The sequence below is a fragment of the Chitinophaga pinensis genome (assembly GCF_007896845.1).
In the GTDB taxonomy this organism is placed as follows: Bacteria; Bacteroidota; Bacteroidia; order Chitinophagales; family Chitinophagaceae; genus Chitinophaga; species Chitinophaga pinensis_C.
Genome location: NZ_VOHS01000010.1, coordinates 57,672 through 173,014 on the forward strand (window position 1 = coordinate 57,672; position 115,343 = coordinate 173,014).

Below are 115,343 nucleotides of genomic sequence, written 5' to 3' on the forward strand. Positions count from 1 at the left end.
TTCGTACCAGTCAGGAAATTGCCTGCATAACCTTATCTGAAACTCTTCTCTTACCAGATCATCTGTTGTTTTAAATTCGGGTGTTCCGAAATGATAAGTATCTGCATCACAAATAATTGATTCGGGAAGCGTTTCGGGGTGAGAAGGAAAGCGGGTCACCATAATGCAGCGGGAGATCTCATTTATAAGTGTATCGCTGATGTGCTGCGTTTCCATAAAGGAGCGCATCAGTTTAACACTGGCTTCTTCATGTACCGCCATTTCTGCAACCAGATGACCGGTGTCATGAAACCATGCGGCCGCTTTTATGACAAAAAGGGTCTTTTCATCCAGCTGATAGTAAGTGGCGATTTCTGTTGCGTGTGCCACTACGCTTTGCGTATGGGACAAATTATGGTATAGGAGGAATGAAGGCGTCAGCCGTTCAAAAAGATCAACTACATATTTCTCTGTTATCTGTGCGGTTAGTATCAAATCCATATCACGTCATAAATAAATTGAAGTTGCCGGATTGGTTGTCAACAAATATCGGGGGCAAATCTGAAAAATTCTGTCACCAGTCCTAAAATAGCTATTTCTTAAAACATGACTGCCAATTATACGAATATGTGTTTTCCTGCGTTTATTATTGCTGTCAGCGATTGCCTCATACCCACTCTCCCGTCATCATACTTTATCATAATACCTGCTCCGTGGTGACCGGGGCTGCCTGTCTATGTTGACATCCACTGATAAACTACTTACATATTTATAACGTTTTAAACGACCGGTTACACACATGAAACCCAAATTCTACTTTATGTTAAAGTACGCTATACTGTTTGCCTGCATCGGAGCCGTGCTGACTTTATCCAATTCCTGTAAAAAAGACAATACACCTGACCAGCCGGGTAACGGTGGGGGTACAGATACAACCCATGAGGAAGATCGTTCTCCGTTTTACGGCATTACCCTCACTAAACGTCCCGCAATGGTATCATACTGGGGAGGCTGCTGTTACGACAGGTCTTCAGTAGGGCCGCTGGATGCAGTACCTGATGGCGTAGACGTAGTCAATATCTTTACGCTTGGTATCGGCAGAACCGCCGCCGGTGGATGGGAATTTGAGCACAGAGGCGTATCCGGCCAGAACGAATGGACGGATGTACTGACCAAAGCATATGCCCTGCAGAAACGTGGTATCAGGGTAGTGGCTACCTCCTTTGCCGGTTCACTGGTAAAGCTGTCTGCCGCAGCTGCTGACTCCATGGCAAAAGTGGTCAGGGATTCTCTTGATAAATGGAAACTGGATGGTATAGACCTTGATCTGGAATATAGCAGTGGCCGGACAGCCAATATTGACAGTGGTGTCATTGCCCTGAGCAAAGTAGCAGGACCGGCATCCGGTACCGGCAGAATCCTGTCTGTCGTAGACTATAACAACTACAACACCGCACAGATAAAACGTTCAAAACAATATCTGGATTACGTCCAGACAATGTCTTACTGGAACAAGGCCAATCAGATCAGGAGTATTGTAAAATCATATACAGACGCTATTGGCAGTCAGCAGAATGTACTGATCGGTGTTGGCGCCGGTTGTGCCATCACGGCTGGTCAGCAAACGCCGGCGGGAGAAGAACTGAAGATAGCAGATACCCTGCGGACTTCCTTTCAGGGCGCCGGTATGATGGAGTTTATCTTCGGATGCAGTTATCATAATAAGGATCAGAACGGGAATATTACAAAAGATGTAAGTTATACGACCAATATTCTTGCCCGTCTTAAAAAACCGTAAAATCAAATATAATGTTGCTTCTTCGTTGGCATCGGCAGCTGCGATCCATGAAGAAGCAACATTTGTCTGAAGCATTTCCTCCTGCCCCCAACACCTCCTTCCCCGGCGAAAATATTATTGCCGTACCTTCGCGCCATGGATTATTTCAAAAAACTGCTTGAATTACTGAAGACAGAACGGGAAGTAGATAGAAAAGCATATCTGGAAATGACAGCCTCCACGTCCGTAGCCGAGCGCAGGGCGAATGGACTCAGCTGGTACCCTATCGCCATCAGAGGATCAGAAATGAGCCGTGGAGATTATCTCACCGTAGAAGTAGAACGTACCACACATCAGGATATTGGACACCAGCTGCGTTTTGGCGTATCAGCAGTACTTTTTTCGAATCATGATCCAAAAACCGACCGGGTGGAAGGTACGATTTCCTATCAGGGCGGTAATAAACTGAAAATTACCCTGCGTACTGACGAACTGCCTGAATGGGCAAACAACGGTAAATTGGGTATCGACCTCCTTTTCGACGACAACAGCTATGACGAGATGCAAAATGCGCTCAAACAGGCTGACACCCTTGCTAACAAAGGAGAAAACGACCATCTTATCAGGGTGCTGACAGGAGAAAAGTCGCCTACGTTCAATGACAGCCTTCCTGCTATTACCATTCCCAGACTGAACGAATCTCAGCAGACAGCTGTAAACCGTATCCTTGCTGCGAATGATCTCGCTATTGTTCATGGTCCCCCGGGTACCGGAAAAACCACCACACTGGTACAGGCTATTAAAGCACTGATCAAACAGGACAACAAACAGATCCTTGTTGTGGCGCCCAGCAATACTGCTGTGGACCTGTTGAGTGAAAAGCTTTCTGAAGAAGGACTCAATGTGCTCAGGGTTGGTAATCCGGCCCGTGTTTCCGAGCGTTTATCTTCTCTGACACTGGACAGCCGCATGACGGAACATGCCAGTATGAAGGAGATCAAACGCCTGAAAAAACAGGCGAATGAGTTCAGGGACATGGCCCACAAATACAAACGGAACTTTGGTAAGGCAGAACGTGAACAACGCAAGGCGCTGTTTGACGAAGCACGTAATATCATGAAGTCTGTGGAGAACACCGAACAGTATATCATGGATGATCTGATGGCCAAAGCACAGGTTATTACAGCGACACTGGTCGGCGCTAATCATTACACCGTACGTAAACTGAAATACCATACGATTGTTATTGACGAAGCAGGACAGGCACTTGAACCGGCCTGCTGGATACCTATATTGAAAGCGGAGAAAGTGATACTGGCCGGTGACCATTGTCAGCTGTCACCGACTGTCAAATCAGACGAAGCAGCCAGAAACGGGTTAAGCACTACCCTGCTGGAGAAATGTATTGCGCATCATCCGCAATCAGTCGTATTGCTGGAAGAGCAATACCGCATGCATGAAATGATCATGGGCTATTCTTCAGCTGTTTTTTATGCAGATAAACTGAAAGCGCATGCTTCTGTGGCAGCCCATACGCTGTTCCCCGATGATATGCCATTGTCGTTTGTAGATACTGCCGGTTGTGGCTTTGATGAAAAGACAGAGGGTACCAGTACGACCAATCCGGAAGAAGCAGCTTTCCTGTTCAAACACCTGCGACAATTTGTTACAGGGCTACACACGCATTATCAACCACAGGAATTCCCCAGCATTGCTATTATATCCCCTTATAAACAACAGATCCATATCCTGAAAGAGCAATTGTTGTCGGTACCGGAGCTACAGGCTTACGGAGACAGGATCTCTGTGAATACGATTGACAGTTTTCAGGGACAGGAACGGGATATTGTCTATATCAGCATGACAAGAAGCAATAATGACAATAAGATCGGTTTCCTCTCGGACATCAGACGTATGAATGTGGCCATGACAAGGGCCAGAAAGAAGCTGGTGATCATAGGTGACAGCGCCACCTTGTCCCAATTGCCTTTCTACGCAGGGTTTATCGCCTATGCGGAGCAGCAAAACGCCTACCAGAGCGCATGGGAATTTATGGACAACTAATGGGGATATTTGATACCTTAGTGCCGGAAAATCCTAACAACTGAACAACTGAACCTATGAAAGCAACTATCCTATCGTGTCTGCTTGCCTTATTACAGGCAGTTGCATTCGCGCAATTCAAAACTGTAGCTGAAACTCCCTTATTTAAGGAACCTGAGTCCGGGTTTGCCAAACTCCTGCAACTAAAGAATGGTAACACAGTGGTCATCCATCTGACCAACAGGAATGGTATCAATCTGACTTTTTACGATCCCCAGCACAAACTTGCAGTCAACAAACATCATGACCCTGTATTTCAAAAACTGAGAGGTGCACGCGTAAACGCCATCTTCGAAGCAGATGGCTCTGTCGTTATTCTGATCAGTGAAGTAGAAGACAGAACCCCTATGCTGTACAGACTCGTATTCGATGGCCTCAGCGGTAATCTGCAGAGGGAAGAGAAGATTGCAGAAGCAGAAAGATATCAGTTTATGGATGTACGCTGGATACCGGAATTTGACCCGGTGAACTCCTTTGCGGTAAGTAAGGATCCTTCCAGTGACAACTACGCGATATTCATCCGCAGAAACAGGAATGAATATGCTGATAAAAACCAGATGGAAGTGATCACCTACAATGGCATGCATCAGGAAACCAGCAGAGCATTCTATCAACCGCCTTACAAATACACCTCTCTGAACTATCTGGATATGGCGGTATTGGGTGAAGACAGGGTATGTATACTGGGCTTTGCGTACAATCAGATCGCTGCCAGTGACAGGGAAGGACAACTGGTACTGCTCACCCTTGCGAAAGGAGGACGGAAAATGACAGCAGAACTGCTGGACTTACCAGATAACCGCATCGCTGACAGTGCAGTCGTTCGCTTCAATCCTGTCACCAAAAAACTGATGCTGCTGGGCACCTCGCATATTGAAGATGCCGACCCGCAGCCTTATAATGGATTCCTCGCAATTATAGACCCATTTAAGGCCAAAACAGAGCAATTCCTGAACATCTATCCATCTGAGGCTGATACGCAGAAAAAGAAGCTCTTTGGCGCTAAACAAAGCTATACCGGTACACCGCAGGATCTGGTGTTGCATGAAGATGGCAGTTATTCGATCATTTACGAGGAACTGAACCCGGAAAAACATACACCGCTCAATGGACAGGCTTATACTTACTATAATCTGGACAACATGGCGATCAGTAACTTTGATGCAGACAACAAACTGACATTCACCAGTTTCATTCCTAAAAAACAATACCTGAAAAATACCGCTTACTCCAGCTTCTATCTGGCGCATCGCAGAATATCTGCACAGCAATTCATCTATGGAGATCAGTATCGTTCCTTTTCCTATCTGAACATCAAAAACAGGACGTATATACTCATGAATGATGCGGAGCAGAATGCGGGTACGTCAACAGACGAAGTGGTACAACTGAAGGTGCCTTCCAACGGACAGGCTTACATTTACACCACCGGAATAAGCAGTCCTGAACGTGCACCGTTTTTCGGGAAACTGAAAAAAGGAGAAACACATGCTTTATCCGTATTCAATATTGCTGACTATAATGTTGAGCGCAATACATATGTGACATTGAAACTGGAAGTAACAGCAAAAGAAAAAGGTGCAAAACTCGTATGGCTCACACCGGAAGAATAAAAAAAGGCTAAAGTAGGAATACTCCAGCCATTGCTAAACCTACAACTGTTTACACTGTTCATGTAACATATCTTAACTGCCACAGTTGTCACGGCAGGGGGTGTCAGGATGATGTATACAAAGCTCAAAATATTTGTCCGCAATGAAAATGACCAAACCCGGTCATATCTATCCCCGGTTTGAGTGAGACCAGCTGTGAGGCTGTCTCTGCGGAGATGCGTTCAATTGAGAGCACAAAACTACACACTGTTAGGTCAACAGACTTATACATAACAAAGCATTTCTGATAAAAATCAAATAATTGTGTACCTCCGGGTATCGGAAATGGCAAAAGAATACAGTATCAAAATAAAAAGAGGCTGCTCAAAAATTGAGTAGCCTCTTTTTTGTGATTGTTATGGTATATCAGCTATAGCGGTCATTTCTCCATGGATAGGCGGTATCTGAATAGCCCCTTTCTTCCCAGAAACCCAGCTTATTTTCGGTCAGGAATTCTATCCTGCGGATCCATTTGGACCCTTTCCAGGCATATAACTGCGGGGTGATCATTCTTACGGGTCCGCCGTGCTCAATCGGCAAAGGAGCACCTTCTACGGTATGTACCAACAGTACATCCGGCTTCAGGGCTTCTTCGAGGGAAATATTGGTTGTATAATCATCGTAGCCGTAACAAAGAATATGTGTGGCATTTTCACTGGGCTGAGCCAATGCGGCCAGATCCAGAAAACGTACGCCTTTCCAGTTCATATCCAGTTTAGACCATGTGGTGACACAATGAAAGTCGGAAGTATCTTCAGTCTGCGGCAGGGCCATAAAATCGTCCCAGCTCAGTTCTACGGGGTGCTCTACTGCACCATCTATCACCAGTTTCCATTCATCCAATGGAATAGCAGGCTCTATTCCGAGGTCGAGTACGGGCCATTTACGGGTAAGCACCTGACCTACCGGTACCACAGGCATTCCATGACGATTAGGTCTGCCGCTGCCCATAGGTTTATCATCTGCCACAGACGGCGTCTGACTCATTTTTCCCTCAAAACGGGCTTTGAGTTTCATACGGGCTTCAACGACCCTTTTCAGCTTTTCTGATTCTTCCATGTATTGAAGGTAGGAATTATTAAAAAACCGGCAGATATGAATATCAAAGACGCGGCGGAAAGGCCTGATACCGGAAATTTTGAGGAAAAAATACCCGGCTGCCAGCGGAGGTTTTCAGGCCATCACCGGTCACCTGATATAATTATCGGTAGATAACCCTTTCAGTTACAATTCAATTGCAGTGAAAACAAGTAAACTTGTCTGACGGTGGAGCAGTTTTTGTGATAATCCTTACTGGCAGGCCCACGGGCTGTACTATCAGCGCATTGAATAATGGATGTCCGGCAGCTGGTAGATACCCATAAAAAACATAAATTTGATATTGTACTCAACCATTGCTGATGCTATTAACGTCCTCCTATGAACTAAAGACAGCATTTGCCTATGCCAGGAGTTTCAGCCTGGAGAGGAAGCTTTATTACATTGATAGCCAGATGATATTGCTGGGTATCCTGGACTCTTACGCGAGCGACGTAGCCATCGGGGCTTCCGACAGGGAAAAGATGCTCCAGTGGTTACATGCACTGGACTGGGAACAGCGGCCCGGCGCCCCTATTCCTACGGGTAATAAACCCAAGGTGCCTATCATGACAGAAGCGGAAAGGATGCTGGAAAATGCCACTTATTTTCAGAAAAAGCTGGGTGATGAACAACTCCATCCGCAGCATATTATCCTCTCGATACTCACCATAGAAAACCGTTGTCAGTACAAATTCAAGTCTCTGGGTATCATCTTTGAAACCTATCTGGAACAGATACTTGCAATAAGGAAAGCTAAAATAGATGTCCCTTTCCGCAGTCCCCGGATAAAGACTTCCTACATCAGCTTTTTCCATCCGTTTTTACAATTATTTTATGGGCCGCAACAAAAGAAAAACGCGGTAGAAAGATACTTCAGTGAAGCGCAGTCTTTGCTGCAATACAATGATATTCACAAGTGCCGGAGCTTATGCCATCTGGTGTTACAGATGCAGCCTGACCATGTAAATGCATTGTGGTTATCGGGAGTGACCTGGAGGGTGGAACGTAATTTTCAGAAGGCGTTGCCTTTCTATGATAAAGTACATCATAAACATCCGCAGCATACCGGTGTACTGGCCGAAGTAGCGCATTGTCACAGTGAGATGGGCAATCATGAATGGGCCTTGAAACTGTACTCACATGCATTATCCCTTAATCCGGGATCGTCTGAATTATTGAATAGTCTTGGGTTTGAATGTATTCATCTGGAATTGTATGTAGAGGCGATTTCTTATTTCGATCAGGCAATTGCGTATGATGAGGAATGTGCCTATGCGTATAACAACAAAGGCTATGTGCTGATGCATCTGGGATTCCCGGTAGCAGCCAAAGAACTGATACTTAAATCATTGCAGATCAATAAAGGAAATGCTTATGCTTACAGAAATCTGGCATTATTATCCTTGAAAGAACAGGATGTGGAGACGGCCAGAGAGATGCTCCAAAAGGCGCAACGCTTTCACTTCAAACGCAATTATGGGAACGAAGTGGAAGAGTTATTGCGCCGTCTGGATAATCAAAAAGCTACTTCGTGATCACTGTATAAAACTTCGCGATACGCTCGTTATACGCTACACTTCTCATCAGTACAAGTCTGTATAAAATGATACCTACGCTTGCACAGGTAATACCTGCCACTACATCCAGCACATAGTGGTGACTGGTGTAAACAGCTGCAAACCAGATACCGAGGGCGATAATACCGAAGATTGTGGTAAAGAAGATATTTGTTGTCTTCCTCGCATAGAAGAATACAATCAGCGGATAAGCGGAATGCAGCGATGGCATGGCCGCAAATACATTCGATCCTTTTGCATAAAGAGCTCCAAAGAGGTTTACGTGCAGTGCATCATCGAATCTTAACAGTCCGGCTGCATTACTGAGTGTATTGGCGATGAAATCGAAGCCGTGTACCTGTACATACCATGGTGGCGCCGCAGGGTATGTGTAATACACGATATATCCCAGCCAGTTTACCAATATGAATGTCAGGGCAAAATGTATAAACTGCAGTCTGTCTTTATAGAACAGGTAGGCAGCGAATGCCAGTGGTACCGGCACCCAGCAAAGGTAAAAAGAACCCGTCAGCACATCCAGCCATACACGGGTATTGTGTAACCAGTATTCATTCGGCGTTACTCTCACGCCATCCATCATAATACCAAACCAGGCCTTTTCCGTCTCATAAATGTCCTGTATATGCACGGGTCCCGTTAAATAGTTCGGGAACGCCTTCATATAATCAAACACGATCCAGTAGAAAATGAAGATCGAGAATCCTAATATAAACCGGCGGGTGGGCCGGGAAGCATAATAACAGCCATTGAAAATAGCCATCAGCCATAGCTGATCAGTCTTAAAGCCAACCAGCCAGGCGGAGAGCAGTAAATAGGCGATGCTGACCGCAGTGGTGATCAGCATATATCGCCTATCGAAAAATGCAGTTGTAGGCCCGGCAGGAACAGGTGCGTCCATCTTATCTCACTTACTTTTGAAAATCTGACCTGAAGATCTTGTCCCAGAAGGATGAGCTTACGCCATATCCTCTGGTAGCATCGGCATAATGATGCATCATGTGGTGTTTCTTTAACTTCTTCCAGAACCTGGCTTTGAAATTGAAATGATGCAGGGCATAGTGGGAGATATCGTAGAAAAGATATCCGGCTATAAAGCCTGCAAAGAAACCATAGAAATATACTTCAGGTATAAAACTCTTATACAGAAAAAAGAAGCCTGTCGCCAGTGGAATGCTCACAGAAGGAGGCAGTACCAGACGCAGGGCATCGTTTGGATAATCATGGTGTACACCATGAAAAATAAAGTGTAATCTTCTACCCCATTTAGAGGATGGCTCGAAATGGAATACGAAGCGGTGCATCACATACTCTACAAATGACCATACGAAGAGACCTGCTGCTACGCAAAGCGCCCAGATGATCACACCAGATTGTTGTACAGCGAGGGCTGTCCAGCAGCACCACGCGATAACAGGAATGTATAAAAACAGCGGAACGCTGAAATGAACTTTTGATAGTTTCTCAAACAGGCTACTCTTGAACATTTGAGTAGACTCATGAGAGTTGGAAACGTAATGTCTATTACTCATCGTTGCGAATTTAACAATCACTAGGGCTTGAACTGCTCTTTGATTTCTTTGCCGGTGGCAGGATCGATTCCTTTCATTTCAATGTAAACAACATTCGGCACCCAGAAGGTACCTCCTTCAATCTGAAGATATATTCTGTTTAGCTGGGCCATTACATTACCAATCTGTGTGTAGATATGGTATTGACCTTCAGCAGATTTCATCAGATATAGCTTCTTCTTGTCATAGGCTACGGAACGCAATTCATACTTGTCTTTAGATACTTGTTTTATCTTCAGACCGTATGCAAATTTACGTTGTATATAGTTTAATCCCTTTTTTTCATTGTGCTCGGTGTATCTGATCCAGTAGATATTTACGGGCTCATCTTCATCGAGTGTACCATCTTTCTGGATATTCAGATCATACACAATGGTATTGGCGTTAGGCGTACGCTGCATGTAAAACAGCATAGTTGGAATACCTGTCGGTACAGGAAAGTTAGGTTCTTTACTCTGACCCTGTCCGGCTGGCTTTGCCATTGCCATAACAGGCAGTACCATGATCAGCAGTGCGATCACCGGTGTGGTGGTGGCGCTTCTGATAACACGGGTCACCTGATCCTGCTTATCAATCGCTTTCTTCGCATCGAGGATACGACCTACTGCTGTAATATTGGTCATGATCGCCATAATGAACAGAGGGAAAGTGAAGATCGAAATCGTCTCGAATACATGGAAAGGAATGCCCGGAATGAACAATTTATAGTCGCCTCCGATAAAATGAGAGGTGATACCACAGGCGATCGCTGAAACAGATATAATTACGATCCTTTCAGGACGCTGCATTAATCCACCTTTACATTCAATACCAAGTCCTTCTGCACGTGCCCTTGTGTAGCTCACCATCATGGAGCCTATCAGTGCGATGAAGGCGAATATGGAGCTCAGGAAATAGTGGTGACCGATCAGGTAATAACAGATACCGAGGAACAGGACCATTTCACTGTAACGGTCCAGTACGGAGTCGAATAAAGCGCCGAAACGCGAACCCATATTTCCCAGACGGGCTACCTGCCCATCCAGCATATCAAATAATCCCGCAAAAAGGATCAGACCGCCGGCCCATCCTACATATGACAGGTCGCCTCTGTTGCCTTCCTCTACTCCCGTCACAAAAATCACAACAACTCCTATATTCAGCAGGAAACCGATGAGGGTGACAGCATTTGGCGTCAGCCCCATTTTAATCAGCCCTTTTACAAAAGGGTTGATCACTACGTAAATTGCTTGCTGCAGTTTATCTCTGAATCGTTTTTTCATGGCTTACGATTGAAAACGTCAATTAAAAATCAAATCTGACCCTGCCTCTGATACCCCAGTTGGAAATGAGAGGGTTGTCCAGATAAGTAAACCTTTTTACCAGGTCAAGCCTGAGTAATTTGAATATATTAGAAATACCAACACTACCTTCTACATATGGGTCCTGACCTAACGTATAGGTGATCGGTGTTCCATCTGCATAATTGGAGAACTGGATCTTTGAAGGGTCCTGACGTGGGTCATTTTGTCTGCTCAATCCACCATACAGTACTTTTATGGTTGCTACTTCACGCCACTTCAGTTTCTTCAGCAAAGGTATCTTATTGAAAATAAATCCGTTAAAGTTATGGTCAATATTTACCCCTGCATAGCGGTCACTCACAAACTCCAGGAAGTTCATCAGGTTATACGATTGTAACTGATAAGCATATGACTGGTTCGCTCTGTGAATGGTCAGCAAAGGATAAGGTACTTTACCGAAGATCATGCCACCTTCTGCAACCACCTCACTGTAACCCAGCTGTCCCAGGAATACCATCTTGTAAATATTCAGGGAAAGGTTCTGGTAATTGTACCCGCTGTTAAACAGGCCTTTAACTCCCGCGATCGCTCTGAATGTAAAAATAGGATATTTGTTGGGGATGGGTATTCTGAAGTTCTTACCCTGATAGAACTCCTCGTGCGGCGCCCAGCGCAGTTCGAGTGACAATTCTGCAGTAGTGATCTTTTTCACACTGTCAGATTGGGTAAGACCTTTATAATAAGACAGGGTACCTGCCGGTGTTTGTCCCCAGTGTTTGAATCCGAGCTGGAAGGAAGAGTGGTTATCGAATTCATGGAGGTAGTACAAGCGGTAAATGTCGTTGTACAACCATTTATCGTTATTACCACGTTTGAAGGACAACAGGAAGTTATCTTCCTGTACGAACTGCAATTCCTGACCCGGAATCTTGGTATCATGCTGGTAACTTGCCTTAACGGCGCGTACCGGCCAGTCATAAATGGACTTATGGTTGAAGGCGTAAGAGCCTCCGAAGTAATATTTCCATTTTTCATCTTTGAAACCGTAGGCAGTATACCCTTCCAGATAGAGGCTTTTATTGAATTTAGGGGTTGTTCTGCCACCCAATCTCAGACGGAAACCTTCTACCGGGTTGAAGTTATAGAAGGTATTTACCGGACCAATTTCCACTTTCGGTCCTGCGCTCTTCCATCCTGCCAGCACAAAAGTCGCGATATCCATGGTCCGTTTGAAGGACTTCATGTTTTGCAGACTATCAATATTCTGATACACCTTAGATTCTGCCGTAGTCAGGGAATCGTGCCTGTTGGCGATCCAGAAGCTATCCGGTTTCTCTTCCTGATCTTCATTCTGCACAACTGCGGTTCCTGCATAGAAACCATCCGGCATTGGCTTATTGATCACCATATTTTTGATGGAAACGGTACGTTCACCAAACAGACCGCTGCTTCCCTTAAACAGACCGAAATCGGCCATCAGGGTATTTTTATTCATGAAATAACGCCCGTCCGGAGTCTTTTCGAAGTCCATATACAGGTGAAAATCACGGATAAAGTTCAGGTTGATCTCTTTGTTGGCCGTCATATCTGCCTTCTGGATGGCATAATTGCCATCGAGGGTGATATAGAGTTTACCTTCCAGTAACCTGTCTGTCTTGTTACGCGGATAGAATTCCAGTACTATCAGTTTGGAGCTGTCAGCCGTTACGATAGTATCAGCGATATAATATCTGTAAAAGGTGGGACCTGCGTTGGCAATCGGGCTGAGGAACTGGTTGGTGAACAGCATCATGTTGTTATCATAGATATCCACATCCTGATAGATGTGGTTCAGATAAGCACTCAGACCACGGTTATCAATATAATTCTCAAAGCTGACTTTCTTATCAGCAGTGATGATTGTTTTCTTTTTCTCGGGATCTTTCCGGAAATATACATCTGCGAGTTTTTCTTCCAGGTACATAGGCAGCAGCGAGCGGCCGGCCATTTTAGTAGTATCCTGATTTTCGAACACAAATTTATACTTACGGGTAAAGCGGCTGTTCTGTATCTTTTCGGAAAGATTACTCAATGCGAATTCCAGTTTTTCGTACTGGTTATAATTCGCATAGTCGTAGTGTTCCATTCTGTTCTTTGATTTATTATCAATGACCAGTCGGATCAGCTCTACAGCCGGGTTATCCTTGTTCCTGTATCTTTCTTTTTTACGCTTCACGACAAACTCATTGAGCTGTTTCGCTCCGTTGTCGAGTACCATGTTCCGTACCTGCTCCTGTCCTTTTTGTACGCGTATTGTAATGGCTTTATACCCCATGAGGGAAAAGCGCACACTATCTTTTGGGCTATCAAACTGTAATTCGTACCGGCCTGCGGCATCTGTTGCGATACCGAAGGATGTACCAGGCACAAAAACGCTTACAAATGGCAAAGGGGAGCCTGATTTATCGGTAACAAGCCCCTTAACTGTCGTTGTTTGTGCAAATACTGAACTAAAGCCGAGCGTAAGCAATAACAAAAGACCTATACTAATATTTTTACTACCATTCATCTATCTAACATCATTTAAAAACGAATCGCTTCTGCATTATATAACTGTAAGTAAAACCAACCAGCAACGAAACTGACAACTTTACGATGGACAATCTAAGCGCTGTTTCTTTGCTCGAAACATCGTGCCATCCTGTAAAATGCAGTACCAACCACACTCCTGCTGTATTTAACAGCATGTTCCCCACCCAGGTGATACCATAGCGCAATGCCTGCCCTCCTATTGCTCCTTTTTCCCTGTTAAAGACCCATTGCCTGTTGATCATAAAGTTGGCTATACCGCCAGCAAGGGCGCCGATCACATTAACACCGGCTGACCATTCTCCGGCCAGCGCAGAAAGCAGGACTACTACAGTAAAGTCCACGCCTGTTGCTATTAATGATGAGGCCTGCGCCTTTAAAAATTTAATCATCCTCCAAAAAGGTTACTGTGCCAAGCAATCTGCAGTAACAAGTTTGAATATATCCCGGCTACCACATCGTCCATCATTACACCCAGACCACCGTTCAGCTTTTCCATCCGACGGATGCCCAATGGCTTAACGATATCAAAGAATCTGAATAATACCAGTCCTGCCAGTACATACCAGTAATTTACCGGTAAAAACAGCAGACTGACACACATACCTGCCACTTCATCAATCACCACTTTCTTATCATCCTTGCCCCAGTACGGTTCTACTTTATCACCGGACCATATACCGAGCAGGGTAATTGCTACGGTGAATACTAATGGCCAAAGGCCTGCAATTGCACTACCAGCCAGTGCAAGGTACCAGCAAAGCGCTGCCACAGCCGCTGCGACTGTACCCCCGCCTTTGCCAATGTAGCCTATACCCAGGCTGGTAGCAATTATTTTGTGAATTCGGATCATTCTTCGTTTAAAATACCTTCATAATAATCCAGACCCAGGTGCGTGATCAGATCTTCACCCATCAGGTAACGCAGTGTATTCTGCAGTTTGATGAGCTGTTTGAAGATGTCATGCTCAGGACGCAGACCCGGAGCTGTTTGCGGAGACTTCAGATAGAATGACAGCCATTCCTGGATACCGCTCATACCTGCGCGTTTTGCGAAGTCGATGAACAGTGCGAGGTCCAGTACGATTGGCGCAGCAAGGATGGAGTCACGGCAGAGGAAGTTGATCTTGATCTGCATTTTGTAGCCCATCCAGCCGATGATGTCAATGTTATCCCAGCTCTCTTTGTTATCCTTGCGTGGAGGATAATAGTTGATCCTGATCTTATGGTACATGTCACCATACAGTTCAGGATTTTCTTCCGGCAGGAGGATGTCTTCCAGTACGCCCAGTTTAGAAACTTCTTTGGTTTTGAAGTTATCCGGATCGTCCAGTACCCATCCGTCACGGTTACCCAGGATGTTGGTGGAGAACCAGCCTTCCATACCGAGTGCACGTGCAGTCAGACCTGGAGCCAGGATGGTCTTCATCAGGGTCTGTCCGGTTTTGAAATCTTTACCTGCGATCGGCGTTTTTGTCTTTTTAGACAATTCGATCAGGGCAGGAATGTCGCAGGTCAGGTTTGGAGCACCGTTTGCGAAAGGAACGCCCAGTGTTAATGCTGCATAAGCATAGATCATGCTCGGAGCAATACGCAGGTCGTTATCTTTCAGACCTTGTTCGAAAGCAGCGAGGGACATATGTACATCCGCTGCTTCGTGATAAATTTCGGTAGAACCGCACCATACCATTACAACACGGTCGCAGCCTTTTTCTTTCTGAAAATTCTTAATATCTTCTATTACGGCCTGTGCCAGCTCGTAACGGGTTTTGTTATCTTTAACGTGTGTGCCGTCAAGATTTTTAACAAAGTTTTTATCGAAAGCGGCCTTCATTGGAACAATGGCTTCCAGTTCAGGTTTGATCGCTTCCAGCTGGAATCTGTCCAGCACTTCAGCTTTTACAGCTGCTGCGTATACGTTGTCTTCGTATACATCCCAACCACCAAATACCAGATCATTCAGACTTGCTAAAGACACAAAGTCTTTGATCAGCGGATTCCTGTTTTCAGTTCTTTTACCCAGTCGTATGTGTCCCATCTGTGCGACGGAACCGATGGGCTGTGCTAATCCCTTCTTAACTGCCTCTACCCCGGCGATGAATGTTGTGGCCACCGCGCCAAGGCCTGGCATCAAAACACCCAGCTTACCTTTTGCTTCTTTAATTTGATGTTTCATTTTTAAACTTTATTTTCTGTTTTAATCTAAAACCACTTATTGGCCGAGTACCAGTCCAGGGTTTCCTGCATACCTTTTTCAAGATTATAGCGCGGTTGGTATCCCAGGTCCCGGCGTATGCTATCTATATTACAATTCCAGTTTGCGGCCGTCAGTTCGTTAAGTTTATCCTTGTTCAGCAAAGGGGCGCCACGACTCACCTTTTCTGAAATAGCGGCAACAATCTTAATGACAGGCAAAGGCAAATGAATGCGAAGTGTGCGCAGCTTCAGGTGTTGTTTGATAATCGCTGCCAGTGCGTAACGGTCGTAACTGTTACCATCTGAGATGTTATAAGCGACTCCTGATACAGGCGCCTTTAGCGCCAGTATAGCTGCATCTGCGAGGTCTTTTACATACACAAAACTCAGCCACTGGGCACCTCTGCCCATATAAGGTTCCAAACCCCGTCTGAATGTTTTGAACAATACGAAAAGGTCTCTCTCGCGCGGCCCATATACAGCGGTGGGCCTTAATATAACCCAGGGAACATCCGAAATAGCCCCGAGGAATTCTTCTGCCAGTAATTTACTTTTTCCGTAACTGGTGACCGGGCTGGGTGTTGTTACATCCGGTACGGGCCAGCTGGCATCATATGCGATGGGGCCTACGGCCGCCAGACTGCTGATAAATAAAAATTTCTTTAGCGGTATGCCTGACTCGCTGACTGCCTGCGCCAGGTTTTGGGTATACCCTGCATTAACTTTGTTATATTCGTCTAAAGACCTTGCTTTTGTTATACCTGCACCATGAATGATATAATCAAACCGGTGTTCTTTTATCATTGTTGTCAGCGCCTCTTTACGGCTGAAATCAGGATAAACATAATTTACCTGTAAATGGTTCAGGTGGGAGACATTGCTCGATGCGCGAACAGCAGCGTAAACTTCCATTCCTGCATCGAGGGCTGCCTCCACCAGATGATATCCTACAAAACCGCTGGCACCTGTTATCAGTACGCGAGGTTTCATATCTCTTTTTCGTAAATCCTATATTTTCTGTAAGGGTCAGCATTGATACTCAACATCGCCGCATTCATCATCTCATTGTTTTCCAGTATCCATGAACCCTCACCATATGCTACGTTCTTCTCTCTTCCCGTTTTCATCAATTCACCATACAAACAGCCGTCAATACCCAGTTTACGGTAAGGTTCCAGTACGCCGAGTGTCAACACCCTTACAGCATTGATCTTCTTTTTACCCAGCAGTAACTTAAATATACCGGTCGGTAATAAACGACCTCTCTTTATCTTGATCAGGATCTGGTTCAGGTCAGGAATTGCCAGAGCAAAACCAATTGCCTTTCCATTCTCCTCAGCGATGATACAGAAATCCGGATCCAGTATCATTTTCAGGTCCTTCGCCAGGTACTCAAATTCCTTGTCGGTCATTGGTACAAAACCAAGGTTTTTATCCCATGCGCTGTTATAAATAGCCATGATCTGTTTCACCTCCGAGTCAAAGTTTTTCACATTGACTTTACGGAAAGTGATATTACGTCTGGCCAGTCTTTCCTGCAGTACCTCCATGATCCTGTAAGGACGATCATTCATGTACTGCGGAATGATCTTATAAGCAATCAGGGTTGCATTTTCAGTTAACCCCGCCTGCTCAATCAGTTTACTATAGTATGGAGGATTATAGGGCATCATGACTACCGGCGGACCGTCAAATCCCTGTATCAACAGACCACAGGTCTCGTTGGTAGAGAAGTTAACAGGACCAATCATGGTGCTCAGCTTACGTTCCTTCAGCCACGCAGTAGCTGTCTGAAACAAAGCCTGGCTTACTTCAATGTCATTGATAGATTCAAAGAAGCCGAAGAAGCCGTCGTTCTTTTTATTAAAAGCGTTGTGGTTCTTATTGTCTATGGCTGCAATCCTCCCTACGATCTTATTCCCCTTGAAGGCAAGAAATGTCTGTAAGCTGGAATGTTCATGAAAGGGATGTTTACCCGGACTCAGGAGATCACGCTGAGCGATAAAAAGCTCAGGAACGTAATTCTTGTCGTCCTTGTACAGATCGTGCGGAAAATCAATAAATTGAGCCAGTTGCTTTTTCGTAGTAACAGGTATTACCGTTACTGACGAAACGCCACCTGACACCGGAGCATGTACCGTCTGTTGAGAGGTTTGCAAAGTTTCCATTTATATTTTTTGCTTTAAGGGTATACCCGCAAGTGTAAATGTCTCCGTTAATTTATCGATAGCTGTTTCAATCTGTGCATACGTATGCGTTGACATCAGAGAGAATCTGATCAGCGTAGCATCTGGCTGTACAGCCGGAGGTACTACCGGATTCACAAATACACCCTGATCCTGCAGCATACGGGTAATGCGGAATACCTGCTCCTCATTTCTGATGTAAATCGGAATAACAGGCGTTTCTGACACGTGACCGGTATCAAAACCAGCCTCTTTCAGCAGGTTACGCGCATAGTTGGTGTTGTCCCACAGGCGCTGAATGTGCTCAGGTTCTGACTGAATGATATCCAGTGTAGCCAGTACGCTCGCAGCTGCTGCAGGCGTCATACTTGCACTGAAGATCAGGGAACGGGCAGCATGCTTCAGGTATTCAATCACTTCGCCGTCGCCCGCGATGAATCCACCCAGAGACGCAAAAGACTTACTGAAAGTACCCATGATCACGTCAACTTTGTCTGTCAGGTTGAAGTGAGCAGCCGTACCGGCGCCATTCAGACCTACCACACCCAGTCCGTGTGCATCGTCCACCATGATATTCGCACCATAGGTATCAGCCAGGGCTACGATTTCAGGCAGTTTGGCAATGTCGCCTTCCATACTGAAGACACCATCCACCACGATCAGACGTACTGATGACTGCGGCAATGCAGACAGCTTGGCTTCCAGATCCTCCATATTATTATGGCGGTACTTGATCACCTTGGAAAAGGACAAACGGCTGCCATCGATAATGGAAGCGTGATCCAGTTCGTCAAGAATGATGTAATCATTACGGCCGGTAAGGCTCGATAATGCGCCCTGGTTTGCCAGAAACCCGGTACTGAATACGAGAGCGGCTTCTTTGCCTACGTATTCCGCCAGGCGCCGTTCTAATTCCAGATGGAGGTCAAGAGTACCGTTAAGGAATCTGGACCCTGCACATCCCGTACCATATTTGTCTATGGCACGTTTGGCCGCCTCTTTTACCTTGGGATGATTAGTCAGTCCCAGGTAGGAATTTGATCCGAACATTAACACCTTCTTACCGTCGATATCCACCTCAGTATCCTGAGAAGAAGAGATCGGTCTAAAATAAGGGTAGATCCCTTTTTCCTTAGTGGTGTGAACTCTGGCCAATGAGGCTTCCTTTGCACGTAACAATTTGCTCATCTGATATTTCTCTTAAGCTGTTGTATAATCTTATACTTACACTTGTTTATTTACGCGAAAGTATAAGATTATTGTTCTGAAAACGTTTTCAGATCCAAATTTATATATTGAACACTAAAAATTTGCAGTGAATTGACGACGGTAAGTTGATAAGTCCCCCGCAAACAAGCTAGTGTCTAATAATACTTCAACCAACTACGAATTCCATCATACGAAGGTTTCGTAATTTTTAACAGTATGCGAGTTGCGGTTTAAACTAATGATAGCTTTTGCAGCTATGGGTTCGAACGAAACAATAGGTGATAGCGGCGGTCTAACAGCGTATATAGTTGTGGTTTAAGGCAGATTCATAAGCCGATTTTATACTTATTAAACCGGAATGACGGCACCAAATTAGGAAAAATTTTCAAATAAGAGTCAAAAATAGTAGGGAATAACACCAAAATATTACATATATACAACAAATACCTAATTTCAGCATCTTTATTATAGCCGGCTCAACTTTAACAATAATCAGCTGTAAATCAATATTAACAACTTGTACAGAAAGCATAATTTGTTTTCCTTATACCTTGGTATACAATGTAATTAAACCCTTTGCATTTCCCGCAGTCTACTATACATGTACTCAAAGGAACTACTGAAAGGAACTATTGAGATCATCATCCTGAAATTGCTGGTCGAAAAAGGGAGTATGTACTGGAGGCCATAGGGGTTCTCAGCACCGAAATTATCCACATTGGAAGACGGCAAAGAAAATATTATCACGTCTCTGAGGCCGGAAAGGACATTTCGGCATTAAAAATGCAGGAACTAAGTTCATTTCTGCATTCCCTAAACCAGATCTTAGACTTTAAACTGTCCACCTAATGACACCAGGCATCACCGAACAACAACTTGACCGTATTATAGACTATCTGAAGGCACACAAAATAACTGACCCTGAACTGCAACAGGAAATAGCCGACCATCTCGCTATTTCAATTGAAATGCGCATGACGCAAGGCGCAGACTTCGAAACCGCCTTACAGACCGTTTGTAAAGAATGGGAACAAAAAGACCTGCTGGAAATAGGTCGTAACAAGGAAAGCTACTATAGCTACCCCTCCTTTCTCAACGCCGCCTTCCTCAATAAATTCCTGTTCTTCGCCGTAGCCGTTCTCCTGACCGGCATCTATATGCGCATGGAACATCTGCCCCTCAGAAGGGTGGTGATCCTCTCCGGCGGAGCATTGATCGGATATATCTACCTTCCTCTGCTCCTCCTGCACAGTCTTGACGGTTTTGCCAACAAAACCCGTCAGGTGAGCGGCTTTGTCGTTCAGTTTGCCCTCCTGCACGCCGGTATCGCCTACCTGCTGCACTGGCGGATGAACGCCTTCCTCGCCGTATTCGCCTTCCTGATCTCCTTTACATGGCTGATCATCTATATCATTATTCCGTCTATCAAGTCAAAACAGTATATATGAATATCCGCCATTACTTCACCGCCCTCGCTGTCTGCCTTACTGCTGCTTTCACCGCACATGCACAGGAACAACAAACACAGGACTCTACCGGTCTGCCGGGAGACAATTTCAGTCTGCAGGGCGCACTGGACCTCTTTAAACAGTCCCCAAGCCCCGAAGCATTCGAAAAAAGCCTGAATTCGTCTGATAATAAAGTAAATAACCTCGATCTCAACGACGATGGTAATACCGACTACATCCGCGTAGTCAATAAAAAAGAGAATGATGTACAGGTATTTATCCTTCAGGCATTAGTATCTTCTACTGAAAGTCAGGATGTTGCAGTTATCGAACTGGAGAAAACCGGTGAAAATAATGCCATCATCCAGATCATCGGCGACCCCGATATCTATGGTGAGTCCGTAATTACCGAACCAACTGAAGAAACTGATAACGCTTTTAATTACTCTCCTGCCACTCATGGCCCCTCCGCTTACGCCCCGGAAGGCATCGTAGTAAATGTATGGTTATGGCCCTGTGTACGTTATGTATATGCACCGGCTTATACCGTGTGGGTATCTCCATGGACATGGGTAAGCCGTCCGGTATGGTACCACCCATGGCGTCCATTGCCATGGCGCGTATACCATCCCTACAGGTATGCCTACGCCCCGCATTACGTAGTGGTGCCAGTTCGCAGAATACCACCGGCAAGGGTGATCTACCGTCCCGTAAGAACGACATCCGTAACGGTGATCAACAGGAACAGGGTCGTAGTGAATAACTATCGTACCACCAGAAGAGTCGAAAGGGTCACCCCATCCAGAAATGGCAATTATAATGGTAACGGTGGCAGAAATAATTATAACAATGGCGGCAGACAATACACGCCTTCCCGTCCGGGTACCGCTGACAGAGGCAACAATTCCTACACGCCCTCCAGAGCAGACAGAGGTACCCGTGTAAGTGGCGGCCGCACAAATAATGGTGGTCGTAGCAGTGGTGGCCGTACAGGCGGAAACAGCCGGGGTAACGGTGGCCAGAATGGTGGTGGCCGCAGGGCGACCAGAGGGAACTAAGCGCCTGATAACTTTACAATAAAAACTGCTGATAATAGTAGCGGTCTTATAACATGTTGTATCACAGCAAGATGTTGTAAGACCGCTACTTTTTTTAAGCCTGTAAAGCGTTCCGGCGTCTCCGGCACACATATTGCATTAAAGAATTTGTATATTCATTCTTAGATCGCTATACCAACAACATTACTGCCATGAAGATCAGCCATTCCCTACCTGTACTGCTGCTATGCCTTTCGGCATTTACCACTCACGCACAGGATCCATATTCCAGACAACAATTACAGGAACAGACTGACGAATGGGATGAGGCCAGCTGGTCCCCTCCTGATCAGGACTCCACCGGTTTACCGGGAGATAATTTTAGTCTGCAGGGCGCACTTACGCTTTTCAAACAGGCCGGTACGCCGGAAGAATTCGAACGACTGCTGAATACAGAATCCAATAAAGTCAATAATCTGGATCTCAACGGTGATGGCCGGATCGATTACCTCCGTGTTATCAATAAAAGAAAAGATCAGGTACAACTGTTTATCATACAGGCTCTGGTTTCTAATCAGGAAAGTCAGGACGTTGCCGTCATAGAACTGGAAAAGACCGGTGAAAATACCGCCGTTATCCAGATCGCCGGTGATGAAGATATCTATGGTGAGACTACCCTCGCTGAACCAACCGAGGTAAGCGACAATGTCTATCCGGAAGATCCAAACAGGAACTCATGGTATAATGAAGGCGGATCCCGTACGCATGGTCCGGCAGCCGATATGGATATCCCATCTTTCGCACCCGCACATGTCATCGTAAATGTATGGTTCTGGCCTTGTGTACGTCGGGTATATGCGCCCGCTTATGTCGTATGGACTTCTCCATGGTCATGGGTCAACCCACCTGTATGGTGGAGAGCATGGCGCCCGATGCCGGTATACGCATACCGCCCTGTGTGTCATCACTTCAGATATGGTTATGCTTATGCTCCGGTGCGCAGAATACCACCTGCGCGTGTCATGTACTACCCCGTAAGAACTTACTCCGGCATGGTGTACAACCGTAACCGCGTAGTGGTCAACGATTACCGCTCTTACAGGGCCGATCGTGGATATAATCCGGGCAGAAATAACGGTGGTCGTTACGAAGGTGGCAGAAATAACTATAACGGGTATAATAATGGCCGTCCTTCCGGTAACCGCCCCGGCTCTTATGGCAATAACAATAACGGCAATGGCTGGTCAGGTGGTCGCAATAACAATTATTCTCAACCGGGTACAAGGGGTTATTATTCTGGTGGAAATGACAATGGTTCCCGTGCCAGCCGGGGTTACCGTGGCAATGGCAGCTATCAGACGGCTCCGCGCGGCAATAACAATTACAATAACGCGCCCGGCGGAAGAACCGGCAACAGCAGCAATGATGGACGTGGTGGCGGAAGAGGTGGCAGAACAAGAAATACATAAAATACTCATTATCAAAAGAAAAGGGGCCATATATAGTGGCCCCTTTTCTTTTGATAATATCTTCGTCTCATTCCCTTATTATACCCTCATTACACCAATATCTCCTCGATCCTGAACGAACAAAGAACGGCATAATAACGGTATTACGCCTTCTTAGCCTTACCCAGTCCTACTTTGAAATTATCTGGTGTACCTGTCACCTTGATATTCATAAAACGGACTTTTTTATCCTTGTCACGATACTCGATGGCATCTACCTGATCCGGATCTACTTCTTCTTTCTTTCTGCCGAATAAAGACTGGAAACCAACCGTGGTCACCATCTTCAGCGGGATACGCATATAATACTCCATATTCATATCCAGCGACTGTTTACCCGAAATCTCCATGAAACCCAGTGAAGAGTTGATATTCATATTCGGGATATTCAGTACACCGTTTTTCAGGCTCAGTTTATTCTTTAAGGTGTCAAAGCGGACCATATTCAGGTTCTTGTCTTTGAAATAACCTGCCATTGCCTGCATGGGCGCAAAATTCACCAGACTACCATTATAGATACCGAGATCCAGTTCCGCCTCACAGTTGTCGATAATAGGCGTCAGATCAGGGTGCATCTGTATACGACTTCTGATCTGTCCATTGAGACGGCCTTTTATATTCTTATTGATCACATAGTCTTGTCCGAAGTGGTCTAATTTCAGCATCAGCTTTTCCAGATCCACGTCAAATGCACGGATCCTGCTGCGGAAGAAAATCTTCTTTGGGTCAGTCCCGTTGAAATGTCCTCTCATGCCGATCTGTCCATCTGCAATACCCATCCCCAGCGTATCCAGATAAAGATGCTGATTGGCTTGCATGCGTACATTGGAAACGATATTCCGGAGCCATAGACGATGGTATTTTAACCTGCCGATATTGACAGTAGCCCTGAAGTCAATGAATGGAATACTGAAGATATTGAAGCCGCTGGCATGTGAAGTATCTTTTACCACTGCACGCTTTGCCGCAGGCGCAGCTACAACGGTTTCTTCATCTTCATTGGCCGTCAGTTTATAGTTGGTCAATTGATCCAGATCAAGGTTGCGGGAGGTAAATTGCAGGAAGTTTTCCTTCTTACGTTTCACCGTATCCTTACCCATGTATAAACGCATACTGATGTCAAAGTCTGTTTTACCGATACGACCAGTCAATGTGTCCAATCTCAGGAAACTGTCTGCGCCTACCTTTACAGTACCTTTTACGCTATCTACCTTGATCTTATGTTCCAGCAATTCACCGGATACATTGGCCAGTTTTATTTTGGCGAATTTGAACACGGAATCATAGCGCAGGTCGGCTTTTGCACGTAACCAAAGACCGGAAGCAACTTCCTGATGGTAATCTCTGGACACATATTTCCTGCTGATCGGTCCGAGTACATCTCTCATTGCCAGCCGCTGTGATTTCAGATCAAATGCCACCTGTGTTTTTCCTCTCATGATCTTATCAAACCACAGCTGATAATTGATCACACGGCCACTAAAGCGGATATCACTACTGTCGATCATACCACCGAAATTGCGCAGCAATAAAGCGGTATCATTAATATTCAATTCTGCACCGAAATCATGGAAAGCATGCGGATATTCCTTGAAACTGGCAAACAGTTTCTCCATTTTGAACTTGCCCTTCGGCAATGGAGCCGGATGTTGCAGTTCTTTTACGGAAGTTTCCAGCGCCAGACCAATATTGAAGTTATAGATCTCTTCTTTTGCTTTTCTGGCCATTGCAGTATCATATGACAGCAATTCCTTTAAGATCATCCTTTTACTGTGGGCAGTGAAAGTAACCTGTACCGGTTTTTCCTGTTGATGGAAAAGGGCCGGCAGATCGCTCAGTGAGCCATTCATCGCAAAGTCAGAATTACCAAAGAAGAAGGACAATGTATCCAGTTTCACAAAACCGTTCTTCATGTCTGCATGAAGGTTCAGTTTATGGATGATATGCGGATAGTTTGGAATACGGAAGGTCAGATCACTTACTCTCAGTTCACTTTGGATACCTTCTTTCAGTTTACCCATAGAAGCTTCCGGCAGTGTCATATCTACCAGCTCATTGAAGTCCATTTTCATGCTGATATGACCCGTGATACGTTGCAGGTCAGCTATGCCGAGGAAGGCGCCGATGAATTCCAGTTCCAGCTCCGAATTGATCTGCATGATCATTTTAGGATCTGTGAAGTCTTTCATGACGAAGTTCCCTTTGAAAATACCTTTCTCCGGGATAGCGCTCATATTCATCAGGTGCAGTTCTGATGTTCTCAGGGAATGTTCGGCACCATTGGTATAATATCCTTTAAAACCGAGTGAGTCGATCCTTTTTTAGCGTCGGGATTCATCAGCCAGCCGTTTTCGCAGCCAAAATTCACCTGAATCAGTGGCATTTGTTCGCCGGCAAGCTTTCCTTTGATCAGACCGTCAAAATACAGTCTGCCGTCATACTTAAACTGTTTCAGCTGGTCTGCGACGGATGCAGGCGCAAAAGAAACGAGTTGTCCGATATCTGGTTTGTCACCTTTGATCTTAAAATCAACATTATTACCATTTTTCAGATCCGCTGTACCGGAAACGCTGAAGCTAAAGTCTTCCAGTTTCAGGTTTCCTTTTGTGAGGGTGACAAATTCCTTTGTCTGATCGTAGGTAACAGTAAAGTCTGCGTTCAGGTGTTTATTACGGAAGAGGGAAGAATCTTTTGGTGTGATATAATCGGCGACCATACCACCGGTAAAATCGGCATAAATCTTATTATCCGCCGCCTTGAAAGCGGTTTTTATCTTATCAATACGGGCCTTGATATGCTGACCACTCGCTTTATCGGTGAAGGAAATATCCAGGTCTCTCAGTACTATCTTTTTGATATCAAGATCCAGAGCAGCCGATTCAGCAGCTGTAGTGCTGACGGTGTCCTGCTGTATTCTGTTAGCTTCTACAATATTCAGGTTACCATTATTGTCTCTGACAATATCCAGGTGGCCTTTTTTAAGGAAGATCACCTTGACATTGTATTTCTGCTGAAGGATATCCGGCAGACTGAACCCTACATAAAGCTTTTCCAGCTGGTACATGGGGCGGCCGGACTTTTGCTTGTTCGCAAAAAACTGGACGTCTTTCAGTCCGATAGAAATGTAGGGGAAGTTCTGAAAAGGAGATATCATACTCCCTCCGATCACCAGTTCTCCGGGTAACTGTTTATTTAACTCTTTGATTGCCAGGTTAATCAGGCGCTGTTGTTGGGAATACAGCACACCGACCGCAATGCCGGCCAGTATTATCAATATAGCAATAGGTATTAATAAGATACGGAGAACCCTCTTTCGCGTCTTGCCAGTCATGGTGTTGAGACTTGTCTTAAATGATAACTAACGGCAAAAATAGACAGCACCCCTATAAAATAAAAATAATTTATATGTACTCCCTTTTTTCTACGACGAATCAGTAAAAAATACCATAATTGCGTAGAATCATACCACGACCGTAGGGACCGTTTACGCTAACTTTGGGTCTGATAAATAACTTTTTTATGTGTGCAGTGAAAACCGAAAAAAAGCCCAATCTGCTGGGCAGTATACTGACGAACAGGTGTCCGGCCTGTCGCAGAGGAAAAATTTTCAAATCTGATAACGCATATAACCTGAAACACTTCACGGAGATGAACGAGCATTGTCCGGTGTGTGGAGAAGATTTTGAACGGGAGATCGGGTTCTACTACGGTACCGGGTATGTCAGCTATGCGCTGACTGTGGCATTTAGCGTCGCAACATTTATTGCGTGGTGGGTACTGATAGGATTCTCCCTGTATGACAACCGGATGTTCTGGTGGCTGGGTGTAAATGGTGTTTTACTGGTAGCCTTACAACCACCTATCATGCGGGTATCACGAACGATCTGGCTGGCTTTCTTCGTAAGATATAAGCCAAACTATAAAGATAATACCAGTCCTTCTGGTGTATAGGTTGAACGAATAACTTTTCCTTTGGGCCGCAGGTGTATCACCTGTGGCCTTTTTGTACCCACCATTCCTGACAGGCATCATTGTTCAGCTTAGACATTCTGTGCAAAAATCACTACAGACCAGACAATTCTATCGGGAACAGACCGCTTTCCAGCGCTGCTATTATTACGGTATAGTGTTAGTGTAACATTAGAAAAACTGAGCACTATGGCAAAAACCTCATCTACAAGTACTGGTCCGGTGAAAAAGACCATTGCAAAAACTGCGGCAGCTATTGGCAACGCCGCCATTGAAAAAGATCATAACGAAGGTAAACTCATGGAATTCTTCTGTGATCAGCTAAAGGATATCTACTGGGCAGAAAATCATATCAAAATCGCGCTCCCCAAAATGATAAAAGCTGCTGCATCTCCCGTATTGCAGGCTGCCTTTCAGGATCATCTGAAGGCTACAGCAGGGCATATCAGCCGCCTTGAACAAGCCTTTGAACTATTGGGTAAGCCTGTCAGAGGCAAAAAGTGTGAAGCGATTGAAGGGATTGTCCTGGAGGGAGAATCTATCATAGCTGAGACAGAGCCCGGTACAGCCGTCAGAGATACCGGATTGATACTGGCAGCACAGAAAGTAGAGCATTATGAGATAGCCACTTACGGCGGACTGGCGCAACTGGCAACCAATCTGGGATTGACAGACGTCGCACAGCTATTGACAACTACACTGGCAGAAGAAAAAGAAACAGACGCTTTGCTGACTGAAATTGCTGAAAACAGCATTAACTGCGAAGCAGCCAGCGAATAACATAATTGTCCACCAACTCATCTACAGAAACCATAAAAACACGTCATGCCTGATAAGAAAAAGACACCGGAAAACTCCACGGAAAATAAAAAAATTGCCGAGCTGGCCCCCAATAAAGAAGATAGCAATGGTCAATACCTCAACACCAATACCGGTGTAAAGATCAACGATGATCATAACTCGCTGAAGGCGGGTGACAGAGGTCCTACCCTGATGGAAGACTTTATCTTCCGCGAGAAGATGACCCATTTCGACCATGAACGCATTCCTGAGCGTGTGGTGCATGCAAGGGGTTCTGCTGCTCATGGCGTATTCAAGGTGTATGAATCCATGGAAAAATATACCAAAGCGGGCTTTCTTACCGATACATCAAGAGAAACGCCTGTTTTTGTAAGATTTTCTACCGTTGCCGGTTCCAGAGGTTCTACTGATCTTGCCCGCGATGTAAGAGGATTTGCTGTAAATTCTATACAGAGGAGGGTATTTTCGACCTTGTAGGCAATAACATGCCTGTATTCTTTATACAGGACGCGAACAAATTTCCCGACCTCGTACATGCAGTTAAACCGGAGCCGCACAACGAGATTCCACAAGCAGCATCTGCACACGATACTTTCTGGGATTTCATCTCGCTGATGCCGGAATCTACCCACATGATCATGTGGCTGATGAGTGACCGGGCTATTCCACGCAGCTATCGTATGATGGAAGGATTTGGTGTACATACCTTCCGTTTCGTCAATGCAAAGGAAGAATCCTGTTTTGTAAAATTCCACTGGAAGCCATTACTCGGGGTCCACTCCGTAGCCTGGGATGAAGCCCAGAAGATCTCCGGAAAGGATCCTGACTTTCATCGCCGGGATCTGTGGGAAGCGATAGAAAGCGGTAACTTTCCGGAATGGGAACTGGGTGTACAGATCGTACCGGAGGCCGACGAACATAAATTCGACTTCGATCTGCTGGATGCGACCAAGATCATCCCCGAAGAACTGGTACCCGTGCAAAGGATCGGTAAACTGACCCTGAACAGAAACCCGGACAACTTCTTTGCGGAGACAGAACAGGTAGCTTTTCATGTGGGACATGTGGTACCGGGCATTGATTTTACAAATGATCCTTTGATGCAGGGACGATTGTTCTCTTATACGGATACACAGCTGATCCGTCTCGGCGGACCGAACTTTCAGGAAATCCCCATTAACCGCCCTATAGTGCCCGTGCACAATAATCAACGGGATGGTTATATGCGACAGACCATTAATAAAGGCAGGACCAGTTATAGCCCTAATTCATTAGGCGGAGGTTGTCCTTATCAGGCGAAAATGGCAGAAGGCGGTTTCAGTTCCTATGCAGAAAAGATCGACGCGAGAAAGATCAGAGAAAGGAGCCGTAGTTTCTTTGACCATTATACACAGGCAACTTTGTTTTTCAACAGTCAATCAGCACCGGAAAAGCAGCATATGATAGATGCTTTACGTTTTGAATTAGGTAAAGTGGATACCGTAGCTATCAGACAAAGGATGATCGGCATTCTGACACAGGTCGATAAAGACCTTGCTGCACAGGTAGCCTATGGTCTGGGGCTTGAAGTACCAGCAGGGCCAGAACAGCCTGTAAATCATGCTGTTCCTGCAGATGCTGACCCGGCACAATATGAGCCGTTCCCACCTAAAGCGCCTGTTCCGGATATTTCAGCGGCACTGAGTATGGTCAATACGATAAAAGATAGCATCCAGACCCGCAAAATAGGGTTCCTTGTTGCTGATGGTGTGGATGCAGCTACTGTAGAGACGGTGAAAAGTGCGCTGGAAGCAGCAGGAGCGGTTGTAGAGATCATCGCGCCGCACCTCGGAGAGATTATAGCCGCCGATAATTCAGCCATACCCGTACAAAAAAGTCTGTTGACCGCATCTTCTGTATTTTACGATGCATTGTATGTACCGGCCGGCGTTACCAGTTCGGCCACTCTGGAAGCCGACGCAGATGCTGTACATTTCCTTAATGAGGCTTACAGACACTGTAAAGCGATTGCCGCACATGCAGATGCCAGACAGGTATTGGAGGCCACTTATTTTGCAAAGAAACTGCCGGAAGACGATTCAGAAGAATCAGCAATGATGGAAGGTATTGTTATTCAGAAAGATGTAAAAAAACTGGCGAAGATATTTATCAGGGCGATTGCACAACACCGGTTCTGGGAGCGGGAGAAACCTCGCAGGGTACCGGCTTGATCTCTTTTTTGATTGGATGGCAGCGGGTCCACACACCCGCTGCCTCTCATCCAGGTTCTTCAACAAAAATACAATCTGGGGTGTCGCAAAAATGGTTTTCGATACTATGTTGATACTATAAGAGATCTTTGGAATCTGACGCTTCTGAGGCGTCTCCAGGAAATTTATTCCGCTGTTCCGGTTCTCACACTACTGACTGTAGTTCCTTTTTATATTCCTGGTGTAATTTTGCGTAGCATCCTTTCTTATAATGATGCAGCATATGCCGTTGCACGTAAGTCATTGTTCCTGAACAATTTTCCACGACAATTTTAAAGCAGCTATACCTGTAACATCATTTCTCATCAAGGGCATCTCATCATCACAATGCAAAAGTAATTACCAGATCAGGGAAAAAGAATCCCGGAAAACAGGGGTTTTATCAGGGAGGTCTTCCCGGGATACTTATGTTAAAAAATATTAATAATATGTAGCTCAAATAATTATATATTTCGGACTGATTTACGCCTATGAGAATACCTATACTTATCCTTCTTTGCTGTATAACTGCTGGTTTATACGCTCAGAACCGCCCGTCATCCGACGCCGTATCCTCCGATCTATATATCAGACTGGCACGGAAATCACCTTTGCGTGACAGCGTACAGGCATTAAAGTATTTTCAGCAGGCATTGCAGCTGGAGGAGAAAAACGATAATAAACTGGGCATCGCCCGTACTTATCTGGCTATTGGCAGCTGGTTCAATTCCATCAACAACTATAACGAAGCGGAAAAGCACCTGCTCATTGCCCGGGAAGATATGCTGAAAGATACCAGCCGGGAAGGACGACTGCTGCTGGCCAGTACAAAAGTGAATCTGGCAATTGTGCTGGGGAACAAAGGACAGACCCAGCTACAGACAGAAGAATACCTGCAGACTATTCCCATATTGGAAAAAGCGAATGCTATTCCGGAACTGAATGAAACCTATCAGAGTCTGGGGGATATTTTCTCTAATAAGTCTCAGTATAAAACCGCTATCTCCTACTATTATAAAAGTCTGGGCGCTTACAGGGATCCCGCGCCGTATTGTCACCTGATTGCCAGCAGACACCTGCGACTGGCGAATGCCATGTATCATCTGGATAGTCTGCATAATATGGAAACCAATCTGGCAGCTGCAAAAGAAAAACTGGACAGAACAGGCGTAGACTCTATTAATATCTGGGCAGACTATTATCACCTGCAGGGGAAGCTCGATGTAAAAAAGCAGATGTACAACCGTGCAGCAACTACCTTCTATGCCGGTTTGTCTATTGCCCGCAGAACCAATTATAACAGTGCTATCTGCAACAACCTGTACTCATTGGCAAGGCTGTTTGAAAAACAGGGTATGTACGATCGTGCAATGGTGCTCATGGATGAATATGGTAAGCTATCCTATACACTGAAAGACTTTCCTTTCCGCTTACGGGCATTGGATCTGATGGCAGATCTGTCCTTCAAACAGCACTTTCCGGATCAGGCATACAATTACCTGCGGCAGTATATTATACTGGCGGATAGTCTGAAGGAACTAACGGTCACCGAGAAGATCCACGAACTGGAGGCAGAATATCAATCCTCTGAAAAAGAGAACCGCATTATGCAGCTGCAGCATGAGAATGAACGTCAGGAATTTGCTTTGCAGAAAAACAGGCTCCTTATTTCCCTGATGGTGGTGATCATGTTATCATTATTTGTGGTAGCTGCATTGAGTTATCTCTTTTACAGGAATGGCCGTAAACTGCTGGAACAACAACGCCGGCTGCATGAATTTGAAGTAGAGCGTATTCGTCAGGAACATAAGATCTCTCTCCTCTCTGCCATGCTGGAAGGACAAGAGAAAGAACGTACCCGGCTGGCGCGTGACCTGCATGATGGTTTGGGAGGTTTACTGTCGGGCATTAAACTGGAACTTTCTACGGTTAATCCATCCCAGACAGATGTACACCGCCAATCTCTGATTCAGAATACACTGCAAAGATTGGATGGTGCGATGGACGAACTGCGTCGTATTGCCCGTAGTATGATGCCGGAGATTCTGATCAAATACGGATTGGGAGAAGCTACGGTGGAGTATTGCAGAGGATTGAAAAAGACCGGTACCGATAATATCGTTTGTCAGGTATTTAATTTTCAGGTAGCCGATATGGAACATACCCGGCAGGTCGTGTTATACCGCATTATGCAGGAACTGGTGAATAACGCGATCAAACACGCGGAGGCTTCACAGATCCTTGTATTGCTGCAACAGACAGACAAGACATTATTCCTCACCGTAGAAGATGACGGTAAAGGCTTTGATGCGGCTGCCGGTAACAAACTGAAAGGTGCGGGCCTTGCCAACATTGAAGCCAGAGTGGAATTCCTCGGCGGTAAAATAGATATACAGTCTGAACCGGGCACCGGAACAGCTATAACCATTGAATGTGCAACCTCTCTGAACTAGTAAAACCCAATTGAAAATTATGATCAAAGTAGTAGTGGTGGAAGACCACCCGATTATGGTGGAAGGACTGAAGAATATTCTGCGTAGTGATGCGGGTATAGAAGTGAGCGGAGCTTACGGAGATGGTAAAAGTGTATTACAGGCGCTTGAAAAAGGGCAGCCTGACGTCATACTGATGGATGTGAATCTGCCGGATATCAGCGGCGTGAACCTGTGCGGAGAAGTGAAGAAAAAATATGAAGATATCAAAATCATAGCGCTGAGCATACATGACGAGCAGCCTGTTATTCACAGTATGTTACAAAACGGCGCCAGCGGATATGTATTAAAGAATGCATTGGGCAATGAGATCATTCACGCCATCTATGCGATCATGGATGGAGAGGAATACCTCTGCAGCAGCACCAAGGAGGCGCTGAAAAATGCAGACATGGAACTGTTAAAGGCGATCCCCCGCATTACCCGCAGGGAAAAAGAAATATTACAGCTGATCGGTAAAGGGCTGACGACCATGCAGATCGCAGATCAACTGTTCATCAGCACGCATACGGTGGAAAGTCACCGTAAGAACCTGATGGAGAAATTTGGTGTGAATAACACTACATCTGTAGTAAAACTGGCGTCGGAATACAAACTGCTTTAACCCGCTTCCTGCTCCAGCAGGGCGAGCCGCGCAGGATCTTTTACGGCAATGCTTTTACCGGAGATAGCGATAACATTCTCCTGTATCAGATCACTCATGATACGGAAGGCTGTTTCATATGTCGTGCCGGTATAGGAAGCAAGGTCCTGCCGGCTCAGCGTCATATTGATATAGCCTTCTTCGTTGACGCCAAACTTCCGTTGTAAATTCAGCAATGCATGCGCGATGCGTCCCTTGACAGGCATATGCACGAGGTTGCGCATATTCTTTTCTGATTCCTGCAGTTCGCTGGCATAAAACATCATTAAGGCCTGCAGGAAATCATGGTTGACTTTCAGTGTTGCCTGAAAAAAGGTCATGTCTATAAAACAGATGTTCACTGCTTCAAGAGCAGTCGCTGACACAGGATAGACCATCGTACTGCCTACACCCCTATGCCCGACTATATCTCCATCTCTTGCAAAACGGACGATCAGCTCTTTGCCTTCGCCCCAGTGCTTATGCACTTTTACTTTACCTGCATTCACGAAATAAATTCCATTCACCTGTTCACCTTCCCGAAAAAGTAATTCACCTTTTTTAAATGTCAGATGTTGCCGATGTGCTGCTAAAGCCGGTTTCCAGGCGGGTATGCACAATGTACACAACATACAGGATTGCAGATCGCAACCATGTTTATCTTTCTTCATTCCTGTCAATTAATTGCTGCACCGTGCCAGCCATATCCCTCAGGTCCACCACTTTTCCTACCACTATTACCGCCGGATTGGACATGCCGGCATGTTGCGCTTTGAATACTATGTCTTTAACGGTTCCCGTAACGAATTTCTCTTTATCAGTTGTACTGTTCTGAATAATCGCTACCGGCATACTGCTTTTGCCGTACCCTGCAAATATATCCATTATTGCTTCCAGCTTGCTCATTGCCATCAATATAATGACAGTAGCAGTAGACTGGGCGGCGAGCTGAATATCTGCCGAGATCTCTCCCGTCAGCGTGGTGCCGGTTGTTACCCAGAAACTTTCGGTCATACCCCTCGATGTCAGCGGGATCATCTGTCCTGCCGGAGCAGCCAATGCACTGGAGATACCGGGGATTACCTGTACGGGTATACCAGCTCCCCGGGCAGCAGCTATTTCTTCTGTAGCCCGGCCAAATACAAAGGAATCCCCTCCCTTGAGCCTGACCACGTGTCCGTGGGATTGAGCGTACTCTACTATCAGGTGATTGATCTCCTGCTGGGATAGCGAATGGCATCCATACCGCTTTCCTACAAAACGAACGACCGCACCTGGCTTTGCATAGGATAATAAGGTCTCATTGACGAGCGCATCATATAAGATCACGTCTGCCTGACGGATCACGTTGATCGCCTTTAGTGTAATGAGTTCAGGATCTCCGGGTCCAGCACCTACTAAGGATAAATATGCCATATGAGATATATTACAAATAAAATTATATGAGTAAAATCATACTAATCACTATAAAATTAGAACACTTATTCCTAATTTCATGATGCAGATCATAAAAAACGGCATTTTTTATCACTCGATCAGGAAAATAAATATCATATTATATTTTTCATAATACTTAGCCGTTTCTCATTTTATCAACTCAATTCTTTGCCAATGAAAATTGTAATTATAGGCAATGGCATGGTTAGCTACAAATTTTGTGAGAAAATAATCTCCAGAATTCCGGCAGGTACCGCTGAGATCGTAGTTTTTGGCGAGGAGCCCCGTCCCGCATACGACCGTGTCCACTTAAGTGAATTTTTTGCCGGCAAAACAGCAGACGACCTTTTAATGGCGCCGGCTGACTGGTATGCTGCCAACAATATTACGCTTCACCTCGGCGACCCTGTTCAGCAGATCGACCGTTCCAACAAGACTGTCCACTCCTATAAAGGCATTACGGAAGCCTACGACTATCTTATTATAGCTACCGGCTCCTCCGCTTTCGTACCTCCTATTCCCGGTGTAGACAAAAAAGGAGTATTCATCTACCGCACCATAGAAGACCTCGAACTCATGCGGGACTATGCCCCACGTGCCAGAAGGGGTGTCGTAATAGGTGGTGGCCTGCTGGGGCTTGAGGCAGCCAAAGCCATGCTGGACCTCGGCATTGCCGATACGCATGTTATTGAATTTGCACCCAGACTGATGCCCCGCCAGATCGATGAAAGCGGCTCCCGTATTCTGGAACAGCAATTAAACCAACTAGGCTTAGTTATCCACACCAATAAAAATACCAGCGAGGTACTGGGTGGCGATACCATCACCGGTTTACAATTTGCCGATGAAACCCACCTCGACGCAGATATGCTGGTTATTTCCGCCGGTATCAAACCAAGGGATGAACTGGCAAAACTCAGCGGACTGGAAACCGGTCACCGGGGAGGTATCGTAGTCAATGAATACATGCAGACCACTGATCCGGAGATATATGCAATCGGCGAATGTGCCCTTTACAGCGGCATGATCTACGGTCTGGTTGCACCCGGATATGAGATGGCAGAAGTAGTAGCCACACATATATATAATAGTCTGGCCGCTGCTCCCGTTCCTGAAAAGACCTTCACTGGTTTTGACATGAGCACCAAACTAAAACTGATCGGTGTAGACGTTGCCAGCTTCGGCGATCCCTTCGCTCCTGCTGATACCTGCCGCAGTATCGTGTTTGAAGATACAATGAAAGGCGTATACAAACGTATCAGTATTACCAATGACGGCAAACACCTGCTCGGCGGTATCCTGATCGGTGATGCTGATGCCTATAATATGCTGCTGCAGACCGCTAAAAATAAAGTGATCCTTCCGCCGAATCCGGAAGATGTGCTGCTGGGCGCACGTGGCGGTAGTCAGGAAACCGGCGCCGGCGTACTTGGTCTGCCGGAAGACGCGATCATCTGTAGTTGTGAAAGCATCAGCAAAGGTGATATCTGTTCCGCTGTGGAAGCAGGTAATGAGACACTCGACGCGATTAAAAAATGCACGAAAGCAGCTACCTGCTGTGGCGGTTGTACGCCGATGGTAAAAGACCTGATCACAGGTACCATGAAGGCACAGGGCAAATATATCCGTAATGTCATCTGTGAGCACTTTGCATACTCCCGTCAGGAACTCTATGACCTGATCCGTATCAAAAATATCCGTGCATTCGATGATGCACTCGACCATTATGGCGCCGGTGATGGCTGCGAAGTGTGCAAACCGGTAGTAGCCTCTATCATGGCCAGTCTCTGGAATGATATGATCCTCGACAAAGGCAATGATACTGTACAGGATTCCAATGACCGCTTCCTCGCCAATATACAGAAAGGTGGTACCTACTCTGTTGTGCCACGCATTCCCGGCGGAGAGATCACGCCGGCAAAACTACTGGTGATCGCACAGGTAGCGCTGAAATATAATCTGTACACCAAAATAACCGGCGGACAACGTATTGACCTCTTCGGCGCACATCTGGACGATCTTCCCAACATCTGGGAAGAACTGATTGATGCCGGCTTTGAAAGCGGCCACGCCTATGGTAAAGCACTACGTACAGTAAAAAGCTGCGTAGGTTCTACATGGTGCCGTTTCGGTCTGCATGACAGTGTCACTTTTGCGATACAGATAGAAGAACGTTACCGTGGCTTACGTGCTCCACATAAACTCAAATCCGCCGTATCCGGCTGTATCAGGGAATGTGCGGAGGCACAGTCCAAAGACTTCGGCATCATTGCCACAGAAAAAGGCTGGAACCTGTATGTATGCGGCAACGGTGGCTCTAAACCACAACATGCCATCCTGCTGGCTTCAGACCTTGATAGCGAAACCTGTATCCGCTACATTGACCGCTTCCTGATGTTCTACATCAAAACGGCCGATCCGCTGACCCGTACTGCTACATGGCTGAATAAACTGGATGGTGGTATCACTTATCTCCGCAATGTGGTAGTGAATGACAGTCTGGGCATTGCGGCAGAACTGGAAGCAGAAATGCAGGGGCTTGTAGACAGATACAAATGTGAGTGGAGAGAAGTAGTTGAAAGTCCTGAATTGCGTAAGCGCTTCTCCCACTTCGTCAATGCACCCGGCACCAAAGATCCGACCGTCAAATTTGATAATCTGAGAGAGCAGAAGAAAGCTGCCGAATGGAAATAATTACATCAATCAACACGATAACTTATGTCAGTCGCCATTAGCACAAGCACAACAATAGCATGGTTTTATGCCTGTAATGTAAACGACGTTCCCAATAATGGAGGCGTGTGTGTAAAATATGATGAAGTGCAGATCGCTCTGTTCCGGTTTGCACGCCGTGATGCGTGGTATGCTACACAGAATCTTTGTCCGCACCGCCAGCAGATGGCCCTTAGCCGTGGTATGACCGGTACGCACGACGGTGAGCCAAAAGTGGCTTGCCCTTTCCATAAAAAAACATTTTCACTCGAAGACGGACGTTGTCTGTCAGATGATACAGAATGTTCCCTGACCACTTACCCTGTCAAAGTAGAGGGTGATCGTGTCTACATCGGGATCATGCAGGAAGCATAATAACAGCAGAGAGAGCGGGAATACTCTTATTGCTCACATTATCAACCAGAATGCATGAAACGATTATTCTCCGCAGGCGTTTGCTGCCTGCTATGCATGCTCTTTTTCAATCCTTCCGCGTGGGCACAGTTCACCGTAGGGGCACAACTCCGAACGCGTTCGGAATTCCGGGATGGTCAGGCAGCTCCGTTGCCCAAAGACGCTTCGCCGGCATTCTTCACCTCACAGCGTACGCGTCTCTCCGCGGGATTCAGTGGTTACCGCTTTAAACTGGGCGTCACTATACAGGATGTCCGGGTATGGGGACAGGACGCATCGACCATTAACAGGACGACTACACAAGACAACAACGCCCTGATACTACACGAAGCATGGGCGGAAATTATGTTGCTGGATACTGTCGTAAAAAACAAAAGCCTCCTCCTGAAAATAGGCCGGCAGGAAATCGTCTATGATGACAGCCGCCTGCTGGGTAACCTCGAATGGTTACAACAAGGCAGAAGACACGATGCAGCTGTGCTGAAATATGAAAGCGGGCCGTATACATTGCATCTTGGCGTGGCTTTCAATCAGAACAAGGAAAATGCAGCCGGTACCGTGTACAATCCGACACCACCGGGCAATTATACCGCCAACACAAACGGCGCTGCGATGTACAAAAGCCTCGAGTACCTGTACGCAGGAAAGAAGTTAGGAAAAGGCAACCTCTCCTTTCTCTTTCTCGCGGATCAGTTCTCCAGATTCCATCCTGACAGCACAGGCGTCAAGATCTGGGACAAGGGCGTACATACGCGCATCACTACAGGACTTTATTATAATAACACCCTTGATAAGCTCACCCTGACCGCCGCAGGGTATTACCAGTCCGGAAAAAATGCCAATGCACAGGACTTAAGTGCAGGACTGCTGTCAGCCGCTTTCCAATATCAGCTGTGCAGTACATTCAGTGCAGGTTTAGGCGCTGATTATACCACCGGCGGTATTGGTTCGGATGGCACCAGCCACGCATTTGATCCGCTGTATGGTACGCCGCATAAGTTCTGGGGATATATGGACTACTTCTACGTGGCCAGCGCTTTCGGGAACAGAGGTCTGCAGGACTATTACCTGAAAACGAAATACAAACCCAATACAAAGTTTCTGTTGAGCGCTGACCTGCACCAGTTCTATAGTGCCAGCGATATACCGGATAACCTTAGCAGGAAATTCGGTACAGAAGCAGATCTGGTAGCCAATTATGCGCTGACCAAAGTCATCTCATTCGAAGCAGGCTACAGTCATTTCTGGAGCACAGCTTCACTCGCTTCGCCCGGTGTAAAGAATATCGCCAACGCACAAAGCAACAGTAACTGGGCATATGTGATGATCAATATTAAACCGGAGATGGTGCTACAGGCGCTGAAAAATTAACGGAAGACAGAACGGACAGTGAAGACAGACTACCAATCATAAAAGTGTCAACGGCGCAGATAAACATTGGCTGCACCTGATTATTAACAACCGAGATCTTTTCAACATGAACACACAACCTTTAAATAAACTCCCCCTCTTCACACTGAACTCGGTGCACATGCGCACCTTTCATACCACCTGGCTGATGTTCTTCGTCTGTTTCTTCGGCTGGTTTGGCCTTGCGCCACTCATGCCTACGATCAGGGAAGACCTTGGACTGAACAAGGCACAGGTCGGAAATATCATTATTGCATCCGTATCCAGCACTATCATAGCGAGACTCATTATCGGCAAGCTCTGTGATACCTGGGGACCCCGTAAAACAGCCATCAGGTTACTCATCGCAGGATCACTGCCGGTATTTCTGGTGGGGCTGTCAAAAGATTATACGACGTTTCTCCTGTTTCGTCTTGCCATTGGCGTTATTGGTGCATCTTTCGTTATCACACAGTTCCATACTTCCATGATGTTTGCACCTAACATCAAAGGCACGGCCAATGCAGTAACCGGCGGATGGGGTAATCTGGGTGGCGGTGTCACCAACATGGTAATGCCGCTCATATTTGCAGCAATCGTAGGTTTTGGTTATACCAAACAGGAAGCATGGCGTTTTGCGATGATCGTACCGGGTGTGATGATGCTGATCGTGGCATGGATGTACTACAAGTTCACCAAAGATACCCCTGCGGGTAACTTTGATGAGATCGGACGTAACAGCGATAAAACGAAATCAAAAACCGACTGGAGTATTCTTGCTGACTGGCGTATATGGGCGCTGACTCTGGCGTATGGCATGTGTTTCGGCATGGAAATCACTTTCGATAACGTCGCTTCTTTACACTTCGTGGATACATTCCATCTTTCACAGAGCAGTGCAGGTTTCTGGGCTGGCGTATTCGGTTTCATGAACATCTTTGCAAGAGCATTGGGAGGTATTGTATCAGATAAAATAGGCGCCAGATCTGGTATGCGCGGTAAAGGCGTGCTGCTGGCCTGTGTGCTGTTACTGGAAGGAATTGGTCTGCTGTTGTTTGCACAGGCAGGCACACTGGCATTGGCCATCATCTCTATGCTCAGTTTTGCATTGTTCCTGAAAATGGCCAATGGCGCAACATACGGTATTGTTCCATTTATCAATGAAAAGAATGTCGGACTGGTAAGTGGCATTGTAGGAGCCGGTGGTAACCTCGGTGGTATGCTGTTTGGCTTCCTTTTCAAATCAGAATCCATCACCTATGTAGAAGCATTCACCTACATCGGTTATATCGTGATCGCAGTATCAGTGATTGTGCTGCTCACCCGATTCATTAAAAAACCAGCTACTGAAGCCTCCACCGCCACTACCGGGCAGGTAGCATTTGCAGATTAACCATGACAGGCAATCATCAACATAATAAACTTCCTGCGGGCAGTTACCGTAGCACCTGCTGTTATTGCGGTGTAGGTTGCGGTATTATTGTCAACAGGGACAGGCAGGGAAAGATCACAGTGGAAGGAGATAAAGATCATCCGGTGAACAGAGGTATGCTTTGTTCAAAAGGTATGAACCTACATTACACCGTGATGGACACATCAGACAGGCTTTACTACCCGGAAATGCGCTATCACCGGCAAATGCCCAGACAGCGCGTTTCCTGGGATCAGGCGCTCGAGCGTACTGCTGCCGTGTTTAAACAGATGATTGAGCAATATGGTCCCGACTCCGTTGCCTTCTACGCATCCGGACAATGTCTTACAGAAGAATATTATGTCGTTAATAAACTCATCAAGGGATTTATTGGCAGTAATAATATCGACACCAACTCAAGACTCTGTATGAGCAGTGCCGTAGCAGCTTATAAACTGTCGCTGGGTGAAGACAGTGTACCCGGTTGTTATGATGATATCGAACAGACGGATTGCATCTTTGTAGCGGGTGCTAACCCCGCATGGTGCCACCCGATCTTATGGCGCAGGATCGAAGCTGCAAAGGCAAAAAATCCTGATATGAAGATCATTGTCAGCGATCCCCGTGTCACGCAAAGTTGCGCGATCGCTGATATACACCTGCAGATCATGCCCGGTACCGATATTGTGTTACATCATGCTATAGGTCGACTGCTGATAGAAGCCGGTCACATTGATCAGGATTTCATACAACAGCATACGGAGGGTTTCTTAAAGTACCGGGATACGGTCATGGAGCGCAGCATCAGCAGCGCTGCTGCCATTTGTGGTATTACAGAAGACCAGCTATACGAAGCGGCCGCATTGCTGGGTAATATGCGTAGCTTCATGACTATGTGGACGATGGGACTGAACCAAAGTGCGGTGGGTGTCCATAAAAACCTGAGCCTGATTAATCTCAACCTGATCACCGGTAAGATCGGTAAACCGGGTTGTGGTCCCTTCTCCCTCACCGGACAACCCAATGCTATGGGTGGCAGAGAAGTAGGGGGATTGTCTAATATGCTGCCCGCGCATCGCGTACTGGATAACCCTGCGCACCGTCAGGAAGTAGAAGCCTTCTGGGGAGGTACAAAAATATCCGACAAACCGGGGCTTACCGCCACAGAAATGTTTGAAGCACTGAACGACGGAAGACTCAAAGCCATCTGGATCATGTGCACCAATCCACTGGTAAGTCTGCCGGACGCCCGTATGGCGGAAGCCGCCCTGCAAAAGGCAAAGTTTGTCGTTGTACAGGAGATTTCCAATAAACCGGAAACAATCCGCTATGCAGACGTTGTACTTCCCGCAGCAGCATGGACCGAGAAGGAAGGTACGATGACCAATGCGGAAAGAAGGATCACCTGGCTGCAACGTATTAATGAAGCACCCGGAGAGGCGCTGCCGGATGCGGAGATCATCTGCCGCTTCGCACAGAAAATGGGATTCAAAGGCTTTGATTATGAAGGTCCTGCTGACATTTATGCGGAGCACAGCCGTCTGACAGCCGGTACCAATATCGACATCAGCGGTGTAGATTATAACGTATTGAAAGACAAACGTTCTCTGCAATGGCCCTACCCTGCCGGCACGACCGGTCCGGGTACCCCCAGACTCTTTACAGATCATCATTTCTATACATCATCCACCAAAGCAATCATACATTCTTTCCCGGATGACAACAGATCAAGTCCACCTCATGTCCAGTTCCCCCTCATTCTCACTACGGGACGTATAAGGGATCAATGGCATACAATGAGCAAGACAGGCAAGGTCAGCAAGCTGAAACAGCATATTCCGGCTCCTCTGCTGGAAATACACCCGGATGATGCCAGAGAGCGTCATATCAAAGAGGCAGACATTGTAGAGATATTCAGTGAAAATGGTGTAGTACGTGTGAAAGCACAACTAAGCACCTCCATTAAAAAGGGTGTTGTCTTTCTGCCTATGCACTGGGGCAAGATACTGGACAATGACCTGAACAGGGCTAATAACCTGACCCACAGACTGGTGGATAAAATATCCAAACAACCGGATCTGAAATATACCGCCGTACAGGTACAACTGTATCGCAAACCCCGGCAACGTATTATCATCATCGGTGCAGGTGCGGGCGCCTGTGGTTTTGTAAAATCATACAGAGAACTGAATACCACCGATACCATTACCGTATTCAGCAAAGAGGATCAACCCTTCTATAACAGAGTGATGCTGCCTGATTATATCAGTGGCACCCAGCAATGGCAACAGCTGGTAAAGATGACAGACGATGAGGAATCTATGCTGGATATCACATTACACCGCGGTGTCAGCATTGAAAAGATAGACAGGGAACAGAAAACAGTGACTGACAGCAAAGGTATTACACACGAATACGATGTGCTTATTCTGGGTATGGGTAGCCGTGCGGCCACGCTGAAAGACACACCATCGCTGCCGGGCATTTTCACCATGCGTAACCGCAGGGATGCAGATGCCTTTGTTCAGCATATAGATCCGGCAGCAGGGAAAGTGGTGATTGTAGGCGGCGGACTGCTGGGTATTGAATTAGCTGCTTCACTAAGAGAAATGGATATAGAGGTCGCTGTACTGCAGCGTACGTCTAAACTGATGGACAGACAGCTGGATGCCCTGGGCAGCCAGCTGTTGTATGAAGAATTGACTGACCGCGGCATAGAGATCTTATACAATGATGAAATAGAGCGCTTTACCGGTTTGAATAAACTGGATGGCATCCGGCTGAAAAGCGGTCGTCAGGTGACATGTCAGGCAGTCGTCATGTCTATAGGCACCGTTCCGAACATCGAACTGGCGAAAGCGTCTTCTTTATTATGCAAACGCGGTGTGATCGTCAATGAATACCTGATGACCAGCGATCCTGCTATCTATGCCATCGGAGAGATCGCTGAATTCAATGGGACGCTCTTTGGCATCACGGCGGCAGCAGAACAACAGGCAGCAGTAGTCGCCCGTCATATGGCCGGTGATCTTACCGGTTATTATCAGGGCTCCCTGTTTATGAACATTCTTAAAATGCATGGCACAGACCTTTGTTCATTGGGGATGATTGAAACACCTGCGGATCCGGCTTATGAAGAAGTGGTGTTCATTGACAAATCGAAACGTTATTATAAGAAGTGTGTTATCCACAATGACCGGCTGGTAGGCGCTATCCTGATTGGCGACAAATCAGAGTTTCTGGAATTCAGAGATCTGATAGCCAACAAAATAGAGCTCTCGGAGAAGCGACTGGAACTGTTACGCTCCGGCAAGAAAGCGGCACCGGTACTCGGTAAGCTTGTTTGTAGTTGCGGTAGTGTGGGAGAAGGAAATATATGTGAGAAGATCAAAGAGGGTTGTCATACACTGGAATACCTCTGCAAAGCATCCGGTGCTGGTATGGGTTGTGGCAGTTGCCGGCCGGAGATAAAGGCGATCCTTGAAAAGGAAATGCCGGCAAAGAAGAAAAAAGAAAGTGTTCTTTTGGAACTAACAGTTAAAAATTAAGTAGTAAGCGTTGGAATACAGCGAAGATCCCCGCGGTATTCTTAGTGCCTGATGCTTAATTTTTAATTCTTAATTGTCTTAAACATGAGCAGATATACACAGACCGTCAGCATTAATTTCACCGGGGGAATTATTTCTCCTGGTCAGCTGCTGACCATCCTCAATATAGCGGAAGCAGCAAGAGTGACACAGGTGCGTTTCGGCCTGCGCCAGCAATTATTGATGGAAGTACAAGGTAAATACGTTGAACAGTTTGAAGCTGATTGCGAACGGGAACAAATCAGCTGGCATAGCTATGGTACTGCGCCTAATATCACCAGTTCTTATCCCGGCGCCGGCATCTTCATCAATGAAGGCTGGCTTACGGAAGGTATTTATAAAGACGTATTCTCCCTTTTTGACTATACGCCGGCACTGAAAATCAATATCTGCGATAACAAACAGACATTCACCCCATTCTTTTCCGGCCATATCAACTGGATTGCCGCAGACGCAGCACATTATTGGCATCTGTTTATCCGCTTCCCGAAAAGCAGCCGCCTGTTTGCCTGGCCGGATCTGATCTACACCAATAATATTGCACAGGTCAGTCAATGTATTGAATCTGTGCTGGCAGCGACACCAGATATCAGCAATGAGGCCTTACATGCCGCAGTAAAGGCACAACTGGAATATAACAGCAAGCCGGTGACGACAGAACTGGAGCTACCTGCTTTCCATCTGCCATACTATGAAGGATTTAACCGGCATGAGAATCATTACTGGTTAGGCATCTACCGGCGGGATGAAGAGTTTCCTGCAGCTTTTCTCCGTAACCTGTGTAATATCTGTCTGGAGACGAAGACAGGACAACTTTACGCTACATCGTGGAAATCACTCATCATCAAAAACATTGCACCTGAGCACAGAAGACTGTGGGATTATATTCTTGGTAAATATGGGATCAACGTGCGTCATGCCGCCAATGAACTGAACTGGCATGTAGAAGATAACAGTGAGGATGCATTGATCATCAAACGACATATCATCCGGCATTTTGATAATGCCGATGTCAGAACATATGGTTTATGTTTCAGTATCCGGATCAATCCGGGCAATAACTGCTTCGGTTCTATTGTGATCAGCAAGCAGGAAGACAAATATAAAAGCCGGCTGAAGGGACATCATCGTTATGACATTCTCTATACACAGGATTTTAACCCCAATTCCGGCACTTTGTTACCTTACCGCACAGGAGTAGCCAAAGAACATCTTGGGCCCTATATCACGTCCTTATGCAGAGAATTTTACGACAACAGTGCATCAACGGATCCCCTGCTCAGTTATGTGGCTGGTCAGCAGACAGTTACAGCCATCTCTCACACGGAGAAATGGGTACACCAGTGTACCCGTTGTCTGACAGTCTATGATGAGACGATTGGAGATAGCAGTCAGGGCATTGCAGCGGGGACACTATTTTCCGCTTTACCCTCCACTTATCACTGCTCACTTTGCGAAGCGCCGCAGGAAAGCTTTGCCACAGTTCCTGCAACTTCATTGGGATGGTTGGCCGGCGCACAGGATTAACAATACATTTACATTTTTCGCATATGCACTACAGCAGGTGTTTACAATGAAAATTTATGCCATATTATAGTAAAAAGAGTTCATGCAACCATTAAAAGCATATACAACTAATGTATTTAGTACTATTTTTGCGGTGCAAATCGTGAAAATAAGATAATATGTCTCCTAAATCGGCGCCTGACATCGTCCTTATCGGTGCAGGTATAATGAGTGCAACGCTAGGCGTACTGTTGAAAGAATTACAACCAGAACTGACCATTGAGATATTCGAAAGATTGGATATCATAGCAGGAGAAAGTTCGGATGCATGGAATAACGCAGGAACAGGCCATTCCGCCTTCTGCGAACTCAACTACACACCCGAAAAATCCAATGGTGATATCGAAATCGCTAAAGCGATCAAGATCGCTGAGTCTTTTGAGGTATCGAAGGAATTCTGGTCTTTCCTTGTACAGAATGGCTGCATTAAGTCCCCGGAGACATTTATACAGAGCATTCCTCACATGAGCTTTGTATGGGGCGAAAAGAACGTAGAATACCTGAAAAAACGCCAGCAATCGCTGGAAAGCAATAATTTATTCAAGGGGATGCAGTACACCGAAGACAAGGATGTACTGAAACAGTGGATCCCGTTGGTGATGGAAGGACGTGATCCTGCTGACAAGGTAGCTGCTACCCGTATGGATGCAGGTACTGACATCAACTTCGGTGCATTGACCCGCGCGCTCATTACCTACCTGCAACAACAAAACGGCGTAACGCTGAGTCTTAAACACGAGGTGCGTGATCTGGAACAGGAGAAAGATGGCAGATGGTACCTGAAAGTGAAGAATCTGGAAACAGGCAAGAAAAGGAAATTACACACGAGATTCGTCTTCATCGGCGCAGGTGGTGGTTCTCTCCCACTGCTGGAAAAATCAGACATTCCTGAAGGTAAAGGCTTTGGTGGTTTCCCGGTAAGTGGTCAATGGCTGGTTTGTAAAAATCAGGAGATTGTAGAAAGACACGCCGCAAAAGTATATGGTAAAGCATCTGTAGGCGCTCCTCCGATGTCTGTACCACATCTGGATACCCGTATGATAGATGGCAAGAAAGCCCTCTTGTTCGGCCCTTACGCAGGCTTCTCCACTAAGTTCCTGAAAAATGGTTCATGGCTCGATCTGCCAAGATCCATCAAATTCAATAACATCCGTCCGATGCTGGCTGCCGGTATGGACAACCTTCCACTGACCAAATACCTGATCGATCAGGTACGTCAGTCACCGGAAGAAAGACTGGAAGCCTTACAGGCATTCCTCCCTGAAGCTAAAATAGAAGACTGGGAACTGGAAGTAGCCGGCCAGCGTGTACAGGTGATTAAGAAAGATCCTGAACATGGCGGTATCCTGGAATTTGGTACAGAAGTAGTAAGTGCGGCAGATGGATCTATCGCTGCCCTTTTAGGTGCATCTCCGGGTGCTTCTACAGCTGTATCCATTATGCTGGAACTGCTGCAGCGTTGCTTCCCTAAATATCTTGCTACAAAAGCATGGAAAGATAAACTGACAGAAATGATCCCTTCTTATGGTCAGAAACTGGCGGATAATCCAACCCTGCTTGAACAGGTGAGAGACTGGTCTGATGCGGTATTGCAACTGAAGAAATAAGATAAATTACATACTGGTAATAAAAAAGAATAGGGGATATGGAAATATCCCCTTTTGTTTTAACCTTATCTTATTGTTTCTAAGAGACTTGTTTCAGCCTGCGCCGCACTAGGCTTTGCAGGGGATGGTCACCAGCACTTCCACATTCTTCTCCGGCTCAGTCACAATCTCAAACGTGCCATCGTGTAAAGAGGCGAGAAATGACATCATCTTACATATCGGCTGGTGTATTATTTCGCTATCCCCTTTCTCCGAAGATTTGAAAGGAGAGGAAAAGATATAGTTCGCATAAAATGATCCTTTGATCTTAAAGGTGCCCGGTTCAAAACTAAACTCCATCCGAGGTATCTGATGGGTGGTTGAATGCCGGTTCATCCAAAAAAAAAGGTTCAGGATCAATTGGCGCAGTACCGACTCATCTATGTTGGCTTCCACCGGTACTTTGCTTTGCTGTAGTTCAACAGCGGGAGACAGCAGGTTATGATATGGTTCTTCTCTCACCAGCTGGCCCAGAAAGAATAACAGGTTGGTCATTTTGCGCTTTACCTGAAAGGTTTTATCAAGCATGTGCTGTATGATCCTGATATTCTGTAGCTGAAAATCCAGCTCTATTACCTGCGATTTTATTGACTCAGCCTGACGGGTGATCTTGTTCCCCATAGCCTTTCCGTCATATAATACTATCAACTCTACACTTGACAGAATACTTGCTACAATAGACTTCAATTCATGAAAGATGTCTTCTACAAGCCGATTGTCATCAAGGAAGTTTTGTGCTAAAACGGAACTTTTCATGTAACGTTGTTTACAGGCATCCCTGGTTGACTCCGGCGTATCCTGACTACTACCGGAGTGTAAAAATAACACTTAACGCGCTTTCTTTTCTATTAACATTCCTACTAATACGAGTAAAATATGCTATAGGAAATGTTAAAATGCGTTCTTATCGCCCCTTACGGTGTTGAATACGGTTAAGAATATAATACGAATGTCAAGCCATACAGACCAATTTTCCATATACCAGATATCATGTTCGATACGTTTGCGCAGATGTAATTCATCTGTCACCTCTCCACGATAACCGTTCACCTGTGCCCATCCTGTAATACCAGGTTTCAGGAAGTGACGGATCATATATTTCTGGATAATAGCAGAATACTCTTCTGTGTGCTTCAACATGTGCGGACGTGGCCCTACGATAGACATATCACCCAGAAACACATTCAGGAACTGAGGCATTTCATCAAGGTTTGTCTTACGCAGTATACGACCCACTCTCGTAAAACGACGGTCGTTTCTCGTTGCCTGTTTGGAGTTTGCTTCATTGTTCACATACATACTCCTGAATTTCAAACAACGGAATGTCTGGTTGTTACGACCGGTACGATGCTGTATAAAAAATACAGGACCTCTCGATTCAAGTTTCACCAACAGGGCCAGCAGCGGAATGAGCCAGCTCAGGATAAATAACATCACTGCGCCGCTGAACACGATATCAAAAATACGTTTCCTTAAGCGATTTGCAATATCGTCCAGTGGTTCTGCTCTCAGTGAGATGATCGGAATATTATCCAGATAATCCACATAGATCTGTCTGTTTACAAACATCCTGAAGTCAGGCACAAAACGAAAACGGATAAAATGTCTTTCTGCTTCATGTGCCAGAGTATACAGATACGGGAACTGCTCGGGTGATAATGTTGAATAGATCTCTTTGATGCCGTTTGACTGTGCATACGGAATACAATCCCGCAGGTTACCAATCACCGGATGTATGGACAACTCATGTACATTGTGATAATCTTCAAAGTAACCTTCAAAACGCAGATTGCTCTTGCGTCCGGTCAGATTGTCCACCAACTGTTTAGACAGGTCATTATAACCAACGATCACTACTCTGCGCTCAATCTCCTTACGGTGAATGATGTAGTTCGTCAGCATATAAAAGAATATTCTGTCAAATAATACGAGAATAACAAACAGAGTACAGTAAGACAAGATAAAGATTCTGTTGAATGCCTCTTTTGTAAGGAATACAAACACCAGCATCAGCAGGAGGTATAACATAATACTCTGCAACAGCTTCTTTGTAATACGCTCCACAGACATATGTGTACTCATGAAATAAAGACCTGTTGTATACAGCGCAACGATCCATGAGAAGTTCGTAGCGAGCAGGAAAGTGTCTTTATTAACGCTTACGGGTATACCATATTGCTGCATCCCTGAAAGCGTAAAGAAAAAGAAGGCATTGAGGCATATGAAGTCCAGCACGAGTATCTGGATACTACATATTTTGAGATAACGGTCTAACATAATAAAGTACGGTTCAGTAGTGTTAATTAATGACTACGGCTTCTTCAAATCGTGACATGATCTTACCTACAGACAGGTGGTTCTCTGCATATAAGCGTCCATTCCTTGCCAGTTCTGCGGCATTGTCTCCCATCGCTCTGACGATACCGTCCGTCAGTGCCTGCTGGTCTTCTGCCTTCACGAGTATACCCATATTGTGTTTCTTCACCAGATCGTGCAGACTGGTACCATCGTTGGCCGTGATGAGTGCGAGTCCGCCTACAGCCAGAATGGTGGTTAGTTTGGAAGGCATTACCAGATCACTGGCATTCCCTTTTTGTATAACCAGATGCACATCCGCCATATTCAGAAACTCATTGAATTTCTCAAAAGGTTGCAGAGGAAAGAAAATAACATTCGTTAATCCCAGTGCTTCCGCATCTGCTTTTAGCTTCTCTTTATAAGGACCTGACCCACAGATCAGGAACTTAAGCTGTGTATCCGCTCTCAGTGTATCCGCTGTTTTCAGAATAGATTCCAGTCCCTGTTTCTCCCCTATCGCACCTGAGTACAATACGATCTTGTCATTGACATCAAATCCATACGCTGTTTTCAGTCCGATACGGTCTTCAATAGGATGGAACAGACTTACGTCCACCCAGTTCGGGAAAAAGAATATATCCTTGCCGGCCTTTTCCTGAATCTTGCGCATCATACCATCTGAAATACTGCTGACCATATCAGCATTCTTAAAGATGTAACGCTCCAGTCCGAAAAGGGCTTTGATTACTTTCGGAGACTTGATCATATTCAGATCGCGTGCTGCTTCTATCTGCATATCCTGTATGTGATAGAGGAACTTTGCACCTCTGAATTTCTTGTACAGCACTGCCAGTAATCCTAAATGAAATGGCGGCACTACACTGATCACTACATCAAACTTTTTACGGGGCAATAATTGCAGCACCTTAAAAAAAGCAGATACTGCAAAGGAAAAATCCAGCATAATGCGCTTCTTGCCGGTCGGCTTGTCTGGCACATATTGCGGACAACGGTATACGGTGATCTTACCTCCCTGTCCATTACTCTCAATTACTTCCTTCTTATACCAGTTTTTGTGCTTGTCGTACGGAGGCTGCACTTTCCACTCCGGATAATAAGGATAACTTGTAATCACGGTGCAATCATATCCTCCGGCTGCCAGCCATTTGATCATTTCACCATTGTACTTGCCTATTCCCGTTGGTTCCGGTGAGAAATTACCTCCTATCAGTAATAATCGCTTGGACATACCGCTATATAGATTTCTTGTTTGCTTTTTGGGTTATTTCCATCTTTCAGATACAAAGGTCAATGGATTGCCTTTGAAGATGCCGTTCTGCGATACAGAAGCTGTTACGACAGATCCTGCTGTGATCACAGTGTCTGTGCCTACCGTTACGCCCGGACCGATAAATACACAGGCGCCTACCCAGCAGCCATCCATCAGCACGATCGGCGCATTACGGTAAGGCATCGCCGGATGACGGTAATTATGGTTACCACCACACAGAAATGCACGCTGTGAGATACATACATTGTTACCAATGACCATCTGCTCAAAATTCAGCAGGTAAGCTTCTTCACCCAGCCACACATCGTCTCCGATCTCCAGCTTCCATGGGAAGTGTATATTCACTCTTGGTTTGATCACTACACCATTGCCTACTTTCGCACCAAACATGCGCAGCATTCTGGCCTTGAGACCAGAAGGGATAGGAAAAGCAGTGAGGAAGAAAAACATCTTCACAATGTACCAGCAGGTTTCCTTGAGTTTGCCTGCTCCGCGGTCCAGACCTTCAGAGGCGTCAAAGTCCTTCAGGCGGACTTGTGACAGATAAAAATTATTCATGACTATTCAGGAATTATTATGAACAAGAATCACATTCTTTTTTGCCATTTTGCGATGCAGACACAAGCCGAGCCAGGCGCCCAATGTGTTCAGGACAATGTCATCGGCGTCATACACACCGATCATCAGCACCAGCTGCAGTAACTCAATACCCAGACTGAAAAAGAATGCGATGGTGATTACTCTTATTTTGTTGGCAGCCCCTGCTGACAATGCATCCAGCAAGAAACCCAGTGGCATAAACATGATAACGTTCCCGATAAGGTTTAATAAAAAGAACGCCCAGTAACGGATATACCGGAGTGACTTACCGGCTTCTATAATAAAATCATAGGTACTCTTCAGTGGCATCCATCTTGGCTCTGCATATCGCTCACCTGCCACTCTTGTAGGATCGAGAAACACGACGTATATCACCGCCAGTATGTACACGATCAACAGGATGATAACAGTGCTTCTCTTTAATCTGATAGACATTCTTTCTTTAATCTCCCTTTCGGATTTTTTTATTCAATACAACAGATACACGCCTAATTAGCCCTGTACAGATCCAGATATTTATTCACCAGACTCTTTCTGTCAAAATCTTTCTTCATCATTTGCGGCGCACGCAGTGATAACTCAGGTAAACGGTCTTTTTCTGCGTAAGCTTTCTCCAATGTTTCTTTGATATTCACGGGATCGATTGTAGAGATCCATCCGAGATCATTATTAGAGATGTAAGTACTGAGTCCAACCATGTTGCTGATCAATACCGGTGTACCTACAGCCAATGACTCTATCACGATGTTGGCGAAATTCTCATTATAAGAAGTCAGCACCATCACGTCATTCTCACGCAGCAGTTTAAACTTCGCCTCACCATATACAGGGCCTAACCAGTTCACATGCTGATCTATACCATGCTCGCGTGTAGCTGCTTTTAGCTGTTCCAGATACTCTTCTTTATAAGGCCCTGCAATGTTCAGTTCATAGGGGAACTGTACCATACTCAGTCCTTTAAAAAGCAGTTCCAATCCTTTCTTCGGATCGATACGGCTCATGAAGAGAAACTTGATCTTTTCTCCTATTGGCGCTTTAGGCACAGTGGGCGTTTCAGGAACAGATACAAAATTGAATATTTCTTCTACCTGTGAAGAAGGATACAATCCTTTAATCTCATGTACTTCAGCTGTAGATGTCGCATGAAACTTTACTTTAGGCAGCAATCTGTTACCGATCACTGTCTGGATGATCTTCTTCTGGAAAGGGTGATTGGTTTCCAGTATATACTGGCAAAGCATTCCTCTTGGAGAAAACACCGGTCTCACTCTTCTGATATAACATACCAGTACAGTGAAGATGGCTACAAGATTCCACCATGAATGAATGTGCACAGCGTCATACTTCTTAATATTCTTATAGAGGTATTTAACGAGATCAGGTGAGAAGTTTGTGTTGTCTTTGGTAACACGTTTGAAGTACAATGTACTTACACCATCGATGTCCTGTGCCACACCGGGAGGCACATCCAGTTCCACCTCTCCGTTTGCGGTTGTAGTCAGTACAGTCACTTTATGTCCGTCAGCCACCAGCTGTTCACACAGGGCAGAACTGGAATAAATGGGACCACCATAGATATATGCCGGCTTATACGAAGGGATGATATGAAGAATATTCATCGGTGCTTTTCTTTTCTATTAATTAGGTGATTGTTACTTTCTTATTGGGGTAATGCTACAGATCTGTTACGTTCCTGTACACCCGCTTTCCTGCTACCAGTAGTGATGCCCAGCATAGACGCGTATGCATCCATCATGATCTCAGGTGTAAAATGCGTCACATTACGTTGGCCGTCTTCCAGTAGTTTTGTCCGTACAGCAGGATCAGATAATCTCTCCAAAGCACTGGCAAATTCTTCCGGCTTCAACGGATCTGCATGTAATGCTGCTCCGCCACTCACTTCCGGCATAGGTGCTGTACTGCTGGCAATAACCGCTGTACCACATGCCTGTGCTTCGATCACCGGCCAGCCGAATCCCTCTGATAAGGAAGGAAAAACAAAAGCATAAGCAGAACTATACAAAGCCTTTAATACTTTATGGGGTGGTTTGGTAACGCCGATCACCCTGTCTTTTATACCCAGCTGTTCTGCATGTGCATATAAAGCCGGTTCAATATCAAAGCCTGCGTATACAATCTTTCCGGTGTATTTATCGCCGATCGCATGTACCATGTCGATCAGCATCTTACGGTTCTTACGGAGCTGACGGGAGCCTACATGAAGGATGTACGGTTCGTCTATATTCACACCAACACGCTTCAGCAGTTCCCTGCTTTCTTCTTTGTCGACAGGACTAAAGTCATCATTGAATCCATTATGTATCACTCTCCAGTCGGCAGGCTGTTTTCCTCTGCCCTTTGCGAGATCTGTCAGTTGTCCGAGTGTAAACTGTGATACACAGGCAATCTTTTTTGCTGTCAGCAGATTGGAGAGGATCCAGCGTTGCATATATTTACCAAAACCGGAAGCAGGCGCATAGGCATCTGCATATCCGAGTCCACCTCTTATGGCCAGTACATCATGACAGGTAATGCTGGTTCTTGCGGCAGGTAAATGTCTTACATAAAACGAGTTGGAATGATCGCATACATGATACAGAGTTTCTCCTCCTGCGAACAATCTCTTCACACGCAATACCAGTGCATATAACAACCACTTATCCAGATATCCGAACCATTTGGCAATTCCTCCCGTTGTTGCTTTAAAAGGACGACCGAAGAAGACAGACGGACGCCAGATCTCTACAGTGTGACCCGCGTTTTTAAAGCCGGCTTCCATCATTCTGGCAAACCGCTCCATACTTTCCTGTTTATCCTTCGGATAATTCCCTACTAAAACAATGCGCATACGTTCTGTTTAATTTTTCCTGTTCTTTTATACCGTTGCCAGTTTCTCTTTGCTGAATATCTTTTTAAAGTCTGTCAGTGATCCCATGAAAACCGCTCTTCCGAAGGCTATGCTGTTCAGCAGATAATAGCCTGCCATTGATAATACCACGGCTATAAAAAAACGTGTGGTCGGATCTATTATACCAAACTGCTCTTTGGCGATGAACTGTATAGGCTGATGCAGGAACATCACGATCATCGAAGCAGCACCCAGTTCATTAAACACTTTACTGATGGTACCATTAGTGGCAATCAGTTTTGATAACGCTATCAGGCATAGTACAACAACCAGGCTGGAGAATAGTGTAACAAAAGGAATACCATACACAGCCGATTTCATTTCATACCTGTTCGCCGGATAGTAATAAGTGAATACAATCACACCGGCCAGCAATACAAACAACAAAATCTTATACCTGCTGATCTGCTCCTGTGCGCCTTTGTATAAGTAACCGAGGTAGAAAACCGGCAATGCTGCCAAGACTACATCTGCATTCCATGGCAACCAGAATGAAGGTAAAAATCTGCTCAGTGCATAACTTATCAACAGACTTGCCAACATCAACAGATCAATGACTTTTTTACTCACTTTGTTCATCAGCACATTCATCAACTGTTGTACAAGGAAGAAACACGTGATATACCAGAACACAGATACCCACTCTATGAGATAACGTCCACCCAGCACAGGTCTGATCACTGCTTTCACATAAGTTTCACGACCCGCCATAATCTCCTTCAATTCATACGGCACATAGATCAGGAAAAGAAATGCGACGTAAGGCACCAGCAGGTGAAACGATTTCTTTGCCAGATATTCCTTCTGATCGACAGCCGGCTTAAACAGAAAGCCTCCGATAAAAAAGAACAGGGGCATGTGAAAAAGAAAGATGTATCTGGACACTGCATCCGGAAATATATGTCCGGCCACTACTGTCAAAATACCAATACCCTTCAGGGTATCGATCCATGCAATTCTTGATTGGGTGCTCATAGCAGTTTGGTTAAAGCAGCATAGTACAGGCCGGCTCCGGCCTCCTAAACTTTATATTGGTCTATTGATGAAAACCTGATAAACTATTGCGATTGCTGGTAATCATTATAGTCGTATGCAGGTATTGAAGGAGAGATTTTTGTCTGCCTCATATCAACATAAGAAAGGACAGACAGATAAGGTCCCTCGAACAATAAGTATGGTTATAATAATTCTCTGGTTACGTCACTCAGTTGTGTGACAGCTACTATTATCGCTGCACACTATTTTCACAAATCATCCTAATTATGATAGTAAATTATTTTCTGTTCAGCAGGTTTGGGATCTTCCTCGGCGGCTACTACTTCTTCCTCTTCCACTTCATCTTCACGCAGTGCTGCCAGTAGCAATCCACCTATAAAGACACAGAATCCAAGACCTGTCGGTTGTCCCCATTGTCCCTGAGCGACCAGCAGAAATGCGTCACTAAACAACATCCATGGGAGCATATCTCCTGTGCGACGCAGTTTGTCAAAGGAAAGCCATCCCATATTGACCGCCATTCCCATACGGATGAATACAACACCCAGACCAAGAATAGGTCCCAGTTCCCCGATCGTTCTGCCCCATTCCCCTTCTGCGATCAGAAAGGTAACGCCTCCGGTCAGCAGCATGGAACCCACATTCGTTCCCATACCAATACCATATCCCCATAAGGGTAATGCAGAAGTGGTGTTAAATGCACCCACCAATCCACCGAGAAAACGATCTATAAATACACCTTCCATACCACCTTCACTCTCATTCGCCGAATCAAAGCGTGCCATGAATACCTCAATGGCGCCTCCTACGATCGACGTCTGACTGAGTATCAGGATCAGCACAACAAGGCCGAACAATGCACCAAATAATTTGCCTGCGTACTTAGGGTTGCTCGATCCTGCAAACATGCAGAACATCACACCGATAATGGTCTGAAATAACAAGGCACGACTGATGGACAATGGTATGGCCATCAACAAGGCTATCGTACCACCGATCAACACCCAACGTTTGATACCATCCGGGTTTAACCAGAAATAAAGTAAGTAAGGTCCCAGCAAACTAAAGAACAAGGTTGTACCGTTCGTGAAAGAGAAGGTACCCGGTGGCCGGAAATATCCCATCGCACCACTGAAACCTGCACCACCTTCATCACCACCTACCCCTCTGTTTACCCATGCGCTCTGCGGACTATAAAACTGCAGGGCAATCAGTATCAGCATGGGTATGGATAAGGCTACCATAAATTTCCCGACCTGTACGACATCTTTTCGTGTAAATAGTCCCTGAATAACAAATATCATGGGGAAGTGGATCAGTAATATACGCGCACCAAACACTGCTACATAGGGGTTCCCATGCCCGACAGTCACCGCGAATATCAATCCGAGTACGCCTATAATTGTCATCAGTGGCAATGCGTAAGAAGGAATGAATAACCGACGCTGCCAGCACATCAGGATCAGCCATAAGGCGATCGGATCGCGTACAACCAACAGAGGTGTTGCCAGAGGTGTCAGGAACCATTTACGCAAAGCACCCTCAAATAACAGCAACAGCAGATATGCCCACACGCCTTGTTTGAGCCGCAGCATGAACTTCTGATTGTTCATTGCCGTGATCTCCTGAAAGCGCCGGGATGCCAGATCGGCCATGCGATCCGCCGTCATATTATTGGGATACTGATTATTCATTTTCACACTTATACAAACGTCATGTAATTAAACTTTTGAGATAGCAGCGGCAAGCTCCTGCCCATACACTGCCCATGGTCTGCTGCGGGCTTTTTCCATCGCTGCCAGTCCCGCTTCGGGTACACTGTCAGGATTGTTAAGCAAAGCAGCGATCGCATCATACAATGCGTCAGTCGAGCCGGCAGCTGTCAGCCATCCGTTCTTTCCATCCGTGATCAGATCTGGTCCGGCGGTACGGTCAGTCGTAATCACCGGTGTACCCTGTGACATCGCTTCTGTGATCACCAGTCCGAATCCTTCAAACAAAGAAGGAAAGATAAATACATCCTGCGTTCTCATGAGCTTCAGGATATCTGCATGCGCCAGACTTGGGATGTAGGTATGTTTCGCCAGTTCTTTATCCAGTGCCGGACAGTTATCCGACATCTTCTTCCCTACGATCGTCAGTTCTACCGCGTTACCCAGTTTATCTGCAGCAGCAAAAAGATCTGCTATTCCTTTCCTTTGTGACAGTCCACCTACAAATAATATTTTCAGCGGGCGTCCGGATATTTTATCATAGTCCCTTGTGGCTGACACAGCTGGGAAACCGTAAGGAATCACATCTATCTGTGCGAGCTGTCCGGGGTAATCTTTCAATGTTTTTGCAGTAAAACTGCTGGCTACAAATATTCTGTCCGCCAGTTGCAGCTCTTCGTCTTTTCTGTCCAGTTTCTTTTGAGAAGCACTCAGGCTCAATATGGTGTTCTTCCATGCCGGCCAGCGTTCCAGTTCTGCTGACAACAGACGTTGAGAAGCGCGCCAGTAACCTATTGGCAGGTCATACAGGCGTTTCATTCCATGACGTTCTGCTTCTCTGAAAGAAAGCATGGCGCCATCTTCATATGCATACACCGCATTCGCTTTACGCGCAACACTTTTCAGGCGGGCTGCAACTCTTCTGTCCATAGCATGATACACAGCATCTACTGAGAACATGCCTTTTTCCTGCCTTGTAAGGCTTTTAAAGCCCGCTTTTGTCGCTGCAAGGCGTCCCAGTTCATGCCAGGGATGTAAGCGGGTATAAGCTTCCAGACGTGGTTCATAACCGCGACGCTTTATTTCTGACAATGGTCCGAAACCAGCGAGGCGTCCGAACGCAGATCCCGGGAAGCTGGCAATGGCCGTATGAAACTCAGACAGTATGCCTGCATCTGCGAGACCAGCTACCGCGGCTCTCAGATTGGCATTACCGGTGGGATGTGATATAATGACCATTGTTAGTTTTGCTTTTGAAGTCCAAGTACATTGCTCCAGGCAGTGCGTAATGCCACAGCAGAAAATCTGTTTGCGTACAGCTCCTTTTGTGTTGTCTTTGTTACCAGTCCGCTCCTGATATCTTTTGCAAACGCCAGCACAGCATTTTTAGCCGCTTCATAATCTGACGATGCTGATATCACTCTTGTTGACAAAGGATCACAGGCAATGTCCGGAATACCACCTCTGTCTGTCGCCAGCCAGGGTAATCCTGCACTCATCGCTTCCAGCAGACTGATAGGCAATCCTTCCGGATGGACAGACAGCAGCAGGTAGGCGTCCAGTTGCGCGATAGCGCTCTTTAAACCCGCTTCACCTGCGAAAGTGCCGTGATAATGTACATTGGGATATTGATCGAAATAAGGAGCCGGATAATTCTTTCCTTCTCCCCACAGATGAAATTCCACTTCGTTTTTAATGTCTGCATCTTCACTCATCCTGCAGATCAGGTCAATACCTTTTTCCGCAATCAGACGGCCATAATAACCGAAGCGCAGTTTACCTGAATTATTATCGGCAAAAGAGACTTCCACATTTCTTGAGAAACAGGGAATCGTATCTACGGGACGTTGCAATACACTTTGCATATCACCGGCATTCCTGTGTGAACAGGCAATGATGGTATTCGCAGTGTACAATGTCTTTTTATATTTTTCGCCCCAGGTAGCCTGATCTTTTGCATCACCGGAAGTGTGGTGATGATGTACCCAAGTAGCATAACCCGGGAGCATACGTGACAGCATCCAGATACTTTCTCCCTGACCGTTGGTATAAACAGCATCGTATTTACGGGAGCTGCGCAGTTTTATACCAGTCTGCAGCATCCACAGTAAACGTTTGTAGGAACGGCCGTGTCTTCCGAAAAGTACCTTACGACAGATACTTCTGTAGAACTGCTCTGTTTCACCGGTAGTTGCCGCATTCAGTACTACCAGATCTATTTCCGTACCGTTAGCAGCCATCTGCCGGCAGAATTCCAGCAGATGGCTTTCTATACCACCAGTTTCCATCAACTGGGTAGAATAAACCAGTATACGTTTTTTATCAGAAACCTGCGCCATACACTCTCTGGATCTTTTCTTTTGCAAATCCTGTGCGGTAAGACAGTACAACGCTCATGCGGTACAGCTTAGCCAACAGGTTAGCTTTCATTCTGATCAGACGGTAACGCATTTTACCTGATACCTGTACAGCATTGGCGCCTTCTTTAACAGAATCAGCTACCAGTTGTAACAGGAACGCTTTTCTCTTTGCCAGTGCTTCTTTGTTGACAGGAGAATCGTTGAGACCTGCATCCCCTTTATCGAGGATATCCTTATAGGAAATAATATCGATGAATTCTGCTACCGTTGCAAGACGCGGGTCAGCAGGATTAGGATGGATCAGTTTCACATTGGCACCCATACCGAGGCAAGGTAATGCACAGTGGATCTTGGTGGTCAGGATCAGGGATGCATTGCAATAACGTGCAAGCAGGCTATTCATGTGTTCCTCAGATACCTTTGCATATGCTTCGATGCTACCTGTTGTATCTGGCGGATCGTGAGACACTCTCACCATCTTCTTACCCAGTACTTTTTCCAGTTTGGCTACTACAGCATCCGGTACCGGATGGTCTACGTTATCAACCAGAATGATCTCACCATCAGGATTTTTGTTGATAGGACCACGTGGTTTTGAAGTAATGGTCAGACAGCTGGAATAGTAAGCAGGAATACCCCAGCCCAGCAGCAGACGTAAAGTTTTTGTATCACGGCAGCCGATAGGTGCGTGCTGTTTGAAGTGTTCTCTTACATGTTCGCTTGACAGCAAAGCTGAGTTAGCCACATGTACAGCAGCATATAAAGGCGTAATATTATCTGGTGCGGGAAACTTCGCAAAGGAGTGCATATACCAGCCGTTAGCGACCAGCAGTCCGCTGTCTCTGCCTGCCAGGTCAGCCAGTGCTTCTCTGTCAGCTACCTTAGCGCCTTCAGGCAAGAGGTCTTTTGCGACCATTCCCTGAAGTACATCTCCGATATTGTTACGGAGTAATCCTTCTACCTGATAGTAATATGTCATATAGTTTCTTTGTTATTTTCAGTGGGTAATGAGTTGTTTGTTCTGCTGATTTTGAGGAATGTGTATGAAACGTTCATCACTACCTGTATCAGCTGTATCATGATGTTCATGAAGAGTACACCGCGCAGGGACGATACATCAATGAATGCGACGCCCAATGCGATCGATGCAATACTTATCGGAATCGAAATGAACGGATTGATCGCCCAGCTTCTGCTTGTGAACAATGAAAAAGTAGAGGCCGCGATAATACCGAGACAACTGATCGTGATCTTCAGTACTACCTCGCTTGTCAGATTCGAATAATTCGGTCCCAGTACTTTCAGGATCTGTGCAGAGAAGAGCCATGCCGTAAATACGATGCAGGCGCCCATTGCCAGTAATCCTCCCTGTATCTGTACAAAGCGTCGCATCAGCAATGCTTTGTTGTTAGGCAGTCTTGAAAACCTTGGTAAGATCACAGTGCCAAAAACGATCGTAATAAAACTCAGCGCCATTGACAATCTGTCCAGTGCTCCCAGCTGTGCTACTCCTTTCGTCGTACCAAAGATGGAGATAAGCCAGATCGTGATCTGTCCGGACAGACAGGTGTAGATTCCCATGGGCAGCAGACGGCGTACCATCTTCATAATATTCTGCCTGATCTCAGGATCGGGTTTCTTATGCCAGTCCGCATACCCGGCTGATATCTTCCGGAGGTTCATATTTCCCCAGATCTGTGGCAATCCTGCTGCGAGTACTGCTACAAAAGCAAAGGGGAAAATAAAGATGGTAAGTGCCAGCAGTACTAACCGGCCTAAGTTCATATAGACCTGATTCTTCTGTAAAGGCGCGATATCCTGTCTCAGCTTCGGTGCGATCTGCAATATGGTGCCAGACAGCGCCATAAAGAAAGAAGGAATAAGCGAGAGGACGATCAATATGGACATCAGCCAGCTGGCACCATGATGTAACATCAGATAGATGAGCACAGGTATCGATACCAGTAAACTACCCACCGCAAATTTGCGGCGAAGGTCCATCCCTGTAGCAAGGACAGTGCCTAACTGGTCACGGTCCTGCCATACTTTTCCTCCCTGAGACATCACACCGGTAGAGATACCACCGTCAGCCAGTACTGTCATTGTACCCAGCATGGTGTTAGCCAGTGTGTACAATGCGTACTCTTCAGGTTGCAGCATACGGATCACGAGGATACCACTGAATAAACTGACTGCCTGTACAAAAACCTGAGCGAAACCGGTCACGCTGACCAGCTTTACCCATTCCAGTGTTTTGGTGTACTTAGGATTATTCGATAACTGATTGAATACTTTTACGCGCATAACAGATTCCGGCAAAGCAAGCTCTTATCCTGCCAATTGTTCCCACTGAGTTTTACTGTCCTTTCTGAATAATTCTACGTCACAGGTCACCATTTCGCTTACCAGCTCCTGCAGATCGTATTTAGGTTCCCAGCCTAATTTTGTTTTAGACTTGGTTGGATCACCGATCAGCAATTCCACTTCTGTAGGACGGAAGTAAGCCGGATCTACCGCCAGTACCTGTTTACCGATCGGCAGAATGAATTCTTTATTGCGGCAGGCGCTTACGTAAGCTACTTCTTCAACGCCTGTACCTTCAAATTTCAGTTCGATACCCAGTTCATCAAACGCCATACGTACGAATTCACGTACTGGTGTAGTGATACCTGTTGCGATTACATAATCATCTGGTGTATCCTGCTGCAGGATTCTCCACATTGCTTCTACATAATCTTTCGCATGTCCCCAGTCACGCTGTGCATCGAGGTTACCCAGATACAGCTTTTCCTGCAGACCTAATGCGATCGCTGCAACAGCACGGGTGATTTTACGTGTTACGAAAGTCTCACCACGCAGAGGACTTTCATGGTTGAACAGGATACCGTTGCAGGCAAACATACCGTATGCTTCCCTGTAGTTAACAGTGATCCAGTAAGCGTATAATTTAGCAACAGCATACGGGCTGCGTGGGTAGAAAGGAGTTGTCTCTCTCTGAGGTACTTCCTGTACCAGACCATACAGCTCGGAAGTGCTTGCCTGATATACTTTTGTTTTCTGTTCCAGTTTCAGAATGCGCAGTGCTTCCAGTATACGCAGGGTGCCTATACCATCTGCATTCGCAGTATATTCCGGAGTATCAAAACTTACTTTCACATGGCTCATAGCAGCGAGATTGTAAATCTCGTCAGGTTGTGTTTCCTGAATGATACGGATCAGGTTAGTGCTATCGGTCATATCGCCGTAGTGTAATCTGAAACGAACATTCTCGCTATGAGGATCCTGATATAAATGGTCAATTCTGTCTGTATTCAGCAAAGACGCACGGCGTTTAATACCATGCACCATGTATCCCTTTTCGAGCAGCAGCTCTGCCAGGTACGCACCGTCCTGTCCATTTACACCGGTGATTAAAGCAACTTTCATACTATGTTTTTTAATTAAGATAAGTGGGGGGAAATAATGTCATTAACTTCTGGAGAGTACGCTCACTGCCGGCTGGGAGATACCAATGCTGTAACAGATAAAACCGCTTTTCTCAAGATATGTGTTATCATAAATGTTCCTGCCGTCAAATACAACAGGGGTTTTCACTAATTGTTTGATGCGGTTCCAGTCAGGAAGACGGAATTCGTTCCATTCTGTTACCAGCAATACTGCGTCAGCACCGTCAGCAGCATCATACAGGTCATTCGCCCAGATCACGCTGTCATTCAGTGTCTTTTTCGCTTCATGCGTCGCTACCGGGTCAAATACCCGCACGTTCGCACCTGCTTCGAGCAATGCTTCAATCAGTACCAGACTGGAAGCTTCGCGCATATCGTCAGTACCGGGTTTGAAAGAGAGGCCCCATACTGCGAATGTTTTATCTTTCAGCAGACCATCAAAATGTTTGTTGATCTTGTTGAACAATACACGTTTCTGATCATTGTTCACTGCTTCTACCGCTTCGAGGATACGCAGTCCGTGACCATATTCCATACCGGTACGTACCAGTGCCTTTACATCTTTAGGGAAGCAGGAACCACCGTAACCAATACCCGGATAGATAAAGCTGTTACCGATCCTCGCGTCACTACCGATACCTTTGCGCACTTTATTCACATCAGCACCTACCAGTTCGCAGAGATTTGCGATATCATTGATGAAGGAGATCTTCGTCGCCAGCATTGCATTCGCTGCATATTTGGTCATTTCTGCAGATGCGATGTCCATAAAGATGATCGGACGTCCATTCAGCAGGAATGGGTGATACAGACGCTCCAGTACCTCTTTCGCTCTGTCTGTGTTCACACCTACCACAATACGGTCAGGTTTCAGGAAGTCCTGTACTGCAGCACCTTCTTTCAGGAACTCAGGATTGGAAGCCACATCATAATCGATCAGTGCTTCTCTGTCCATCATTGCCTGTTTGATCTCTCTGTTCACTTTCACAGCGGTACCAACAGGCACTGTGCTCTTGGTCACCACTACGAGATAATCGGTCATGTGTGTACCGATTTCTTTTGCCACCTGCAGTACATATTGCAGGTCAGCACTACCGTCTTCACCCGGAGGTGTACCTACCGCGATAAACGCGATATCTGCACCTGGGATCACTTCAGCAAGATTAGTGCTGAAGGACAGACGGCCATTGTTATAGTTACGGGTAACGATTTCTTCGAGACCCGGTTCATAAATAGGTAAAATGCCGTTTTTGAGGTTATTGATCTTTTCGGCGTTAACATCCACACATACTACCTGCGTACCTACTTCTGCGAGGCAGGCGCCGGTAACCAGCCCTACGTATCCTGTACCAATTACGATTGCTTTCATTTTATAAAGGTTGAGACGCGGTTAAACAATTTATATTACAATGTGACCATCTGTGTTTTCTGCAAAAAGTCGGCATAAGCTTGTGCCAGTCCTTCTTTGAGCGCTACGCTGTGTTTCCAGCCAAGATTATGCAGCTTAGAAACATCCATCAGTTTACGCGGCGTACCGTCGGGCTTGGATGTATCAAAAACCAGACCTCCTGTGTAACCTACCACTTCTTTTACTGTTTCTGCGAGCTCCCGGATGGTCAGATCCTCACCTGTTCCGATGTTAACCAGCTCTTTCTCATCATAATGCAGCATCAGATAAACGCAGGCAGCTGCCAGATCATCGGCATAAAGAAATTCACGTTTTGGTGTACCACTTCCCCAAACTGTTACGCTCGCTGCACCGCTTTCTTTTGCTTCGTGAAAACGACGGATCAGCGCTGGTAACACATGTGAATTTTCAGGGTGATAATTATCTCCGATACCATAGAGATTCGTTGGCATTACACTGATAAAGTTGGCGCCATACTGGTCACGGTATGCTTCACATAATTTGATACCTGCTATCTTGGCGATTGCATAAGGTTCGTTGGTTGGTTCCAATGGTCCTGTCAGCAGACTATCTTCCCGCAGTGGCTGTGGCGCCATCTTCGGATAGATACAGGAACTACCGAGGAACATCAGTTTTTTTACACCATTCTTCCATGCGGCATGAATAATGTTTGCCTCCATCATGAGGTTATCGTACAGGAATTCTGCACGATAGGTGTTGTTGGCATGAATGCCGCCAACTTTTGCTGCAGCCAGGAATACATATTCCGGCTTTTCTGTAGCGAAAAATTCATTAACAGCAGCTTGTGAACGCAGGTCAAGTTCTGCGGAGCTTCTTGTCACCAGATTATTATATCCCAGTGTTTGTAATCTTCTGCTGATAGCGCCGCCCACCATTCCACGGTGACCAGCTATATATATCTTATCGTTCAGTTGCATACGGTTCTATATTGTTTACAGCAGCTCGGGTCTGTTTTCCTTCACCCACTGATGCAGTTGTTTTACTTCCTGTCCTTTTCCTTTCTGTAAGATCAGCAGGGCTTCCGGAGTGTTTACCACTACCACATTTTCCACACCTACCAATGCTACCAGTTTATCTTTTCCGATGACCATACTGTTAACCGGATCGCTTTCGATAAATACTGCCTGATTGTTACTGTAGCGGTAGTGACTTGCAAGGGCTTCTGCCAGTGCTTCATAACCACCTACGTCGCTCCATTGCATCGCACTTGGTACAACTTTTACGATATCGCTTTTCTCCAGTACTGCGTAGTCAATACTATCAGATGGAATTGCATTCATTGCAGCCAGTGGGATCACACCGGTTTCTTTCCAGATAGCAGCTGCTTCTGCCGCCGTTGCATATATTTCAGGAGCGTATTCCAGCAGCTGTTGTAACAGTACGCCGGCCTTTCCACAAAAGATACCACTGTTCCAGAGATAGTCGCCGCTTTGCAGCATTGCTTCCGCTGTTACAGCGTTTGGTTTTTCAGTAAAGCGAACCACATCATAACCCGCATATTGGATGTAACCATATCCTGTTTCAGGGTAAGCAGGTTGCAGACCGATAGTCACCAGATGGCCTTCAGCCGCCAGTGAAGCCGCTTTCTGAATAGTTTCAGCATACAGGTCAGGTGTACCAATCAGGTGATCAGCCGGTGTGATAAGCAGTAAAGTTTCCGGATCTGTGGAGAATGCCGCCAGTGCGATTGCAGCAGCGGTATTACGGCCTACAGGTTCCGCCATCATCTGGATATCAATAGCACCTGCTTCCTGCAGCTGACTATTCACCATGTCGGCCTGTTGTTCATTTACCACGGCCATCACACTATCACAGAAGTTGTTATTACGTATCCATGTCAATTGCAATAAACTCTGCCCATCAAATAAAGGCAGTAGTTGCTTAGGCGTCTGTTTATTTGATAGTGGCCAGAGACGGGTTCCTGACCCTCCACATAATAATACGTGTAGCATAGATGTCCAGGGTTGATATTTTAGATAACATTACCGACGCTGGCCTTGGCCGCACCGGAATATTCTTTAGCATTGTTGTTAACCAGCATAAGATCACTTGTTTTCACAGTAGCGATCAGGGAGAAGCCCATACTGTACAATACAGCTTTCACTGTATTCTTGCCGGCTTCTACTACCCTTCCGTGCTGGTGCATCAGAGGACCTGCAGTGATTCTGATCAGATCATCTTCCTGAATCGGGAAGCGTTCTACCTGCACATCCTGATATTCACGCAGGAAGCGTTTGATAAGCTCTACTTCATGATCAGGAATGCTGGCAGGTTTTCCTAACCAGTAAACAAAATTCACGATACCGCTTGTTTCGCGGACGAGTGTTTTCTTGTCCTCAGGAATGCGGACAAAAACATACGACTTGAAAAGAGGTTCTTCAACGATCTTTTTTCGGTCGCTCCACTGATGAGTTACTCTGTTTATTGGACAGTAGGTTTCGATTTGCTTGCGAACAAGCGCATCAGCCACTTTTTTCTCCCATCTGGGTTTAGTATAGACTGCATACCAGGTGTGTGTCTTCTGTTCCATTTCAGTGGGTTTAAAAGTTTAATAAAGCATGATTAAATGAATAAATAACGATAAGGTGGAAAGTATAAAGGTGGGAAAGAGAGGAAGAGATTTGGCATAGCTTCGCCTCCTCAGTCACATGATGAGTAGTTTTCAATAAATATATGTCAGGGATATTCCGGCAAAACCCTCACCGGAATACCCTTATTTTACTTACTTAAAAATCTTTGTAAACCGTCCTTTCTTTACGGATCCGTTCTTTTGATCCTCTGTATAGCCATAGCCATATCCCTGTCCGTTACCATAGCCATAGCCTCCGCCATAAGCATATGCGTAACCGGGCACACCGCGCATTTTGAGGCCATTGAATACGATATTCAATTTGCCCAGATCTCCCTGTTCATAGAGGTCTTCAATCATTTTGAGATTAAACTTCGGCGTTCTTTCATGACGCACTACATACAGTGTAGCATCAGCAAACGGTGCCAGCAGACGGGCATCTGTTACCGGACCTACCGGAGCGGAGTCAATGATCACATAGTCAAAGGTTGCTCTCAGTGTAGCCAGTAAATGTTCGAGTCTGCCATTCAGGATCAACTCTGTTGGATTTGGCGGAATAACACCTGCAGAAAGCAGGTACATGTATTCATTATTCTCAATTGGCTGTTTGAGGATATCATTCAGTGATGAATGTCCTACCAGATAATTACTGATACCCGGATGATGTGGCACATTGAGGATCTTACTTACTTTTGGCTTTCTAAGGTCAAACTCCAGCAACACTACTTTCTTCTTTGTCAGGGAAAGACTCAGTGCAAGGTTCACTGCCACAAAACTCTTTCCTTCACCAGAAATGGAAGAGGTAACCAGAATGGTTTTATTATCACCATTGATACCTATATAAGATAAACTTGTTCTCAATGCTCTGAACTGTTCTGCAACCGGCGTACGCTTACCTTCTGTGATAGCGATAGCGCCACTCTTGTCGAACATGATCTCTGCAATGATCGGTGCAGAAGTACCTTTTTCAATATCTGAACGGAACATCACCTTATGGTTCATCAGATCTTTCACAGCGATGAAACCGGCCACTACTGCAATACCAGCGATCAGAGCCAGTGCCATTACCATTGATTTCTTCGGACTGAAAGGGAAAGACTCGGCTTCTGCCAGATCGATGATTCGGCTATCAGAAATAGCCGCAGCATATTGCAGCTGTGTCTCTTCACGTTTTTCCAGTAAGAAAGTATAGATATTGTTTTTAATCGCTTGTTGTCTGCTTACTTCCAGCAAAGTCTTCTCCTTGCTTGGCACACCTTTCAGCATGCTCATGAAGCGGTTGTTCTGTGTACTCAGCTTTGCTCTGGAAGCTTCGAGGTTGGCACGCAAACTCGTAATGTTATCCATGATGGCTGGTCTCAGTTTGTCGATCTGTGCACTCAGACTTGCCAGCACAGGGCTGTTTTCACCCGTTGTCTTTTTCAGTCTTTCATACTGCAGTTCGGCATCCTGTAATTTACTCAGCAAACCGAGCAGGGTTGCATCAGCAATACCCAGTGTAGCGGGAACAAGATTATCTTCTGTCTTCTTACCTCTTACATATTGTTCAACCGCCGAGAGTGTGGATAACTGCATATCTGCTTCGCTCAGTCTCACGTCGTTATCCTGTACGGCATTCAGAAAAATCTTACTCTGTTCACCGATATCAACGATACCTTCATTTGTTTTATACTCCTGTATCTGACCTTCTACCTGACTTAATTCCGCCGTGATAATACGCAGCCTGTCTTCAACAAACGCCATTGTTTTTGATGCCGTTTTATTTTTATCGTCGATAGACGCGTTATCGTAAGCTTTCATCACTTCATTGAGCAGATCCATACCTCTCTGAGGTACTGCATCAACGTATTCCAGTCTGAGTACATTGGAGTTTTTGGTAGCGGCAGCAATCTTCAGGTTACTGAGGAATACGCCACCCAGTACTTTATCTCCGGCTACGCGCAGATAAAAGCCTTCGCCATGCTGACCGGCAGGATTGTAACCCGGTACAGCTTTGATCACCATACGGCCCCATTCGGTATGTACGGTATCATTTAAAGGATAGCTCTTACCATCGAGGGCAACCTTTTGTCCTTTATAATCATATTGCAATTCAACGATTCTGTTCTCGTTAGGATCGATCAGATCCGGATCGATAAAATTGAATTGCAGAGGACCTTTTTTATACATGGAAATGTCCCTGATCCTGCCCTTTTCGAAGACTTCTCCGTAAAGGTTAAGATTCCTTACAACTGTTTTGGCAATTGTTCTGGACTTGAGGATTTCAATTTCGTTATCAACTTTCTTTCCTCTTCCGAGCGGGTCCATCATTTCAATGATAGAGCTCTCGGTAGGACGCGTATCTTCTTTGATCAACAAGGAAGATGTCATCTTATATAATGGGGTTGCATATCTCAGGTAAACATATGCTATTGAGAGAGAAATTATTGACGCAATCACAAATAGTGGCCAGTAAGGCTGGTATTTATGCCTGATCATTTCCAGAAGACCTGTATGCTCCTCCCTCTTTGTGCGCGTATTGATTACTTTCTGTTGCATGACTCTCAACACAAGTTTGTAGGATGAAAATATTGGTGTGACATCAGCTTGATTAATGTGCTAATCTATCGATTGAAAGCACTATCAAAGATAATGTGCTGATGATGATGGGTATTGTAGTCCTGCTGCCGGTTGCCACAGCAACTTTCGACTTGTTTGGTTCGACATATACCACATCGTTGGATTGTAAATAATAGTAAGGAGATGACAGTACATCAGTACCATTAAGATTAAGTCGTCTGATTGTCTTTTCGCCATTTACCTCTCTGATAAGCATTACATTTTCCTTCTTACCATAGACTGTGATATCTCCTGCCAATCCGAGTGCTTCAAGAATTGTTATCTTCTCACTGTTAACATTAACTACTGTGGGGTGAGCAACTTCGCCGATAACAGTCACCCTGTAATTGAGGAAACGAATTGTAATAACCGGATCTTTCAGCAGCTTCCGCTCATTTAATTCATCCTGTAATTGTTTCGTAAGTTGTTCTTTGGTCAGTCCTTCTGCTTTGACTTTACCAAGCACCGGATATTCAATATATCCCTGTTCACTTACAAGGTAACCCGTAGCCTGGCTACCACCTCCTGGAGTTCCGGCAGCTGTAACACTTGGGGTGTTAAATACAACAGCATCCTCGGGGTTCATACTACTAACAACAATTTGTAATACGTCATTTTTATGTATTACCGGCTCAAAATTTCCTTTTACGGGAGCAATAACAGTATCAGGCAGATCTTTGAAATACACTGACTTCTGAGTACTGACACATGATGTAAAAAAGAAACAGCAGATAAGGACCGGAATAATAAAGATATAACGTAAATAATCCTTCTTTAGAATCATCTTACCGTTTTGAATATTTAAAGGTTTTTCTTCCGCGCTTTCCGTAGTACAATATTAGTCCATAGCGTTTGTCATCACTACTACTAAAGAGAGTAAAAAACGCACTTATAACACAAACGTGCTTACTGAAAAGAGTAGCGTTTTTTAAACGAACTGCATCATATTTTCAAATGAAAGCATTTGAAAAAAAATCCAAGAATTCGTAATTAAAAAGAAAGAATACAAACTATTTGACCAGATCTTCGAAATTAGTTCTGATTTGGTGGCAACATTAAGTTTTTGATAAATCTTCTTCAGATGCTGATTTACCGTGAACACTGTTACAAAAAGTTTCTCCGCCATCTCCTTATATGAGTAGCCTTCTTTGAGCAGCGCGAGCAACTCGTATTCTCTTTTTGTGAGCTTATGTTTTATATCCTCCAATGGATCTTTGGCGATATAATTAATCAGCAGATGTGCTGCTTTGGGTGACAGCGTACCACCTTCACTGACTGCATCCATGATTGAATGATAGATCTCCATCAGACGACTGGTCTTAATAATATAACCACTCGCTCCCTGACGGATCGATTCAATAACGTAATGCTTTCCGTCGTGCCCTGATAATACTATCAGCTTGGCATCAGGGTAGATACGTTTCAATTCCTGCATCCCTTGTATACCTGATTCCCCTGGCAGCGAAATATCCAGTAAAATTACGTTCACCTCTGTTTCCTTGAATGGAAGTGCTCTGAACTCCTCCATTGACTTACAAGCAAAAACAACCTTACACTCCTGAAAATCTTCTAAAAACTCTTTGTAATTGTTCAACTGGAAATAATTGTCTTCTATAATTCCAATATTGATCATAGGGGTAAAAAGTTGACAAGGTTTATAATCGATTCAATAAAAAAATATGGCATATATGTATGGCTTGGTGTCACAAAAATAATTCCAAAAACGAAGAATTTATACGGCAATTTTGTAACTCATTGATTGAGAGAACAATAAAGATCAAGGTCGCTTTACCTCAACATCTAATGGTCTGGCTTATAACCTATTGAATTTATATATATGATCTTTCGGTTAACTTTTCTCGATATTCACGTCATGTGTCACTGGTTTAGTAAAAATACGTTTTTAAATTAAATACTCACTGGTTAATTATTCCTTTATTAAGTATTTTGCCTTTCAATTGCGATAAATCTGTGTATTCAACACTTGTGGAGATTCTCTACATATTGTTGAGCTCAATATCTCATAAATTTTAACCATCGACGATTGTAAACTATAGAACAATGAACTCCACTAATTCTTCAGGAAGCGATACATTGCTTAGTAATGCAAGTAATGTGATAGCGATCACTGCACATGAATTCAAAACACCACTTGCTACTATAAATTCAATAGTCGACCTGCTTACTAGCAAATTACAGGCCGATCATCTCATGGATGCATTTTATCAGAAAAATTTATCGCAGATTTCATCTGAAATTTTTGCTTTAAACAGTATGGTGGATGAAATGCTGACGATAAATAATATTCTGAATGGCAACATTCAAAGCAACAAAGAAATGATGGACATCGGCTCACTGCTTCCCTCCTTAAAAGAGCAGTACCGGGCATTTCCAGATGATGGCAGATCATTGGTCATTCATATCACAGGCACGCCGCGTGAGATATTTGCAAGTCCTGCACAACTGTTACGCATATTCTCAAATCTTATCAGCAATGCATTTAAATATTCCAGAAACAATGATCCTTTAATGCATCTGGACTATCAGGATAAAACAGTTGTTGTCACGATCACAGATGATGGTATCGGTATTCCGGAAGCAGATCTTCCACAACTGTTCCAACCTTATTTCAGGGGTAGCAATACAGATGGCATATCAGGTACAGGTCTTGGTCTCAGCATTGTCAGATCATTTATTACGGCCAACGAAGGAACTATCACCGTTAACAGCCAGCCCGATAAAGGCACGGTTTTTACAGTTACTTTCAGGTACCCTGATACCTGTCAGTAAAATATACACATGAACGCCAGAATTCTTTTAATTGAAGACAAAGCCGGACTTTTAGATACACTCAAAAGTCTGCTGGAACTGCACAATTACACCGTATATACTGCCAGCAACGGTCAGGAGGGATTATCCCTCGCTACCAGATATCTGCCCGATCTCGTTATCAGCGACATCACTATGCCTGTTGTAAATGGATATGTATTGCTCGATAGTTTCCGCGCAGATCCGCAGCTTTCAAAAATTCCCGTATTAATTGCCAGCGCAAAAAATGAAGCACATGAAATTGAGCTCGTCATGCAAAAAGGTGCTGCGGGTTATCTGACTAAACCTTTTGTATTTACACATCTGCATGAAGAAATAAAACGCCTGCTGGGTAATTCCATCACTGCATCAAAAGAATAAAAACAACGTTCATAAAAACACGGCACACAGGTGAAGTGCTCACCTGTGTAATTGTTGTGGTGTAAAAAGAAACGGCTATTACTGAAGACTTTCTCTCATTAGTTTATCAAACTTTGTCCAGTCGATTTTAATGCTGTTCTTTTTCATGAAGCCATTAGGCTGATACTCCAGGGCGCCATGTGATATATGAATGGTGCCCAGTATTTTTCCGTCTCTCTTCACCTGAAAGGTCGCATCGGCTTTGCCCAATTCTGTTGTTGGTAATTCAAAGAATACACGGTGTTCTGCCATGATGGTTTGGTTTTGGAGTTAATAAATTTTGGTTTAATAAGTGAAAGTTTACATATAACCTGCTGTCCGGTATATAAGGATCATCTACCATAGCTACAGGGGCTTGTAATACCATTTGTCTTTCCGACAGTCCGAAGTAACGAAATCTATGATTATCAATCGTTAATACCCTGTTAATGCACTTCTTCTGGTGCAGAAGTGGCTCTATCGGGATTGATTGGTCATGTTCCCGAATGTAAACCTATATCAGGACTATACCGGAAGGCCTTTTATCAGGGCGGTGTCAGGAAGGTTAGTCATAGATAAGCTGTAGATAAGCCGTATATAAGCCGTAGATAACCCGTTCTTATAGGAATGGAGTATATACGGCTTATATACGGCTTATCTACGGGTCATCTCCGAAAAATCTTCCTGATGCAAACGGGATAAGAACGTCCAAAACCGCCATAAAAAAGTTCATCCTGTGGCCATCCTTCATTTTTTAATGAAAGATGGCTACAGGATGAATATTCTCAGCATATAAGCTTTATAAGCCCTTCAGCGCAGCTTATTCACTACTTTAGTTAAAAAGGGCTAAAACAGGCTTACAGATGCCAATACTGGTCTTTTTACGTATCTATATCAGCAACTTATTTCACCAGCATGACAGAGCCCCTGTATTCTTTGGGCTCATTCTTACTGGTCGTGAACGTACAAACATATACAAATGCCTGCGGCGTCTGTGGCACACCACGGGAATAACCATCCCAACCTACCTTCGGATCACTCGTCTGAAATACCAGACTTCCCCAGCGGTTAAAAATGCTCAGGCGGTAATTGGTTACTGCATCATAAATCTTTGGCCGAAACACATCATTGAAACCATCACTATTAGGACTAAACGCTGATGGCATCATCACAAAACAATTTTGATAAGGAGAAGTAATAACTGTATTACCTGCATCAGCGCAACCATTTGCATCCTCTACTTCATATCGGTAATTACCGGCTTTAAGATTACGGTGTAAACTATCGGGTTGCCATAGCTCACCATTGACACGATATTTATACGGACGTGTACCGCCGTCTACTTCCCAGCGAATGATGCCGTCGCTGACTTCACTACAACTACAGGGTTCTGTAGCGATATTACGGATCACCAGAGGAGCCGGTTCTTTAATGAAAATATTGAAGGTGTCATGGCATACTTGCTGATCTTTTAACAGAAACACATAATTACCGGGTCGCAGATTATTAAATGCACGTGCATGTGTTGCTTCTCCATTCAATGACAGCTCATAAGGTGGTAGTCCGCCGCTTATATTCAATGCAATGGCATTTTTATTTTCTCCTGCACAATCAGATATCGTCACTGTCTTCTCTGTCTGCAGATCAGAAGCACTCACTTCAACGGCACCTTTTGCCGTCACACCATTAGCAGCTGTCACCGTTACCGAATATAATCCCGGTGGCAGATCTGAAACCTGCGCTGTTGTATAATTACCGGGCGTCCACAAATAACTGTAGGGCTCCGCTCCTCCTTTCACCTTTACCTGCACAGTACCCGTTCCTTCGTTCTTACAGGAAGTAGTAGCCGTCAGTTCTGTACGCAGTATTTGTCTGATAGTAGAAAGATTGTCAACAAACACCAACACGCCAAAGCTGCTGCCCGGACATGTTTCTGCAGGATAAGCATACAACGCAATGTAGGTATGCGTTTGTTTCGGTGTAAATATAGCATTCCATCTGTGCCAGGCAGTGTCAGTAAAACTACCGGAAGTCCATAGTAATTCAGCTGTATCGCCGGGTGCGCTTCCACCGAAAATAACAAGGTTTCCATAGCAATGTTTATGACCATACATTTCATTAAATGCAAGATCAAAAGACATACTGTAAGTCCTGTCTGCCACCAGCGGTTCTGCCAGCTCCTGCTCTATCCCTTCTCTGTATACGGGGCCGCCTTGCAGTCCGACGAAAGTGTTACCTGCCTTCGCAGGTTTAGACACCCCCATCACACCGGGTAATACATCCGGTGTATTCGCTGCAACGAGCCAGCCCGTGGGTGCTACTTTAACACCGGGTTTTCCTTCCAGAGAGGAATTTCGCAACGTTAGATGCTGTGCAGATGCTACATTCAACAGACAGCTCAACAACAGGATCAGACTTAGTACACATACCTTCAAAGCAAGATATGTGAGATAACAACATGGTTTTCCCATTAGCCGGGTGTGGCCGGCCGGGTTAGTTACAATCATAGGAATATTAGTTAGAACACTATCAATAAAACATCGTCTTGTTCTTGTGATTAGCAATTCCAATGGACATGGAAAAGCAGCCCAGCTAGTTCGTCTGATTTAATTTCACAGGTATGGTGAGGAGGATATGGAGCATCCTCCGCTAATCAAATTAATGGCTTGCTTTGAGTTTACATTCCCAGTTCAATAAAGATACAATATGTTTTAATATAATATAATGTTTTTCTTAAAATCTAAGTCGCTTATCCAATTAGTACTCAATGTAGTAGCGCACTCTACTGCAAAAAATAAAGGCATAGGAAAACCTATGCCTTTTATGAGTACAGATGATCTCAAAACTATGTTCAAACTACCCTTTATTATGGAACAAGCAAGCGTAGTTTAACCCATTGTCATCTGTTTGCTTTGTCGCGCCTTTCAGGGTCGCGTTTGTCTTTATCTTTCTCAGACGATTCTTTCTTGTCTTTGGGGATGATCACCTTCAACGTGTCGTCTGCTGTCTTTTCACGGGTGATATCACGACTGTAGTCATTGCCCAGATTCGGACCTCCCTGTTCCAGACCGGTACTCCCGATCGACCTGTCTCTTACTGCCATAATCTTAGATTTTATGGTTTAAAAATATAAGTCTACTCAGGATAACAAAAGTCCCAAAACCATGCCAGCAAAAGCAGGCACGTCTATAGTACTCAATGATTTGTATATGTGAAAAATCTCTTAAAATTTTCCGGCGGATTGATCATTTTCCCTTATTCCACTGTTTTTTCCGGGATTTTAGTGGTACCTTACACTTGCAGAACCGAACTGCGACCTATGCCTGATAACTATTCCCGATGCAGCATTTAGTACAACCAATGAGCATCTGAGACTAAACCTGTAAGTAATGAAGGATAAGCTGCCTTATATCGCCTCCACCTATTTTATATCCCTGATCAAAGCGTATTTGCAGGGCCATAAAACGAAACCCGAGATACTCGCTGAAACAGCAGATCTGCTTCCCGCTGCTGCCCATAAAGAAGTCAGCCAGCTATTGACCGCTGCGGCACATCAGATGAATGATGCCTTTTATGCAGATATCGTAGACAGCATTCAACACACTTCCGGCACCGTACCTACCCGAAAGGGACTGATCCATCATCTCGAAGCACTGCTGGATAAACAGATCAGCGTGCAGGAACTACTGGATTGGGCTACGTGGTATACCATAGAAGATGATCAGCTCAGTGCTGGTATTATGGATGATTTTGCTGTGGAGTATTTTTGCTTTGACTTCCTGCCTGCACATTACGAGGAAATGACAGAGGTACAGTTCAGACAGGTCTTACAATTATTCCTCTCAACACCGGAAAATACATTAAAGGAAAAGATCGCCCTCGCGCTTGTCATCGAAAAAGAAAGGCAACACTTTCTTTATTTCTTACGTAGTTTTCTGGAACAGCCACAACATACCGACGCCCTGAATACATATCTCATGGCAAAATTCGGCATGGACCACCGCAGTTTCCCTTATATAAAGGAACTGATGGCCATACAAACACAACCGGAAAAACTGGAAGCATTGCTGGAAAAAGCGCGTATGTCAGCCGTTTAACTGACCATCAGACTACATCCTCTTAATGCGGAATTATCCAGACGACCGAGTACTTCAAAACTCCCGTCTGCACGTAGTTTACCGATATCGTCGGTGGCAATGAATGCGCACGAATACACATTTGCGAGATCTACCACATTAATAACGCCGGAAGCATTGGCGGTTGACAACTGAAAAGGATCGTTTTCATCCCTGACCAATATCTTCATCCATGGTGGGGTGGTAAATAGACCATCGCCATAGGAATAAGCCTGCGATAACAGCTCCGTCATGCCATATTCCGCATGGATGTGTTTACAACCCAGTCTTTCTTTCAGATAGGTATGTACCTGCTGGCGGGTCCACTCCTCCCGGCGGCCTTTCATTCCACCGGTCTCCATTACTATTGTATTTTCCAGCTGCAGGTTATAACGCTCTGCAAAATCCAGTAAACCAAAGGTCACTCCTATCAGCAGTGTTTTTTGCTGACGGGCTTCCAGTTCCTGCAGGTGTGCTGCCAGCTTATCATGCTCATACAGGTAAAAACCGCTTTCCGCATGTCCGCTTCGTTTTACCATATCCTGTACCATGTAAACAAGGGAAGAGTGCTGTCTTTCGAGATAGGATGGCAGTAGACCAAGTACAACGAAATCGGAAACAGGACCATAAAACCGCTCAAAACCGGCCAGAAAACTCTGTTCATAGACAGCAGCTTCTTTTACCAGATGCCGGCTGTTAATAGTCTGAGTGGTACCACTGCTTTCAAACACCAGTTCTGGCGTGAAGGAACCACAGGTAACTGTATGTGTCTTAAAGAATTGTATAGGTAAAAAGGGAATCTGCAGCAAAGAGCGTATTTCAGAGGGTTTCCGGTGCAGGGCGTCCGTGTAAGCCCTGTAAATATCATTCTCCCTGTACTGATATTGGAAAAGCTCCAGGGCCGCTGCTTCCATATCCTGCTCCTGTAATGTAAATAGTGCTGCCGTATTGATGCCACTCATGTCGCTTGCTTTGAACGTACAAATTTAGGGTATACGTAACAATCAAACGATATTTTACGTTATAACTCAGTGGTGCCGCTCGTCTGTAGGCATTAGCTAGACTTAAAAAATAATGTACGTTTGTTATATGAAGAAAATACTCGTTTTATCCCTGTTTGCAGTGGCAGCTATCTGTGGCGCATGTGGAAAGGACTCCATCGGCACCAAGCCTATGCTCACTTTCCTCTCGTATTCGTCTTCCCCTGTGATTTCCTCCTTTGGGATGGATGTAAACTTCCAGGTAAAGGATGGTGACGGGGATATTGAAAATTCCTTCAATTTCGCTGCTATCTACGATACCAAACCACTCGATACAGCCTTTGAATCCCGTCCGATGCCCGGCGTGGATGCACACAAGGGAACCAACCTTACTGCGGAGGTGATATTACATCTGGCGCCAACAGACTTTCCACAGACCGGTGATCAGCCGATCCTGAAAGACAGTTTACATTACCTCGTTTTCATTACTGACAATGCCGGCAATATAAGCGATACCATTGCGACGCCGAAAATTGAAATCCTCTACCAATAAATCAATAAGCAAGTAAGCATTAATAATCAGGCATTCGGCCGTTTAAAGGCATAATTCCTAATTGTTAATTCTTATTTGTCTTTATATTTGATTTATGGACAAATTCCACGAACTCCAGAACAAGATCGCGACAGCCATGCTTGGCGGCGGTGAGGCACGTATCTCCTCTCAACATAAAAAAGGAAAACTTACTGCAAGGGAACGCTTACAGCTATTGCTCGACGAAGGCTCCTTCGAAGAATTCGACATGTTTGTGCATAACCGTAACCGTGGGATGACCACTGACCAGGAACAATTTCCCGGCGATGGTGTCGTAACCGGCTATGGGACTGTCAACGGACGACTGGTATATGTCTTTTCACAGGACTTTACCGTATACGGGGGCAGTCTTTCTGAACCGCATGCACGTAAGATCTGTAAGATTATGGACCTCGCCATGCAGAACGGCGCTCCCCTGATCGGTCTTAATGACAGTGGCGGAGCACGTATACAGGAAGGAGTGGTCAGTCTGGGAGGCTATGCCGATATCTTTTACCGCAATACCCGGGCATCAGGCGTAATTCCGCAGATATCCGCCATCATGGGCCCCTGTGCCGGCGGTGCTGTATACTCTCCTGCCATCACTGATTTTATCCTGATGGTAGAAGAAACCTCCTACATGTTTGTAACCGGTCCTAACGTTGTTAAGACCGTTACACACGAAGAAGTGACCTCTGAAGAACTGGGCGGTGCACATACCCATGCGGTAAAAAGCGGCGTGACCCATTTTGCCTGTGGCAATGAAGTGGAATGTATCCGCAACATCCGGCAGCTGCTTAGTTATATGCCGCAGAATTGTGAGGAAGATGCACCTGTCTACCCTTACGAAGCAGGTGATGAAATAAGGCCGGCCCTGAATACCATCATTCCTCCCAGTTCCAATCAGCCTTATGATATGAAAGACGTCATCAGTGAACTGACCGATACAGACAGTTTTCTGGAAGTACATAAAGACTTTGCTGAGAATATCATCGTAGGTTTCGCCCGTATTGCAGGCAGAAGTATCGGCATTGTGGCCAATCAGCCGGCCCATCTTGCCGGCGTACTGGACATCCATGCTTCCGTAAAAGGCGCCCGCTTTACCCGCTTCTGCGATGCCTTCAATATTCCTCTGCTGGTACTGGTAGACGTACCCGGTTTCCTTCCCGGCACCGATCAGGAATGGAATGGTATTATCACCAACGGCGCTAAACTGCTCTTTGCATTAAGCGAGGCTACCGTACCAAAGATCACCGTTACCACCCGTAAAGCGTATGGCGGCGCTTATTGCGTAATGAACTCCAAACACATCGGCGCCGATCTCAACTTCGCCTTCCCACAGGCAGAAATTGCCGTAATGGGCCCTAAAGGAGCTGTAGAGATTATTTACAAGAGAGAAATCGACGCTGCTCCCGATCCGGAGGCCCGTATGAATGAACTGGTGGCCGAGTATACCGAACGCTTTGCCAATCCTTATCTGGCAGCAGAAAAGGGGTATATTGACGAAGTGATCGTACCCGATCAGACGCGCATTAAGCTGATTAAAGGCTACGCCATGCTGGAGAATAAAGTGGTAAGCATGCCAAGAAAGAAACACGGGAACATCCCATTATAAATCAAAAATTAAGAATCAGAGAATTAGGAATTGACAGCGTTACGGGAATTATGATAAGAAATTAGAAATTAAAAAATTCTACCCCGATCTTCGCACTCAATTCCTAATTCTATAATTCCTAATTCTTAATTGAATAATGCGCGGCCTGTTCAATTTTATTATTTTCTCTTCTATCTATGTCGCCTGTATTGCCATCGTCATGATATGGCAGACCAATGCCCTTTTACACGTACAGGACATCAACCGCGCTTATTATTTCTTTGTATTCTGCGCTACCATGTGCAGTTACAATTTCCACTGGTACCTTACCCCTGCAGACTACTCCACTTCTGAACGTATCCTGTGGGGAGCAAGACATAAAAATCTACAACTGGGCTTATGTGCAATCGGTGCTATTGGCGCATTGTATGGCTTCTGGCTACTGAAAGAACACTGGCTTGCACTCAGTGGTGCCGCAATACTGACATTCCTTTATTCAGCGCCTAAACTACCGCAAAGAGCCTTTGTATGGCTGCGTAAGATCGCAATAGGAAAGACTATCTTCCTGACCACCGTATGGATCTATGTGACTACCGTCATGCCGGTGTTGATTGAACAGATTCCTTATTCACATCACCTGCTGTTATTTGCTTTACACCGTTTCTTTCTGGTATATGCATTATGTATCCTATTTGATTACCGGGATCTGGAATCAGACAAAAAGGAAGGTATCCGCTCGCTGATTACCTGGTTAAGTCCACATAATCTCAAAAGATTGTATATCACTTCACTGATATTATCAGCCCTGTTTGCCCTCGCACTGTACCCGGTAGACAACTGGCTGCTTACGGCTGTGCTGCTGGCGCCGGTACTGATAACAACGCTGATTACACGATACACCCTGAAAACCCGTTCTGATCACTATTATTATTTCGTGGTGGACGGTATGGTCATGCTATCTTCCCTGCTTCATTTTATCATCGCTAACATATAGCAGATACCCGGATTGCTGTAAGCTGCCAAACACTTACTTTTGCAGCAATTAACTTGTAACAGCAATGTCTAAAAAGCAAAAATCCATACTCAGCAAAGAGGCGCTTACGTTCCTGAGGAATTACCTCAATAATCCATCCCCTACCGGGTTTGAGAAAGAAGGACAGAAATTGTGGCTGGAATACCTGAAGCCATATATTGACGAGCAATATGTGGATGCTTATGGGTCGGCAGTCGGCATTATCAATCCCAAAGCCCCGTTTAAAGTGGTGATAGAAGCACATGCTGATGAGATCTCATGGTTTGTCAATTACATTTCTCCTGAAGGTTTAATATATGTTATCCGTAATGGTGGCTCCGATCAGCAGATCGCGCCTTCCAAACGCGTACACATCCATACAGAAAAAGGCATCGTAAAAGCTGTGTTTGGCTGGCCGGCTATTCATACCCGCCTGCGCAGTACAGAGGGTAAGGATCCACAGCCAAAAGTGGAAAATATCTTTCTGGATTGCGGCGCACGCAACCGTAAAGAAGTAGAAGACCTGGGTATCCATGTCGGTTGTGTAGTGACTTTTGAGGATGGTTTTGAGGAACTGAACTATGACTACTTTATCTGCCGTGCTCTGGACAACCGTATCGGTGGTTTTATGATTGCAGAAGTAGCCCGTATGCTGAAAGAAAAGAAACAGAAACTGCCATTCGGACTGTACATTGTCAATGCAGTACAGGAAGAAGTAGGTTTGCGTGGTGCAGAGATGATCGCTAAAAGGATCAAACCGGATGTGGCTATCATCACAGACGTTACACATGACAGCACAACGCCGATGATCAACAAGAACATTGAAGGTGAGATCCGTTGTGGTGCTGGTCCGAGTATTACTTATGGCCCGGCTGTACATAACATTCTCCGTGACCTGATCATAGACACCGCGAAGCAGAATGATATTCCGTTCCAGCGTCATGCGGTAAGCCGCAGCACCGGTACTGATACGGATGCTTTTGCTTATTCCAACGATGGCACACCATCAGCCCTGATCAGTATTCCGTTGCGTTATATGCACACGACGGTAGAAATGATCAAGAGGGATGATATCGAAAACACCATCCAGCTGATCTACCAGACGCTGTTGAACATCACGCCAAAAACAAACTTCAGATACCTGTAATCATCATGATTGAAGGCTGACTGAAGTACAGATAAAAAACAGGGAGTACGCCGTAAGGCATACTCCCTGTTTTTATTTTTCGGATACTTGTTGCTATAAGATCAAAGGAAATAAGCAATGCCTAACGCATAGCCTTTCATTCCGAGTCCGCAGATACTGCCTGCACAAACAGGCGCGATCATACTCTTATGGCGGAATTCTTCCCTTGCGTGAATATTACTGATATGGATCTCCAATACAGGTGTCTTCACAGCGGAAATCGCATCCCGCAGGGCAACAGAAGTATGTGTATAACCACCGGCATTCAGCAGAATACCATCGTAGGAGAATCCTATTTCATGCAGATGATTGATCATTTCACCTTCAATATTGCTCTGGAAATAAGTGAGCTGCACGTCGGGATACTGTGCTTTCAACTTTTCAAAATAAGACTCGAAAGACTCATTTCCATAGATACCCGGCTCCCGCTTACCGAGGAGGTTTAGATTAGGTCCGTTGATGATCGCTATCTGCATATATTGATGATTCGTGTTAATAACATACTATTCTTAATTGTTAATTCATACCTGACATCATCCCTGCTTCTCCACTACTCTCCACCCCAGCGGAACGTCTGTTGTTCTATGCCTGCCAGATCAAGTACACGGTCAACAACCGTTGCGGCTACTTCTTCTATTGTTTTGGGTACGCTGTAAAAAGAAGGTGTCGCCGGACAGATAATCCCACCAGCTTCCGTCACTGCCAGCATATTTTTGATATGCATCAGGTTATAAGGCGTTTCTCTGACAACGCAGATCAGTTTTCGTCTTTCCTTCAGCACTACGTCAGCCGCGCGGGTGATCAGGTCATTGGAAATACCGGTAGCAATACGCCCCAGAGTTCCCATGGAACAGGGACAAATGATCATGGTGTCAAACCTGCCGGAACCAGAGGCAAAAGGTGCGTGAAAATCCTGTTGGGTGTATGTTTTAAAAGGCAGTTGCTTATAATCGTCTGTTCCCAGTTCTGTTTCCCAGACGGTACGGGCATTATTGGTCATAACCAGTGCTATCTGGTCGGTCTGTGCGGAAGCCGCCTGCAATTTATTCAGTAATTGCCGGGCGTAAACAGATCCGCTGGCTCCCGTAACCGCTACAACTATACGATGTTTCATTCTCTCAGCTTAATAGAATACAAAGCTAGGGCAAAAAAAATACCGGCCATAGGCCGGTACTAAATTCTTTGGAATAAATAGTGAAAATGCTTCCTTAATTTGAATGACTCACAATTTCATCCATAGAGATGCCACTGTGGCTTTCATCATACACGCATTCCCCGTTGCGGATCAGCAAAACCTGCGGTGATTCATGTTCAACATTGAAATCCGCTGCGACCTTGTTTGAAATGTCTCTGAATTTGATCAGATCCAGGTAATAAAAGGAGATCGTTTCCGGAGCGGCAGCTCTTTCCAGTCTTGACTTAGCTACTGCACTGATTGAACAACGCGTGCTATGTTTGAAGATAACTACCGGTCTGGTTACTGATGATTCCTTTATTTCTGATAACTGTGTTTCTGTCGTAAGTGGTATCCAGTTCATTAACAATCCTTCACGTTTGCTCCGTGCGTCACTTTACCAATTTTCATCGGACAACCTAACTTATTCTGTGATGCACAAGAAGTTAAGAAAGCCGCAAAGATAAAGAAAAGACAGGCGCCGCCCAAAACTTTCAGATAAGATACTTGCATAAAGGGATGTTTAGTTGAATAATGAAATTTCATAGGGAATGGTGATATCACTTTTTTAATCGCCAATTTTTGACGTTACTTTGCAAATATAAAATTTATATTAAAGATTTTAGCTATAATATCATTCCTTTTTCCCTTAGATACATAAATATAACGATAAACGCAGGTAATCCGGTTAATATTATATGGCAAAAGTACATTTTATCGCTGTGGGTGGCAGTGTGATGCACCAATTAGCAATCGCATTGAAAATCAAAGGTTATCAGGTAACCGGCAGTGATGACGAGATTTACGAGCCTGCGAAAGGCAATCTGTCACAGGCAGGCATTTTACCGGCATCAATGGGTTGGGATGAAAGCCGTATTACGGCAGACCTTGACGCTGTTATCCTCGGTATGCATGCCCGCGGAGACAACCCCGAACTGATCAAGGCAAAGGAGCTGGGATTAAAGATCTACTCCTTCCCTGAATATATTTATCAGGAGAGTCTGCAGAAAAAAAGAGTGGTTGTGGGCGGTAGTCATGGTAAAACAACGACTACAGCGATGATCATGCATGTATTGCAGCAGTCCGGACAGGCATTTGACTACCTCGTAGGTGCACGTCTGGCAGGTTTTCCTCAATCAGTAAATATTACTGATGCACCAGTGATCGTTTGTGAAGGGGATGAATATCCGGCTTCTGTCATTGAAAAACGTCCGAAGTTTCACTTCCTGCATCCACATATAGCCGTACTGACCGGCATTGCATGGGATCATATCAACGTATTCCCTACGTTTGAAAACTACCTCGAGCAATTTGCCATTTTCCTCCGCACGATGAAAGCCGGCCATACGCTCATTTATAACAATACTGACCCGGAACTGGTGAAACTGGTCAAGGCTGAAGGCCTTCATCTGAAACTCGTTCCTTACGATATTCCTCAACATCAGATCAACAATGGCGTTACCACTGTTCACTTCGGTGATCAGCAGACCGCACTTGAAGTCTTTGGCGACCACAACCTGCTAAACATGCACGCAGCCCGTCTCGTTTGCAACGAATTGGGTATCAGCGATGAAGTGTTCCTGAAAGCGATCGCTACTTTCAAAGGAGCCGCCAAACGACTGGAACTGGTGGGTAAAAATGATCATTGTGCGATCTATCGTGACTTTGCACACGCACCATCCAAAGTAAAAGCAACGATCAGCGCATTGCGTGACCAGTATCCGCAACGCAAACTGATAGGCGTACTGGAATTGCATACCTATAGTAGCCTGAATGCTGACTTTATGGTGCAATATCAGGGTTGTATGGACAAAGCCGATATACCAGTCGTGTTTTACAGTAAACACGCGCTGGAGATCAAACGTATGCCGGAACTGATGCCTGATGTGGTAGCACAGGGTTTTGGCCGCGCAGACCTGCAGATCTTCACCAGCAGAGAGCATTTAACTGCATTCCTGGACAAACAGGAGTACAAAGACGCGAACCTGCTGATGATGAGTTCGGGTGATTATGAAGGATTGGACGTAAATTCGCTGAAAAAGTATCTATAAAAATTAGTCATGCCCTCTTTGCAACTTAAAAGGCCGCTGGCCGTAATTGATCTGGAGACGACCGGTACCAACGTGGCTACGGACCGTATTATTGAAATTGCTATTATCAAGGTGTTCCCTGACAAGTCTGTTCAGACCAAAGTCAAAAGGATTCACCCAGGCATGCCTATTCCTCCGGCCTCCACTGCTATCCATGGTATCAGTGATGAGGATATTAAGGATTGTCCGACATTCAAACAATGCGCGAATGAATTGCGTCAGTACATGGAAAACTGTGATCTGGCCGGATACAATTCCAACCGTTTCGATATACCCCTGCTGGTAGAAGAATTCCTCCGTGCAGGTCTCGATTTTGACACGAAAGACCGTAAGTTCATCGACGTACAGAAGATATTCCACCTGATGGAAAAACGTACGCTGAGTGCTGCTTACAAGTTCTATTGCGATAAAGACCTGATGAATGCGCATAGCGCTGAAGCAGACGCCCTTGCTACTTACGAGATTCTGGAAGCACAGTTAAGCCGTTATGAGCAACTGCAGGCAGAAGTAGCACCACTGGCCGAATTCACCAAAGAAGACGACTACGTTGACTTTGCCAGAAGAATGGTCGTACAGAATGGGGTAGAAATGTTCAATTTTGGTAAATATAAAGGTCGTGCGGTAAGAGAAGTACTTAAAATCGAACCGCAGTACTATGACTGGATGATGAAAGCTGATTTTCCGCTCAATACCAAGCAGAAACTCACAGAGATCTACCATAGTATGATGTTAAAAAAGATTTAATATTTACAAAAACCGTACTTTATCTGGGGTTTGTGCTAATTTCGCACTCCTAAAACAACATTTGCTAGATTGGAAAAGCTCGTCATAATTCCCACGTACAATGAGAAGGATAATATCCGTAACATCATTGACGCGGTTTTTGCCCTGCGACAAAACTTTCATATACTGATCGTGGACGACGGTTCGCCCGATGGCACCGGTAATATTGTTAGGAATTTGCAGCAGTCCCACTCCGGCGAATTATTCCTGGTAGAAAGAAGTGGCAAGCAAGGGTTGGGCACTGCCTATATCCACGGCTTCAAATGGGCATTGGAAAAGGGATATCAGTACATTTTCGAAATGGACGCCGATTTCTCCCACAATCCCACCGATCTTAACAGGCTCTATGATGCCTGCGCAAAAGAAGGGGGCGATGTGTCCGTAGGTTCCCGCTATGTAAAAGGCGGTAAAACCGAAAACTGGCCATGGGACAGGGCTGTGCTCTCCTACGGCGCCTCTGTGTACGTACGTTTTGTTACCTGGATACGGGTAAAAGACGCTACTGCCGGCTTCGTGTGCTATAAAAGACAGGTATTGGAAGCCATTAACCTGGACGCTATCCGGTTTGTGGGCTATGCCTTTCAGATAGAAATGAAATTCACGGCATGGAAGCTGGGCTTCAAAATCAAAGAAGTTCCCATCACTTTCAAAGACCGTAAAGAAGGATATTCCAAAATGAGCAAGGGCATTATTAAAGAAGGTGTCCTTGGCGTACTCAAAATTCAATGGGAAAGCCTGTTCCGCAAGTATGAAAGACGCGTAAGAAATAGCGAATAAAGCGGGCAATGAAAAAAGCACTGATACAATTACACCTGTCGGTATTTCTGGCAGGTTTTACGGGTATATTGGGTAAACTGATTACTCTGAATGAGGGAATGTTGGTCTGGTACAGACTACTCTTCACTATCATCACATTATACATACTCTTCCGCTGGAGGGGTATGCTCACCAAACTGAATTTCAAACAGATCCTTCCGATCGGACTGACAGGCATGGTTGTCGTATTACACTGGTTGTTCTTTTACGCCAGTATCAAATACTCCAATGTATCTATTGCTGTGGTCTGCTTTGCGCTGACCAGTCTGTTTACCGCCCTCTTTGATCCCCTCATCAACCGGGGCCGGCTGGATAAAACGGAGTTGTTGCTAAGTGGTATCACCCTGCTGGGTATCTTTATGATCTTCCACTTTGATACACGATACCGTACTGCGATCATTCTCGGTATCATTTCCGCCATGTTTGCAGCGCTGTTTACCATCTTCAATAAACGGCTGATCGTAAAATACGATCCTCCTACCATTACCTTTTACGAGCTTACAGCCGGATTCATCGGTCTGACGATCCTGCTGCCAGCCTATCTGTATTTCTTTCCGCAGCCACTGACACTGCCGTCAACTGCTGATCTGAGCTATCTGCTGATACTGGCCTGGGCCTGTACCGTGGGCATGTATATGCTGATGATGAATGCGCTCACAAAGATCTCTCCGTTTACCGTGAACCTCTCCTTTAATCTGGAGCCGGTATACAGTATTGTCATAGCCTTTATACTCTTTCATGAGAATAAACAACTGACCTACGCATTTTATATCGGATTGGCTTGCATAGTTTTATCAGTAGCATTACAAATGACGCGGGTTGCCCGCACCCTTAAGCATTCTCATGCCTGATTTTAACCGTCCATCCGGAAATTTCTACTCAATAATGCCGATTTTTCTATTTTAGGCAGTATGAAAAAACTCATGTGTGTAGCGGCCCTTTCCGGCCTCTCCCTACTGACCTATGCGCAGCAACCAGCGAAAAAGCCGCTGGATCATTCCGTGTACGATAGCTGGCAAAGTATTGGCAGCAAAGCAATCAGTAACAACGGACAATGGATCGTTTATACAGTCACCCCTCAGGAAGGTGACGCTTCTCTCTTCATTTACAATAAGAAAACCAAACAACGCCTGGAGGTGCCACGCGGTACCAATCCTGTGATCACAGAAGATAGCCGCTATGCTATTTTCTCGATCAAGGCGCCTTTCGCCGTAACCAGACAGGCTAAGATCAAAAAGAAAAAGCCGTCTGAAATGCCAAAAGATTCTCTTGGCATCGTTACGCTTGGCAATAATAATGTCTATAAAGTCCCTGCGGTACGCTCCTTCAAAACACCTGAAAAAGGTAATGGTGTACTGGCTTATCTGAAAGAAAAGCCACAGGCAGATACCACCAGTGGTCACCTCGTGATCTATTATCTGGATAAACAGACAGCAGATACCATCCGCAACGTACAGGACTATACCTTCAGCAAACCGGGTAACCGTCTGCTGGCAGATGTAGTTGCCGATAAAAAAGATTCCCTCTCCCGTGCCGCCTTGCTGTTGTGGAATGTGGCTACTCATAAAGCAGATACCATCAGCCGTGGAACAGCTTTACGCAAACAGCTCACTTTTGATGAAAAAGGTGAACAGGCTGCGTGGTGCAGTTCCCGCGATAGCGTGAAAGCCCTTCAGCAATTTTATGCTCTGTATTACTACCGTCCCGGACAGGACAGCGGTATGATGACGGCAGATAAAACAAACCGCTCCTTCCCTGCCAACTGGTCTGTAAGCCCGGATGGTAAAGTCTGGTTCAGTGAAAATGGTCAGCGCTTGTTCTTTGGTACAGCGCCTGTCATGCCTCCAAAGGACACCAACATCGTTGATTTCGAAGTGGCCAAAGTTGACATATGGAACTATCAGGACGATTACCTGCAACCAATGCAGCTGAAAAATCTGGACAGAGAGCTGAAAAGAAGCTATCAGGCAGTCTACTATCCCGGTAGTCAGAAGGTATTGCAGCTGGCTGACAAAGACATGGAAAGCATCCTGTTGACCAACAGAGGTAATAGTCCGTATGCACTCGGATATACCGATAAAGGACAACGTGTGGCCATACAATGGACAGGTCATTCCCTGAAGACCTGTTACCTTGTCAATCTGGAAAATGGTAACCGTAAATTGCTGCAGGAGAACATGGACAGTGTCAGCCGTATTTCTCCGGCAGGTCGTTATATCACATGGTATAATCTGCAGCAGAAACAATGGTATGCATATGAAACAAGTTCAGGCATTACCCGCAATATCACAGAGAAAATACCAGTCTCTCTTGCTGAAGAAGATGACGATCATCCGGACATGCCCGGTCCGTACGGCATGGCAGGATGGCTGGAAGATGATAAAGCTGTTTACATCTACGACCGTTTTGATATCTGGCAGGTAGATCCTTCGGGCAAAGCAGCGCCACAGCTGCTGACAGCAGGGTATGGCCGTGAGCAGAAACTGCGTTTCCGTTATGTACAGCTGAATAAAGAAGAACGTTTCTTCACGCCCGGACAGGCATTATTGCTGGAAACCTTCAACGAAACCACCAAAGAAAATGGCTTCTACACAACATTCAGCACCTTCAAAAAGGCGCCTGTAAAACCGGAATTACTGGTAATGGGACCTTATACTTTCGGGGAGCCTGTAAAAGCAGAAGAAGCGCCTGATTATATCTTCACAAAATCAAGTTATGTACTGTCACCTGATCTGTATACCGGTACTTCACTGGCGAAGGCTGAGCAGATCAGTCATATCAATCCGCAGCAGCAGGAATACAACTGGGGTACCGCAGAACTGTTCAAATGGACAGCTTACAATGGTAAACCTGCAGAAGGTATTCTCTACAAACCGGAAAATTTTGACAGCACAAAGAAATATCCGGTACTGTTGTATTTCTATGAGAAATTATCTGACGGATTATATAACTACAACCCACCGGCTCCTACTCCATCGAGATTGAACATCTCTTTCTTTGTAAGCCGTGGTTATCTGGTACTGGCGCCGGATGTGACATATGAAAACGGTCACCCGGGTCAGGGTGCTTATGATTATATCGTAAGTGGCGCCAGAGCTGTAGCGGCACATCCATGGGCAGACAGTCTCAACATGGGTATTCAGGGCCAAAGCTGGGGTGGTTATCAGGTAGCTTATCTGATTACCCGTACCTCTTTATTCAAAGCAGCATGGGCAGGTGCACCGGTAGCAAATATGACCAGTGCTTATGGCGGTATCCGCTGGGAAAGTGGTATGAACCGTCAGTTCCAGTATGAGCGTTCACAAAGTCGTATCGGTGCTACACTATGGGAAAAACCGGAGCTGTACATCGAGAACTCGCCTTTGTTCCATCTGCCCAAAGTAACAACACCACTGGCGATCATGAGTAACGATGCGGATGGTGCAGTACCCTGGTATCAGGGCATAGAACTGTTTACTGGTCTGCGCAGGCTGGGCAAGCAGGTATGGATGCTGAACTATAACAATGAAGCACACAACCTTGTACAGCGTCAGAATAGAAAGGATATTCAACGCCGTGAGCAGCAGTTCTTTGATCACTTCCTGAAAAATGCGCCTGCACCAGAATGGATGCAGACAGGCGTACCAGCTACAGAAAAGGGAAAGAACTGGGGTTGGGAAACCGGACCACAAGCACAATAAGGTAATTTATATATACAGGGAGCTGGTCATCTGACCAGCTCTTTTCTTTTACCAAAGTGCATACTGATTGACCTGAATTTCGCCATGTCCGTCAGGTGCCGATAGTAAACAATCAGACCAGTATCCGGCTCTTTTCTCCAAATACTACTCATTATAGGCACAACCTCTCCATTACCCCGGACATCCCTAAAACTGCCCTGAGAGATGGTTCATAAAGGCTTTTATCCAATTTATCTGCTGCAATTGACTGTCTTTCAATCTACTCAAATTAATTTTTTTTATACTTACAAACAACTAAGTTTGTATTGATAATTGAAGACCTAGCCGACATTGTGGATGTGACGATCTGATAACCTTATACATGTTCCTATGAATTTCCGTATCTACCAACCGGCAACTTCGCTGGCACCTTATGTTAAGCAGTATTATCATTTACAGAGCACTAATTCCGGACTTATTAATCTGCCGCAGAATCTTTTTTCTCTTGGAGACCTTTATATGGTTTTCCTGCAGGAAGGAGAAGTGATCTTTCAGCCAACACAACATGCTTCCTTTACGCTGCCTGAGGCATCTGTAGTAGGACATTTTACCTGTCATCATCAGATCATGGTGAAAGGACCGGTGAAAATGACTGTAATACAGCTGAATGCATATGGTTGTTATAAACTGGCAGGACTTGATATGTCCTCGTTCAACAACTATTACCGCGACCTGCTGAAGCAGGACCGGGAGTGTTGGAAAGAGCTGGCCGGCACGATTGCTGCACATAATGACATTACTACCCTGGATGCAGTACTGGACAATGCATTTACCAACATGATGTGTGGACATTCACACAATTTGAAACAGGTAGATGAGATTGCAGACTACATACTCAGCACACAGGGATATACGAATATTGAGTGGTTGACAAAGAAATTCAAACTTTCCCGTCATACGATGGAGCGTAAGTTTATGGAGGTGATTGGTTTGACACCGCAGTTATATGCCCGTATGCTGCGTTTCAGAGATGCGATGCGTCATATGCAGCGGATGAATGTAGAAGAGTGGCAGACGTTTATCACAAACAACGATTATTACAGCCAGGCTTTATTTATACAAGACTTCCTCTTCTTCAAAGGAGAAGTGCCGGTACTGAATCAGGAAACAGCTATCGCACAAATGCCGGTAGCACGCCCTGTAGCTGTGGCCTAAGATTTTCTGACTAAAAAAATGAAAAATAAGAAAGCCGCCTCGTTCACGGGACGGCTTTTTCATTTCGCGCTATTTTTCTTTCTTTTGTAATATGCATAACCCAAGATACAATGCTGCCTATTGGCGCGAACATCTCAACTTACAGTCACATGTGGAAGGTGGCGCTTTCAGAGAAACCTACCGTTCCTCATGGGAGTTTAAACAGGCGGTGCTGCCGCCGGCTATGAAAGGCGACAGGGCAGCGTCAACAGGCATTTATTTTCTATTGGAAGAAGGCGAGTTTTCTGCTTTTCACCGCATTGCGGCAGATGAAATGTGGCATTTTTATGATGGCCATTCCCTCGCGATATATGATATTGATCCTTCCGGCGCACTGACTGTGCATAAACTGGGACTCAATATTGAAGAAGGTGAACAGCCCCAGCTCGTAATAAAGGCCGGTCACTGGTTTGCCTCAAGAGTGGAGATCCCCGGAGGATTTGCATTGGTAGGTTGTACAGTAGCCCCGGGATTTGACTTTGCCGATTTCGAACTGGCTACAAAAGACAATCTGCGGGCCGTATATCCTCAGCATGCGGAACTGATCGCCTCATTGGTACACGGCTGATACAGGTGAGACTGACGGATGTCAGTTGGTAACTATCCGGCATATATATTATATTCGCCGTGGTCGTCAGTAATTACTGTATGAGTTACAACTTATATACAAAGGGCACAACACTAAAGTACAATATCCGTCCGGGCCGTGGCCTGTGGTTTGCAGCCTGTTGAATACATTACTAATTAAAAACATTGTCTCTACAGATGAAAATCCACGACGGATGATCATCTGCAGCAACTATCTCTTCCGTTATGAAAAGATTTTTTCGTTTCGTTTTTTTCATTGCCATCGCTATCCTTCTGTTTTGGCTGGGTAAACAATTCGGCAGCAAAAGTGTGAATCAGAGTATCCTTTCTAATAGTCAGATTGTGCGGGAAATCGCTGAACTGGCGAGTCTGGAAGTGCAGGGGAATGCAACGATCAAACGCAGTAATATTACTGATGATGGAGAATGGACCACCAATCTGAAAAAGGCTTTTCTGGAAAATACCATCTGGGTGTCTGTACCATATACAGGTAAATATGGTATCAATGTGGATGAGAAAAGTTTCAAAGTAACCGTTTCTGATAAAAAGATAACGGTCAATATTCCGCAGCCCAGACTGCTCAGCTATGAGCTGAAAGTGGATAAAATGGAAACCTCCAACCGTAAAGGCTGGTTCCTGTTTCAGGATGATGAAACCTATACTGATGTACAGCGTAAACTCTATCAGACTTCCCGTGACCAACTGGAAAACAATCAGCTATATATCAATCAGTCTAAAGAAAAGCTGACAAAAATTATCAGACAATACTATCAGCCCTTCTTACAGGATCATGAACTGGAAGTGATTTTTGGCAATAGTGCACCGGTGTTGCTGAATTAAGAAAGCAGCTGTCAGGAGGCAGCATACTCCTGCGTCAGGCAGCACTTGTAGCAATATATTTTACCAAAGAACGCTTCGCGATAGGCAGCAAAGTCTCATTTACCGGAAATACCAGATTGGTTTCAATACGGTATACCGCCGGATTAGGCAGTTTTTTGTACTGACGGATCAATGTTGTTTTAATATGTTCACAGGTATGCACAAGATCCTTTGAAAAAGTTTCCAGATAGTGTGTATGGATACCTCTGTATTTTTCATCATGTCTTTCGAAGATACTGAGACGGTACTCATACACAACGACATCCCTGAACCGGCCATCACAAAGGAAAAGATAGCCTTCCTGCGTATCCAGCGGAATCAGACCGACCGGTGAAATATTCAGACTACCTTCTACAAATTCATAGATTTCCGTTCCTTCCCGGATCGCTCCATTCATTTTTTGGATCGCATACTGGATGATATTTTCCAGTTCCTGCATCAGTTCATCATCCGAAATCATCTGTTCATAGAGCAATTGCAGACGCTCCATATTGATGGCTGTCAGGCGTTTAGGGAACTGTTGTTGCAGAAATTGTTTATTCTCCTTGAATGCCACCAGATTATTGTAGTGAAAAATAACATCTGAAAGCTGGGGATACAGCTTATTTTCATTGAAATAGCGGGTTATTTGCTGCAGATAGGCTAATAAAGTATACTTTTTCTGCTCAAAGTCGATATAACCGTCCGCAAACCACGTCTCGCTCAGGCTACTCATACCAAATTAATTTAATGGATTATACCTATTAATTTACAAAAAAATGAGCAAGTATCCATAAAATGGAAGTGCTAATTCTGGTCTGTGTTACCGGTATGTTTTGTTTATGAAATTATTTCCTGATGGGATGTTTTTATTGAACTTATTTCTTTATCTTCAATATTATTTTTCATTTTTTTAATTTTTTAGTCATGAACATTTACGTAGCCAACCTGCACTACAGGTTGAACGATGCAGACCTTCACCAGATATTCAGCGAATTTGGCGAGGTTACTTCTGCTAAAATTATCAAGGACCACGAGACTGGCCGTTCACGCGGTTTCGGATTCGTGGAAATGCCCAACCAGGAAGAAGGTAGCAAGGCTATGGATAGTTTGAACGGTACTGAAATCGAAGGCAAACAATTGATGGTAAACGAAGCAAGACCTAAACAACCGAATAATAACTCAAGAGGTGGTGGATTTAATCGCGGTGGAAGCGGTGGATACGGCGGCGGCGGCGGCCGTGGTCGTTATTAATTCTGTTGGCCCAAGCTTATCACGGTCAAGAAATTGAAGAGAGCTCCTTTATGGAGCTCTCTTTATTTATATATATATCTGACGGAATAACCAGATGTTTATCAGCATCATTCATGCTGTTTGTTTATAATTATACTTGCAACAACCTATCTGTCAACACAGTCTTCATTCTTCATTATTCCTTCATTATCCCATCATTATTTCGCTATAAAACCGCTATCAGTACGCTTTTAAACGAAGAAACAACGAAGAAATGGCATTGTAATAACGATGTAATCCCTACTTAAAGAAAACTGCTATATAAAATAAAATCGTCTGAACAGTACGTCCCAGACGATTTTGAACTAAGAAATGGCATCGTAATTAGGATAATGCCTGCTTAAAGAAAACTGTTATATAAAATAAAAGCGCCTGAACAGTACGTCCAGACGCTTTTTCTATAATATTATATCTGAAAAAGGCACTAAGCATCAATAGTGTCTGCTTTTCTGAAGCGGACACTATTCTTTGTTGTCTTAATACTCTCTCTCAGGATTGAAATGTTCCAGTTCATGTGCTACCGCGCTCAGGAAAGTAGATCCCAATGCACCATCCACAATACGGTGATCGTAAGACATTGACAGATACATCATATGGCGGATAGCAATAGTATCACCATGTGGCGTTTCAATTACTACCGGACGCTTCTTAATAGTACCCACCGCTAAAATCGCTACCTGTGGCTGATTGATGATCGGCGTTCCGGCCAGACTACCAAAGGAGCCAACGTTGGTCAGGGTGATGGTACCGTTCTGGGTATCATCCGGTTTCAGTTTGTTCTGACGGGCTGCATTAGCAAGATGGTTTACCTGACGGGTCAGACCAACCAGATTCAACATATCTGCGTTGCGGATCACCGGAACGATCAGATTACCTGTTGGTAAAGCGGTAGCCATACCAACATTAATATCTCTTTTCACAATGATCTTATCGCCCTCCAGAGAGCTGTTCAGCAACGGATATTTCTTGATACATCTTACCAGTGCCTCGATAAACAGTGGTGTAAAAGTGATCTTCTCTCCTTCTCTTTTTTCAAACTCTTTCTTGATCTGATCACGCCATTTCACCATATTGGTAACATCTGCTTCCGCGAAGCTGGTTACATGCGGACTCGTATGTTTACTACGCACCATATGCTCTGCGATCAGCTTACGCATACGGTCCATTTCAATAATTTCCACATTACCACTATAGCTACCCATACTGATGGGCGCACTAACCGGTTGCTGTGCTGGTTGCGGAGCCGGCACTCCATTGCTACTGATCGGTGTTGTTGTTGGAACAGCGGCAACAGGTGCAGTAGTAACCGGACGGTTTACAGGTTGTTCTGCCGGAGCTGTAGTTTCTGGTTGCTGAACAGGTGCAGCAGCAGGAACATGTCCTTTACTCTTAGCTTCTACGAAGTTTAAGATATCTTTCTTGGTAACGCGGCCTTCATTGCCGGTACCTGGTATTTTTTCCAATTCGGCGAAACTGATGCCTTCCTGTTGTGCAATTGTCAGCACCAGTGGAGAATAGAAACGGGCGCCGCTTGTCACAAACTGTGCTTCATAAGGTGCGCTTGCCGGTTCATTTGTTACAACATGCACTTCTTCACTTGTGGCAACAGGTGCTGATTGTGCAGCCTGAGGCGCTACCGGAGCTGCGGTTGCAAAGCCGGCATCAGCAGTAGTATTGATACGTGCTATGACAGTACCTACCGGTACAACGTCATTTTCTGCGTAGAGTATCTCGGTAATCTCCCCATCTGCAATAGAAGGTACTTCGCTATCCACCTTATCCGTAGCAATTTCAAGCACGGTTTCATCAGCTTTTACCTGATCCCCCGGCTTCTTATGCCAACGTAATATGGTGGCTTCCATAATACTTTCCCCCATTTTGGGCATTACCAGTTCTACAATGGCCATAAAATTGTGTTTAGCTTTTAGGTACGGAAACAAAAGTAAGGTTTATACTATCAACTTCCTCAATTCATTCATCGCATAAGTTGCTGTTATTTGTATGTTACTCAGCCGGTCGTAACGCAAGTGGTACTTCATTGTCACCAGTTCTTTCGCATTGCCAACCGCTATCCATACGGTGCCAACAGGCTTTTCCGGGGTACCTCCATCAGGCCCCATAATGCCTGAAACGGCAATGATATAGTCTGTTTTTAGCTGTGCCAGCGCGCCTTTCGCCATCTCCCGCACTACGGCTTCACTTACCGCTCCATTCGCCTGCAAGGTTTCTGGTTTTACTCCCAGCAGACTGCTTTTCATCTCGTTCGCATAACTCACTATACTGCCTTTGTACCAGGCAGAACTTCCCGGTACGAGCGTAATATTATGTGCAATAAAGCCACCGGTACAGCTCTCTGCTGTGCCTACGGTCTTTCCTTTTTCTTTCAATATTGTGCCTAACACCTCTCCCATCGGCAGATCCTGATCATATACAGTGATATCTGCCAGCACCTCTTTCATCTGGTGAAAATAGATGGACAATGCGGCAGCAGTAGAGAGTTTATCCGGACCGGACGATGTCAGTCGCAGTTTCAGCAAACCGTAAGATGGCAGATATGCCAGTTTGATATGTGGCGGCAATGCAGACTCAAAATGTGCCAGTCGCTCCGCCACAAAAGATTCTCCCATACCGGAAGTCAGCAATGTCTGATGCACAACGGCAGGTGTCTGAAAATATTCCTGCAGCCGTGGTAAGACATGATCTGTCATCAGTCCCTTCATTTCATGAGGCACACCGGGCATAGAAACATATATCTTTCCATCCCTTTCAAACCACATACCCGGGGCAGTCCCTCTGGTATTATGTAGTACGGTGGCTACATCAGGAACAAGTGCCTGATCTTCGTTCCGTTTAAGGGCGGGCAATCCCCTGCTCTCAAAAAACTCCATTACCTGACGGTAAGTAATTTCATCCCTTACCAGCGTTCCGCCAAAATATTCACATAAAACGGGTTTGGTAATATCATCCGCTGTAGGGCCCAGTCCTCCCGTGATCAACACGATATCAGACACCGCCCCTTCTTTCTCCAATGCGTCCAGAATAGCTTCTCTCACATCTCCGATGGCTACACGGCGGTGTACCCATATACCCATCGCATTCAGCTGCTGTGCTATCCACGCAGAATTCGTATCTATCGTTTGTCCTATCAGTAGTTCATCTCCGATCGTGATGATGGAAGCTACTACCTTATCCGCTTGTATTGTCATGATTTACAGGCTTTTCTCAAAAAAAGGAGCCAGACGTTCCATCATAACAGGAGGCATTCCATAACGCTGTTTGGTATCTGCATGCAGGAATACCAGTGTGGTCACGCCTACGTTCAATAAATCGCCTTTCTCGTTATATAATTCTGTGTGGAACCGGATCTTATGATCAACCGGCAGTTCCTTCAATATAGTCTTCACTGTTATCAGATCATCATAGTAAGCCGGACGAAGGTATTTGGAATTCAGTTCGGCTACCGGCATAATAATGCCTTGTTTTTCCAGTTCTGCATAGGTAAAACCCAGCGTCCGGATGGCTTCCGCACGTCCTACTTCATAGTATAATGCGTAATTGCCGTAATAAAGATATCCCATCTGGTCTGTTTCTCCATAGCGTACGCGAATCTGTGTCGTCTGTGTAAACATAATATGCTGCTTGATAAGACCTGTTGCAGTACGCTTACCGCAAAATACATTCCGTGTTTCCCGGTAAGCGTTACTGTCAGGTACTGAGTTTATTTTCCTTTTCCAAATACATGATCCAGGCTGAACTTACCGGGACCCGCAAATAATATAGCTATGAACGCTGCCAGAAACAGGATAGCCATCTCATTTTCATTCAAAGGCGCTCCTTTCTTTACCATAAATATCACTACTCCCATACAAATCACCAGCGGTATAGCCGCGAGGCGTGTCAGCAATCCTACCACGATCAATGCGGCGCAAAGCGCTTCTGCAAAGACAGTCAGTGACATCGATACTGCATGTCCGACATGCAATGGGTCGGGAAAACCGTCCTTTTTAGCTGAAAAAGAGTTCAGTTTTGCCCATCCGTGTGTAAACATCATTCCCCCGGATACCACCCGCAATATCAGCATGGCAAAGTTAACGGCACCGGCGTTCACACGCGAAGTAAATAGTTTACTCATAAAGAAGTCTGGTTTTACCTGTAAAATGTTTATTCCCCTCGCTTGTCACAGGACATTTTCAGGCATGTTAGAAAATCTGTTTTTCGGTTCAGGTCATAGAATGCGCCAAAAATATGATTAATAATAAACAATTAAAAGGCCGTCAGGCGCAGGCTGTATTCAGCTTTCCTTTCCGGAATGCAGTCCCTGAGCCCCCGACGGCTGCACTACCATCCGAATAGCGTACCTTATAGCAGGAGAAATGCAATAGCTGACGATGGCAAGTAGTCGGACAGCAGATTATCCACATAGATGTGCATATCTTCCTGTTTTCCCCGGTCCTTTGTTTAAGTTGGTTTAATTCTTGCAAGTCAACACCTTAATTCAGGATCAGGGCAAACAGCATCAGAGAGAAGTTCCGCGTATCAGGTGCCGGTCATCCGGTTCCCGCCATCTAAGACAGACGGCGTATAGCTTAATTAAATCCAATAGCTATATTTGTTGCTGTTTTTGTCTCCCTCAAACAATATTTTATTGATCCTGAACAGAAATAATTTCTGTGCGGGGTTCGTTTTAAACGCATAATTTAAGTTATAACAGGTTAAAAGCATGCAATTCATAAGAAAGTTTCTTGTTTCCGGACATTGGTACTTATTCCTGGCCTCTTTCTGTATACTGGCTGCACCTGCGGCGAAAGCACAGCAAACGCGCGTATATACAGAGCCGGATAAAGTTTTCAAGGACGCCCAGCAACTTTTCCAGCAGGAAAAATACGCCGTGGCCATGCAATTGTTCCGTCAAACGATCGATAACATTGGCTACTTCCAGGAGACAAGCCGCAGTCTCGTAAAAACAGACGCCCAGTATTATTACACCGTCTGCGCACTGAAGCTCGGTCAGGCCAATGGCGAAAAACTGGCGCTGGAATTCCTTGCTAACTACAATAACAACGCAAGGGAGCAACTGGTCAGCTACCAGCTGGCGAAGTACTACTTCCATCAGAATAAGCTCAAAGAAGCCATTCCGTTGTACGAAAAAGCAAACATCGAGAACCTTTCCAACGCGGAAATTGCAGAAGCAAAGTTTGAACTGGCTTATTGCTATTTCAATGTAAAAGACTTCCAGAAAGCCCAGCCACTATTTGGTTCTATCAAAGAAGTACAGGGAAAATACTATATGCCGGCCAACTATTACTACGGTTTTATCGCTTATTACAACCGCCAGTATAATGAGGCCCTCACCAGTTTCCAAAGAGTGGTGAACGAACCTAAATACAGCGCTATCGTTCCTTACTATATCGCTGAGATCTACTACTTCCAGAATAAAAAAGACCAGTTGATCAGCTATGGCGAACCGCTTGTTAAAAAAGGCGGACTGTATTATGAAGCCGAACTGAAACAATTACTGGGTCAGACTTATTTCGAAAGAAAGGAATACCAGAAAGCACTGCCTTATCTGCAGGAATTCAATGATAATGCAGACGAAGTAAGAAAAGAAGATATCTACCAGCTGTCTTACAGCTACTATCAGACCGGCAATTTCAGCAAAGCGATCAATGGTTTCAAACAACTGAGCAGCGAAAAAGACTCACTGGGACAAAACTCCATGTACCTGCTGGGTGACTGTTACCTGCGCACCAACCAGAAAGCCAATGCCCGTAACGCATTTGCCTTCTGTGCACGCAACAGTGCTAATCCGCAGCAACAGGAAATTTCCCGCTTTAACTACGGTAAATTGTCCTACGAACTCGGTTATCAGGACGCTGCTGTATCTGAACTGACCAGCTTTGTCAACACCTACCCCCGCTCAGCTTATACCAAAGAAGCCCGCGAGATACTGGTGAACCTCTTTGCCAATACCAACAACTATAATGATGCATTGACCATCATCGAGGCAATGCCGGAGAAATCTCCTGCTGTACTGAAAGCTTACCAGAAGGTGGCTTATGGTCGTGCAACAGAAGTGATCAATGACCAGCAACTGGCAGAAGCAGATCGCCTGCTGGACATCTCCCTGAAAAATCCTTATGATAAAAATCTTGTACAACTGGCGCATTTCTGGAAAGCTGAAATTTCCATGCGACAGAATAAAACACAGGATGCGATCAGTCACCTGAATACTTATCTGACAGGTGCGGTGCCTTCTTCCGGTGAAGCAAATGCACAGACAGCCAGTTACAATATGGGTTATGCACTGCTGAAGGCAGAAGACTATACCCGCGCTTTACAGCACTTCGAAGCAGCACAGCGTACTACCGGACCTAATGCAGCGCGTATCACAACAGATGCAGCCCTCCGTAGTGCAGACTGTTACTACATGCTGAAAGATTATCCGAAGGCAATGGCGCTGTATGAAAAAATCATCGCTAACAATCAGCCGGGTGCCGACTATGCTACTTATCAGAAAAGTATCATTCTTGGTATACAGGGTAAGACCAATGAAAAAGTGGCACTGCTGAAACAACTGGGTAACAAATTCCCATCTTCCGGTTTTGGTAACGACGCTGATCTGGAGATTGCAAATACTTATCTGGCAGAAGAGAAATACAACGAAGCAATCCCTTATCTGGAAAATGTATTGCAGAAACAACCGAACGGTCCGAATGCACCACGTGCATTACTGAAACTGGGTCTCTGCTATTTCAATAAGGACAACGACGATAAAGCACTCTCCTATTACCGTCAGGTAATTGAGAAATATCCAAACTCTCCGGAGGCAAATGCGGCACTGGCTGCTGTAAAAGACATCTATGTAAGTCAGGGTAAAACCGATGCTTATATCGCATTGCTGAAAGCATCCGGACAAACCATCACTGCTTCTGCGGAAGACTCCCTGAATTATGCAGCTGCTGAATCCAAATTCAGTAATGGTGACTGTGCCGGTGCAGTTCCTGCATTCAACAGTTACCTGCAACGCTTCCCTAACGGCGCATTTGTACTGCCTGCAAACTTCTACAAATCAGAATGTGCATATAACAACAAAGATTATGCAGGTGCATTACCGGGTTATGAGTTTGTATTGACTAAAAACAATAGTCTGTATGCAGAACGTGCAGCATTACAGGCCGCGAATATCAACTTCTATCAGGTGAAGAATTATGAGAAATCCCGCACCTACTATCTTCAGTTGCAGGACCTTTCTACCACCAAAGAAAACACTTTCGCCGCTACCCGTGGTCTGTTGCGCAGCAACTACCAGCTGAAACACTGGGATGAGGTGAACAGTTATGCAGAGATCCTGCTCTCCAGCAGCAACATCAGTACGGATGACCAGATCGTAGGTCATGCGTATCTGGGTCGCGCAGAACAGGAAGGTGGTAACTATGATGAAGCGATCAAAGAATACAAGATAGCAGCCGGTCTGACGAAGTCAGAAATTGGTGCAGAAGCCCGCTATAATATTGCTTACTGTCTGTTCCAGAAAAATGATCTGGCAGGTGCTGAAAAAGCAGGCTTTGATGTAATAAAGAATACACCCGGTTACGAAATGTGGGTAGCGAAATCCTACATTCTGCTGGGTGATGTATACCACCGCCAGAAAGATTATTTCAATGCAAAAGCTACCTTCCAGAGCATTGCAGAGAACTGTCAGATTCCTGAACTGAAACAGGAAGCAAAAGACAAACTGGCGAAAGTAGAAGCAGATGAAAAAGCTGCCTCTAAAATTAAATCCAATAAATAATTCTGAATTACGTTAGCATGAACGCTTATATCAAAAATATTCACCGGTTTCTGGCAGTAGCAGGTTGCAGTGCAGGTATCCTGACGCAGCAACAGGCATTTGCACAAAAAGAAAATCTCAAGGAAGAAACCATCGACATCATTTCCAATTACCGTCCGAAGTTGAGAGATGCAGCAAAATTAAACCTGACTGCATCCCTGCCTTCTTTTGACACAAGCCGTCCTGCCTTACAATATCAGGTGCCGGCATTGAACCTTTACTTCATGTACCAGCCGATTCCTTTGAAACCGCTGGCGCTGGGTAAAGATTCACTGAGCAGATTGCAGAACAACTTTATCAAAGCAGGTTACGGTAATCTCAGTACTCCTTTGATACAGGCCGGTTTTGGTACTGGTCGTCAGGAGAAATACAATCTCGGTGTGTATGTTAACTACACCTCTTCCAAAGGTGATATCAAAAATCAGGATTACAGTACACTGAATATACTTGGCTCCGGCACCTACTTCACGCCATTGTGGGAGATCAATGGTAGTATCGGATATGACCGTAATCAGATACATTACTATGGTTATGATCATGCGACACTGGAGTTCAGCAAAAACGACGTAAAACAGAACTTCAATCAGTTTACCGCACAAGTAGGCGTAAAAAACAGACCTCTCAATGACTGGGCTTTCAGATTTGAGCCTTCTGCCAAATTCATTTACTTCAGCGATGCGTATAAGCGAAAGGAGCCAACTGTAGTATTCAAGGTACCGGTGTCCAAACAATTGTTTGAAGATATCTACATCAAAGCGGAAGGTGTTTTTGACCTCTCGTCCTTTAAAGAGGATGATCATCCACAGGTTAATAACAACGTAGTAGCCATCCATCCTGCACTGGAAATCGTAAAGCCACGCTTTATGCTGCATGCAGGTGTGAATCCGACCTGGACCAACAGTAAGTTCTATCTGTTACCTGATATCGTGAACGAATCTCATATCATTTACAAAAAAGTGATCCTGAGCAGTGGATGGATCTCTTATATCAATAAGAACAGCTTCCGTAATCTGGCTAACCAGAATCCGTTCCTTGGCAGTTATGGGGAAGGTATCCTGAATACAAGAGTAGAGGAAAAATACACGGGTATCAAAGGAACAATCGGCAGTCATTTCAATTACAACACCAAATTTGCCGCTGTTACCTGGCACAATATGCCACTGTTCGTAAATGACAGTATTGACGGTAAAACCTTCTATACAAAGAATGAGGAGGAATTAAGGGCTTTCAATCTGCATGCGGAAGTAGGTTATATTCAGGAGGAGAAGTTCCAGTTAAGACTGGCTTTTGACTGGTTTAACTACAACAAACAGAAAAGCGAGATCAAGCCATGGGGCCTGATTCCTTTTCAGGCAGATGCGTTTGCACAATATACCATTGCCAAAAAGCTACACCTGAATGCTAATTTGTACTATCTGGGTGGTACTTACTATCAGGTATTCGCCACTCAGGACTTTGACAAAACCAAAGGCAAATGGGACCTGAGCGCAGGTGCTAACTATGATATTGGCAAGAATTTCAATATCTGGGTAAATGCAAATAACCTCTTCAATTCAAAATACCAGCGTTGGTACGGATACCAAACTTATGGGTTGAATGTGCTGGGAGGTGTGATGATTAAATTTTAAAGTCGTACAATTGCAGTTACGATTGGAAACCAGACATCAGGAATTTGTATAAATAGTGTTTTAGTATAATACATGTTGACTATCCCACTTTTTAAACAGTTTCCTGATGTCAGCTTTCAATTCCCAATTTTCTACTGATACAGAGGGTCATTTTATAATAACAGGAATATCTACGTAATTGGTACTACAGCAATACATACAGGAAATTTTGTTCAGGCAGCATATCTGTTGTCTGCCCCAACTAGGCGTGTTCAGACTGACACACACACCCGCTCGTTACGATGTTACCAGCAAAACGATATTACCCCCGGAGAGATCATTACTTTTGATGAGACATTGACTAATGACGGCGGCCTGTTGGAATGGATTTCGCAAAAGGAGCACCTGGTGCCTGCGATTGCGCAATTGAAGATGGAGAAGTATCTGGATGATTTCAGGAAGGTGCTTAAAAACGGCGAACCAATCGTTATTCCGGGTGTTGGCCAACTACAGGCAAACCCCGTAGGCAGGATTGCCTTTGAACAGGAACCTCCGGCACTGACACGTGACGTACTGCATGTAAGTCCGGTAATACGTCAGGATGCTATTCACAAAGTGACTGTAGGAAACAGAGAAATGGTAGGTAAACAGGTGGTTGACCACCTGACGGCATCCCCATCATCTTCTTCCTCATCCTCCTCGTCTTCAACTCCTGCTACACCGGCACCGGCTCCGGAACCAACTGTAATTACGCCATCAACGCCGGCGCCTGCCATGACTACCGGCTCCACCGGCACTACAGGTACTACCGGCAATGATTATGAATATGAATATGCGCAGGAAATCCCTTCCAAATTACGCTGGTTGTGGGTCGCTATTCCTGTCGCCTGTGTGGTAACAGCAGGTATCGTATGGTATTCTGTCAATAAAAACCGCCCTCAGATCACAAGAGCTGAAAGTGCTGTTAATCCTGCCCCTGTAGAAGCAGCACCCATTGCAGCCAGTCAGGCAAAAGCTGACAGTGCAGAGAAAGCGGCAGCTACAGCAGCTGCGGCTGCCAGCGCGCAGGAAATGGCATACGACGTTATTTTCGCTACCTATAAGACCAGAAAAGGTGCCGAAGACATGTTCAAAAAGCAATCCAGCTGGCAGAAAGACAAACCGGTAAAATTTGTACTGCTCGCCAATGCAGACTCTTCTTCCTTCATGGTAGCAGAACAGTTCAACACGCCCGCAGCCGATACGACAACTATAAAGGATTCTATCCAGCGGAAATACACCCCTAAATTCAAGGTGTTTATCCAACCTTCACAACAGTAATAAACAGACTATTTATATAGAAAAAGCCCGGCATTAATACTGCCGGGCTTTTTCTATTATAATAATTATACATGCAAACACCCCTCCTGCTCCTCCCCTAAACCATCCCACCTCAACTCTCCTCCTTTAAAACATTGACAGTCCGTACCACAGCGGAGGTTTTCAGATGGAGACCCTGGCCTCAGGTCTTTGAAGTTCGCCCACACGCCTGACGAAGATCAATCACTATTCCAAAGCCCAACACGACCCACAAAGTGCAATAGATAAGAACTTCAAAGAGCGTCAGCCAGTGGTCCCATCTGAAACCGCAGCGTAAGCCCCCCTGAAATACCCAAAGCATTGACACGTCCCGCTGACCCACGGCTTCGCCTGAGCCCTGGCAACACCAGCTCTCTTCTGAGCAATGAGCAACAATCTTCAGCCTATGTAATCGGAAACGGAGCTACAAATACCTTAGATCTCTTTAGACAAGATCTCCAGTCCTTCTTCAAAACTATGGGGAGCAAAACCCAGCTCTTTCACGGCCTTGTCTATTACAAAACCTGTTTTAGCAGGGCGTTTAGCAGGTTGCGTGAAGCTCTTTGCATCTACTTTTTCAAGCAACTGTGTATTCAGTTTAAAATAGCCGGCAGTCTGTACTGCCATCTGATAAGGGGTCAGCGTTTCACTACCTGAGATGTGGAATGTTCCGGCGGCTTTTTTGTCAGCGACCAGCTTACAGCCAGCTGCCAGATCCTGTGCAAGGGTTGGGGTACGCCACTGATCATCTACGACCTTCAGCTTTTTGCCCTGTTCGAGGTTGTTTTTCACCCAGGTGATAATGTTACTGCGTTTGGAGTCGGCTGCGATACCGTATACCAGCACGGTACGTACGATGGCCCATGGCAGTTTGCTGCCACGTACCATATTTTCGGCTGCTACTTTACTGGAGCCATAGTAACTAATGGGGTTTACCGCATCTTCTTCTGTATAGGGTCCCTTTAAACCGTCAAATACAAAATCGGTAGACAGGAAAATGAAGAAGGTGTTATGTTTTTCAGCTGCCTGCAATAGATAGCGGGTCGCAGCTACATTGGTATCCCAGCAGAGATCCTTGTTACGTTCGCAATCATCTACCTGGGTCATTGCGGCAGCATGAATGACGATGTCCGGCTGATGTTTATCCAGCAGGTGCTTCACGCTCGTTGCGTCCCGCAGGTTTGTGGGTTCATAGATATATCCGGTCTGTTGCGGCAGACGGTTAGGTCCCCTTCCGCTGGCTATTACCTGATACCGGCCATCCTCCAAAAAAACGGGAATAAGGTGCTGGCCCAATAATCCGTTGCTTCCTGTGATTAATACCTTCATGATCTATGCCTTTTACTAAAATTACGAATTCAGTTTCAAATACCGGTTACGAATTACGATGTGATCAGAGGATTATATTCAATCCTTATCCGTAATGCCATAACCTTTAATCCATAGGCAGAACGGGGCTTTGCAGGGTATTGTCAATAAATATCTCCGGACAGGTCAGATCGCCTGCACGGCCATACGATTCCCTCCTGTCCCGCAAAAAGCCGGCCGGTCATGGTGATAACTCCGTCGGATCATACAGGTATCAATGCAAATGGGCTGTCCGCCATTGGCGGGACAGCCCATTTTGACTTTATCTTGTGTGTAAAGCTTATTTAAAGCTCATACCCAGATTATACATTGTAAATGACCAGACGTCTGCAGCTTCTTCGATCAGCTTGGACGTAGGCTTACCGGCACCGTGACCGGCCTGTGTGTCGATACGTATAAGCGTCGGGTTAGGACCTGCATTGGCAGCCTGTAAGGTAGCGGCAAACTTGAAAGAGTGTGCCGGCACTACACGATCGTCATGATCAGCGGTAGTCACGAGGGTCGCGGGATATTGCGTACCTGCCTTCAGGTTATGCAGCGGAGAGTATTTTATCAGGTAGTTGAACTGTTCTGGTTTGGCACTGGTACCATATTCTGTTACCCATGCCCATCCGATGGTAAAGTTCTGGAAGCGCAGCATATCCATTACCCCTACTGCCGGCAGTGCTACTTTGAACAGATCCGGGCGTTGTGTCATACAGGCACCTATCAGCAAACCACCGTTAGAGCCACCGCGGATTGCCAGTTTGGAAGAACTGGTATACTTCTCTTTTATCAGGAATTCAGCCGCACCTATAAAGTCGTCAAACACGTTCTGCTTCTTTTCCAGCATACCGCCCTTGTGCCATTCTTCTCCGTATTCGTTACCACCTCTCAGACAAACTACTGCATAGATACCTCCCTGTTCCATGAAAAACAGGTTGGAAACACTAAACCCGGGTGTCATAGGGATATTAAATCCGCCATAACCATACAGCAGCACCGGATTCTTACCATCCTGTTTAATGCCTTTTTTATAAGACAGGAATACAGGGACTTTGGTACCATCTTTACTGTTGAAGAAGACCTGTTTGGTTTCATAGTCTTCCTGACGGAATTTCACCTCCGTTTTAGCATACAGAGAAGATTTTCCACTGGCGATATCATATTTATAGATCGTTACCGGGTTGACGAAGGACGTAAAAGAATAGAAAAACTCCTTATCACCGTCTTCTCCCCCGAAACCACTGGCCGTACCGATACCCGGTAATGCGATCTGCCAGTCCAGTTTACCATCATAAGTATACTGGGCTACACGGGAAGCCGCATCTTTCAGATAGCTGGCAAAAAGCCTTCTGCCTGCTGTACCTACACCCTGCAGTACCTCTTTCTGCTCTGGAATGAGCAATTGGCGGCTGGAAGGATTTTTCGGATCGATCAGCTCTACTTTATAATTAGGAGCCCCTTCATTGGTCAGCAGGATGAGTTTATCCCCATGATTATCGACCACGCTGGGTTCAAATTCAAACCCTTTCACCAGCAGATTAAATCCTTTCTGGGAAGGATCCTGAAGATCCCAGTACTGCACCTGATTACCGGAAGTACCCTCATTCTGGCTCAGAATAAGGAATCGTTCATCTTCGGTTACCTGTACACCGACATTGCGGAGTGGATGTTCTTTATCTTCAAAGATCAGTGCATCCTGCTCCTGGGAGGTTCCCAGCTGATGGTAATAGACCTTATGGAATTCGTTCTTTTTAGACAGTTTATTCTCTTCTGTTGGTTTATCGTAACGGCTGTAATAGAAACCATCTTTTCTCCAGGAAATACCACTGAACTTGATCCAGTCAATAGAATCCTTCAGCAGTTGCTTACTTTCCACGTCCATTACAAAGGCCTGTTGCCAGTCAGAACCTGCTTTTGCGATCTGATAGGCGATATATTTCGCATCTTTGGAGAAGGAAATGCTACCCAGCGCAACCGTTCCGCTGGCGGAGAACTTATTGGGATCGATAAATACTTCCGGCGTACCGTCCAATGTTTTCTTACGGTAGAGCACGGATTGATTTTGCAGACCATCATTCTTAAAGAAATAATAATAGTCACCTTTTTTGAAGGGAGCGCCTATTTTGGGATAGTTCCACAGTTCTTCCAGTCGTTTGCGGACTGCACCATGGAAAGGTATCTTATTAAGATATCCGGAGGTAACAACGTTCTGCGCCTTTACCCATTCTTTGGTCTCAGGGCTGTTGTCATCTTCGAGCCAACGGTACGGATCGGCGATGGTTGCGCCGTGATAATTATCTGTAACGTCTGTTTTATTTGTTTTCGGATAAGTAATTCCTGACTGTTGTGCCATTACGGGTCCTGTTATCATGAGTAAATACAATGCGGTAAAGATAGGGCGAGATGATCGACTTGTTTTCATTTGAAACATTTGCGAGTTTGTATTTAAATTATATCTATGTATATTTTTTAAAAATTTTGTTGTGTTAGTTAATTAAAAATGAAAATTTCGTGTAATTCATCAGAATACTATTAGAAAGCTAGGGCAAAATGTTATTTTTGTGCGCCACTTAGATATTTCTCTGGCAATTTATGCATAAGCAGCGTGATTTTCAGGAAAAAACGTAGAAGAGGAGAATGGCAACCGGGAGTGCAATATCACACGTTTGGGGTATATAAGGGTAATAGGAAGCTTAAACTAACGTCGGGGTTCCCTGAATCCAACATAAAAACGTAGAGAGGGAAATAAACATAACTATGAAAAAAGTTTCTAACATCGCAGTCCTTACATCCGGTGGCGATGCGCCGGGCATGAATGCCGCTGTTCGTGCAGTCGTAAGAACCGGAATTTACCATCAGTTAAATGTGTATGGTGTTATGTATGGCTACAGGGGAATGCTGAAGAATGAGATATTTCCCTTGGAGTCCAAGTCTGTAGCTAACATTATTCAGCGCGGAGGTACCATTCTGAAGACCGCCCGTTGTAAAGAATTTTACGAAGCTGAAGGAAGAGCTAAAGCCTACGAGAATCTGAAGAAACACAACATTGACGGTATCGTAGTTATTGGCGGGGACGGTTCATTCAACGGTGCTTACAAAATGAGCAAAGAGTTTGATATCCCTTGCATTGGCTTGCCTGGTACTATTGATAAAGATATTGCAGGTACTGATTTCACAATTGGTTTTGACACGGCAGTGAACACAGCTGTAGACGCGATCGATAAGATCCGTGATACTGCTGATGCGCACGACCGTTTATTTGTTATAGAGGTAATGGGTCGTGATGCTGGTTATATTGCCCTGCACAGTGGTATTTCTACCGGTGCTGAGCACATCATGACACCTGAGCACCTGATCGATGTGAAAGACATCATCGAAGATCTCCAGACTAACGAACGCCGCAAAAAGCTGGTAAATATCATCGTAGTAGCGGAAGGTTCTATTGCCGGCGGCGCTGAAGAAGTAGCCCGCATGGTAAAATCCAGCTGCCCTCAGCTGGATACCCGCGTAACCATCCTTGGCCACATTCAGCGTGGTGGATCTCCGACCAGTCAGGACCGTGTTCTGGCCAGCCGTATGGGTTACGCAGCCGTAGAAGCACTGTTGAACGGTACTTCTAACGTAATGATAGGCATTGTAAACAACAAAATCCAATATACACCTCTGGAGCAGGCAATCAAGGCTAAAGAACACCTTGATCCGGAATGGTTAAAGATGGTTAAAATACTTGCGAGTTAAAAAATAGAGCTATGAGTACAAAAGATTTATCACAATACGTACACAAACAGATGGATCATGCAGCTTCCCGTGCACATTCCCTGCACAAAACGAAAATAGTAGCAACCGTTGGCCCAGCCTGCGATACTTATGAAGGATTATTAGCACTCGTACGCGCCGGCGTTAACGTGTTCCGTCTGAACTTCTCACATGGCTCTCACGAGGATAAACTGCGTATCATCCAGTATATCCGCCAGATTAACAAAACCGAGCCTTATAATGTAGCCATCCTGGCTGACCTGCAAGGCCCTAAACTGCGTGTTGGTGAAATCGAAAACAACGCATTACCACTGGTAGCTGGTCAGATCCTGACCTTCGTAAACGAAAAAGTGGTAGGTAATGCAGAAAAGATCTATGTATCCTACGCAGACCTGCACAAAGATGTTAAACCAGGCCAGAAGATCCTGCTGGATGACGGTAAAATCGAAACGGTTGTAAAAGAAGTTACTGCGAATGAAGAAATCAAAGCAGTAGTAAGTCTTCCGGGCGTGCTGTCTTCCAAAAAAGGCTTTAACCTGCCAGATACCAAAGTATCCCTGCCAGCTCTGACTGAAAAGGATGTGATCGACCTGGAATTCATCATCGACAACGAATGTGACTGGGTTGCCCTGTCCTTCGTAAGACACGTAGATGACCTCCTCCTGATCCGTAAACGCCTGAAAGAACGCAATTCCAAAATGAAGGTGATCTCTAAAATCGAGAAACCTGAGGCAATTGCTAACCTGAAGGAAATCATCTGGGAAAGCGACGGCGTAATGATCGCCCGTGGTGACCTGGGTGTGGAACTGCCGGTTGAGCAGATCCCGATGATCCAGAAAGATATCATCCGCAAATGTATCCACCGTGCTAAGCCTGTAATCGTGGCTACACAGATGATGGAAAGCATGATCGACCGTACCCGTCCTAACCGTAGCGAAATCACTGACGTAGCTAACGCTGTACTGGAAGGTGCTGACGCCGTGATGCTGAGCGGTGAAACTGCAACCGGTCAATTCCCTGAGCTGGTAATCCAGACCATGAGAAAGATCATCGACGAAGTAGAAAAAGAAGACATTATCTATAACCGTAACCTGATCCCTCACCGTCACTCTCCAACCTTCCTGAGCGATGCACTGTGCTACAATGCATGTAAAATGGCAGAAGACCTGGATGCAGATGCACTGATCGGTATGACACAGAGCGGCTACACCGGCTTTATGCTGAGCAGCTACCGCCCTCGTTCTCCACTGTTCATCTACACCAAAGAGAGAACTCTGGTGAATCAGCTGAGCCTCAGCTGGGGTGTACGTGCCTTCTACTATGATGGAGAAGAAAGTCTGGATGAAATCATCGCAGACCAGATCGACATCCTGAAAGAAAGAGGTTTCGTTAAACCGGGTGACGTTGTGGTAAACACTGGTAGCACGCCTGTAAAAGAGCACCTGCCAACCAATACGATCAAGATTTCCACAGTTGCTGAATAAGCAATAAAGGAACAACATAAAAGAGAAGGGTTGTCCGCCGCAAGCGAGACAACCCTTCTCTTTTTAATCAGGCATTATTTATAGTGTCAATACAAATCTTGTAAACAGTCTGATACCATTAAAGCCCATCTGCACGGCATCCCACGCACCACCACTTTCACTGTCATAAGCAGATAATCTTGCACCATCTACCACTCCCAGTGAAGGATGTACATTGAAGATATTATCAGCACCCACAAACCAGTTCAGTTGTTTCGTCAGCTTATAATTCACCGCCAGATCAGTCACTGCTTTGCCTTTATATTTAAATAACTCCGGCACCAGTTTGTCAGGATCGCTGTCAAGTCCTACAACAGGATTAATACCGGTTCCTGCCAGATCTCCACTCCAGCCATATCCATAAAGTTCTACTTTACCGAAGTAAGTAACATGCGCACTCACCCCGAATTTATTGATACCATAATCGAGGTTCAGACCAATCTTTACCGGCGGAGCAGACGCTAATACAAAACGCTCTTCACGATCACTGAAGAATGATTTTCTATGCAGATAACTGTCATTCAGTTTCTCAGGCACATTGATCTTATCGATCTTCATATGCTGGAAGTTGGCCGCTACCAGCGCTCTGAAACGCTGATTTCCCCAACGTTTGTTATAATCGATCACGATATCAACACCCGTATTGGTTGTATTCACCGCATTCGCGAAGAACTGCGCATTATCAATATGCAGGTCATTCAACGTCTGATACAACTCAGGAGAAAGTGTCGTATCTGAAGCACTGAACTGGCCGGACAATACGATCCTGTCTTTTACCTTTACCAGATAACCATCCACCGTTACAGACAATGCACTGACAGGCTTCCACGTGAAACCCAGACTCGCGTTGACTGACTTTTCCTGTTTCAGATCAGGGATACCAGCTGCTCTGGTAATGCTGTTGCTATTAGGTGCAATCTTCACTTCTGTAATAGTTCCCCCCTGTACGTTAGTGTACTGCGAACTGAAGTTGATCTGTTGCAGGGAAGGTGCACGGAAACCTGTGCTCACAGAACCTCTCAGATTAAAGTTGGAGGTTACTTTATAACGGGTGGCAAATTTATAGTTACTGGTGAAACCAAAGTCGCTATAGTTCTCTGCACGCACTGCTGCTCCGATCAACCATTTGTCCGTTACATCCAGTTCTGCATCTACAAATCCGGCCACATTGGAACGATTGGCATCCACTTCATCACTCGGGCGATATCCCGGGAAACCCTGTGCACCGGTCGCTTTGAAGAAAGTAGGATCGTAGTTGGTGTAAGAAGCTGCATCTCCTGCATAGATCTGGTATTTCTCATAGCGATATTCAGCACCCAAAGCCAGATGCAGACCATGCGCCACACCGGCAAACTCTTTACCAATGGTCAGATTGGCTGTATTCTGCAGGAAGGAAAATCCACCATCGTCAAAATGCGTAGGCGTATTCGCTCCCATAGAAGCATTAAACGTTTTGTCGCCATAGAAGTGGAAATCATTGCGCCCGATAGTGTTACTCAGGTCCCAGGTCCAGTCATTCCCAAATTCACCTTTGATACCTGCGGCAGCTGACCAGTCTCTGATCTTATTCTGGATATGCGGATCAAATACGGTGTCATTTGCTGCTCCACCCGGAGAGGATACCGGATACATAATATCCTTATAGAATATCAGGTTGCCGTTCGCGTCTGTGGGGAAACGGTCAGGGTGTCCACTGGAACTGGGGTTATTACCGTTAAAGTGACGGGAATAGGCATATGCGTCGGAGAACTTATAATTGTAGCCTCCAAACGCATAGAAAGTGGTTTTTCCGTCAGCAAAAGGCAGTTCCAGATTGAGCATACCACCGCCGGTTGTCTTGGAAGCATCGCCATAGGAACGTCTTACGACATTTATCGGTAATGCATCTTTGTTTGCGAGGTTGGTATCCAGTACCTGACGATAGGTCTTACCCTGTTTCAGGAAATTACCGGAAAAGTTCAGGAAGCCCCCATTTTTGCCTAAAGGCACACCATAGCTGAGACCTACGGATACGGCATTACCATCTATGGCGCCGCCGCTTTTATACTGGTTCAGGTCCTGACCAAAATGTGTGTTGTATTTGTGATCGTAATACCCGGCATATCCGGCATTTACATACAGGTGATTCACTTCTTTCTTTAAGATGATATTGATCACACCAGCAATGGCGTCAGAACCGTATTGGGCAGATGCACCGTCACGCAGTATCTCCACACGGTCAATAGCTGCCTCCGGGATCGCATTCAGGTCGGTACCTGAATTACCACGGCCACGCGTACCATATACGGCGATAAAGGCTGTCTGATGACGACGTTTACCGTTTACCAGTACGAGGGTCTGGTCAGGCCCCAGACCACGCAGGGTAGCAAGGTCAATCTGGTCAGCGCCATCACTTCCGCTCTGCTTGTTATAGTTAAAAGAAGGCGCTGAAACGTTCAGCAGGGCTGTGAGGTCCATTTTGGCTGTCGGATAGGCGGTCTGACTCATGGAGATCACATCTACCGGTACAGGCGTTTCTATTCTGGCACGGCCACCGGACCGGGTACCTACCAATACTACCTGCGATAGTTCTGATACGTTGGAAGTCAGCTGAATATCCACCACTGTACGACTATTGACAGGAACGGATAACGGTTTGAAACCAATGGCACTGAGCTCCAGTACATCATCTGATTTTGCTTCAATAGCATAAGTACCGTCTTTAGCGGTGAGTGTACCGGTACCACTCAGTTTTACCCGCACAGTGATACCATCCAAAGGCACGCCCGTAGTGGCATCTGTTACTTTACCGGTAATTCTTTGTTTCTGTGCATAAGCGGCAGCAAACGGTACATAGAGGCATAACAATAATAATACAATTCGATTTAGACTCCTGGTTGACATCATATATTACTTTTGGTTTGGGTTATAGATAAATATAACCTATTTCAGACATATAGTTAAAACACCCTTTCCGTTACTGAGTAGTATATACTTAAATGTTATAACGCATATATCCTATCTATTTGTTATAGGTCGGCATACGTATAATAAACACCGATCCATTAACACTTGTTTAACCGAGTCACTTATAAATCAACATTTTAATCTTTTCAAGCTCATTT

93 protein-coding genes and 1 pseudogene (1 of these 94 only partly in view) are annotated in these 115,343 nt (G+C 45.2%); 42 read left to right on the plus strand and 52 right to left on the minus strand.

Annotated elements, in window-relative coordinates; genetic code table 11:
- A protein-coding gene (locus FEF09_RS12360) for an HD domain-containing protein (protein WP_146305396.1) crosses the window boundary here: on the minus strand, positions 1-480 show its 5' portion. The gene continues 123 nt to the left of window position 1, outside the view; the window shows 480 of its 603 coding nt (coding positions 1-480); the start codon lies at positions 478-480; its stop codon lies off the left edge, out of view.
- A gap of 319 nt (positions 481-799) precedes the next feature.
- On the opposite strand from FEF09_RS12360, the gene FEF09_RS12365 reads away from it, so the two are divergent.
- The 3 genes from FEF09_RS12365 (at position 800) to FEF09_RS12375 (ending at position 5,472) form a co-directional block, all read left to right on the plus strand.
- On the plus strand, positions 800-1,777 hold the full coding sequence (locus tag FEF09_RS12365; RefSeq protein WP_186774315.1) for a glycosyl hydrolase family 18 protein: 978 nt from the start codon (positions 800-802) through the stop codon (positions 1,775-1,777).
- Between the two features lie 135 nt (positions 1,778-1,912).
- Complete coding sequence (locus FEF09_RS12370; protein WP_146305398.1) at positions 1,913-3,820, plus strand: AAA domain-containing protein; 1,908 nt, start codon at positions 1,913-1,915, stop codon at positions 3,818-3,820.
- Between the two features lie 56 nt (positions 3,821-3,876).
- Positions 3,877-5,472, plus strand: a complete 1,596-nt coding sequence (locus FEF09_RS12375; protein ID WP_146305399.1) for a hypothetical protein — start codon at positions 3,877-3,879, stop codon at positions 5,470-5,472.
- A 405-nt stretch (positions 5,473-5,877) separates the two neighbouring features.
- Here FEF09_RS12375 and FEF09_RS12380 read toward each other — a convergent pair whose 3' ends face one another.
- Entirely contained in the window at positions 5,878-6,570 is a 693-nt protein-coding gene (locus tag FEF09_RS12380) for a sulfite oxidase-like oxidoreductase (protein ID WP_146305400.1), read from the minus strand.
- Positions 6,571-6,911: 341 nt separating this feature from the next.
- Between FEF09_RS12380 and FEF09_RS12385 the strand changes: the two genes are divergently transcribed.
- Entirely contained in the window at positions 6,912-8,126 is a 1,215-nt protein-coding gene (locus FEF09_RS12385; protein WP_146305401.1) for a tetratricopeptide repeat protein, read from the plus strand.
- Here FEF09_RS12385 and FEF09_RS12390 read toward each other — a convergent pair.
- From FEF09_RS12390 to spt, 10 genes are read right to left on the minus strand one after another with little or no spacing between them, the layout of a single operon-like run.
- Entirely contained in the window at positions 8,116-9,066 is a 951-nt protein-coding gene (locus tag FEF09_RS12390; protein ID WP_146305402.1) for a phosphatase PAP2 family protein, read from the minus strand. The genes FEF09_RS12385 and FEF09_RS12390 overlap by 11 nt on opposite strands.
- Positions 9,067-9,076: 10 nt before the next feature.
- Positions 9,077-9,697 carry a sterol desaturase family protein gene (locus FEF09_RS12395; RefSeq protein WP_146305403.1) on the minus strand — a complete coding sequence of 207 codons (621 nt, stop codon included), beginning with the start codon at positions 9,695-9,697 and terminating at the stop codon, positions 9,077-9,079.
- 20 nt (positions 9,698-9,717) lie between these two features.
- Positions 9,718-10,998 carry a DUF4833 domain-containing protein gene (locus FEF09_RS12400; RefSeq protein ID WP_146305404.1) on the minus strand — a complete coding sequence of 427 codons (1,281 nt, stop codon included), beginning with the start codon at positions 10,996-10,998 and terminating at the stop codon, positions 9,718-9,720.
- Between the two features lie 22 nt (positions 10,999-11,020).
- A complete protein-coding gene (locus FEF09_RS12405) occupies positions 11,021-13,567 on the minus strand; it encodes a DUF5686 and carboxypeptidase-like regulatory domain-containing protein (RefSeq protein WP_146305405.1) in 2,547 nt (848 codons plus the stop codon).
- A gap of 10 nt (positions 13,568-13,577) precedes the next feature.
- On the minus strand, positions 13,578-13,979 hold the full coding sequence (locus FEF09_RS12410; RefSeq protein WP_146305406.1) for a GtrA family protein: 402 nt from the start codon (positions 13,977-13,979) through the stop codon (positions 13,578-13,580).
- On the minus strand, positions 13,976-14,440 hold the full coding sequence (locus tag FEF09_RS12415) for a phosphatidylglycerophosphatase A (RefSeq protein WP_146305407.1): 465 nt from the start codon (positions 14,438-14,440) through the stop codon (positions 13,976-13,978). Before FEF09_RS12415 ends, FEF09_RS12410 begins: the two co-directional genes overlap by 4 nt.
- Positions 14,437-15,762, minus strand: a complete 1,326-nt coding sequence (locus tag FEF09_RS12420; protein WP_146305408.1) for an inositol-3-phosphate synthase — start codon at positions 15,760-15,762, stop codon at positions 14,437-14,439. The genes FEF09_RS12415 and FEF09_RS12420 overlap by 4 nt, the downstream gene beginning before the upstream one ends.
- Before the next feature lie 26 nt (positions 15,763-15,788).
- Positions 15,789-16,772, minus strand: a complete 984-nt coding sequence (locus tag FEF09_RS12425) for an NAD-dependent epimerase/dehydratase family protein (RefSeq protein WP_146305409.1) — start codon at positions 16,770-16,772, stop codon at positions 15,789-15,791.
- Positions 16,769-17,950, minus strand: coding sequence for a hypothetical protein (locus tag FEF09_RS12430; RefSeq protein WP_222596954.1), 1,182 nt, complete (start codon positions 17,948-17,950; stop codon positions 16,769-16,771). The genes FEF09_RS12425 and FEF09_RS12430 overlap by 4 nt, the downstream gene beginning before the upstream one ends.
- On the minus strand, positions 17,951-19,156 hold the full coding sequence (gene spt / locus FEF09_RS12435; protein ID WP_146305410.1) for a serine palmitoyltransferase: 1,206 nt from the start codon (positions 19,154-19,156) through the stop codon (positions 17,951-17,953).
- An 869-nt stretch (positions 19,157-20,025) separates the two neighbouring features.
- On the opposite strand from spt, the gene FEF09_RS12445 reads away from it, so the two are divergent.
- The 3 genes from FEF09_RS12445 to FEF09_RS12455 all read left to right on the plus strand — a co-directional run bounded on the left by FEF09_RS12445 (position 20,026) and on the right by FEF09_RS12455 (position 23,131).
- Positions 20,026-20,625: a hypothetical protein gene (locus FEF09_RS12445; RefSeq protein WP_146305411.1), complete on the plus strand. Its 600-nt coding sequence runs from the start codon at positions 20,026-20,028 to the stop codon at positions 20,623-20,625.
- Positions 20,622-21,683 (plus strand): hypothetical protein, encoded by a 1,062-nt coding sequence (locus tag FEF09_RS12450; protein ID WP_146305412.1) that lies wholly within the window; start codon positions 20,622-20,624, stop codon positions 21,681-21,683. The genes FEF09_RS12445 and FEF09_RS12450 overlap by 4 nt, the downstream gene beginning before the upstream one ends.
- A 191-nt stretch (positions 21,684-21,874) precedes the next feature.
- Positions 21,875-23,131: a hypothetical protein gene (locus tag FEF09_RS12455; RefSeq protein WP_146305413.1), complete on the plus strand. Its 1,257-nt coding sequence runs from the start codon at positions 21,875-21,877 to the stop codon at positions 23,129-23,131.
- A gap of 143 nt (positions 23,132-23,274) precedes the next feature.
- On the opposite strand, the gene FEF09_RS12460 is transcribed toward FEF09_RS12455, so the two are convergent.
- Positions 23,275-25,404: an AsmA-like C-terminal region-containing protein gene (locus tag FEF09_RS12460; RefSeq protein WP_261387449.1), complete on the minus strand. Its 2,130-nt coding sequence runs from the start codon at positions 25,402-25,404 to the stop codon at positions 23,275-23,277.
- Between the two features lie 26 nt (positions 25,405-25,430).
- Complete coding sequence (locus FEF09_RS32950) at positions 25,431-26,444, minus strand: AsmA family protein (protein WP_261387450.1); 1,014 nt, start codon at positions 26,442-26,444, stop codon at positions 25,431-25,433.
- Between the two features lie 245 nt (positions 26,445-26,689).
- Here FEF09_RS32950 and FEF09_RS12465 point away from each other — a divergent pair, with 245 nt between their 5' ends.
- The 6 genes and pseudogenes from FEF09_RS12465 to FEF09_RS12485 all read left to right on the plus strand — a co-directional run bounded on the left by FEF09_RS12465 (position 26,690) and on the right by FEF09_RS12485 (position 33,264).
- The gene (locus FEF09_RS12465; protein ID WP_146305414.1) at positions 26,690-27,121 is read left to right on the plus strand and encodes a DUF983 domain-containing protein; all 432 of its coding nucleotides are present in this window, start codon (positions 26,690-26,692) and stop codon (positions 27,119-27,121) included.
- A gap of 207 nt (positions 27,122-27,328) precedes the next feature.
- Positions 27,329-27,919 carry a ferritin-like domain-containing protein gene (locus FEF09_RS12470; RefSeq protein ID WP_146305415.1) on the plus strand — a complete coding sequence of 197 codons (591 nt, stop codon included), beginning with the start codon at positions 27,329-27,331 and terminating at the stop codon, positions 27,917-27,919.
- 45 nt (positions 27,920-27,964) lie between these two features.
- A pseudogene (locus tag FEF09_RS12475) lies at positions 27,965-29,439 on the plus strand (catalase); the annotation flags it as partial.
- Positions 29,440-30,150, plus strand: a complete 711-nt coding sequence (locus FEF09_RS32955) for a DJ-1/PfpI family protein (protein ID WP_409994855.1) — start codon at positions 29,440-29,442, stop codon at positions 30,148-30,150.
- Positions 30,151-30,779: 629 nt separating this feature from the next.
- Positions 30,780-32,621, plus strand: a complete 1,842-nt coding sequence (locus tag FEF09_RS12480; protein ID WP_186774316.1) for a sensor histidine kinase — start codon at positions 30,780-30,782, stop codon at positions 32,619-32,621.
- 19 nt (positions 32,622-32,640) lie between these two features.
- Positions 32,641-33,264: a response regulator transcription factor gene (locus FEF09_RS12485; RefSeq protein ID WP_146305417.1), complete on the plus strand. Its 624-nt coding sequence runs from the start codon at positions 32,641-32,643 to the stop codon at positions 33,262-33,264.
- Here FEF09_RS12485 and FEF09_RS12490 read toward each other — a convergent pair.
- Both FEF09_RS12490 and cobA read right to left on the minus strand, forming a co-directional pair.
- Entirely contained in the window at positions 33,261-33,953 is a 693-nt protein-coding gene (locus tag FEF09_RS12490) for a Crp/Fnr family transcriptional regulator (protein ID WP_146305418.1), read from the minus strand. The genes FEF09_RS12485 and FEF09_RS12490 overlap by 4 nt on opposite strands.
- Positions 33,940-34,698 carry a uroporphyrinogen-III C-methyltransferase gene (cobA, locus tag FEF09_RS12495; RefSeq protein ID WP_146305419.1) on the minus strand — a complete coding sequence of 253 codons (759 nt, stop codon included), beginning with the start codon at positions 34,696-34,698 and terminating at the stop codon, positions 33,940-33,942. The genes FEF09_RS12490 and cobA overlap by 14 nt, the downstream gene beginning before the upstream one ends.
- A 195-nt stretch (positions 34,699-34,893) precedes the next feature.
- Between cobA and nirB the strand changes: the two genes are divergently transcribed.
- From nirB to FEF09_RS12530, 7 genes are all read left to right on the plus strand, one after another.
- Positions 34,894-37,413, plus strand: coding sequence for a nitrite reductase large subunit NirB (nirB, locus tag FEF09_RS12500; protein ID WP_146305420.1), 2,520 nt, complete (start codon positions 34,894-34,896; stop codon positions 37,411-37,413).
- A gap of 24 nt (positions 37,414-37,437) precedes the next feature.
- A complete protein-coding gene (nirD, locus tag FEF09_RS12505; RefSeq protein ID WP_146305421.1) occupies positions 37,438-37,806 on the plus strand; it encodes a nitrite reductase small subunit NirD in 369 nt (122 codons plus the stop codon).
- A gap of 54 nt (positions 37,807-37,860) precedes the next feature.
- The gene (locus FEF09_RS12510) at positions 37,861-39,216 is read left to right on the plus strand and encodes an alginate export family protein (protein WP_261387451.1); all 1,356 of its coding nucleotides are present in this window, start codon (positions 37,861-37,863) and stop codon (positions 39,214-39,216) included.
- 106 nt (positions 39,217-39,322) lie between these two features.
- Positions 39,323-40,627 (plus strand): MFS transporter, encoded by a 1,305-nt coding sequence (locus FEF09_RS12515; RefSeq protein WP_146305422.1) that lies wholly within the window; start codon positions 39,323-39,325, stop codon positions 40,625-40,627.
- Positions 40,628-40,629: 2 nt separating this feature from the next.
- Positions 40,630-44,193, plus strand: a complete 3,564-nt coding sequence (locus tag FEF09_RS12520; protein WP_146305423.1) for a nitrate reductase — start codon at positions 40,630-40,632, stop codon at positions 44,191-44,193.
- A gap of 84 nt (positions 44,194-44,277) precedes the next feature.
- Positions 44,278-45,759, plus strand: coding sequence for a rubredoxin (locus tag FEF09_RS12525; protein WP_146305424.1), 1,482 nt, complete (start codon positions 44,278-44,280; stop codon positions 45,757-45,759).
- A 158-nt stretch (positions 45,760-45,917) separates the two neighbouring features.
- Positions 45,918-47,405, plus strand: coding sequence for a malate:quinone oxidoreductase (locus FEF09_RS12530; protein ID WP_146305425.1), 1,488 nt, complete (start codon positions 45,918-45,920; stop codon positions 47,403-47,405).
- Positions 47,406-47,513: 108 nt separating this feature from the next.
- Here the strand turns inward: FEF09_RS12530 and FEF09_RS12535 are convergent, their stop codons facing one another.
- From FEF09_RS12535 to FEF09_RS12635, 21 genes are all read right to left on the minus strand, one after another.
- Positions 47,514-48,200, minus strand: a complete 687-nt coding sequence (locus FEF09_RS12535; protein ID WP_146305426.1) for a hypothetical protein — start codon at positions 48,198-48,200, stop codon at positions 47,514-47,516.
- A 135-nt stretch (positions 48,201-48,335) separates the two neighbouring features.
- Complete coding sequence (locus FEF09_RS12540) at positions 48,336-49,721, minus strand: undecaprenyl-phosphate glucose phosphotransferase (RefSeq protein WP_146305427.1); 1,386 nt, start codon at positions 49,719-49,721, stop codon at positions 48,336-48,338.
- A gap of 22 nt (positions 49,722-49,743) precedes the next feature.
- Positions 49,744-50,991, minus strand: coding sequence for a WcaI family glycosyltransferase (locus tag FEF09_RS12545; RefSeq protein WP_146305428.1), 1,248 nt, complete (start codon positions 50,989-50,991; stop codon positions 49,744-49,746).
- A 33-nt stretch (positions 50,992-51,024) separates the two neighbouring features.
- A complete protein-coding gene (locus tag FEF09_RS12550) occupies positions 51,025-51,591 on the minus strand; it encodes a WcaF family extracellular polysaccharide biosynthesis acetyltransferase (RefSeq protein WP_146305429.1) in 567 nt (188 codons plus the stop codon).
- Positions 51,592-51,597: 6 nt separating this feature from the next.
- Complete coding sequence (locus FEF09_RS12555; protein ID WP_146305430.1) at positions 51,598-52,068, minus strand: VanZ family protein; 471 nt, start codon at positions 52,066-52,068, stop codon at positions 51,598-51,600.
- Positions 52,069-52,121: 53 nt separating this feature from the next.
- On the minus strand, positions 52,122-53,252 hold the full coding sequence (locus FEF09_RS12560) for an XrtY-associated glycosyltransferase XYAG1 (protein ID WP_146305431.1): 1,131 nt from the start codon (positions 53,250-53,252) through the stop codon (positions 52,122-52,124).
- 41 nt (positions 53,253-53,293) lie between these two features.
- Positions 53,294-54,481 (minus strand): glycosyltransferase family 4 protein, encoded by a 1,188-nt coding sequence (locus FEF09_RS12565; protein ID WP_146305432.1) that lies wholly within the window; start codon positions 54,479-54,481, stop codon positions 53,294-53,296.
- Between the two features lie 27 nt (positions 54,482-54,508).
- Positions 54,509-55,516, minus strand: coding sequence for an acyltransferase family protein (locus FEF09_RS12570; RefSeq protein WP_146305433.1), 1,008 nt, complete (start codon positions 55,514-55,516; stop codon positions 54,509-54,511).
- A gap of 281 nt (positions 55,517-55,797) precedes the next feature.
- Positions 55,798-57,231, minus strand: a complete 1,434-nt coding sequence (locus tag FEF09_RS12575) for a hypothetical protein (RefSeq protein ID WP_146305434.1) — start codon at positions 57,229-57,231, stop codon at positions 55,798-55,800.
- A 27-nt stretch (positions 57,232-57,258) separates the two neighbouring features.
- Positions 57,259-58,488, minus strand: a complete 1,230-nt coding sequence (locus tag FEF09_RS12580) for a glycosyltransferase family 4 protein (RefSeq protein ID WP_146305435.1) — start codon at positions 58,486-58,488, stop codon at positions 57,259-57,261.
- A gap of 2 nt (positions 58,489-58,490) precedes the next feature.
- Positions 58,491-59,615, minus strand: coding sequence for a glycosyltransferase family 4 protein (locus FEF09_RS12585; protein WP_186774317.1), 1,125 nt, complete (start codon positions 59,613-59,615; stop codon positions 58,491-58,493).
- On the minus strand, positions 59,572-60,588 hold the full coding sequence (locus tag FEF09_RS12590; RefSeq protein WP_146305437.1) for a polysaccharide pyruvyl transferase family protein: 1,017 nt from the start codon (positions 60,586-60,588) through the stop codon (positions 59,572-59,574). Before FEF09_RS12590 ends, FEF09_RS12585 begins: the two co-directional genes overlap by 44 nt.
- Entirely contained in the window at positions 60,585-61,928 is a 1,344-nt protein-coding gene (locus tag FEF09_RS12595) for a polysaccharide biosynthesis protein (protein ID WP_261387452.1), read from the minus strand. The genes FEF09_RS12590 and FEF09_RS12595 overlap by 4 nt, the downstream gene beginning before the upstream one ends.
- Before the next feature lie 9 nt (positions 61,929-61,937).
- Positions 61,938-63,035: a GDP-mannose 4,6-dehydratase gene (gene gmd, locus FEF09_RS12600; RefSeq protein WP_146305438.1), complete on the minus strand. Its 1,098-nt coding sequence runs from the start codon at positions 63,033-63,035 to the stop codon at positions 61,938-61,940.
- Between the two features lie 42 nt (positions 63,036-63,077).
- The gene (locus FEF09_RS12605) at positions 63,078-64,424 is read right to left on the minus strand and encodes a UDP-glucose dehydrogenase family protein (RefSeq protein ID WP_146305439.1); all 1,347 of its coding nucleotides are present in this window, start codon (positions 64,422-64,424) and stop codon (positions 63,078-63,080) included.
- Positions 64,425-64,459: 35 nt separating this feature from the next.
- Complete coding sequence (locus FEF09_RS12610; protein ID WP_146305440.1) at positions 64,460-65,401, minus strand: GDP-L-fucose synthase family protein; 942 nt, start codon at positions 65,399-65,401, stop codon at positions 64,460-64,462.
- Between the two features lie 15 nt (positions 65,402-65,416).
- The gene (locus tag FEF09_RS12615) at positions 65,417-66,436 is read right to left on the minus strand and encodes a mannose-1-phosphate guanylyltransferase (RefSeq protein ID WP_146305441.1); all 1,020 of its coding nucleotides are present in this window, start codon (positions 66,434-66,436) and stop codon (positions 65,417-65,419) included.
- 20 nt (positions 66,437-66,456) lie between these two features.
- On the minus strand, positions 66,457-67,014 hold the full coding sequence (locus FEF09_RS12620; RefSeq protein WP_012790027.1) for a UpxY family transcription antiterminator: 558 nt from the start codon (positions 67,012-67,014) through the stop codon (positions 66,457-66,459).
- A 192-nt stretch (positions 67,015-67,206) separates the two neighbouring features.
- Positions 67,207-69,591 (minus strand): GumC family protein, encoded by a 2,385-nt coding sequence (locus FEF09_RS12625; protein WP_146305442.1) that lies wholly within the window; start codon positions 69,589-69,591, stop codon positions 67,207-67,209.
- 52 nt (positions 69,592-69,643) lie between these two features.
- The gene (locus tag FEF09_RS12630; RefSeq protein WP_146305443.1) at positions 69,644-70,435 is read right to left on the minus strand and encodes a polysaccharide biosynthesis/export family protein; all 792 of its coding nucleotides are present in this window, start codon (positions 70,433-70,435) and stop codon (positions 69,644-69,646) included.
- A 144-nt stretch (positions 70,436-70,579) separates the two neighbouring features.
- Positions 70,580-71,284, minus strand: a complete 705-nt coding sequence (locus FEF09_RS12635) for a response regulator (RefSeq protein WP_146305444.1) — start codon at positions 71,282-71,284, stop codon at positions 70,580-70,582.
- A 428-nt stretch (positions 71,285-71,712) separates the two neighbouring features.
- Here FEF09_RS12635 and FEF09_RS12640 point away from each other — a divergent pair, with 428 nt between their 5' ends.
- Positions 71,713-72,441 carry a sensor histidine kinase gene (locus tag FEF09_RS12640; RefSeq protein WP_146305445.1) on the plus strand — a complete coding sequence of 243 codons (729 nt, stop codon included), beginning with the start codon at positions 71,713-71,715 and terminating at the stop codon, positions 72,439-72,441.
- A gap of 9 nt (positions 72,442-72,450) precedes the next feature.
- Entirely contained in the window at positions 72,451-72,840 is a 390-nt protein-coding gene (locus tag FEF09_RS12645; RefSeq protein ID WP_146305446.1) for a response regulator, read from the plus strand.
- A gap of 78 nt (positions 72,841-72,918) precedes the next feature.
- Here FEF09_RS12645 and FEF09_RS12650 read toward each other — a convergent pair whose 3' ends face one another.
- From FEF09_RS12650 to FEF09_RS12660, 3 genes are all read right to left on the minus strand, one after another.
- Positions 72,919-73,131, minus strand: a complete 213-nt coding sequence (locus tag FEF09_RS12650) for a hypothetical protein (RefSeq protein ID WP_146305447.1) — start codon at positions 73,129-73,131, stop codon at positions 72,919-72,921.
- Positions 73,132-73,760: 629 nt separating this feature from the next.
- Complete coding sequence (locus tag FEF09_RS12655) at positions 73,761-75,293, minus strand: gliding motility-associated C-terminal domain-containing protein (protein WP_186774318.1); 1,533 nt, start codon at positions 75,291-75,293, stop codon at positions 73,761-73,763.
- A 464-nt stretch (positions 75,294-75,757) separates the two neighbouring features.
- On the minus strand, positions 75,758-75,961 hold the full coding sequence (locus tag FEF09_RS12660) for a hypothetical protein (protein ID WP_146305449.1): 204 nt from the start codon (positions 75,959-75,961) through the stop codon (positions 75,758-75,760).
- Between the two features lie 286 nt (positions 75,962-76,247).
- Between FEF09_RS12660 and FEF09_RS12665 the strand changes: the two genes are divergently transcribed.
- Positions 76,248-76,955, plus strand: coding sequence for a hypothetical protein (locus FEF09_RS12665; RefSeq protein ID WP_146305450.1), 708 nt, complete (start codon positions 76,248-76,250; stop codon positions 76,953-76,955).
- Here FEF09_RS12665 and FEF09_RS12670 read toward each other — a convergent pair.
- A complete protein-coding gene (locus tag FEF09_RS12670) occupies positions 76,952-77,935 on the minus strand; it encodes an acyl transferase (protein WP_146305451.1) in 984 nt (327 codons plus the stop codon). The genes FEF09_RS12665 and FEF09_RS12670 overlap by 4 nt on opposite strands.
- A gap of 127 nt (positions 77,936-78,062) precedes the next feature.
- Here FEF09_RS12670 and FEF09_RS12675 point away from each other — a divergent pair, with 127 nt between their 5' ends.
- The 4 genes from FEF09_RS12675 to FEF09_RS12690 all read left to right on the plus strand — a co-directional run bounded on the left by FEF09_RS12675 (position 78,063) and on the right by FEF09_RS12690 (position 82,277).
- The gene (locus tag FEF09_RS12675) at positions 78,063-78,506 is read left to right on the plus strand and encodes a hypothetical protein (RefSeq protein WP_146305452.1); all 444 of its coding nucleotides are present in this window, start codon (positions 78,063-78,065) and stop codon (positions 78,504-78,506) included.
- Between the two features lie 94 nt (positions 78,507-78,600).
- On the plus strand, positions 78,601-80,139 hold the full coding sequence (locus FEF09_RS12680; RefSeq protein WP_146305453.1) for an acyl-CoA carboxylase subunit beta: 1,539 nt from the start codon (positions 78,601-78,603) through the stop codon (positions 80,137-80,139).
- A 136-nt stretch (positions 80,140-80,275) separates the two neighbouring features.
- Positions 80,276-81,112, plus strand: a complete 837-nt coding sequence (locus tag FEF09_RS12685; protein WP_146305454.1) for a UbiA family prenyltransferase — start codon at positions 80,276-80,278, stop codon at positions 81,110-81,112.
- A gap of 64 nt (positions 81,113-81,176) precedes the next feature.
- Positions 81,177-82,277: a M42 family metallopeptidase gene (locus FEF09_RS12690; RefSeq protein WP_146305455.1), complete on the plus strand. Its 1,101-nt coding sequence runs from the start codon at positions 81,177-81,179 to the stop codon at positions 82,275-82,277.
- Between the two features lie 101 nt (positions 82,278-82,378).
- Here the strand turns inward: FEF09_RS12690 and aroQ are convergent, their stop codons facing one another.
- From aroQ to ytxJ, 3 genes are all read right to left on the minus strand, one after another.
- The gene (gene aroQ / locus FEF09_RS12695; protein WP_146305456.1) at positions 82,379-82,792 is read right to left on the minus strand and encodes a type II 3-dehydroquinate dehydratase; all 414 of its coding nucleotides are present in this window, start codon (positions 82,790-82,792) and stop codon (positions 82,379-82,381) included.
- 74 nt (positions 82,793-82,866) lie between these two features.
- On the minus strand, positions 82,867-83,430 hold the full coding sequence (locus FEF09_RS12700) for a UbiX family flavin prenyltransferase (protein WP_146305457.1): 564 nt from the start codon (positions 83,428-83,430) through the stop codon (positions 82,867-82,869).
- Positions 83,431-83,524: 94 nt separating this feature from the next.
- On the minus strand, positions 83,525-83,854 hold the full coding sequence (gene ytxJ / locus FEF09_RS12705; RefSeq protein WP_146305458.1) for a bacillithiol system redox-active protein YtxJ: 330 nt from the start codon (positions 83,852-83,854) through the stop codon (positions 83,525-83,527).
- A gap of 334 nt (positions 83,855-84,188) precedes the next feature.
- Here ytxJ and murC point away from each other — a divergent pair, with 334 nt between their 5' ends.
- The 8 genes from murC (at position 84,189) to FEF09_RS12745 (ending at position 93,520) form a co-directional block, all read left to right on the plus strand.
- Positions 84,189-85,541 (plus strand): UDP-N-acetylmuramate--L-alanine ligase, encoded by a 1,353-nt coding sequence (gene murC / locus FEF09_RS12710; RefSeq protein ID WP_146305459.1) that lies wholly within the window; start codon positions 84,189-84,191, stop codon positions 85,539-85,541.
- 9 nt (positions 85,542-85,550) lie between these two features.
- Positions 85,551-86,324: a 3'-5' exonuclease gene (locus tag FEF09_RS12715; RefSeq protein ID WP_146305460.1), complete on the plus strand. Its 774-nt coding sequence runs from the start codon at positions 85,551-85,553 to the stop codon at positions 86,322-86,324.
- A gap of 69 nt (positions 86,325-86,393) precedes the next feature.
- Positions 86,394-87,140 (plus strand): polyprenol monophosphomannose synthase, encoded by a 747-nt coding sequence (locus FEF09_RS12720; RefSeq protein ID WP_146305461.1) that lies wholly within the window; start codon positions 86,394-86,396, stop codon positions 87,138-87,140.
- Positions 87,141-87,148: 8 nt separating this feature from the next.
- Positions 87,149-88,030 carry a DMT family transporter gene (locus tag FEF09_RS12725; protein ID WP_146305462.1) on the plus strand — a complete coding sequence of 294 codons (882 nt, stop codon included), beginning with the start codon at positions 87,149-87,151 and terminating at the stop codon, positions 88,028-88,030.
- A 60-nt stretch (positions 88,031-88,090) separates the two neighbouring features.
- The gene (locus tag FEF09_RS12730) at positions 88,091-90,859 is read left to right on the plus strand and encodes a prolyl oligopeptidase family serine peptidase (RefSeq protein ID WP_261387453.1); all 2,769 of its coding nucleotides are present in this window, start codon (positions 88,091-88,093) and stop codon (positions 90,857-90,859) included.
- A 369-nt stretch (positions 90,860-91,228) separates the two neighbouring features.
- A complete protein-coding gene (locus FEF09_RS12735) occupies positions 91,229-92,053 on the plus strand; it encodes a DUF6597 domain-containing transcriptional factor (protein ID WP_146305463.1) in 825 nt (274 codons plus the stop codon).
- Between the two features lie 91 nt (positions 92,054-92,144).
- Positions 92,145-92,660 (plus strand): cupin domain-containing protein, encoded by a 516-nt coding sequence (locus FEF09_RS12740; RefSeq protein ID WP_146305464.1) that lies wholly within the window; start codon positions 92,145-92,147, stop codon positions 92,658-92,660.
- Between the two features lie 245 nt (positions 92,661-92,905).
- Complete coding sequence (locus tag FEF09_RS12745) at positions 92,906-93,520, plus strand: DUF4230 domain-containing protein (RefSeq protein WP_146305465.1); 615 nt, start codon at positions 92,906-92,908, stop codon at positions 93,518-93,520.
- Between the two features lie 34 nt (positions 93,521-93,554).
- On the opposite strand, the gene FEF09_RS12750 is transcribed toward FEF09_RS12745, so the two are convergent.
- A complete protein-coding gene (locus FEF09_RS12750; protein ID WP_146305466.1) occupies positions 93,555-94,274 on the minus strand; it encodes a hypothetical protein in 720 nt (239 codons plus the stop codon).
- A gap of 191 nt (positions 94,275-94,465) precedes the next feature.
- Here FEF09_RS12750 and FEF09_RS12755 point away from each other — a divergent pair, with 191 nt between their 5' ends.
- A complete protein-coding gene (locus FEF09_RS12755; RefSeq protein WP_012789999.1) occupies positions 94,466-94,792 on the plus strand; it encodes an RNA recognition motif domain-containing protein in 327 nt (108 codons plus the stop codon).
- Between the two features lie 515 nt (positions 94,793-95,307).
- Here FEF09_RS12755 and FEF09_RS12760 read toward each other — a convergent pair.
- The 4 genes from FEF09_RS12760 to FEF09_RS12775 all read right to left on the minus strand — a co-directional run bounded on the left by FEF09_RS12760 (position 95,308) and on the right by FEF09_RS12775 (position 98,963).
- Positions 95,308-96,738 carry a dihydrolipoamide acetyltransferase family protein gene (locus FEF09_RS12760; protein WP_146305467.1) on the minus strand — a complete coding sequence of 477 codons (1,431 nt, stop codon included), beginning with the start codon at positions 96,736-96,738 and terminating at the stop codon, positions 95,308-95,310.
- Between the two features lie 42 nt (positions 96,739-96,780).
- On the minus strand, positions 96,781-98,037 hold the full coding sequence (locus FEF09_RS12765) for a CinA family nicotinamide mononucleotide deamidase-related protein (protein WP_146305468.1): 1,257 nt from the start codon (positions 98,035-98,037) through the stop codon (positions 96,781-96,783).
- A gap of 3 nt (positions 98,038-98,040) precedes the next feature.
- Positions 98,041-98,460 (minus strand): acyl-CoA thioesterase, encoded by a 420-nt coding sequence (locus tag FEF09_RS12770; protein WP_012789996.1) that lies wholly within the window; start codon positions 98,458-98,460, stop codon positions 98,041-98,043.
- A gap of 89 nt (positions 98,461-98,549) precedes the next feature.
- Complete coding sequence (locus FEF09_RS12775) at positions 98,550-98,963, minus strand: DoxX family protein (protein WP_146305469.1); 414 nt, start codon at positions 98,961-98,963, stop codon at positions 98,550-98,552.
- Between the two features lie 588 nt (positions 98,964-99,551).
- On the opposite strand from FEF09_RS12775, the gene FEF09_RS12780 reads away from it, so the two are divergent.
- From FEF09_RS12780 to FEF09_RS12790, 4 genes are all read left to right on the plus strand, one after another.
- Positions 99,552-102,623: a tetratricopeptide repeat protein gene (locus tag FEF09_RS12780; RefSeq protein ID WP_146305470.1), complete on the plus strand. Its 3,072-nt coding sequence runs from the start codon at positions 99,552-99,554 to the stop codon at positions 102,621-102,623.
- A 17-nt stretch (positions 102,624-102,640) separates the two neighbouring features.
- Positions 102,641-104,290, plus strand: a complete 1,650-nt coding sequence (locus FEF09_RS12785) for a hypothetical protein (RefSeq protein ID WP_146305471.1) — start codon at positions 102,641-102,643, stop codon at positions 104,288-104,290.
- 208 nt (positions 104,291-104,498) lie between these two features.
- Positions 104,499-104,630: a hypothetical protein gene (locus tag FEF09_RS34755; protein ID WP_186774319.1), complete on the plus strand. Its 132-nt coding sequence runs from the start codon at positions 104,499-104,501 to the stop codon at positions 104,628-104,630.
- Between the two features lie 17 nt (positions 104,631-104,647).
- The gene (locus FEF09_RS12790; protein WP_222596955.1) at positions 104,648-105,589 is read left to right on the plus strand and encodes a hypothetical protein; all 942 of its coding nucleotides are present in this window, start codon (positions 104,648-104,650) and stop codon (positions 105,587-105,589) included.
- Positions 105,590-106,042: 453 nt separating this feature from the next.
- Here the strand turns inward: FEF09_RS12790 and FEF09_RS12795 are convergent, their stop codons facing one another.
- Both FEF09_RS12795 and FEF09_RS12800 read right to left on the minus strand, forming a co-directional pair.
- Positions 106,043-106,936 (minus strand): SDR family oxidoreductase, encoded by an 894-nt coding sequence (locus tag FEF09_RS12795; RefSeq protein ID WP_146305473.1) that lies wholly within the window; start codon positions 106,934-106,936, stop codon positions 106,043-106,045.
- A gap of 319 nt (positions 106,937-107,255) precedes the next feature.
- Complete coding sequence (locus tag FEF09_RS12800) at positions 107,256-109,313, minus strand: prolyl oligopeptidase family serine peptidase (RefSeq protein ID WP_146305474.1); 2,058 nt, start codon at positions 109,311-109,313, stop codon at positions 107,256-107,258.
- A gap of 404 nt (positions 109,314-109,717) precedes the next feature.
- Between FEF09_RS12800 and pfkA the strand changes: the two genes are divergently transcribed.
- Both pfkA and pyk read left to right on the plus strand, forming a co-directional pair.
- On the plus strand, positions 109,718-110,698 hold the full coding sequence (gene pfkA, locus FEF09_RS12805; RefSeq protein ID WP_012789989.1) for a 6-phosphofructokinase: 981 nt from the start codon (positions 109,718-109,720) through the stop codon (positions 110,696-110,698).
- Between the two features lie 11 nt (positions 110,699-110,709).
- Positions 110,710-112,200, plus strand: coding sequence for a pyruvate kinase (gene pyk / locus FEF09_RS12810; protein ID WP_186774321.1), 1,491 nt, complete (start codon positions 110,710-110,712; stop codon positions 112,198-112,200).
- A 78-nt stretch (positions 112,201-112,278) separates the two neighbouring features.
- Here the strand turns inward: pyk and FEF09_RS12815 are convergent, their stop codons facing one another.
- Positions 112,279-115,086, minus strand: coding sequence for a TonB-dependent receptor (locus FEF09_RS12815; RefSeq protein WP_186774322.1), 2,808 nt, complete (start codon positions 115,084-115,086; stop codon positions 112,279-112,281).
- Between the last annotated feature and the right edge of the window lie 257 nt (positions 115,087-115,343).

Bases quoted from the DNA above. Each gene is read 5' to 3' on its own strand.
- FEF09_RS12365 (WP_186774315.1), top strand. From the start codon at position 800: ATGTTAAAGTACGCTATACTGTTTGCCTGCATCGGAGCCGTGCTGACT.
- FEF09_RS12370 (WP_146305398.1), top strand. From the start codon at position 1,913: ATGGATTATTTCAAAAAACTGCTTGAATTACTGAAGACAGAACGGGAA.
- FEF09_RS12375 (WP_146305399.1), top strand. From the start codon at position 3,877: ATGAAAGCAACTATCCTATCGTGTCTGCTTGCCTTATTACAGGCAGTT.
- FEF09_RS12380 (WP_146305400.1), bottom strand. From the start codon at position 6,570: ATGGAAGAATCAGAAAAGCTGAAAAGGGTCGTTGAAGCCCGTATGAAA.
- FEF09_RS12385 (WP_146305401.1), top strand. From the start codon at position 6,912: ATGCTATTAACGTCCTCCTATGAACTAAAGACAGCATTTGCCTATGCC.
- FEF09_RS12390 (WP_146305402.1), bottom strand. From the start codon at position 9,066: ATGGACGCACCTGTTCCTGCCGGGCCTACAACTGCATTTTTCGATAGG.
- FEF09_RS12395 (WP_146305403.1), bottom strand. From the start codon at position 9,697: ATGAGTAATAGACATTACGTTTCCAACTCTCATGAGTCTACTCAAATG.
- FEF09_RS12400 (WP_146305404.1), bottom strand. From the start codon at position 10,998: ATGAAAAAACGATTCAGAGATAAACTGCAGCAAGCAATTTACGTAGTG.
- FEF09_RS12405 (WP_146305405.1), bottom strand. From the start codon at position 13,567: ATGAATGGTAGTAAAAATATTAGTATAGGTCTTTTGTTATTGCTTACG.
- FEF09_RS12410 (WP_146305406.1), bottom strand. From the start codon at position 13,979: ATGATTAAATTTTTAAAGGCGCAGGCCTCATCATTAATAGCAACAGGC.
- FEF09_RS12415 (WP_146305407.1), bottom strand. From the start codon at position 14,440: ATGATCCGAATTCACAAAATAATTGCTACCAGCCTGGGTATAGGCTAC.
- FEF09_RS12420 (WP_146305408.1), bottom strand. From the start codon at position 15,762: ATGAAACATCAAATTAAAGAAGCAAAAGGTAAGCTGGGTGTTTTGATG.
- FEF09_RS12425 (WP_146305409.1), bottom strand. From the start codon at position 16,772: ATGAAACCTCGCGTACTGATAACAGGTGCCAGCGGTTTTGTAGGATAT.
- FEF09_RS12430 (WP_222596954.1), bottom strand. From the start codon at position 17,950: ATGGAAACTTTGCAAACCTCTCAACAGACGGTACATGCTCCGGTGTCA.
- spt (WP_146305410.1), bottom strand. From the start codon at position 19,156: ATGAGCAAATTGTTACGTGCAAAGGAAGCCTCATTGGCCAGAGTTCAC.
- FEF09_RS12445 (WP_146305411.1), top strand. From the start codon at position 20,026: ATGACACCAGGCATCACCGAACAACAACTTGACCGTATTATAGACTAT.
- FEF09_RS12450 (WP_146305412.1), top strand. From the start codon at position 20,622: ATGAATATCCGCCATTACTTCACCGCCCTCGCTGTCTGCCTTACTGCT.
- FEF09_RS12455 (WP_146305413.1), top strand. From the start codon at position 21,875: ATGAAGATCAGCCATTCCCTACCTGTACTGCTGCTATGCCTTTCGGCA.
- FEF09_RS12460 (WP_261387449.1), bottom strand. From the start codon at position 25,404: ATGAGCGCTATCCCGGAGAAAGGTATTTTCAAAGGGAACTTCGTCATG.
- FEF09_RS12465 (WP_146305414.1), top strand. From the start codon at position 26,690: ATGTGTGCAGTGAAAACCGAAAAAAAGCCCAATCTGCTGGGCAGTATA.
- FEF09_RS12470 (WP_146305415.1), top strand. From the start codon at position 27,329: ATGGCAAAAACCTCATCTACAAGTACTGGTCCGGTGAAAAAGACCATT.
- FEF09_RS32955 (WP_409994855.1), top strand. From the start codon at position 29,440: ATGATCGGCATTCTGACACAGGTCGATAAAGACCTTGCTGCACAGGTA.
- FEF09_RS12485 (WP_146305417.1), top strand. From the start codon at position 32,641: ATGATCAAAGTAGTAGTGGTGGAAGACCACCCGATTATGGTGGAAGGA.
- FEF09_RS12490 (WP_146305418.1), bottom strand. From the start codon at position 33,953: ATGAAGAAAGATAAACATGGTTGCGATCTGCAATCCTGTATGTTGTGT.
- cobA (WP_146305419.1), bottom strand. From the start codon at position 34,698: ATGGCATATTTATCCTTAGTAGGTGCTGGACCCGGAGATCCTGAACTC.
- nirB (WP_146305420.1), top strand. From the start codon at position 34,894: ATGAAAATTGTAATTATAGGCAATGGCATGGTTAGCTACAAATTTTGT.
- nirD (WP_146305421.1), top strand. From the start codon at position 37,438: ATGTCAGTCGCCATTAGCACAAGCACAACAATAGCATGGTTTTATGCC.
- FEF09_RS12510 (WP_261387451.1), top strand. From the start codon at position 37,861: ATGAAACGATTATTCTCCGCAGGCGTTTGCTGCCTGCTATGCATGCTC.
- FEF09_RS12515 (WP_146305422.1), top strand. From the start codon at position 39,323: ATGAACACACAACCTTTAAATAAACTCCCCCTCTTCACACTGAACTCG.
- FEF09_RS12520 (WP_146305423.1), top strand. From the start codon at position 40,630: ATGACAGGCAATCATCAACATAATAAACTTCCTGCGGGCAGTTACCGT.
- FEF09_RS12525 (WP_146305424.1), top strand. From the start codon at position 44,278: ATGAGCAGATATACACAGACCGTCAGCATTAATTTCACCGGGGGAATT.
- FEF09_RS12530 (WP_146305425.1), top strand. From the start codon at position 45,918: ATGTCTCCTAAATCGGCGCCTGACATCGTCCTTATCGGTGCAGGTATA.
- FEF09_RS12535 (WP_146305426.1), bottom strand. From the start codon at position 48,200: ATGAAAAGTTCCGTTTTAGCACAAAACTTCCTTGATGACAATCGGCTT.
- FEF09_RS12540 (WP_146305427.1), bottom strand. From the start codon at position 49,721: ATGTTAGACCGTTATCTCAAAATATGTAGTATCCAGATACTCGTGCTG.
- FEF09_RS12545 (WP_146305428.1), bottom strand. From the start codon at position 50,991: ATGTCCAAGCGATTATTACTGATAGGAGGTAATTTCTCACCGGAACCA.
- FEF09_RS12550 (WP_146305429.1), bottom strand. From the start codon at position 51,591: ATGAATAATTTTTATCTGTCACAAGTCCGCCTGAAGGACTTTGACGCC.
- FEF09_RS12555 (WP_146305430.1), bottom strand. From the start codon at position 52,068: ATGTCTATCAGATTAAAGAGAAGCACTGTTATCATCCTGTTGATCGTG.
- FEF09_RS12560 (WP_146305431.1), bottom strand. From the start codon at position 53,252: ATGAATATTCTTCATATCATCCCTTCGTATAAGCCGGCATATATCTAT.
- FEF09_RS12565 (WP_146305432.1), bottom strand. From the start codon at position 54,481: ATGCGCATTGTTTTAGTAGGGAATTATCCGAAGGATAAACAGGAAAGT.
- FEF09_RS12570 (WP_146305433.1), bottom strand. From the start codon at position 55,516: ATGAGCACCCAATCAAGAATTGCATGGATCGATACCCTGAAGGGTATT.
- FEF09_RS12575 (WP_146305434.1), bottom strand. From the start codon at position 57,231: ATGAATAATCAGTATCCCAATAATATGACGGCGGATCGCATGGCCGAT.
- FEF09_RS12580 (WP_146305435.1), bottom strand. From the start codon at position 58,488: ATGGTCATTATATCACATCCCACCGGTAATGCCAATCTGAGAGCCGCG.
- FEF09_RS12590 (WP_146305437.1), bottom strand. From the start codon at position 60,588: ATGACATATTACTATCAGGTAGAAGGATTACTCCGTAACAATATCGGA.
- gmd (WP_146305438.1), bottom strand. From the start codon at position 63,035: ATGAAAGTTGCTTTAATCACCGGTGTAAATGGACAGGACGGTGCGTAC.
- FEF09_RS12605 (WP_146305439.1), bottom strand. From the start codon at position 64,424: ATGAAAGCAATCGTAATTGGTACAGGATACGTAGGGCTGGTTACCGGC.
- FEF09_RS12610 (WP_146305440.1), bottom strand. From the start codon at position 65,401: ATGCAACTGAACGATAAGATATATATAGCTGGTCACCGTGGAATGGTG.
- FEF09_RS12615 (WP_146305441.1), bottom strand. From the start codon at position 66,436: ATGCTACACGTATTATTATGTGGAGGGTCAGGAACCCGTCTCTGGCCA.
- FEF09_RS12620 (WP_012790027.1), bottom strand. From the start codon at position 67,014: ATGGAACAGAAGACACACACCTGGTATGCAGTCTATACTAAACCCAGA.
- FEF09_RS12625 (WP_146305442.1), bottom strand. From the start codon at position 69,591: ATGCAACAGAAAGTAATCAATACGCGCACAAAGAGGGAGGAGCATACA.
- FEF09_RS12630 (WP_146305443.1), bottom strand. From the start codon at position 70,435: ATGATTCTAAAGAAGGATTATTTACGTTATATCTTTATTATTCCGGTC.
- FEF09_RS12635 (WP_146305444.1), bottom strand. From the start codon at position 71,284: ATGATCAATATTGGAATTATAGAAGACAATTATTTCCAGTTGAACAAT.
- FEF09_RS12640 (WP_146305445.1), top strand. From the start codon at position 71,713: ATGAACTCCACTAATTCTTCAGGAAGCGATACATTGCTTAGTAATGCA.
- FEF09_RS12645 (WP_146305446.1), top strand. From the start codon at position 72,451: ATGAACGCCAGAATTCTTTTAATTGAAGACAAAGCCGGACTTTTAGAT.
- FEF09_RS12650 (WP_146305447.1), bottom strand. From the start codon at position 73,131: ATGGCAGAACACCGTGTATTCTTTGAATTACCAACAACAGAATTGGGC.
- FEF09_RS12660 (WP_146305449.1), bottom strand. From the start codon at position 75,961: ATGGCAGTAAGAGACAGGTCGATCGGGAGTACCGGTCTGGAACAGGGA.
- FEF09_RS12665 (WP_146305450.1), top strand. From the start codon at position 76,248: ATGAAGGATAAGCTGCCTTATATCGCCTCCACCTATTTTATATCCCTG.
- FEF09_RS12670 (WP_146305451.1), bottom strand. From the start codon at position 77,935: ATGAGTGGCATCAATACGGCAGCACTATTTACATTACAGGAGCAGGAT.
- FEF09_RS12675 (WP_146305452.1), top strand. From the start codon at position 78,063: ATGAAGAAAATACTCGTTTTATCCCTGTTTGCAGTGGCAGCTATCTGT.
- FEF09_RS12680 (WP_146305453.1), top strand. From the start codon at position 78,601: ATGGACAAATTCCACGAACTCCAGAACAAGATCGCGACAGCCATGCTT.
- FEF09_RS12685 (WP_146305454.1), top strand. From the start codon at position 80,276: ATGCGCGGCCTGTTCAATTTTATTATTTTCTCTTCTATCTATGTCGCC.
- FEF09_RS12690 (WP_146305455.1), top strand. From the start codon at position 81,177: ATGTCTAAAAAGCAAAAATCCATACTCAGCAAAGAGGCGCTTACGTTC.
- aroQ (WP_146305456.1), bottom strand. From the start codon at position 82,792: ATGCAGATAGCGATCATCAACGGACCTAATCTAAACCTCCTCGGTAAG.
- FEF09_RS12700 (WP_146305457.1), bottom strand. From the start codon at position 83,430: ATGAAACATCGTATAGTTGTAGCGGTTACGGGAGCCAGCGGATCTGTT.
- ytxJ (WP_146305458.1), bottom strand. From the start codon at position 83,854: ATGAACTGGATACCACTTACGACAGAAACACAGTTATCAGAAATAAAG.
- murC (WP_146305459.1), top strand. From the start codon at position 84,189: ATGGCAAAAGTACATTTTATCGCTGTGGGTGGCAGTGTGATGCACCAA.
- FEF09_RS12715 (WP_146305460.1), top strand. From the start codon at position 85,551: ATGCCCTCTTTGCAACTTAAAAGGCCGCTGGCCGTAATTGATCTGGAG.
- FEF09_RS12725 (WP_146305462.1), top strand. From the start codon at position 87,149: ATGAAAAAAGCACTGATACAATTACACCTGTCGGTATTTCTGGCAGGT.
- FEF09_RS12730 (WP_261387453.1), top strand. From the start codon at position 88,091: ATGAAAAAACTCATGTGTGTAGCGGCCCTTTCCGGCCTCTCCCTACTG.
- FEF09_RS12735 (WP_146305463.1), top strand. From the start codon at position 91,229: ATGAATTTCCGTATCTACCAACCGGCAACTTCGCTGGCACCTTATGTT.
- FEF09_RS12740 (WP_146305464.1), top strand. From the start codon at position 92,145: ATGCATAACCCAAGATACAATGCTGCCTATTGGCGCGAACATCTCAAC.
- FEF09_RS12745 (WP_146305465.1), top strand. From the start codon at position 92,906: ATGAAAAGATTTTTTCGTTTCGTTTTTTTCATTGCCATCGCTATCCTT.
- FEF09_RS12750 (WP_146305466.1), bottom strand. From the start codon at position 94,274: ATGAGTAGCCTGAGCGAGACGTGGTTTGCGGACGGTTATATCGACTTT.
- FEF09_RS12755 (WP_012789999.1), top strand. From the start codon at position 94,466: ATGAACATTTACGTAGCCAACCTGCACTACAGGTTGAACGATGCAGAC.
- FEF09_RS12760 (WP_146305467.1), bottom strand. From the start codon at position 96,738: ATGGCCATTGTAGAACTGGTAATGCCCAAAATGGGGGAAAGTATTATG.
- FEF09_RS12765 (WP_146305468.1), bottom strand. From the start codon at position 98,037: ATGACAATACAAGCGGATAAGGTAGTAGCTTCCATCATCACGATCGGA.
- FEF09_RS12770 (WP_012789996.1), bottom strand. From the start codon at position 98,460: ATGTTTACACAGACGACACAGATTCGCGTACGCTATGGAGAAACAGAC.
- FEF09_RS12775 (WP_146305469.1), bottom strand. From the start codon at position 98,963: ATGAGTAAACTATTTACTTCGCGTGTGAACGCCGGTGCCGTTAACTTT.
- FEF09_RS12780 (WP_146305470.1), top strand. From the start codon at position 99,552: ATGCAATTCATAAGAAAGTTTCTTGTTTCCGGACATTGGTACTTATTC.
- FEF09_RS12785 (WP_146305471.1), top strand. From the start codon at position 102,641: ATGAACGCTTATATCAAAAATATTCACCGGTTTCTGGCAGTAGCAGGT.
- FEF09_RS12795 (WP_146305473.1), bottom strand. From the start codon at position 106,936: ATGAAGGTATTAATCACAGGAAGCAACGGATTATTGGGCCAGCACCTT.
- FEF09_RS12800 (WP_146305474.1), bottom strand. From the start codon at position 109,313: ATGGCACAACAGTCAGGAATTACTTATCCGAAAACAAATAAAACAGAC.
- pfkA (WP_012789989.1), top strand. From the start codon at position 109,718: ATGAAAAAAGTTTCTAACATCGCAGTCCTTACATCCGGTGGCGATGCG.
- pyk (WP_186774321.1), top strand. From the start codon at position 110,710: ATGAGTACAAAAGATTTATCACAATACGTACACAAACAGATGGATCAT.